This is a genomic window from Bradyrhizobium sp. dw_78 (assembly GCF_018449525.1).
Lineage (GTDB): Bacteria > Pseudomonadota > Alphaproteobacteria > Rhizobiales > Xanthobacteraceae > Bradyrhizobium.
In genome coordinates, this window is the sequence record NZ_JAAVUS010000007.1 from 288,358 (window position 1) to 385,657 (window position 97,300).

The window sequence follows — 97,300 nt, forward strand, 5'->3', positions numbered from 1 at the left end:
TATTCCGCGAGCTGAAATAGGCCATTGGCCGACCCGGGATCGGACCGGGAAGCCCTGCCCGCCCCCTCGACCATGCCGGCTCCGCGCCTCGCGCGGCGGCCATTTCCGTGCTAGAGCTTGACGGTTCTGATGGTATCGGAGCCGATGGGCTCTATCCTTCAGAAGATGCGTTTTCGTCATGCGAACCGGCATCCGCTTCGCCCGGAAACGTCATGGGGCTTGGCCTTAATTGAAGCTTGGCCGTGAATTGAAGATGAGACCGACATGAGCGCGCCGCTAAAGGCCATTGATGGCAACGCCGATCTGCCGGCCCTGATGGCTGACCTCGCCGCACAGGCACGCGCTGCCGCGCGGGTGCTCTCGCTCGCCTCGCCCGAACAGAAAAACCGCGCCCTCGATGCGATGGAGCGCGCGATCCGCGCCCAGGCTCCTGCTATTCTCGCGGCCAACGCCGAGGACGTCGCGGAAGCCCGCTCCGGCGGTGCGACATCCGCTTTCGTCGATCGCCTGACGCTGACGCCGGCGCGCATCGATGCGATGGCCGACGGGATTGCGACGGTGCGCGAGATCTCCGACCCGGTCGGCGTGGTGACCGAAAGCTGGCAGCGCCCGAACGGCATGACGATCGAGCGCGTACGCGTGCCGCTCGGCGTCATCGCGGTGATCTTCGAGAGCCGTCCCAATGTCGCGGCCGATGCCGGCGTGCTGTGCTTGAAGTCCGGCAATGCGGTGATCCTGCGCGGCGGTTCCGACAGCTTCCGCTCCTGCCGCGCGATCCACGCCTGCCTGGTGCAGGGATTGCGCGAGGCCGGCCTGCCGGAAGCCTCGATCACGCTGGTGCCGACCCGCGACCGCGCCGCGGTCGGCCTGCTGCTGACCGGGTTGAACGGCGGCATTGACGTCATCGTGCCACGCGGCGGCAAAAGCCTGGTCGCGCGGGTCGAGGCGGAGGCGCGGGTGCCGGTATTCGCGCATCTGGAAGGCGTCAACCACGTCTATGTCGATCGTGCCGCCAATCTCGAAATGGCGAAGTCGATCGTGCTGAACGCCAAGATGCGCCGGCCCGGCGTCTGCGGCGCCGCCGAAACCCTGCTGGTCGATCGCGCCGGCGCCGCGACAAGCCTCAAGCCGCTGGTCGGGATGCTGATCGAGGCTGGCTGCGAAGTACGCGGCGACGCCGCCGTGCAGCGCGCCGACGACAGGGTGAAGCCGGCTTCCGAGACGGATTGGGATACCGAATACGAAGACGCGATTATCGCGGCGAAGGTCGTCGATGGCGTCGACGAGGCGATCGCGCATATCCACAATCACGGTTCGCACCACACCGATGCGATCGTGACCGAAGATGCAAAAACCGCGCAGAAATTTCTCAACGAGGTCGATTCGGCGATCGTGCTGCATAACGCATCGACGCAATTCGCCGATGGCGGCGAATTCGGTTTCGGCGCGGAAATCGGCATCGCCACCGGAAAATTCCACGCCCGCGGACCGGTCGGCGCCGAACAACTGACCAGCTTCAAATATCGCGTGCATGGCACCGGACAGACGCGGCCGTGAACACACCAAAAAACGCGTCAGAAAAGACAACCTTGCGGACGCCGTGGATCCCTTGAACGAAGCGCCTCTAGCGCCGCGGCCCGTTGCGCCGGCGATTCCGTTCTATACTGGCGGCATGCGGATCGGCCTGCTCGGCGGCTCGTTCAATCCGCCGCACCGCGCGCACCGCGACATCAGCCTATTTGCGATCAAGCGGTTGAATCTCGACCGGGTGTGGTGGCTGGTAACGCCCGGCAATCCGCTCAAGGACCGCCGCGCCCTGCACGACCTCCGGGAACGCGCCGAGGCGGCGCGACAAATGGCCCATGATCCGCGCATCGACGTCAGTTGTCTCGAAGCTGTCATTGGAACCCGCTACACTGTCGATACGATTACATATCTACGCCGCCGCACCGCCGGCTTGCGCTTGGTCTGGATCATGGGCGCTGACAATCTCGCGCAGTTCCATCGCTGGCAAAACTGGCAGCGCATTGCGTCTACCGTCCCGATCGCCGTCATCGACCGCCCGCCGCAAAGCTTTCGCGCGTTATCGGCGCCTGCAGCGCAAGCACTGGCCCATTATCGCATCCCGGAAACCCAGGCCGGCAGGCTCGCGGACAAGCTCCCGCCGGCCTGGGTTTTCCTGACCGGCATGAAACTGAACCTGTCGTCGACGGGCCTGCGGAACCCGGACGGCAGCTGGAAGACGTGAGAGGCGAAAGGGGTTACTGGAATATTGAAACCATTAACCCCACATGCATAGAATGGTGAGCGGGCGCCGGATTCGGCGGCTCGCGATACAGTGAAAGGAATGGTCCCTGGCCACATCTGTATTGTCCAAGTCGGTTTTACCCAAGTCTGGTACGACAAAGTCTGGCACGACGAAGTCTGGTTCGGCGAAGTCCGGTTCAGCAAAATCCGCCTCGTCCAAGACACGTAAAACATCGACTGAAGCTGCGGCCTTGCAGGCGCACCCCGACGCCGACAAGACGCTGAAACTGATCCTCTCCCGCCTCGACGATATGAAGGCGGAAGAAACGGTCACCATAGACCTTCGCGGTAAATCAGCATTTTCCGACTACATGATCGTCACCTCGGGCCGGGCCAACCGGCACGTCGGCGCGATCGCGGAGAATGTCACCAAGGGCCTCAAGGAAACCGGCATCAAAAGCGTCCACGTCGAGGGCTTGTCCAATTGCGACTGGGTGCTGATCGATTCCGGCGACGTGATCGTGCATGTGTTCAGGCCCGAGGTGCGCGAGTTCTACAACCTGGAAAGGTTGTGGTCGCACAATCCGGCGGGGCCGCAGGCGGTCTAGCCTGCTACCGCCGGTGCGAATCGGTTCGGGCGCATGGTATCGTGTACACGCGCATCGGAATGCGCGTGAGTCGTTGATTTGCCGCATTTTCTACGGCAAACCGGCCGCCACTTTGCCGGAAAAAGTTTTTATGCGTCTTGTTGTCGTTGCCATTGGCCGCCTGAAGCAGGGCCCGGAGCGGGAACTGGCCGAACGCTACCGCGAACGCTTCGACGATCTCGGCCGCAAGCTCGGCTTTCGCGGCATCGACATCCATGAGATTGCCGAGAGCCGCGCACGCGACGCCGCGACCCGGATGACCGAGGAAGCCACTGCGATTTCGGCGGCTATTCCCGAGAAGTCGGTTCTGGTCGCGCTCGACGAGCGCGGCGACACGATCGACAGCGCCGCCTTGGCCCGGCATCTCGGCCGCTGGCGGGACGAGCAGATCGCGAATAGTGTTTTCGCCATCGGCGGCGCGGACGGACTTTCGCCTGATTTGCGTCGCAAAGCTAAACTTCGCATTGCTTTCGGCTCGGCGACCTGGCCGCATCAATTGGTTCGCGTCATGCTTCTGGAACAGGTTTACCGGGCCGCCACCATCCTGGCCGGTCATCCTTATCACCGTGCATAGGCCAAGGCCGGCGCAGATACGAAAACTCTGATTCGGGTTCGATGCAGCCAGACCGGGACATTCATCCGCCATCCAACGCCGCCCGTCGCGGCCGCTCGCATAGCTTACGAATTCCGCTCTCCATTGCTTTGCTGTCGGCAGGCTTTGCCGGCACGATCCTTTCGCCCGTAGCGGCCCAGATCGCGCCTCAAGCAACGAACCCGGCACTGCCGCCGGCGGCACCCTCGGCCGACGACATCAAACAACGCGAGCAGGAGCTCGAAGCCGCGCGTGAGCAGCAGAAAAATGCGGCGGAGGCGCAGCAAAAGCTTCAGGCCGACATCGCCGCGATCGGACAGGATCGCAGCAAGCTCAATCAGCAGCTGATCGATATCGCCGCCCAGGTGCGCGGCGTCGAGACGAAGATCGGCGATGCCGAAGCACGGCTACAGCCGCTCGATGCCCGCGAGCAGGAGATTCGCGGTTCGCTTGATACGCGCCGCTCCGAGATCACGGAGGTGCTGGCGGCCTTGCAGCGCGCCGGCCGCCGCTCGCCACCTGCGCTGCTGGTACGGCCGGAAGACGCGCTGCAATCGCTTCGCGCAGCCATGTTGCTGGGATCTGTGGTGCCCGAATTGCATGCCCGTGCCGAAAAACTGGCGAGCGACCTGGGCGAACTGATCACGCTTCGCCAGACCATCGCGGCCGAGCGCGATCGTCTGGCTACCGATCGCGACAACCTCAATAACGACCAGACACGGCTGGCCGCTCTGGTCGATGAGCGACAGCGGCAGCAGAATTCGATCGAGCAAGACATGCAGGCGGAGAACACGCGCGCCATTGCGCTGTCCAGGCAAGCCGACACTCTGCAAAGCCTGATCGCCAAGATGGAGCAGGATTCGAAGACCGCCGCGAAGGCGGCGGCGGCCGCCAGCCTTGAGGGAGCCCCGGCGACCGTCAACGGCAAGCCAAACCTGGCGGCGCTGAAGGATCCTTCCCGGATGAGCCCGGCGATTGCGTTCGCTTCCGCCAAGGGCTTGCTGGCGCTGCCGGTGAATGGCGTCAGGATTCACGAGTTTGGCGGTTCCGATGGCGCGGGGGGGGTGGAAAAAGGCATTTCCTTGGCGACACGGCCCGGATCCCAGGTCACAACCCCGTGTGACGGCTGGGTTGTTTACGCCGGTCCGTTCCGCAGCTATGGACAACTCTTGATCCTCAATGCGGGGGGCGGGTATCATGTGTTGATCGCCGGGATGGAGCGCATTTCGGTCAATATCGGACAGTTTGTACTTACGGGGGAGCCGGTCGCGACCATGGGGGCGACGTCCCGGGTGGCCTCAATTTTGGCGGCCAATGCGAGCCAGCCCGTGCTCTATGTCGAGTTCCGTAAGGACGGCACTCCAATCGATCCAGGCCCATGGTGGGCCGCAAATGAAGGCGAAAAGGTTCGCGGATGATGCGCAAGACTTCTCTCATTCTCCTGAGCGCCGCTACCGGTGCGGCACTGACGCTGTTCGCGACCCAGCCGCGCTCCATGCTGATGGGATCGAGCGCGCGCGCCGCGACGTCGGACACCTATCGCGAACTCAATCTGTTCGGCGACGTGTTCGAGCGCGTCCGCAGCGACTATGTCGAAAAGCCCGATGACGGCAAACTGATCGAGTCCGCCATCAGCGGCATGCTGTCCGGCCTCGACCCGCATTCGAGCTACATGGACGCCAAGAGCTTCCGCGACATGCAGGTGCAGACCCGCGGCGAATTCGGCGGGCTGGGCATCGAAGTCACGATGGAAGACGGGCTGATCAAGGTCGTCTCGCCGATCGACGACACGCCGGCGTCCAAGGCCGGCATCATGGCCAACGACATCATCACCAATCTCGACGACGAAGCCGTGCAGGGCCTCACCCTCAATCAGGCCGTCGAGAAGATGCGCGGGCCCGTCAACACCAAGATCAGGCTGAAGATCGTCCGCAAGGGCCAGGACAATCCGATCGACGTGACGCTGGTGCGCGACAACATCCGCGTCCGCTCGGTGCGCGCGCATGTCGAAGCCGACGATATCGCCTATATCCGCATCACCACCTTCAACGAACAGACCACCGAGGGTCTGAAGAAGGAAATCGCCAATCTGCAGACCCAGATCGGCGACAAGCTGAAGGGCTACATCATCGATCTGCGCAACAATCCCGGCGGATTGCTGGAAGAGGCCGTGACGGTGTCCGACACCTTCCTCGATCGCGGCGAGATCGTCTCCACCCGCGGCCGCAACGCCGAGGAAACCCAGCGCCGTGTCGCGCATCAGGGCGATCTGACCAAGGGCAAGCCGGTGATCGTTCTGATCAACGGCGGCTCGGCGTCGGCGTCGGAAATCGTTGCCGGCGCGCTGCAGGACCACAAGCGCGCCACGCTGGTCGGCACCCGCTCCTTCGGCAAGGGATCGGTGCAGACCATTATTCCGCTCGGCTCCGGCAACGGCGCATTACGGCTCACCACGGCGCGTTACTTCACGCCGTCAGGCAAATCGATCCAGGCCCAGGGCATCAAGCCCGACATCGAGGTGCTGCAGGACGTACCTGATGAGTTGAAGTCGCGGACGGATACCAAGGGCGAGGCTTCGCTGCGCGGCCATTTGAAGTCCGAGGGCGACGAGAAGACGGGCTCGCAGTCCTACGTGCCGCCGGACGCCAAGGACGACAAGGCGTTGAAGGCCGCGGACGACCTGCTCCACGGGATCAAGGACAGCGCAGCCACTCCGGCCACCGGCGACAAGGCGGCGGCAAGCGACAACAAGGCCTCAAACGACGCCAAACCGGCCGACAAGGACGCGAACTGATCGCGGCCAGAGGCTTTTTTCGGCATTTCAAAGGGCGGCCCTCGGGCCGCCCTTTTTGCTGCCGGCCAGCGTGACGACACGGCAGCGCTTGGCTATGCCGCGAGGCTGTTGCGTCGTGGTATCGTCGGCCGGGCTGATTCGGGAAGGTCGATGACAGAGACAGCCGACGATCTGAGCGCTCCGCTCGGACAGGGAACTGCGCGCGCCAAGCGCCGATATCGGCTGCCTTTTACCGGATTCCAGGCGCTTGCCGTGCTGCTGGGCCTGTTTTTGGCGATTTTCGCCGGCTTCGCCATCTTCAACGACAACCCGCTGGGCGGCGAGCCGATCGTAAGTATTGCATTACCCGCCACGCCACCGGACGAGAAGCCGGCCGCAGCGCCTTCGGCCGGTTCCGAGACGGCCGTGAAATCGGCGCCCAGGCAGCCGGCATCGGGCGAGCAAAAGACCGTCACCATCATCGACGGATCGAGCGGCGCGCGCCATGATGTTGCGATTTCCGGTGACGGCACGGAGAACAGCGAAGCCGATGCGCCGCAGACTGCGATGACGGGAATCGACCCGCGGCTGCTGGAAAAATCCCGCTATGGCATGATTCCGGTGGTTTCCGATGGCCTGAAGCCTTTCACGGTCTATGCAGCCGATGCCGACCGGGTGAAGGCCGCCAAAATGCCGGTCATCGCCATTGTCATCGGCGGCCTCGGCGTCGGCGCGGCAAAAACGCTGGACGCCATCATGAAACTGCCGCCCGCAGTCACGCTGGCGTTCACGCCCTACGGCTCCGATCCCTCCAAGCTCGCCGAACGCGCCCGTTCGCAGCATCATGAGATCCTTTTGCAGATTCCGATGGAGCCGTTCGACTACCCCGACAATGATCCGGGCCCGCAGACGCTGCTGACGACGCTCGGCCCTGAGCAGAATCTTGACCGGCTGTACTGGCATCTCAGCCGCTTCCAAGGTTATGCCGGCATTGCCAATTTCATGGGCGGAAAGTTCGAGGTCACCGATGCGGTGATGCAGCCGATCGTCCGCGAGGCCGCCAAACGCGGGCTCGGCTATTTCGACGACGGAACGGCGCCGCGCAGCGTCGCCGGCTCGCTGGCGGCAAGCCAGGCGATGCCATACGCCAAGGCCGATATCGGCATCGACACCGTTCCGACGCCTGCGGAAATCGACCGGGCGCTCGTCAACCTCGAAAGCCTGGCGAAAGAGCGCGGCACAGCCATCGGCGTCGCCTCGGCGCTGCCGGTCTCGATCGAGCGGATCGGTGCCTGGATCAAGACGCTGGACAGCCGTGGCATCATGCTGGTGCCATTGACAACCGCGACTCTGAAATCAAAATCAGGCTAGATAGCTCCCGGATTGGTGCGACTCCGGCTTCCGCCGTCGCCCGTCCGGTCTTGCAAGAAGGTTCTGGCGGCAAAAACTCCGACAGCAGACGGCAAAAAGGCTTTCCCGGAATGGCGCGCTACGAAGACCTGCCCTATCGCACCTGTGTCGGCATAATGCTGATCAACACCGCCGGGCTTGTCTTCATCGGCCGCCGCGCCGGCGGCATCGAACATGTCGACGAATCCCATGTCTGGCAGATGCCGCAAGGCGGCGTCGATCCCGGCGAGGACACCTGGGAAGCGGCAAAGCGCGAACTCTACGAGGAGACCAGCGTCCGCTCAGTCGAAAAGCTCGGCGAGGTGGCGGACTGGCTGATCTACGATATTCCGCGCACCGTGGCCGGGCGCGCCTGGAAGGGCCGCTATCGCGGCCAGCGGCAGAAATGGTTCGCGCTGCGCTTTACCGGCAAGGATGCCGAAATCAATGTCGAGCATCCCGGTGGTGGCCACAAGGCGGAATTCATCGGCTGGCGCTGGGAGCCGATGAAGAATCTTCCCGACCTGATCGTCCCCTTCAAGCGGCCGGTCTACGAGCGGGTGGTGAAGGAATTTTCCGCGCTGGCTGGCGCTTGAGCTCGGCATGGCCGACACAGAACCCTACCGCCCCAATGTCGGGATTGCCCTGTTCAACATCAACGGCGACGTGCTGATCGGACGGCGATTCAAGGATGACGGCCCGGAAATCATTCTTCCGGGCCTGGAGTGGCAAATGCCGCAAGGCGGCATCGACGCCGGCGAAGATCCGCGCGCGACGGCGATGCGCGAACTCTGGGAAGAGACCGGCGCGGTCCACGCGGATTATCTCGACGAGACGGACTGGCTGACTTATGAATTTCCGCACCCTGCCGAACCAGCGCACCGGTTTGCAAGATTCCGCGGCCAGCGCCAGAAATGGTTCGCGCTGCGTTTTACCGGAAGCGACGGCGAAATCGATCCGCTGATGTCGCGCAACGGCCAGCCTGCGGAATTTGATTCATGGCGCTGGGAACGGCTCGACCGCGTCGCCGATCTTGTCGTGCCGTTCCGGCGGGATGTCTATCGAGCGGTGGCGCAGCGCTTTGCAAGATTCGCGCGCTAGGCAGCGGACTCAATTGATCCCAACCGTAAACGGGCCGATCGCGATGACGCGGCAATTGCTGTCGTGCCCGGCGCAGTCGGTCACCGCACCGTTGACGGCATTCAGTTCGCTTGTCGCCCTGAGCGCAAGCCCCGGACGTCCGGATGCACCGACCGCGACCGCGCTCCATCCGGATGACGCCTCGGCGAGCTGGCGCGCGACATCATCCCTTGCATCCGCGGCGATCGACGGGTCGCTGGCGGCACGAAAGAAGCCGACAGGCTTCATGACCGTTGGCACTGGAACGACGAAGGTGTCGTCGACCGCGGCCACCATGCAGGCGGCGCCGGCCAGCGCGCCGCAGGTTTCGAGAGACCGCCGAACCGACTCCGCGACCGATGCTCCGTCGGTATAGAAAATGAAATTGCCGCCCGGACCGATCACGATCGCCTTGCTTTTTCGACCCGGCACATAAACGTTCTCAAGCCTCGCCTTTCCGGGCTCTCGCGCGAACGGCATGTCCGTTGCCGTGAACGGCCGCTCGGTCGATGAGTCACGCTTGATCCACGGCAAAGGCGGCAGCGGCGGCATGCCGTGAGGATAAACCACGGCGTCCCCGACAGCGTAAATCTCGCAGCGCCGCGGTGACTGCGCGGCCTCCGCGCGCTGCCGGCATTGCTCAAGCGCCGCGTTTTTTGCGGCTTCTTCGTTTGGCTGGCCACTGACCAACCCGACGATTCCATTGATGTTGAGCGCAAAGGCCTTGTAGTTCCCCGCCGGCGCATATTCGTTCAACAGCACGGCGCGGGTGCGATCGTGGACGAACGGCACCGCGTCGGCCGCGAATTTTTGGGACGAAAGAACGGGCGAGGGAGGGGGCGGCTCCGGTGCGGATGCCGGCCGCACCGGCGCGGGAGCCGCGGCCGGCTCGGGCGATGGCGCAGGCGTTGCAGCGGCATCGACCTTTGCCGAAACCGGGCCCTTCGATTCCGCCATTTCCATCTTCGTGAAATACAGGAAACCGCCGACGCCGATCGCGGCAAGGCAAACCACCGCTACGGCGACCGGCCACATCCAAAAGGGCGTCGCTGGCTGCGGCGGCGCAAGCGGGTTCTTCACTTGCGGCACCGTGTAGGTCCCGTCCTCGCGCCGCATCGCGACCATGTAGGCATGCACAGGAGTTGGGATGTTCTTCACCTCCTGCGCGCCGATATCGGAAAACTGCACCGACAGCTTGTTGGCCACCTGTTCATGCACCGCGCGTGAAATGCAGATGCCGCCGACTTCGGCCAGGCCTTCAAGCCTTGCCGCGATGTTGACGCCGTCGCCGAGCAAGTCACCGTCGCGCTCGACCACGTCACCGATCGTGATCCCGATGCGGTAGCTCATGTGACGGCTGGGCGGATAGGCCATGTTCCGGGTGCGCAGGCTCTCCTGGATGTCGATCGCGCATCGCACCGCCTCGACCGCACTGGCAAACTCGGCGAGAACGGCATCGCCGGCGGTATTGAAGATGCGGCCCCCGGCCCTGGCGATGAAATCATCGGTGACGGACCGATAGGCGGCGAGGCGGCGCAGCGTTTCCTCTTCGTCCTCGGCGACCAGCCGGCTGTAGCCGGCAATATCGGCCGCGAAAATCGCCGCAATCTTGCGTTTCATGAAGGCCAGCCTCGGGGCAATGATCGCCGGCAGAATGCCGTCGGAAATTTTTCGGCGCAATCGGGTTCTACGCCCGCCAGCCGCAGCGCGTCATTATCCAGATTTTTGAAAAAAACGATGACGAAGCAGCAAGTATTTTCGGGACTTTAGAGCTGGCAATTCAGCTTAAAGCTATCGCGTTTAGTGCAGCGCCGTCGTGTTGAGCTGATGCTCGATGCTCTTGAAGTGATCGAGCCGCTCGAGTTCGCGGTCGAGCTCCGAACCCTCTTTCTCGGCCAGCTTGGCTTGCATCTCGGCGATCTGGCTGGCGAAGGCCTGCCGATCCAGCTCCTCGATCGACGTCGCGACGTCGGCAAGCACGGTGAGCCCCTTGTCGGAGACTTCGGCGAGACCGCCGAGCACGATGATCTTCTGGTGCGCGCCGCCGGCGGTGATCGTCAGAATTCCCGGCCGGACCGCTGCGACCACCGGCGCGTGGCCGGAGAGCACGCCGAAATCACCCTCTGCGCCGGGAATGTCAACCTGATCGACTTCGCCGGAGAAGGCGAGTTTTTCCGGCGAGACGAGATCGAAGTGGAAGGTGGCCATGGGAACCCTGCGAATAGTGAGTAGCGAATAGCGAGTGGCGAAAAAAGGGAGCGCTACTCCCTATTCGCCATTCGCCTTCTTACGCCGCTTCGGCTGCGAGCTTCTTGCCCTTCTCGACCGCCTCTTCGATGGTGCCGACCATGTAGAAGGCCGCTTCCGGCAAATGGTCGTACTTGCCTTCGCAGAGATCGCGGAAACCCTTGATGGTGTCGGCGAGGTCGACGAACTTGCCGGGTGAGCCGGTGAAGACTTCGGCGACGAAGAACGGCTGCGACAGGAAGCGCTCGACCTTGCGGGCGCGCGCCACCGTCAGCTTGTCCTCTTCGGACAATTCGTCCATGCCGAGGATGGCGATGATGTCCTGCAACGACTTGTAGCGCTGCAGCACCTGCTGAACCATGCGCGCGGTCTGATAGTGATTTTCACCGACGATCAACGGCGACAGCATGCGCGAGGTCGAGTCGAGCGGGTCCACCGCAGGATAAATGCCCTTTTCCGAAATCGCGCGGTTCAGCACCGTGGTCGCGTCCAAATGGGCGAATGAGGTCGCCGGCGCCGGATCGGTCAAGTCGTCGGCCGGCACGTAGATCGCCTGCACCGAGGTGATCGATCCCTTGTTGGTGGTGGTGATGCGCTCCTGCAGCGCGCCCATGTCGGTGGCGAGCGTCGGCTGATAGCCCACCGCCGACGGGATGCGGCCGAGCAGCGCCGACACTTCGGAGCCGGCCTGCGTGAAGCGGAAGATATTGTCGACGAAGAACAGCACGTCCTGGCCCTGGTCGCGGAAATGCTCGGCAACCGTGAGGCCGGTGAGGCCGACGCGGGCGCGCGCGCCCGGCGGCTCGTTCATCTGGCCGTACACCAGCGCGCATTTGGAGCCTTCGCCGCCGCCTTCCTTGTTGACGCCGGATTCGATGAACTCGTGATAGAGGTCGTTGCCTTCGCGGGTGCGCTCACCGACGCCGGCGAACACCGAATAGCCGCCATGGGCTTTCGCAACGTTGTTGATCAGCTCCTGGATCAGCACGGTCTTGCCGACGCCGGCACCGCCGAACAGGCCGATCTTGCCGCCCTTGGCGTAGGGCGCCAGCAGATCCACGACCTTGATGCCGGTGACGAGAATTTCCGCTTCGGTCGACTGGTCGGTATAGAGCGGCGCTTCCTGGTGGATCGCGCGCAGGCCCTCCGCCTTGACCGGACCCTGCTCATCGACGGGATCGCCGATCACGTTCATGATGCGGCCGAGCGTGCCGACGCCGACCGGCACCCGGATCGGCGCGCCGGTGTCGCCGACTTCCTGGCCGCGAACCAGACCTTCGGTCGTATCCATCGCGATGGTGCGAACGGTGGATTCGCCAAGATGCTGGGCGACTTCGAGCACCAGGCGGTTACCGCCGTTCTTGGTCTCGAGCGCGTTGAGAATTGCGGGTAACTGGCCTTCGAACTGCACGTCAACGACGGCGCCGATGACCTGCGTAATGCGTCCGGTCTGGTTGGCGGGTGTAGCCATGAAAACTCTCTCCTCCGAATTCTATCTCAAGCAACCGTGGGCTGGATTAGACCGCCTCGGCGCCCGAAATGATTTCAATCAGTTCCTTGGTAATCATCGCCTGACGGGTCCGGTTGTAGATCAAGGTCTGCTTGCGGATCATCTCGCCGGCGTTACGTGTGGCGTTATCCATCGCGCTCATCTGCGCGCCGTAGAACGATGCGTTGTTTTCGAGCAGCGCGCGGAAAATCTGCACCGCGAGATTGCGCGGCAACAGCCCCGTCAGAATTTCATCTTCTTCCGGTTCGTATTCGTACGAAGTGGCCGGACCGGCATTGGCTGCGGGCGCCTGAACCTCCAGCGGGATGACCTGCTGCGCCGTCGGAACCTGCGCAATCACGGATCTGAAGCGCGAATAGAACAGCGTGCAGACATCGAACTCGCCGGCCTCAAACCGCGCGATGACCTTCTTGGCAATGTCTTCCGCGTTGACAAAACCGAGCTGGCGGACCGAGCGCAGTTCGACATGTTCGACGATCTGCTTTTCGAACAGGCGGCGAAGCTGCTCGTATCCCTTACGGCCGACGCAGAAGAACTTGACCTCTTTGCCCTGGTTGATCAGGGCATAGGCCCGCTCGCGGGCCAGGCGCACGATCGACGAATTGAAGGCGCCGGACAGGCCACGCTCGCCGGTGCAGACCAGCAATAGATGCACCTGATCCTTGCCGGTACCGGCCAGCAAAGCCGGCGCGCCGGGAGAGCCCGCGGCCGCGCTCGCGATGTTGGAGATCACGGTATCCATTTTCTCGGCATACGGCCGCGCCGCTTCGGCTGCGGTCTGGGCGCGGCGCAACTTCGACGCCGCCACCATCTGCATGGCCTTGGTGATCTTCTGCGTCGCCTTGGTGGAGGCGATGCGGACCCGCATGTCTTTCAGTGAAGCCATTCTTAGTTCACCCCGGCGATCAGATCTGTGACCCGACCGCTAGCCCCTCATTCATCCTGCCCGGCCGCTTGCCGGCCAGAACCTAAGCAAACGACACATCAAGCAAAAGGCATATCAAGCAAAAGACTTGGCGTAAGCCTCGACCGCACCCTTGAGCTTGGCGGCGGTATCGTCGCTCAGATCTCGGGTTTCGCGGATGGTATTGAGAATGTCAGCGTTCTTGCCGCGCAGCAACGACAGCAGGCCGTCCTCGAAATCGCGCACCTTGTTGAGCGGAAGCGGATCGAGATAGCCGTTGGTGCCGGCCCAGATCACGCAAACCTGCTCTTCCATCTTCAGCGGCGAGAATTGCGGCTGCTTCAGAAGTTCGGTCAGGCGCGAGCCGCGGTTGAGCAGGCGCTGCGTCGAGGCGTCGAGATCGGAGCCGAACTGCGCGAACGCGGCCATTTCGCGGTACTGCGCGAGTTCGCCCTTGATCTTGCCGGCGACCTTCTTCATCGCCTTGGTCTGCGCCGACGAACCGACGCGCGACACCGACAGACCGACGTTCACCGCCGGACGGATACCCTGGAAGAACAGATCGGTTTCCAAGAAGATCTGGCCATCGGTGATCGAGATCACGTTGGTCGGGATATAGGCCGACACGTCGTTGGCCTGGGTTTCGATCACCGGCAGCGCCGTCAGCGATCCGGCACCCAGACTGTCGTTGAGCTTCGCGGCACGCTCCAGCAGGCGAGAATGCAGATAGAACACGTCGCCCGGATAGGCCTCGCGGCCCGGCGGGCGGCGCAGCAGCAGCGACATCTGGCGATAGGCGACGGCCTGCTTGGACAAGTCGTCATAGATGATGACCGCGTGCATGCCGTTGTCGCGGAAATATTCGCCCATGGTGCAGCCGGTGAACGGCGCGATGTACTGCATCGGGGCCGGATCGGACGCGGTCGCTGCGACCACGATCGAATATTCCAGCGCGCCCTGCTCTTCGAGCACCTTGACGAACTGCGCCACCGTGGAACGCTTCTGGCCGATCGCGACATAGACGCAATACAGCTTGAGCTTCTCGTCGCTCTGCGCGTTAAGCGGCTTCTGGTTGAGGATGGTATCGAGCGCGATCGCGGTCTTGCCGGTCTGGCGGTCGCCGATGATCAGCTCACGCTGACCGCGGCCGACCGGGATCAGCGCATCGATCGCCTTCAGGCCTGTCGCCATCGGCTCGTTGACCGACTTGCGCGGAATGATGCCGGGCGCCTTGACGTCGACGCGCTTGCGCTCGGTCGCCTGGATCGGCCCCTTGCCGTCGATCGGATTGCCAAGCGCATCGACCACGCGGCCGAGCAGGCCCTTGCCGACCGGCGTGTCGACGATGGCGCGGGTGCGCTTGACGGTCTGGCCTTCCATGATCTCACGGTCGGCGCCGAAGATCACGATACCGACGTTGTCGGTCTCGAGGTTCAGCGCCATGCCGCGGGTGCCGTTCTCGAACTCGACCATCTCGCCGGCCTGGACGTTGTCGAGGCCGTAAACGCGGGCGATACCGTCACCGACGGACAGCACCTGTCCGACTTCGGTAACCTCGGCCTCCTGGCCGAAATTCTTGATCTGGTCCTTGAGGATCGCGGAAATTTCCGCCGCGCGGATGTCCATCAGCCTGCCTCTTTCATCGCGTGCTTGATCGAATTGAGTTTGGTGCGAAGCGAGCTATCCACCATCCGGCTGCCGAGCTTGACCACGAGGCCGCCGATGATCGAAGGGTCGACTTTCACATTGAGCGCGACATCCTTGCCCGTCACCGATTTCAGCGCGGTCTTCAAGGCGTCGAGATTCCTGTCGTTGAGCTGCTCCGCCACGGTCACATCGGCCGTCGCTTCGCCCCTGAATTTGGCGACCAGCGCGCGGAACGCGCGCGACACGTCATCGACCGCGAACAACCGCCGGTTGGTAGTAAGCACCTTCAGGAAATTCGCGGCAATGCCGGTAACGCCGGCCTTGTCGAGCACGGCTGCGAGCGCCTTCAATTGCACATCGGCCGAAAATACCGGGCTGCGCACCAGACGTTTCAGATCGGCGCTATCGGCCAGCATGGCGTCGAACTTGTCGAGATCGGCCTTGACCGCATCGACGGATTTTTCGTCGCGCGCCAGTTCGAACAAGGCCGTTGCATAACGGCCGGACACTCCCGAAACAGACGATTCTTCTGCAGCCACAGGCGCGCTCTTTTTAGCTATTAAATTCACAAGGGAAAAACCGCCGCCACGGTGCGGCGCCATCAAGCCCTTGGAATTCAAGCGGGACTTCGATTTTCGACCGGCACGAGCTGTACCGGGACCGTTAAAATCGCGGCTTTGCTAACATAGCAAAAGCACAGGTGCAATATGACGGCGGCCCCAGAGCGCTATCGTGTCGCGCGTCGCCGGCAGCAGCCGCGAAGAAGATTTGAGCAAAGCGCCGAATCGACGAATCGGCACTCGCGCCGCAAACCGCGCGGCTGCGGGGCAATGAAAGAATAGTTCCTCCGCAAATTGCATGGACGCCATGACCGGCTCACGCGGAACCAAAAGGCCCCGGCCCGCTCCACTTGCGCATTACTTGCGAAAATCTCGAATTCAAATAATTCCCTTTGAATAATCAGTATTTGTAAGTATTGTATTGGTTAATAAATCATTAATTCGAAAGATTACGGAACATCTTCCGATCAATAAATTCGGTAACAAGATATTTCAAGTTGATATAAATCGGCTTTACTGCCCAATTCGTGCCTTATTGCCCCACCAAACGGCAGCCACGCACAACGGGACGGGGGTTCCATTTGTCACATAAGTGACAATACTGTCTGAGGGACTATTATAAATGCTCGCATCTAAAAAGTCAGCGCTGGGACCTGTGTCCCAGTCGCGCACGGCGCTTGCTGTTGTCGCCGCAACCCTGCTGTTCGGCGGGGGGATTACCGAGGCATCGGCCAAATCCAGGCATCACCACGGCACCCGGCATCATTACCGCCATCACGCCAGCAGCGACCGGGACGACTCCTCGCACGACGCCGGCGCCTCGGCCGGCCCGTTCGCTGGCATCAGCCGCATCTTCTCTGGCCTGGCCTCCTATTACGGCAACGAGTCCGGCAGCCGCACCGCCTCGGGCGAGCGTTTCAACCAGAGCGCCATGACCTGCGCCCACCGTTCGCTGCCTTTCGGCACCAAGCTGCGCGTGACCCATGGCGGCCGCAGCGTCGTCGTCACCGTCAATGACCGTGGTCCGTTCGTGCGTGGCCGCGTCCTCGACCTGTCCACGGCTGCCGCCCGTGCGATCGGCCTGACCGCAGCCGGCGTCGGCCGCGTCACCGCCGAGGTCCTCTCCTGAGCACGGCTTGCGGCTTCCCTTCCAACACTTCCGCAAGCGTTGCGTAACGGCCGCAGGACGTTCTGCATGCCAAAACGGGCCCGCCGTCACATGTGACGACAGGCTTTGCCTTGGTTCCCCGAGGCTTGTCATTCCGGGATGCGCCATTCGGCGCAGACCCGGAATCTCGATCTGCCCATCTCGGGATTCCGGGTTCGCGTCTTCGACGCGCCCCGGAATGACGAATGGCCGGACTTACCTCCAGACGGAAGCTCACAAAAAACTCTGCGGGTCGACATCGACCTCGAGCTTGAGATTGCCCTTGGTCTTCGGGCCCGCCTCCAGCCATTCACGCAGATATTGCGACATATCGACATTGCGCAGCGATTTCACCAGCAGCCGGAACCGGTAGCGGCCCTTGATGACCGCGAGCGGGGCCTCGGCGGGTCCGAGCACCTGAATACGCTCATCGATCGGCGCGACCGCCGCCAGCTTGCGCGCAAAGCCCTCCGCGGTGGGCCGGTCGCCGGCGGAAACGATCAGGCTCGCCAGCCGCCCGAATGGCGGATAGCCGGCGCGCTCGCGGCCGTCGATCTCGCTGCTGTAGAATGCCTCGCGGTCGCAGGCCACCAGCGCCTTCATCACGGGATGTTCGGGCTGATGGGTCTGCAGATAACCGACGCCGCGGCCCTGATCGCGGCCGGCGCGTCCGATCACCTGGTTGAGCAATTGCCACGTGCGCTCGGCGGCGCGCGGATCGCCATTGCCAAGACCGAGGTCGGCATCCACCACGCCGACCAGATTGAGCCGGGGGAAATGATGCCCTTTCGCCACCAATTGGGTGCCGACGATGATATCGACCCGCCCTTCCGCGATCTCGGTCAATTCCGAACGCATGGTCTCGATCGAGGTGATGAGATCGCTCGACAGCACCATGATGCGCGCGTTCGGGAACAACGCGGCGGCTTCCTCCTGCAAGCGTTCGACGCCGGGGCCGACCGCGACCAGCGACTCTTCCGCCGCGCAATGCGGACAGACCTGCGGGCGCGGCATCGAGAAACCGCAATGGTGACAAACCAGGCGCTGGCGGAACCGGTGATCGACCAGCCAGGCATCGCAGATCGTGCAGGCAAAGCGATGTCCGCAAGCGCGGCACAAGGTCAGCGGGGCGTAGCCGCGGCGATTGAGGAACAATAGCGCCTGTTCGCGTCGCTCGACTGCAAGCCCGATCTGTTCGGCCAAGCGGGGCGAGATGAAGCGGCCGCGCGGCGGCGCTTCGCGGCGCAGATCGATCGCCTCGATATGCGGCATGTGCTGGCCGCCGAAGCGCGACGGCAGCGCCACGCGCTGATAGCGGCCCTTGCGCGCATTGACCTCGGTTTCGATCGAAGGCGTCGCCGATGCCAGCACGATCGGGATCTTGGCGATATGCGCGCGCACCACCGCCATGTCGCGGGCATGATAATGCGCGCCTTCGTCCTGCTTGTAGGCCTGGTCGTGCTCTTCATCGACCACGATCAGCCCGAGATTGGCGTAGGGCATGAACAGCGCGGAACGGGCGCCGACGACGACCGGCGCTTCTCCCGAGGCGATCGCCGCCCAGTTGCGGGCGCGGATGCGCGGCGTCAGTTCGGAATGCCATTCCAGCGGACGCACGCCGAAACGGTTGGCAAAACGGTCGAGGAATTGTCCGGTCAGCGCGATTTCCGGCATCAGGATCAGCGACTGCCTGCCGCGGCGGATCGTTTCGGCGATGGCTTCAAAATAAACCTCGGTCTTGCCCGAGCCGGTGACACCGTCGAGCAACGCGACATGGAAGGTGCCGTTCGCCGCCAGCGCCCGCATCGCATCCACGGCCGAGCGCTGCTGATGGGAAAATTCCGGCTGCGCATGATCCGGATCTGGCGCCGGCGGCGGTGGCGCGGGCGGCATCGCCTCGACCGTCAGCGTGCCCTCATCGACCAGGCCATCGATCACGCCGACGCTAACGCCGGCCTCGCGCGCGGCTTCGGATTTGCCGTGCAGCAGCCCGTCGGACAGACATTCGATCAGCCGCCGCCGCGCCGGCGTCAGGCGTCGCGGCGGCTCGCCGACCAGCCGCACGCCCAGCCGCATCCGCTCCGGCCCGAGATGCTCGCCCATCCGCAAGGTCATGCGCAGCACCATGCCGCGCGCCGACAATGTGTAGTTCGCGACCCAGTCGACCAGCGCGCGTAGTTCCGCTTTCAGGGGCGGCACGTCGAGCTTTTCGCTGACGTCCTTCAGCCGGTTGTGCAGCCGCGGATCGGGATTGGCGTTTTCGGCCCATACCACCGCGACCACCTCGCGCGGGCCGAGCGGCACGCCCACCACGTCACCGGGCTGGAGTTCCAGGCCCCGCGGCACGCGATAGGAATAGGTCTGATTCAGCGCGACAGGCACCAGCACATCGACGACACGCGTCGATGATATCGATGAGGGGCTGGGACGCAGGGAATGGTCCATCGCAGAATCAGACTCGGGCTCGGAGAGGCGTATCAGCTTAGGACCGGGCATCGGTCGCGGCTACCGCCGGTTTTGCAAGTTAGCGAAAGGTAAACGAAAGGGGTGCGATATAACCGGTCAGTTCACGGCGTCCAGAGACCGATGGCAAAATCAGCGATCAAATCAGCGTCCCCGATCCAGCCGATCGAACTCGACTGCGCCGATTCCAGCATCACGCAGGAGATGACGCGCTGGCTGTCGCATCTGCGCGCCGAGCGGCGGCTGTCGCCGAAGACGCTGGAGGCCTATGCCCGTGACCTGCGCCAGTGCCTGGTCTTTCTCGCCCAACATTGGGGCGCGCGGGTGACGCTGACGCGTTTTGCCGCGCTGGAAGCCAGCGACGTCAGGGCATTCATGGCGATGCGGCGCGCCGACGATATTGGCGGCCGTTCGCTGATGCGCAGCCTGGCGGGCCTGCGCTCGTTCGGGCGTTTCCTCGAACGCGAAGGCAAGGGCAAGGTCGGAGCGTTGTCGGCGATCCGTGCCCCAAAGGTGGCGAAGACGCTGCCTAAACCGATTCACATGGCGGCGGCCAAGCGTTTCGCCGACGCCGATGAGCGCGCCGGCGAGGAGCGCGATAGCTGGGTGCTGGCGCGCGACGCCGCCGTGATGGCGCTGTTGTATGGATCCGGGCTTCGCATCTCCGAAGCGCTCGGGCTGAAGCGCCGGGATGTGCCGCTGCCCGGCGCGGGCGATGTGATCGTGGTGACCGGCAAAGGCAACAAGACCCGCATGGTCCCGGTGCTGCAAAATGTGCTGGCGCTGGTTCAGGATTATGTGGCGATCTGTCCGCATCCGTTGCCCGCCGAAGGACCGATTTTCGTCGGTACACGCGGCGGTCCGCTCAGGGCCCGGATCATCCAGCTTGCGATGGAGCGCCTGCGCGGCGCGCTCGGGCTGGCCGACAGCGCCACGCCGCATGCGCTACGGCATTCCTTTGCGACCCATCTGCTCAGCCGCGGCGGCGATTTGCGCGCAATCCAGGAATTGCTCGGCCACGCGTCGCTGTCCACCACGCAGATCTACACCGGCATCGACAGCGAGCGGCTGCTCGAAGTCTACCGCACCGCGCACCCCCGCGCCTGATATTGTCGTCCTCGCTTCACCGGCTTGCCCCTTGCGCCGGCAATGCCGTTCGGTCAATCGTAGGGGCCTATCGTTTGCTCGACGCGTTTTCTCTCTGCGAACCGGTGCCCACTTCGCTTGAAAACGCCATGGGGAGGGAATCATGAGCGCGCATGAAAGCATGGAGCAGGCGGACCATGCCAAGGAAGCCTCGGAAGAGAACAGGAACATCGCGCTGTTGATCGCGGTGATCGCGCTGTGTCTGGCGCTGTCGGAAACGCTGGGCAAGGGCGCGCAGACCGAATCCATCAGCAAGAATGTCGAGGCTTCCAATCTCTGGGCGTTCTTCCAGGCCAAGAGCATTCGCCGCACCGTGGTGCAGACCGCGGCCGAACAGGCCAGGCTGAACGGCGGCGCCGACGACGCCACCAAAGCCGCGGTGCAAAAACAGATCGACGATTGGCAAAAGACCGCGGCGCGCTATCGCTCCGAGCCGGAAACCGGCGAAGGCACCGAGCAATTGTCCGAGCGCGCCAAGCAGGCGGAAGAGGAGCGCGACCTGGCAACCGCGAAGTATCATCACTTCGAACTGGCGTCGGGGGCGTTTCAGATCGCCATCGTGTTGGCTTCCGCGACCATCATTACCGGCATGATCGCGCTGGCCTGGATATCCGGACTGCTGACGCTGGCCGGCATCGGCTTCACCGCGCTCGGGATCTTCGTGCCGCATCTGTTGCATCTGGCGTAACCGGGTTCGAACGCCCGTCAGGTCAGGCGACGACAGGGGCGAAGAAGGCCTAAAGCCGGTCAGCGCGCTTCGCGAACGCTTTTGCGGAAGCGCTGGATCAGCCGCAGCGTCCGCGACGACCAGCCGCCGCCGGCGCTGCTCAGGATTTCCCTGATGCGCTGCTTGACCGGATCGACCAGTTCATTCGCCTTGGCGCGCAGCGCAAGGACGAACTTGTAGAGCTTCTCGAACCATTCCATCTGGAGCAGCTTCGGCCGCGTGACGTCGAAGATGAAGGCGGCAACGCCGACGCCGAGGAATTTCGCAAACAGAATCGTAAAGACCGCGCCCATCCAATGCTTATGGGTAAGCAGCCAGAGACCGACCAGCTTTAAGGGAAACAACGGAATCACCGGCACGATGAACACGATCAGCGTCATGGCCGGTGACAGCGTGTCGACCCGGTCCGCCAGCCATTGCTTGAAGGCGCGTAACGGGACCACCGCCACGAACCAGGCCACGACCGGTTCGAGATGATCCCACAGCCAGGCTTCGATCAAAAAGATGATCGCAAGCAGAACCCAGAGCGGTTGAAGAAGACGGCGCATCATCAACGTGATCTCGGTCCGGCCGGATGCCGGGCCTTGATCACATATGGATCGCGCGTTTGCCGACCGCAAGCGCGGCTTCCTTGACGGCTTCCGAGCGGGTGGGATGGGCATGGCAGGTGCGCGCGAGATCCTCGGCGGAACCGCCGAACTCCATCAGCACCGCTGCTTCGTGAATCATTTCGCCGGCTTCGCGGCCGACGATATGCACGCCGAGCACGCGGTCGGTCTTCGCATCTGCGAGAACTTTCACGAACCCTTCCGTGGTCTGGTAGACCTTGGAGCGGCCGTTGGCGGTAAACGGAAATTTACCGACCGTGTAATCGATCCCGGCCTGCTTCAATTCTTCCTCGGTCTTGCCGACCGACGAGACTTCCGGAGTCGTATACACGACACCCGGGATCACGTCGTAGTTCACATGACCGGCCTGGCCGGCGAGAAGCTCCGCGCAGGCGACGCCTTCGTCCTCGGCCTTGTGCGCCAGCATCGGACCGGCGATGACATCGCCGATCGCGTAGATGCCCTTCACGGTGGTTGCGAAATGAGAGTCGGTCTGCACGCGGCCGCGGTTGTCGAGCGCAACGCCGGCTTCCTTCAGGCCGAGGCCATCGGTGTAGGGAACGCGGCCGATGCAGACCAGCACCACGTCGGCCTCCAGCGTTTCAGAAGCACCGCCAGCCGCCGGCTCGATCGTCGCGACCAGCGTTTTGCCCGAGGTGTCGACGCCGGTGACCTTGGCGCCGAGCTTGAACGCAAAACCCTGCTTTTCAAGGATGCGCTGAAATTGCTTGGCGACCTCGCCGTCCATGCCGGGCAGGATGCGATCGAGGAATTCCACCACCGTAACCTGGGCGCCGAGCCGGTGCCACACCGAGCCGAGCTCAAGTCCGATCACGCCGGCGCCGACGATCAGCAGTTTCGAGGGCACCTTCTCGAGCGACAGCGCGCCGGTCGACGATACGATGCGCTTTTCGTCGATCTCGATCCCCTTCAACCGCGCCACATCCGATCCTGTCGCGAGGACGATATTTTTGGTCTCGACGGTCTGGGTCTTGCCGTCGCTCCCCGACACTTCGACCTTGCCGGTACCGAGGATCTTTCCCTTGCCGTGGATGACGTCGATCTTGTTCTTCTTCATCAGGAACTCGACGCCCTTGACGTTACCGTCGATGCCCTGCTGCTTGAAATTCATCATCGCGGGCAGATCGATCTTCGGCGCGGAAACGTTGACGCCCATCTTCGCCAGCGAGTGCCCGGCCTCCTCGAACATCTCGGAGGCATACAGCAATGCCTTCGAGGGCATGCACCCGATATTGAGGCAGGTGCCGCCGAGGGTCGCGTTCTTTTCGACCACGGCGACCTTCATGCCGAGCTGCGCTGCGCGGATCGCGCAGACATATCCGCCCGGTCCGGTGCCGATGACAACAAGATCGTAAGTAGCCATGATTGAAGTCCTGTAGCTGAACGGTGTGACAGGTATTAACGCCCGCCCGACACATCAAGAATCGCGGAGGTGACGTAGGAGGCTTCGTCGGACATCAGCCAGACGATGGCGTTGGCGATTTCGTCCGCGGTGCCGACGCGTTTCATCGGCACGTTGCCGGCGAGGCGGTGCGCGCGATCCGGCTCGCCGCCGCTGGCGTGAATTTCGGTATCGATCAGCCCGGGCCGGATCGCCGCGACGCGAATGCCTTCCGCCGCGACTTCATAGCCGAGTCCAAGCGTGAACGAATCGATCGCGCCCTTGGACGCCGCATAATCGATATAGCTATTGGCGCCGCCCAATCGCGCGGCCACCGAGGACAGGTTAACGATCACGCCGCCCGCGCCGCCATGTTTTGTCGACAGGCGCTTCACGGCTTCGCGGGCGCAAACGAGGCTGCCGGTCACGTTGACGGCCATCATGTGCGCAATTCGCTCCGCCGACATGTCTTCCAGGCGCGAGGTCTTGCCGACGATGCCGGCGTTGTTGATGAGCGCGCCGAGCGTTCCAAACGAATCGGCCGCATTGAACAGCGCCAGAATGTCGCTCTCGCTGCTGACATCGCATTTGACCGCGATGGCCTTGCCGTTGCTGGCGCCGATCTGCGCGACGACGTCATCGGCCGCGGCCTTGTTGGTGGCGTAGCCGACGACGACGCGAAACCCGCGGCGGGCGGCGGCCAGCGCAGTGGCGCGACCGATGCCGCGGCTGCCGCCGGTGATCACAACAACCTTGTCGGTCAATGTCGCCCCCGATCTCTAGCGCATACGATCATGCATACGCCTGTTGCGCCCCGAAGCCCGGCACTTCATTTCACAGATCCAGCACCAGCCGCGCCGGATCCTCCAGGCTTTCCTTGACCCGGACCAGGAAAGTCACCGCTTCCTTGCCGTCGATGACGCGGTGATCGTAGGACAGCGCCAGATACATCATCGGGCGGATCTCGACCTTGCCGCCGATCGCGACCGGCCGCTCCTGGATCTTGTGCATGCCCAGGATGCCGGACTGCGGCGCGTTCAGGATCGGCGTCGACATCAGCGAGCCGTAGATGCCGCCATTGGTGATGGTGAAGGTGCCGCCCTGCATCTCGTCGATCTTGAGCTGGCCGTCGCGCGCGCGGCGGCCGTAGTCGGCGATCGACTTCTCGATCTCGGCGATCGATTTGTGGTCGCAATCGCGCACCACCGGCACCACGAGACCCTTGTCGGTGCCGACGGCGACGCCGATGTGATAATAGTTCTTGTAGATCAGATCGGTGCCGTCGATCTCGGCGTTGGCGGCCGGAATATCCTTCAGCGCCTGCACGCAGGCCTTGGTGAAGAAGCCCATGAAGCCGAGCTTGCTGCCGTGCTTCTTCTCGAACACGTCCTTGTACTGGGCGCGCATCGCCATGATGTGGCTCATATCGACTTCGTTGAACGTCGTGAGCATCGCGGCGGTGTTCTGGACGTCCTTGAGCCGGCGCGCGATGGTCTGGCGCAGCCGCGTCATCTTCACGCGCTCTTCGCGGGCGGCGTCATCGGCCGGCGACGGCGCGCGGACTTGCACCGCGGCGGCGGGCTGATTGACCGGCGTCGGCGCCGAGGCCGCCTTTTCGATCGCAGCCAGCATGTCGCCCTTGGTCACGCGACCGTCCTTGCCTGAGCCCGGAACGGTGGAGGCGTCGACGCCGCTTTCGACCGAAAGCCGGCGTACCGACGGCGCCAGCGGAGCATCCGCCGGGGGCGCCTTCGGAGCCGCAGCGGCGGGCGCCGGTGCTGCAGTCTGAGACGGAGGCGGCGCGGCCTTGGCGGGCGCGGCTGCCGCCGGCTTGGCGGCGGCCACAGCGCCGTCATTGATCTGCCCGAGCAACGCACCGACCGCGACGGTCTCGCCGTCCTTGGCCGTGATCTCGCCCAGGGTGCCCGCCGACGGCGCCGGCACCTCGATCGTGACCTTGTCGGTCTCGAGTTCGACCAGCGGCTCGTCAACCGCGACAGCATCGCCGGCCTTCTTGAACCAGCGGCCGATGGTGGCCTCGGTCACGGATTCACCGAGCGTCGGAACGCGAATTTCAGTCATGTGTGTTTTCCTTGAAAACCTGTGCGGTCATAAACCTTGGCTGTCATCCTTCGCGAAAGCGGAGGGTCCAGCAATCCGTGACGGTCGCAATCAGGAGCCAGCAGCGCGGATTGCCGGACGCCCCGCTTTCGCGGGGCGCATGGCAGATTAGACGTTCTTCTTAGTTCAGCGCCTCATCGAGGAAAGCCTTGAGCTGCGCCAAATGTTTCGACATCAAACCGGTGGCCGTCGCGGCGGACGCCGCGCGGCCAGCATAACGCGGACGCCGGTTTGGCGCGTTGATCTGGTTCAGCACCCATTCGAGATAGGGTTCGATGAAATGCCAAGCGCCCATGTTACGCGGCTCTTCCTGGCACCAGACCACTTCTGCGTTCTTGAAACGTCCGAGCTCCTGCACCAGCGCCTTCAGCGGCACCGGATAGAGCTGCTCGACGCGCAACAGATAGATGTCGTCGATGCCGCGCTTTTCGCGCTCGTCGTAAAGATCGTAATAGACCTTGCCCGAGCACAGCACGACGCGGCGAATCTTGGCGTCCGGCGCCAGCTTGATCTTCTCGTCCGGCTGCATCTGCGCGTCATCGTAGAGGATGCGGTGGAAGGTGGCATCCTTGCCCAGATCCTCGAGCCGCGAGACCGCCCGCTTGTGCCGCAGCAGCGACTTCGGCGTCATCAGGATCAGGGGCTTGCGAATCTCGCGATGCAACTGGCGCCGCAACACGTGGAAGTAATTGGCCGGCGTGGTGGGGTAGACCACCTGCATGTTGTCTTCGGCGCACATCTGCAGATAGCGCTCGAGCCGGGCGGAGGAGTGCTCCGGCCCCTGCCCTTCGTAACCATGTGGCAGCAGGCAGACGAGGCCCGACATGCGCAGCCATTTGCGCTCGCCCGACGAGATGAACTGGTCGAACACGACCTGGGCACCGTTGGCGAAGTCGCCAAACTGCGCCTCCCAGACCGCCAGCGCGTTCGGCTCCGCGAGCGAATAGCCGTACTCGAAACCAAGCACCGCTTCTTCCGATAGCAGCGAGTTGATCACTTCGTAATGACCCTGATCGCCAACGAGATGATTGAACGGCGTGTAGCGGCTTTCGTCTTCCTGATCGATCAGCACCGAATGCCGTTGCGAAAAGGTGCCGCGCTCGCTGTCCTGGCCCGACAGCCGGACGTGATGACCTTCCTGCAGCAGCGTACAGAACGCCAAAGCCTCGCCGGTCGCCCAATCGAGTCCGACGCCGCTGTCGATCGCTTTCGCGCGATTTTCCAGGAAACGCTGAATGGTGCGGTGAACCCTGAAGCCGTCCGGGACCTTGGTGATCTTGCGGCCGATATCCTTGAGCACCGCGACATCGACGCCGGTCACGCCGCGGCGCGCATCCTCTTCCTCATTGGCGTATTTGAGACCGGCCCATTTGCCGTCGAGCCAGTCGGCCTTGTTCGGCTTGTAGCCGGAGCCCGCTTCCAGTTCGGCATCGAGCCGGGCGCGCCAGTCAGCCTTGGCCTTCTCGATCTCGCCCTCGGTCATCACGCCATCGGCGATCAGCCGCTTGGCATAAATCTCCAGCGTGGTCGGATGCGAGGCGATCTTCTTGTACATCACCGGTTGGGTGAAGCTCGGCTCGTCGCCCTCGTTATGTCCATGCCGTCGATAGCAGAACATGTCGATCACGACCGGCTTGTGGAACTTCTGCCGGAACTCGATTGCGACCTTGGCCGCGAACACCACGGCTTCCGGATCGTCGCCGTTCACATGGAAGATCGGCGCGTCGATCATCTTCGCCACGTCGGACGGATAGGGCGAGGAACGCGAATAGCGCGGATAGGTGGTGAAACCGATCTGGTTGTTGACGATGAAATGCAGCGAACCGCCGGTGCGATAGCCCTTCAGGTCGGACAGGCCGAAGCATTCGGCGACCACGCCCTGTCCCGCGAACGCGGCGTCGCCATGCATCAGCAGCGGCAACACCGAGATCCGCTGATCCGGCGGATCGCCGTGCTGATCCTGCTTGGCGCGCACCTTGCCGAGCACCACCGGATCGACGATCTCCAGATGCGAAGGGTTGGCGGTCAGCGACAGATGAATCCGGTTGTTGTCGAACTCGCGATCCGACGACGCACCGAGGTGATATTTGACGTCGCCGGAACCCTCGACCACGTCGGGATTGGCGGAGCCGCCCTTGAATTCGTGGAACAGCGCACGGTGCGGCTTGCCCATCACCTGCGTCAGCACGTTGAGGCGGCCGCGATGCGGCATGCCGACGACGACTTCCTTGACGCCAAGATTGCCGCCGCGCTTGATGATCTGTTCGAGCGCCGGGATCAACGCTTCACCACCATCGAGACCGAAGCGTTTGGTGCCGGTGAATTTAACGTCGCAGAATTTCTCGAAACCTTCGGCCTCGACCAGCTTGTTCAGGATCGCGCGCCGGCCTTCGCGGGTGAAACTGATCTCCTTGTCCGGCCCTTCGATCCGCTCCTGAATCCAGGCCTTCTGCGCGGCATTGGAGATATGCATGAACTCGACGCCGAGCGTCTGGCAGTAGGTGCGCTCGCAGATTGCGACGATCTCGCGCAAGGTGCCGTATTCCAGGCCCAATACGTGGTCGAGGAAGATCCTGCGGTCGAAATCGCCATCGACGAAACCGTAGGTGCGCGGATCGAGTTCCTCGCGATCGCGCGCCGGCTCGATCCCGAGCGGATCGAGCTTGGCGTGGAAGTGGCCGCGCATCCGGTAGGCGCGAATCAGCATCAAGGCACGGACCGAATCGCGCGTCGCCTGGTGGACGTCGGCGGCCGATACGTCGGCACCCTTGGCCTGGGCTTTCGCGGCGAGTTTGGCGCCGACACTCTTCTCGACTTGCGCCCAATTGCCATCCAGGGCCGAGGTCAGGTCGTCTCGCGGTGAAAGCGGCCAGTTATCCCTGCCCCAGGAAGCCCCTTCGGCATTTTTCCGGACATCGTCCGGCGTATCCTTCAGGCTCTTGAAGAATTCCTGCCATTCAGCATCGACCGAAAGCGGATCCTGTTCGTAGCGGGCGTAGAGATCGTCGATATAGGTGGCGTTGGTGCCCTGCAGAAAGGAAGAGAGGGCAAAAGCGGCATTCGCGTCCTGGCGAGACATGGATGGCGTCCTGGTGATTTTTAATTCGCGCGTATTCGACGGCGCTGTCGCCGATCCGGACACCGGATCAGCGCGTTGGCAGTTGTTTACCCTATATGGAGGGAATCTTCCCCTCTAAAAGAACCAAGAATTGAATTAAGCCTTCAACTTTTCGACAAGGGTTTTCCCGAGCCGTGCGGGCGAGGGGGAAACGGTGATTCCGGCCGATTCCATCGCCGCGGTCTTGGAACCCGCGTCGCCCTTACCACCGGAGATGATGGCTCCGGCATGGCCCATACGGCGGCCGGGAGGGGCCGTGACGCCGGCGATGAAACCGACCATCGGCTTCTTGCGGCCGCGCTTGGCCTCGTCCTTGAGGAACTGGGCGGCGTCCTCCTCGGCCGAACCGCCGATCTCCCCGATCATCACGATCGAGGTGGTCTTGTCGTCCGCCAGGAACATCTCCAGTACGTCGATGAATTCGGTACCCTTGACCGGGTCGCCGCCGATGCCGACCGCGGTGGTCTGGCCCAAGCCTTCCTGACTGGTCTGGAACACCGCCTCATAGGTCAGGGTGCCTGAGCGCGAAACGATGCCGACATTGCCGGGCTTGAAGATATTGGCCGGCATGATGCCGATCTTGCATTCGCCCGCCGTCATCACGCCCGGACAGTTGGGCCCGATCAGGCGCGACTTCGAACCGATCAACGATCTTTTGACCCTGACCATGTCGAGCACCGGGATACCCTCGGTGATGCAGACGATCAGCGGGATTTCCGCATCGATCGCCTCACAGATCGCGTCCGCGGCCCCAGGCGGCGGCACATAGATCACGGAGGCGTCCGCCCCGGTCTTCTCGCGCGCTTCCTGGACGGTGTCGAACACCGGCAGGCCAAGGTGGACCGATCCGCCTTTGCCGGGCGAGGTGCCGCCAACCATTTTGGTGCCGTAAGCAATCGCCGCTTCCGAATGGAAGGTGCCGTTCTTGCCGGTAAAGCCCTGGCAGATGACTTTGGTGTTCCTGTCGATCAAAACGGACATTTACTTAGGCCTCCTTCACGGCCTTGACGATCTTCTGGGCGGCGTCGTCGAGATTATCGGCCGGCAACACGTTGAGACCGCTTTCGCGGATGATTTTCTTGCCGGCATCGACATTGGTGCCCTCCAGCCGCACCACCAACGGTACTTTCAGTCCGGCCTGCTTCACCGCGGCGACCACGCCCTCGGCGATGATGTCGCACTTCATGATGCCGCCGAAGATGTTGACCAGGATGCCCTTCACGTTCGGATCGGCGGTGATGATCTTGAACGCCGCGGTGACCTTCTCCGTGGTGGCGCCGCCGCCGACGTCGAGGAAGTTCGCGGGCTCCATGCCGTACAGCTTGATGATGTCCATCGTCGCCATGGCAAGGCCGGCGCCATTGACCATGCAGCCGATGGTGCCGTCGAGCGTGACGTAATTGAGGTCGTATTTCGATGCCTCGATCTCCTTGGCGTCTTCCTCGGTCTCGTCGCGCAGCGCCGCCACCTCGGGATGGCGGAACATGGCGTTGTCGTCGAAAGACACCTTGGCATCGAGCACCCGCAACAGGCCCTGCTTGGTGACGACCAGCGGGTTGATCTCCAGCATCGCCATGTCCTTGGCGACGAAGGCCGCATAAAGCTGCGCCGTCAGTTTTTCCGCCTGCTTGGCAAGGTCGCCGGACAGGCCCAAGGCCTTGGCCACAGTGCGGCCGTGATGGGGCATGATGCCGGTGGCTGGATCGACCGAGAAGGTCACGATCTTCTCGGGGTTGTTATGGGCGACATCCTCGATGTTGACGCCGCCTTCGGTCGAAACCACGAACGAGACCTCAGAGGTCTCGCGGTCGACCAGGATCGAGAGGTAGAACTCCTTGTCGATGTCGGAGCCATCCTCGATGTAGAGGCGATTGACCTGCTTGCCGTGTGCCCCGGTCTGCACCGTCACCAGGGTTGCGCCCAGCATCTGCTTGGCGAATTCGCCGACTTCGGCGACCGACTTGGCGATGCGGACGCCGCCCTTGTCACCGGCAGAGGCTTCCTTGAACTTGCCCTTGCCGCGGCCGCCGGCATGGATCTGGCTCTTCACCACCCAGATCGGGCCGGGCAGCGCTTTCGCCGCCGCCTCGGCCTCTGCCGCCTTCAGCACCGGCACGCCTTTCGAAATCGGCACGCCAAATTCATGCAGCAGCGCCTTGGCCTGATATTCGTGTATGTTCATCTAAACGGTCTCCAAGACGCTTGTGTCGGCTAACAGATCAATCAATGGCCCAGCAGATCGGGGGCAATCTTCTTGCAGGCATCGACCAGCCCCTGCACCGCTCCGACCGATTTGTCGAAGGCTTCGCGGTCCTTGCCGGCCAGTTCGATTTCAACGATGCGCTCGACGCCCTTCGATCCGATCACGACCGGCACGCCGACATACATGTCCTTCACGCTGTATTCGCCGTTGAGATAGGCCGCGCAGGGCATCACGCGCTTCTTGTCGCGCAGGTAGCTCTCGGCCATCGCGATCGCCGACGCCGCCGGCGCGTAGAAGGCCGAACCGGTCTTCAGGAGGTTGACGATCTCGGCGCCGCCGTTGCGGGTACGGTCGACGATCTCGTCGAGGCGTGCCTGCGAGGTCCAGCCCATCTTGACGAGATCCGGCAGCGGAATGCCGGCCACCGTGGAGTATTTCACCAGCGGCACCATGGTGTCGCCGTGGCCGCCGAGCACGAAGGCGGTGACGTCTTCGACCGAAACGTTGAATTCGTCAGCCAGGAAATAGCGGAAACGCGACGAATCCAGCACGCCGGCCATGCCCACCACCTTCTTGTGCGGGAGGCCCGAGGCCTTCTGCAGCGCCCAGACCATCGCGTCCAGCGGGTTGGTGATGCAGATAACGAAAGCGTCGGGGGCGTATTTCTTGATGCCGGCGCCAACCTGCTCCATCACCTTGAGATTGATGCTCAGGAGATCGTCACGGCTCATGCCCGGCTTGCGCGGCACGCCGGCGGTGACGATGCAGACCTTGGCGTTATCCAGCGCCTCGTAGGAGTTGGCGCCGGTGAATTTGGCGTCGAACCCGTCCACCGGGGAGGACTGCGCGATATCGAGCGATTTGCCCTGCGGAACCCCCTCGGCAATGTCGAACATCACGACATCGCCTAGCTCTTTCAGGCCAACGAGATGAGCCAGCGTTCCACCGATCTGGCCGGAGCCAATCAAAGCAATCTTGTCGCGCGCCATGAGAAATCCGTCCTCTGAACGTCAAGGGAGAGATGATAAAGACTGAATGGGTGGTTATCCCTTTCGACTGACAGGTTCAAGTCGGGGCCATGCTCAATTGTCGGGCCTGCCGTGATTTGAATTAGGACATGCGGCTCGCGGCCGTTCCGAGACGGTGCGTCAGCACCAGACCCGCAATCTCTTGCCCTATCTCTCGCCAAAGCCCCTGGGATCTGCGCCGCCCACAAAAGCGCTCGCCCGGCGCGAGCGGAAGGGGCTCGATTAAGGGCCCTACGTCTCCACCAGACCGGCAGTAGAGCCACTGGCCGCGGAATCCTTGCGCCCGTGCGGCAGCGCCAGATAGGATTCCGAGCTCATCTCGATCAGCCGCGACGAGGTTCGCTTGAACTCGTTGGCCTCGACGCCCTCCGTCTCCGGATAGAGCGACAACGGATCGGCTTCCGCCGAGGCCATCAATTTAACGGCATTGTCATAAAATGTATCAATCAGCGAGATGAACCGCTTGGCCGCGTTGCGCTCGGCATAGCCCATCACCGGAATATGATCGATCAGGATCGTATGATAATCATGCGCGAGCCGCAGATAGTCGGACGCCGCCAGCGGTTTTTCGCAGAGTTCGGCGAATGAAAACCGGGCTACGCCATTGGCCGAACAGGGCACGTGCAGGACGCGGCCCTTGGCCGATATATCGCGCGGCTCGCAAGGCGCCCTGCCCGTCATCCTTGCCCAGGCCTTGTCGAGCGCGGCATCGGCATCCAGATCGGCCGGCGTCAGCCACATTTTCACGCCGGCCAGCTTCTCGAGCCGGAAATCGGTGCGGGCGTCGAGCCGCAGCACATCCATATGCCCGGAGATTTGCGCGATGAAGGGCAGGAACAGCGCGCGGTTCAGTCCCCCCTTGTAGAGATCCTCGGGCGCGACATTGGAGGTCGCCACCACCACGGTGCCCAACTCGAACAGCTTGGCGAACAACCGTCCCAGAATCATCGCGTCGGCGATGTCGGTGACGTGGAACTCGTCGAAGCATAGCAGCCACGCCTGATCGAAGATCGCTGCAGCCGTCAGCGCAATCACATCGCTATCGGCCATCTCGCCGCGCGCGATGGCCTGGCGAAAACCGTAGATGCGCTCATGCACCTCGGCCATGAATTCGTGGAAATGGGCGCGGCGCTTGTGCTCGACCTGGCTGTGCTGGAAAAACAGGTCCATCAGCATGGTCTTGCCGCGGCCGACCTCGCCGTGGACATAAAGACCGCGCGGCGGGCCGCCATTTTTTTTGTTCTTGTCGGCGAACAGCCGGCCCAGCAGCCGCGGCTTGCGCGCAGGCTTATAATTCGCCAGCCGATCCTCAAGCGCGGCAAAGGCCTCGGCAGCCTCCGCCTGCGCGGCGTCGGGCTCGATCGCGCCTGAGTTGATGAGGGACTGGTAGTGCGCGCGGAAGGAAACGGATGGCGGGGTGGACAGCATGGCCATCCTTTTCGGCCCAGGCGCAACAAAATTGCAAGCCGTGAATTGATGCAGGGGCTATGCGGATGTGCCTATCGGAGCGAAGTTGCCGAATCTCACTTGAGCTGCATGACCGCGAAAGCGGTATCTGGTCCGCGGGCGGCCTCTCCACTCACGCCCTGATATTTTGGAATACCAGTTCGTCGGCTTTTCGCGGATCAATGACAACCTTAAACACCGCGAACATCTGCCTTACGCGCTCAGCGAGTAGGAATCCTCGACCACATAGGGCCCGCCGCCGGTGGAAGCGCGCGAGGAGAACAGCACGAAGCGCTCAGCCGTGAACACCTTGCTCGGGAAATAGCCGCGCACCGACAGATAGTCCGCGACGTCCTGGCTGGAGGCGTCGTGCAACCGCGCCAGCGTCACATGCGGCGTGAATTTCCGTCCCTCGGGATCGAGCCCGATCCGCTGCATCATCCGCTCCAGTTCGGCCTGCAACTCGATCAGGGGCCGGCTCGGCACGATCGAGGCGACCACCGCGCGCGGCTTGCGCCCGCCGAAGCTCGACAACCCCTGCAGCGTGACATCGAACGGCTTGCGGTTGACCCGAAACAGCATCGAGGCGATCTCGTTGGCCGAGATACCGTCGATATCGCCGATGAAGCGCAAGGTGACGTGATAATTTTCGGGGTCGACCCAGCGTGCGCCCGGAAGGCCGCCACGCAAGCCGGAAAGTGTCTGGCCGATCTCGGCCGGAATTTCCAGTCCAGTAAACAGACGCGGCATCGCCAAATCCTCGATGCGAAGGCGCGAATTTTTAAGGCTCGCGCCTGAAACAAAACCCGGTGAACGAATCACCCATACGAATTTCTACCGTAGTTATGTGACTCTGCGAAGCATCCGACGTTAACCGCTCATAAACGATCGGGAAAAGCTGGCAATAACGTTAGTGCTGCCTGTTTTTCAGCTACGTTGCCCGGGTATTGCGCCCAGAAATGCCTGCACGACAGGCAAGATATTTTTCACGATCACGTCAACACCCTCCGCCGTCGGATGCATGCCGTCCGCCTGATTGAGGCTGGCGTCGGCCGCGACGCCGTCGAGGAAAAACGGATAGAGCGGAATCCCGAAGGACTTCGCCAGATCCGGATAGATCGCGTTGAACTGCGCCGCATAGTCGGCGCCGTAATTGGGCGGCGCCACCATCCCGCACAACAGCACCGCGATCTTGCGCGCTTTCAGCCGGGTCAGGATATCCGACAGCGCCGCGCGGGTGATCTTGGGGTCGGTCCCGCGCAGGGCATCATTGGCGCCGAGTTCGAGGATCACCGCATCGGTGCCTTCAGGCACCGACCAGTCGAGCCGGTCGCGGCCGCCGGAGCTGGTGTCGCCGGATACCCCGGCATTGATCATATCGGCATCTATGCCTTTGGCCTTCAACGCCTTTTGCAACTGTCCCGGAAACGAGGCCGAGCCTGACAGGCCAAGGCCTGCGCTCAAGGAATCGCCGAGCACGACGATCTTGATCGGCTTTCCCTCCTGAACGGCCGAAGGCTGCGCCAGCGCGGCGTTCGCCGTCATCAAACCCATCATCAACACAAGTATGTGCATGAACAGCCGCGCCCGGCCCTCGACCGCGGCGGCGGAAGTACCATATGACCGGACCATGGACAGCCTCATCGAACCCTCGTCATTAGCCGGCCCTGGGCCGGACACCATCTCGATCTCAAACGTCAATCTCTCGCTGGGCACCGGCGCCGCACGGGTTCATATCCTGAAAGATATCAGCCTGAATGTGGCGTCGGGTGAAGCAATCGGCCTGATCGGGCCGTCCGGCTCGGGGAAATCCACGCTTCTCATGGTGATGGCGGGGCTGGAACGTCCTGACAGCGGAGAAGTGGTGGTCAACGGCACCTCTTTCAACGCGCTGGACGAAGACGCGCTGGCGCGGTTTCGCGGCCGCCACGTCGGCATCGTGTTCCAGTCGTTTCATTTGATCCCGACCATGACCGCGCTGGAGAACGTCGCGGTGCCGCTCGAGCTCGCAGGCAATCCGGCGGCGGCGGAGCGGGCGGCGCGGGAGCTCGCTTCTGTCGGCCTCGGCCACCGCCTGCATCACTATCCCACGCAATTGTCCGGCGGCGAGCAGCAGCGCGTGGCGCTGGCCCGCGCGCTGGCGCCGGATCCCGCGATCCTGGTCGCGGACGAGCCGACCGGCAATCTCGACGAAGCCACCGGCAAGCAGATCGTCGATCTGCTGTTCGCCCAGCACGCCGAACGCGGCATGACACTGGTGCTGGTGACCCACGACGCCTCGCTGGCGCAGCGCTGCGATCGCGTGGTGCGGCTGCGCTCCGGCCGGATCGACAGCCAGACCACGGAACGCAAAGCCGTTTCATGAGCATGGCGTCCGAAACGATGACGTCCGAATCCGCCGCCAACGGCCGCGGCGCCCCGCTGGCCTTGCGCTACGCCCTGCGCGAGTTGCGCGGCGGCTTGCGCGGCTTCTACGTTTTCATCGCCTGCATCGCGCTCGGCGTAATGGCGATTGCCGGCGTCGGCTCGGTCGCAGCCAGTCTCAGCGAGGGATTGGCACGCGAAGGCCGTACCCTGCTGGGCGGCGATGCGGCCTTTTCGCTGATCCAGCGCGAAGCCAAGCCGGACGAAGTCGCCTTTCTGCGGTCGCGCGGGCAGCTATCCGTGGCGGCAACAGTGCGGGTGATGGCGCGCTCCGGTGACGGCCAGTTCGCCCTGGTCGAGCTCAAGGCGGTGGACGGCAATTACCCGATGCTGGGCGAACTGGCGCTCAGCCCGACCATGCCGGTCGCCGACCTGCTGGCCGAACATGACGGCGCGTTCGGCGCGGCGGTCGATTCGACCCTGCTGGCACGGCTTGGCCTGAAAATCGGCGACCGCGTCACCATCGGCAGCGCCACCTTCCAGATGCGCAGCGTGGTCGACGCCGAGCCGGACCGGCTTGCCGGCGGCCTCGGCTTCGGGCCGCGTTTCCTGGTCAGCGAAGCGGCCCTGCGCGCGACCGGGCTGCTGCAACCCGGCAGCCTGGTGCGCTGGATCTACCGGGTAAAATTGCCCGACGGCGCGGCCAGCGATGCGGCTGTGGCAAAGCTGATCGACGACACAAGAGCCGCAGAGCCGCAGGCCGGCTGGGAGATTCACTCCCGCGACAACGCCTCGCCGCAGCTGGAGCGGACCATCAGCCGCTTTACCCAGTTTCTGACCTTGGTAGGGCTGGCGGCGCTTTTGGTCGGCGGCGTCGGCGTCGCCAATGCGGTCAAGAGTCATATCGACCGCCGCCATGACGTTATCGCCGCCTTCAAGGCGCTTGGCGCCACCGGCCGCGACGTCTTCGCCATCTATTTGACGCAGGTGACCATGCTCGCGGTGATCGGCTCGGCGATCGGCCTTGCGGTCGGCGCGGCGCTGCCTTTCATCATCGTCGGCCTGTTCGGAAAATGGCTGCCGCTGCCGGTGGTGCCATCCCTGCATCCCGGCGAACTGCTGTTGTCGTTCGTCTATGGCCTGCTCACCGCGCTCGCCTTCGGACTATGGCCGCTCGGCCGGGTGCATGACGTGCCGGTGGCGGCGCTGTTTCGCGAAACCATCACCGGCGAGGGGCGCCGCCCGCGCTGGCGTTATCTCGCTTTGATGGCCGTGGTGATTGCGCTATTGGTCGCGGTGGCGATCGGGCTTGCCTATGACAAGCGGATCGCGGCCGTATTCGTGGCGTCCGCGGTCGTGGTGTTTGTCGTGCTGCGCGGGATTGCCTGGGTCCTGATGGCGCTGGCGCGGCATTTACCCAGGACCGGCATCACCATGCTGCGGCTGGCAATCACCAACATCTATCGGCCCGGCGCCCTGACGCCCTCGGTCGTCATGTCGCTTGGCCTGGGACTGGTGGTGCTGGTCACGATCACGCAGATCGACGGCAATTTGCGGCGGCAATTTTTGGCGGCGCTGCCGGATCGCGCGCCGTCGTTCTATTTCATCGACATCCCCACCAACGATGCCGACCGCTTCAGCGCCTTTCTCAAGCAGACCGCGCCGCAATCCACCGTCGAGGACGTGCCGATGCTGCGCGGGCGGATCGTCTCGGCCCGCGGTGTCAACGCGGAGGACCTCAACCCGTCGGCCGATTCCGAATGGGTGCTGCAAAGCGACCGCGGCCTGACCTATACCGGCGAGATCCCGAAGGGCTCGAAAGTGGTCGAGGGCCAATGGTGGGGCGCGGATTATAACGGTCCGCCGCTGGTCTCGATCGAGAAGAAGATCGCAGACGGCCTGGGGCTGAAGCTCGGCGATCCCATCGTCGTCAACGTGCTGGGCCGTGACATCACGGCCACCATCGGCAACATGCGCACCGTGGACTGGCAGAGCCTCGGCATCAATTTCGTACTGGTGTTTTCGCCGAATGCCTTCAGGGGCGCGCCACATACCCATATCGCGACGCTGACCGAGACCCACCCCAACCCGGCCGGCGATGCGCAAATCGTCAAGGCGGTCGCCGACGCCTTTCCGACGGTGACCAGTGTGCGGGTCCGCGAGGCGCTGGAAACCATCGGCGCGGTGGTCGGCAATCTGGTGCTGGCGATCCGCGGCGCCAGCGCGGTCACCCTGATCTCGGCCGTGCTGGTGCTGGGCGGCGCGCTCGCCGCCGGCCATCGCCACCGGGTCTACGACGCCGTCATTCTCAAGACCCTCGGCGCCACCCGCGCACGGCTGCTCGGCGCCTACGCGCTGGAATATCTGATGATCGGCTTTGCCACGGCGGTTTTCGGCGTGATCGCCGGCTCCGTCGCAGCCTGGCTGATCGTCACCAGGCTGATGACGCTGAGTTTTGTCTGGCAGGCCGGCAGCGCCGCGGGCGTGGTGCTGGTGGCGCTGCTCGTCACCGTGGGACTGGGGCTTGCCGGCACGCTGCTGGCGCTCAACCAGAAACCGGCCGCCGTGCTGCGAAACTTGTGACAAATTGAGGCGGTGGCCCGCGCAACGTTAACGCGATTTTAGCCGGAAATACGCCGCAGAGCGACATTCGGCCGCGCGTGGAAGCTTGCGGCGAGTGTGTTAGTTTCCCACATACCAATCGGGTCGGACGCCAGTTTGATGACGAAAAAGTAATGTCAGCAAATGGTGGTATCTGCGATAGATTTCTAGCTGGCGCCGCATAACCCTTGCGCCCCGCCGGATCAACAATGGGAATTCGACCATGTCGGACCTAGACCGTAACTATACCTCTCCTTTCGGCCGGGCCGCCGGGCGCATTGACGCCGCGACCGTCGATGCCGGTCTGCGCGCCTACATGCTGCGCATCTACAACTACATGACCATCGGCTTGGCCATCACCGGCCTCGCCGCGCTCGGCGTCTATATGGCCGCGGTGACGACCGATCCGTCGGGCGCTGCCGCCAAGATCGGCAACGCCTTCCTGACGCCGTTCGGCTACGCGATGTTCGTGAGCCCGCTGAAATGGCTGTTCATCCTCGCGCCACTTGCAATGGTGTTCGTGATCTCGGCCGGAATCAACCGGCTGCGGCCGGCGACCGCCCAGATGCTGTTCTGGGTGTTCTCGGCGCTGATGGGCATTTCGCTGTCGTCCATCTTCCTGGTGTATACGCACACCTCGATCGTGCGGGTGTTCTTCATCACCGCCGCCTCGTTCGGCGCGCTGAGCCTGTACGGCTACACCACCAAGCGTGACATGACCGGGATAGGATCGTTCCTGATGATGGGCCTGTTCGGCATCATCATCGCGAGCCTGGTGAATCTCTTCCTCGTAAGTTCCGCTCTGCAGTTCTTCGTTTCCGTGATCGGCGTGCTGGTTTTCGCGGGCCTTACCGCCTACGATACCCAGCGGCTGAAGAACGATTACATCTACGGTTATGCCTCGCAGGGCGGTGACGTGGCGGAGCGGGCGGCGATCACAGGCGCGCTGTCGCTCTATTTGAACTTCATCAACCTGTTCACGCTGCTTCTGCAGCTGCTCGGCCAGCGCGATTAAGCGCCAAAGCCAGCGAACCAATCGAAGCCCCGGCCTAACCGCCGGGGCTTTTCTTTTGTCAGCGGCAAAAATATCCTCGCGCCATGTCACCGCTCGAAATCAGGTTCGCCGCCGAGGCCGACCTGCCCTTCATCACCGGGATCTACGACCACGCGGTCCGCCAGGGCACCGCGACCTTCGAGCTGATCCCGCCTGATCTGGCGGAGATGACGCGGCGGTTCAAGGCGCTGACGGATGGCGGCTTTCCCTATTTCACAGCCGTGCTCGACGGCCGCGTGGTCGGCTACGCCTATGCTGGCGCCTACCGGCCGCGGCCCGCCTATCGCTTTACGGTGGAAAACTCGGTGTACCTGCAGCCTGCGATACATCGCCGCGGGATCGGCCTGCAGCTGCTGCAGCGCCTGATTGCCGAATGCGAGGCGCGCGGCTACCGGCAAATGATCGCGGTGATCGGCGATTCCGCCAACGCCGGATCGATCGGCCTGCATACCCGATGCGGATTTCAGATGATCGGGACCCACCCGAATGTCGGCTTCAAGTTCGGCCGCTGGCTCGATACCGTGATGATGCAGCGCGCGCTCGGCGAAGGCGCGACGACGGTGCCTGCGGATGGTGCTTCGAGTTAGAGTTTGCCTCTCGACTACGGAAGCGCGCTCCCTCTCCCAACGGGAGAGGTGAAAAAACAGAGCGCTAAACCACCGCAAGCTTGCGGTCGATCACCAGCAGCACACGATCCAGTTCATGGCCACGGCGCAGGATCAGGCCGGTCGCCGAGATCACGCTGTACATGCCCTGCTTGCGCGCGAGCCGCAGATCCTTCTCGATGCGATAGATCGGGACTTCGGAGGCGCGGCGAAACACCGAGAACACGGCGCGATCCTTCAGGAAGTCGATGGCGTAGTCTCGCCACTCTCCGTCTGCGACCATGCGTCCGTACAAATTCAGGATACGATTGAGTTCGAAGCGGTTGAACGTCACCCGGCTCGGCAAAGCCCCCGCAGCGGCATGGCGCGCCGCCGCGCGGTTCTCACTTGGCTCGGCATCCTCCGAGGTCATACGGCATCTCCTGTCATCCGGACGACATGATTGCGCCGGCGACACGCCACCGCAAGAGGCCCGTTTCGGCCGATGGAAAGATTCGCGAGATCCGGCTGCAGGGCACACCCGGCAGGGCCGCTTCGGCGCGAAGCGGAACCCTCATCCTTCCGAAGGCCGCGCCGAAATACCGGCGATGATGATCCGATTCGATCCATCGTATCGTGATTCGACGGATGCCTCGAAGAAACACGCCGTCACGGGATCGTTAGCGGAATCATAATACCGCCCCACTTCCGCCCACCGACCGCCCTGCTGAATTGCGAGAAACTAATCCTGCGTTGGCCCGGTTCTTTCGATGTCGGATTCCTCAGCCCCCAGCCCCCCGGCGTTGTCGGGACCGGGCCTGTTCGCAGGTTAGTTTATCCCCATACTGGACCAACGAAAGTTGGTCCTTTTTCTTTTGGGCATAGCGTTTTTGCGCGGCATTTCCCGCGTTTCAATGACGCTGCGGACATCGCCTCACCCCACGCGACGCACTAAATCCATAGCGTTCTCAAACGAAAACCTGTCCCGCATCTGATGGCGGTGCAGGACAGCAGCTCGCGTCAAGACGACGCAGAACTAAGCAGAAGTGATAAGGCTCTAAGAAATTATAAGGCTCTGGAAATCGGCGGCCGGATTTTTGAAAGATGCTGCCGCCAACAAACGGCAGTACATCTGTCGTTTCCGAATCACGGCTTTCGCGTTCGAAGTCCAGCCAAGCAACAAATGCGATTCGGTGAAGCGGTGTGTTAGCGAAGCGACGTGTAGGCCGCCCCTAACATCGGTCCGGGCCTGTCGCGATTGCCGTCCTGGACATAGACCGCCGCCGCGTCGACGCCCTCGCGGGAAATATTCTCAAGCGGCACGCTCCAGGTTCCGGGGCTGCCATTCCAGTCACCGACCTTGAGCACGTTGCGCACCACATTATGGTAGGTGATTTCGCGGCCCCCATTCTCGCCGCGTCCGATCGAGATCGGCACCGCCTTCGAGACCGAACAAATCCACACCTCGCCATGCGTCACGGCGGGATTCCGGCTGGCTGCGACCGAGACGTTGATCTGCCTGTTGGTCACGGCCATCGATACCGGCACCGACATCACGCCGCCGGACTTCTCGGTCGCGGTAATGGCGTCCTCGATGCCGACGCGATCGCTGCCGACCACATGCACCGATCCGTTGATGACGGCTTGCGGCGTGTAGACGTCGCGATCGCCGCGCATATGGGAATAGGCTTTCTGGCGCGCGCTGAATCGTGAATCCGCCAGCGTGTCTTTCCAGCCGAGGTAATCCCAGTAATCGATCGGCATGCTCAGCGCGATGATCGACGGATCCTTGGCCAGCTCACCGATGATCCTGTCCGCCGGCGGACATGACGAGCAGCCCTGCGACGTGAACAGCTCCACGACCGCGCGCGGGTCGGCATGAGCGGGCCGCACGATCGCGACGATCGCGACAATGCCCAGCGCGCCTGACCATCGCGAAATAGAGTTATAGGCTGTGATCGTCGTCATGAAGGAAAATCGGGATGACCCGCGTTGTCGTTCGTTATCTATACTGCGGTACCTGATCGGACCAGCCAACCAAAGTTAAGGAGGCGGCTTCTTTCATAAGCCGCCTCCCCATCACTCGCTACTCACTTCGCAGTGAGGCACGGACCGTAAATCGGCGTCACGCCGCCAGCCGGCGCAGCACGTACTGCAGAATGCCGCCGTTCCGATAATATTCGAGCTCGTCGAGCGTATCGATCCTGCACAACAGCGATACGCGCTGCAGCGAGCCATCGCCGGACACGATCTCCGCCGTCAGCTTCTGCCGTGGCTTCAGATCGCCTTGCAATCCCCGTATGGTTACGGTCTCATTGCCCTTCAATCCGATCGACGACCAGGAGGCGCCTTCCTCGAAGGTCAGCGGCAGCACGCCCATGCCGACAAGGTTGGAGCGGTGGATGCGCTCGAAGCTCTGGCAAATCACGGCGCGGACGCCGAGCAGGCGCGTGCCCTTCGCGGCCCAGTCGCGCGACGATCCGTTGCCGTATTCGGCGCCGGCGAAAACAACCAGCGGCACGCTCTCCGCCTGATACTTCATCGCCGCATCGTAGATCGACATCTGCTCGCCGTCGGGCCAGTGCTTGGTCAGGCCGCCCTCGGGGATATTGCCGTCGGCGCCCTTCAGCATGAAATTCTTGATGCGGATATTGGCGAAGGTGCCGCGCATCATGATTTCGTGATTGCCGCGCCGCGTGCCGTACTGGTTGAAGTCGGCGGGGCGCACCTGATGCTCGCTGAGGAACTTTCCGGCTGGCGAGGTCAGCTTGATCGAGCCGGCCGGCGAGATGTGGTCGGTGGTGATCTTGTCGCCGAACATCGCCAGGATCCGCGCATCGACGACGTCGGCGATCGGTTCCGGCTGTTTCTTCATCCCCTCGAAATAGGGCGGATTCTGCACATAGGTCGAACTCATGTTCCAGCGATAGGTCTCGCTCTCGACGGTCTTGATCTTGCGCCAGTTGGTGTCGCCCTTGAACACGTCGGCATACTTCTTCTTGAAGATCGACGCGGTCACGAACTTCTTCATGATGGCGTTGATTTCCTTCGTCGTCGGCCAGATGTCCTTCAGGTACACCGGCTTGCCGTCCTTGCCGTTGCCGATCGGCTCGACCGCGAGATCCTTGGTCACCGTTCCCGCCAGCGCGTAAGCCACGACCAGCGGCGGCGAGGCCAGATAATTGGCCTGTACATCCGGGCTGACGCGGCCCTCGAAATTGCGGTTACCCGACAGCACGGCTGACGCCACGATGCCGTTGTCGTTGATCGATTTCGAAATCTCTTCCGGCAGCGGACCCGAATTGCCGATGCAGGTGGTGCAGCCGAAGCCGACCAGATTGAAGCCGACCTTATCAAGATCGCTCTGCAATCCGGAATTGGCGAGATATTCCGCGACCACCTGACTGCCCGGCGCCAGCGAGGTCTTGACCCAGGGCTTTGCCTTCAGGCCCTTGGCGGCTGCTTTCCGCGCCAACAGGCCGGCGCCGATCAGCACGCTGGGGTTGGACGTGTTGGTGCAGGACGTGATCGCCGCAATCACGACATCGCCGTGGCCGAGATCGAAATTGCGGCTGTCGACCGCATAGCGTTTCGCGGCGTCGTCCGCCTTCTTGTATTCGCCGGCGAGCGCCGTGGCGAAACCTTCGGCGACCGCGGGCAGCGCAACACGGCCCTCGGGGCGCTTCGGGCCGGCCATCGACGGCACCACGTCGGCGAGATCGAGCGTCAGCGTCGTCGTGAAGACGGGATCGGCCGACTTGGCGGTGCGGAACAGGCCCTGCGCCTTGGCGTATTTGACCACCAGCGCGACGCGGTCGGATTTGCGGCCCGAGGTCTTGAGATAATCGATGGTGGCGGCGTCGACCGGGAAGAAGCCGCAGGTGGCGCCATATTCAGGCGCCATGTTGCCGATAGTCGCCTTGTCCGCCACCGAGAGATAATCCAGACCGGGGCCGAAAAATTCGACGAATTTTCCGACCACGCCCTGCTTGCGCAGCATCTGCGTCACCGTCAGCACCAGGTCGGTCGCGGTGACGCCTTCCTTGAGCTGGCCCTTGAGCTTGAAGCCGACCACTTCCGGCAGCAGCATCGACAGCGGCTGGCCGAGCATGCAGGCTTCCGCCTCGATGCCGCCGACGCCCCAGCCGAGCACGGCCAGACCGTTGACCATCGTGGTGTGCGAGTCGGTGCCGACCAGCGAATCCGGATAGGCGACCTCGAAAGTGGCGGTCTTCTTGCCGACCGTCATTTTTTCCTTCTTCGTCCACACAGTCTGCGCGAGATATTCGAGATTGACCTGATGGCAGATGCCGGTGCCGGGCGGCACCACCGAGAAATTCGAAAACGCCTTCTGGCCCCATTTCAGGAACTCGTAGCGTTCCTGGTTCTGCTTGTATTCCTCGACCACGTTCTTGCCGAAAGCCTTGTTGTCGCCGAAGAAATTCACGATCACGCTATGGTCGATGACGAGATCGACCGGTACCAGCGGATTGATTTTCTCGGCATCGCCGCCGAGGCTCTGCATGGCATTGCGCATCGCGGCGAGATCGACCACGGCCGGCACGCCGGTGAAATCCTGCATCAACACCCGCGCCGGTCGGAACGCCACCTCGTGCTCGAGCTTGCGCTTCTTCAGCCACTTCGAAACCGCGACGATGTCTTCCTTTTTGACCGTGCGGCCGTCTTCGTTGCGCAGCAGGTTTTCCAGCAGCACCTTCATCGAATAGGGAAGTTTGGAAATGCCCTTCAGACCGTTTTTTTCGGCGGCGACCAGGCTGTAATAAACGTAGGTCTTGCTACCGACCTTGAGGGTTTTTTGGCATTTGAAGCTGTCGAGCGAGGTCATGTGAGGCAATCCCAATTGTCAGTTGTACCCGGCGAGGTACCGAAACACCGCCAACAAGACGAGCCTGATGGCTTGCCGTGCCGGGTCGCGTGCTGCATCAAGTTCCGGCTTATAGAACGTTATTAGAATCTTTCCAGTGGCACTGCCACATCGAGAAGTGTGCCGCAGCAATGCACGCCCCGGAGTTCTGCTGCGGTACCGATCGCTTCCTTGAACGCTGTTGAAAGGGAAAAATGCGGCTCTTGGGACGCGCTGTCAGATGTGTACGCGGCGGGCGGGAAGTATTTTCCGGCCTCGATTTTGAGGTTTTCTCAGGCGGGACGCTGGCCGTCACCGGCCCGAACGGGTCCGGCAAAACCACGCTGCTGCGAATCATTGCCGGGCTGCTGGCCCCGGCGGCCGGATCGATCGGCCTGGAAGGCGGCGGGGACGAACTGACGCTGCCCGATCAGGCCCACTATCTCGGCCACCGCGATGCCATGAAACCCGCGCTGACCGTGCTCGAAAACCTGTCGTTCTGGCGGGATTTCCTGGGCGGCGGAGCTTATGACGCCAGGGAATGCCTGGCCGCGGTCGAGCTCGACCACGCCATCCACCTGCCCGCGGCCTATCTGTCGGCCGGGCAACGGCGCCGACTCTCGATCGCCCGGCTGCTGGTGACGCGGCGGCCGATCTGGCTGCTGGACGAACCGACCTCCGCGCTCGATACCGCCGGTCAGGCGTTGTCCATGCGCCTGATGAGCGAGCACCTGGCGCGCGGCGGCCTCATCATCGCAGCAACCCATGCGCCGCTCGGTGTGCCGGCGCAGGAATTGCGGATCGGAGGCGCGTCGTGACTGCGCAAGGCAACATGTCACCCGGCGCGCCCCTCTCCGTTCCCTCCCCCCTTGCGGAGGAAGGAAGCAATTTTTGCTCGCGGCAAGATCAGAACGTCCTGAGCTCGCGCGCGTCACAGTGCCTGCCATGACCGCGCTTGCCGCCCTGATTCGACGGGACATCCGGATCGCGCTGCGCGTCGGCGGCGGGGCGCTGATCGGGGTGCTGTTCTTTCTGACCGTCGTGGTGCTGATGCCGTTCGCGATCGGGCCCGATTTGGCCCTGCTGACGCGGCTTGGTCCCGCCATCCTCTGGCTTGGCGCGCTGCTGGCGAGCCTGCTCACGCTCGACCGCATGTTTGCCGCCGATCACGAAGACGGTTCGCTCGACCTGATCGTGATGAGCCGGACCCCGCTCGAATTCACCTGCGCCGCAAAGGCGCTGGCGCACTGGCTTGCCGCCGGGGTGCCTCTGATCATCGCCACGCCGGTACTCGGGCTATTGCTGAATCTCGATGTCGCCGCGACCCTGACCGTGGCGTTGACGCTGCTGGTCGGCACCCCGGCGCTGACCTTTACCGGCATGATCGGCGCGGCGCTCGCCGTGACGCTGCATCGCGGCGGATTGCTGCTCGCCGTGCTGGTGCTGCCGCTGTCGATCCCGATATTGATTTTTGGGGTGGCCGCCTCGGAGGCCGCGATTTCAGGACCGCTAGCGTTCGGAACGCCGTTTTCGATCCTGTGCGCGCTCACGCTTGTCAGTTTCGTGATTGGCCCCTTTGCCGCCGCGGCCAGCCTCCGGCAGGGACTGGATTGATCAAGGAATTGCGACCTACGCCCGATTGCCTGTGAGGCCAGCCGCGACTATCAGGATGCCCATGATGCTGATCGACCTCGCCAACCCGACCAGGTTCCTGTCGCTGACCGCGCGCATCCTGCCCTGGCTTGCCGCGGCCACCGCGATCATGCTGTTGATCGGCCTTTATCAATCGGCTGCCGCGCCCGACGATTATCAGCAGGGCGCCACCGTGAAGATCATGTTCATTCACGTGCCCAATGCGTGGCTGTCGATGTTCGTCTGGGGCGTGATGAGCGTCGCCGCGCTGGGCACGCTGGTATGGCGGCATCCCCTGGCCGATGTCGCGGCCAAGACCGCCGCCCCGATCGGCGCCGCCTTCACCTTCCTCGCGCTGGTAACGGGCTCGCTGTGGGGACGGCCGATGTGGGGCACCTATTGGGAATGGGACGCCCGCCTGACCTCCATGCTGATCCTGTTTCTGATGTATCTCGGCCTGATCGCGCTGTGGCGCGCGGTGGAAGATCCGTCACGCGCCGCGCGCGCGGCCGCGGTGCTGACGCTGGTCGGCGCGATCAACCTGCCGATTATCAAATTCTCGGTGGACTGGTGGAATACGTTGCATCAGCCGGCGTCGGTGTTCCGGATGGGCGGGCCGACGCTCGACCGCGCCTTCCTGATTCCGCTGTTGGTGATGGCGTTGGCGTTTTCGCTGCTGTTCGTCACGCTGCATCTGGCGGCCATGCGCAACGAGATCCTGCGCCGCCGGGTGCGCGCCTTGCAGATGATGCAGGCGACCCGGCAGCAGGCGGCCTGACGCGATGTCGCTCGGCCCCTATGCATCCTTCATCGTGACATCCTACGGGATTGTCGCAGCCGTCGTCTTGTTCCTCATTGTCTGGATCGCAACGGACTATCGCCGCCAGCGGGAGCGCCTGCGCGAGCTCGAGGCCAGCGGCATAAGCCGGCGCTCCGGGCGCAGCGCCATGGATATCCAATGAGCGATCTCAAGACTTCCACCGAAGCCGCCCTAGCCGAAGTATCGCCGCAACCGAGACCCTGGCTACGCGGCGTGCTGCTGGCGCTGCCGCTGACGTGTTTTGTCGGTCTGGCGGCGTTGTTCTGGTTCGGGCTGCGCGGCGGCGATCCATCGGTGATCCCCTCCGCCCTGATCGGCCGCCCTGCGCCGCAAACCACGCTGCCGCCGCTGCAAGGCCTCGTCGCCAATGGCGAGCAGGTGCCGGGCCTCGATCCCGCGGCCTTGAAGGGCAAGGTCAGCGTCGTCAATGTCTGGGCTTCGTGGTGCGTGCCCTGTCACGACGAAGCGCCGCTACTGACCGCGCTCGGCCAGGACAAGCGGTTGCAGCTGGTCGGCATCAACTACAAGGACGAGCCCGACAATGCCCGGCGCTTCCTCGGACGCTACGGCAATCCGTTCGGCGTGGTCGGCGTCGACGGCAATGGCCGCGCCGCGATCGAATGGGGCGTCTATGGCGTACCCGAGACTTTCGTCGTCGGCCGCGCCGGCACCATTGTCTTCAAGCTGGTCGGCCCGATCACGCCGGAGAATATCGACACCGTGCTGAAGGCCGAGATCGACAAGGCACTGAAGTGACGACGTAGTCGTCATTCCGGGACGGTCCCACCAGGTCGGCGCTCCGCGCCGCCCGGTAATAGGCTCCGGAGCGGACCCGGAAGTTCGAGATTTCCGCTTCATCCGCGCCCCGGAATGACGGGGGGATAACTCACCCCTGGCTCACATCTCCCGCTTCTTCCTCGCTCGCTTCCAGCGTGACCGGCTCGAGATGGTAATGCTTGATCAGCGGCATCTGGGCAATCGCAAAGATCGCTGTCAGCGGGATCACGCCGAACGCCTTGAACGCGACCCAGAAATCGGTGCTCTGGCTGCGCCAGATGATTTCGTTCAGGATCGCCATTGCAAAAAAGAACAGCGCCCAGCGCGCCGTCAGCCTGCGCCAGCCTTGCGGCGTCAGGTTGAACATCTGGTCGAACAGGATGGCAATGAAGGAGCGGCCGAACAAAAGGCCGCCGCCGAGCACCACGGCGAACAGGCCGTAGATGATGGTCGGCTTGACCTTGATGAAGGTCTCGTCGTGCAGCACCAGGGTCAGCGTGCCGAACACGATAACGATGACGCCGGTGACCAGTGCCATGATCGGCACGTGCCGCGTCACCACATAGGAGGCGATCATCGCGGCCACCACCGCGACCATGAACGCGCCGGTCGCCACGAACAGATGAAATTTCGCATTCGCGGCAAAGAACACGATCAACGGGCCGAGCTCGGTCGCGAGCTTGAACAGCGGATGCGGCTGGGTCTTGTCCATGATTTCGTCCATTAAACTCGTTGCATGCCCATCCTTCGAGACGGCGCTTCGCGCCCCCTCAGGATGAGGATATTCCGTGTGGCTTTTCCTCATCCTGAGGAACGCGCCCTTGCGCGCGTCTCGAAGGATGAGGCTACTCAATCCCCGCGATGGCTTGCGCGAAATCCCGCGCCGTGAACGGCGCAAGATCGTCGATGCCCTCGCCGACGCCGATGAAGTGTACCGGCAATTTGAATTTCTCCGCGAGCGCCACCAGGATGCCGCCGCGCGCGGTGCCGTCGAGTTTTGTCATCACCAGGCCGGTGACGCCCGCAATACGATGGAACGCCTCGACCTGCGACAGCGCATTTTGTCCCACGGTGGCGTCGAGCACGAGCAGCACGGCGTGCGGCGCCGAGGCGTCGACCTTCTTGATGACGCGAACGACTTTTTCGAGCTCCTTCATCAGTTCGGCCTTGTTCTGAAGCCGGCCTGCGGTGTCGATCAGGAGCACGTCGAGCTTTTGCTCTTTCGCCGCGGTCAGCGCGTTGAAGGCAAGGCTCGCGGAATCCGATCCCTGCGCGCCCGCGATCACCGGCGAATTGGTGCGCTCGCCCCACACCTTCAATTGCTCGATCGCAGCGGCGCGAAACGTGTCGCCGGCGGCCAGCATGACCTTGCGGCCTTCGGCCGAGAATTTTGCCGCCAGCTTGCCGATGGTGGTGGTCTTGCCGGAGCCGTTGACGCCGACCACCAGGACCACGAACGGCTTTTGCGCGGCGTCGATTTCCAGCGGCTTGGCCACCGGCGACAGCACCTTTTCGACCTCGGTTGCGACCACGGCCTTGACTTCGTCAGCCGAGATCGCCTTGTCGTAGCGGCCGGTGCCGACCGCGTCCGCGATCCGCACCGCCACTTCGGTGCCGAGATCAGCGCGCAGCAGCACGTCCTCGATGTCGTCGAGCATCGCGCGGTCGAGCTTGCGCTTGGTGACGAGATCGGCGACCGCCGAACCAAGCGAACTCGACGTCCGCTTCAGCCCGGCGGAAAGCCGCCGCCACCAGCTCAGTTTCGGGGGTTCCGGAGTGGTATCGTTCATGGTGGGGCTGTGTTAGCCGTTTCACCCCGCAAACGAAAGTCTCGACCCCTTGAGCGATGTTCCCGAATTGACCGCGGAAGAAATCCAGGCCCGCGTGCTCCACCGCGACGGGCTGATGCTGGTGATCGACAAGCCGGCCGGATTGCCGGTGCATCGCGGCCCCAAGGGCGGCGCCAATCTGGAAGCCTCGTTCGATGCGCTGCGGTTCGGCCTGCCGCGGCCGCCGGTGCTGGCCCACCGGCTCGACAAGGACACCTCCGGCTGCCTCGTGCTCGGACGCCACCGCAAGGCCACCGCCTCGCTCGGCCTACTGTTCAAGCACGGCAAAATCTCGAAGACCTATTGGGCCGTGGTCGAAGGCGGACCTGCCGAGGATGAAGGCACCATCGACCTGCCGCTCGGCCGCCTCAATGCCGAACGCGGCTGGTGGCAAAAGCCGGACCCCGACGGACAAAAGGCGATCACGAACTGGAAGGTGCTGGGACGTTCCCTTGCCCCCTCCCCGCTACTGGGGACGCAGATCAAAAGTGACAATATCGCCTGCGGCCACCCCCCTCCCCAACCCTCCCCCGCAAAGGGGGAGGAAGCGGTCAGTGGAAGCAACACACCTCAACTCACCTGGCTCGCGCTGGAGCCCGTGACCGGCCGCACCCACCAGCTCCGCGTCCACTCGGCCGCGATGGGCTGGCCGATCGTCGGCGACAACATTTACGGCAATGGTCCGCGCTTTGGGGAACCACGGCTGCATCTGCATGCGCGCGAGATCGTGATTCCGATTTCGAAGAACAAAGAACCGGTGCGTGTGGTCGCGCCGGCACCGGCACATATCCATGAGCGGCTCAGGGCATGCGGCTGGAACGGAGAGTGACGTTCGACGGCGGCGGGTCATACCATCAACCGTGCGCTATCGTGCCCGGTTATTTTTAGACTTAGCACCGCGCCCGGTGTCTCGCCGCTGATGGCAACGGGAATAAAGTGCTCGGTGCGCCCCTGCGTCGCGCTTTCGACGAGAATTTCCCGGATCGCCCCGGTCTCGGATCCGAGCCGCCGCCGCAACGCCGCTTCGCCCGCGGCGCGCAAACGCTTGGCGCGTTGCTTGATGAGCCCGCCTGCGAGCTGCGGCATCCGCGCCGCCGGCGTGCCCGGACGTTTCGAATAGGGAAACACATGCAGGAAAGTGAGATCGCATTCGTCCACCAGATCCCGAGAGCGCGCGAACATTTCCTCCGTCTCGGTCGGAAAGCCCGCGATGATGTCGGCGCCGAACGCGATATCCGGACGCAGCCGCCGCACTTGCGCGCAAAACGCAATGGCGTCGCTGCGGGAGTGCCGCCGCTTCATCCGCTTCAGGACCAAATCGTCGCCGGATTGCAGCGACAGATGCAGATGCGGCATCAACCGTTCGTCGTCGGCGATCACGTCGAGCAGATCGCGATCGGCCTCGATGGAATCGATCGATGAAATTCGTAAGCGCTTCAACTCTGGCACATGCCGCAGGATCTGCTTCACGAGTTGCCCAAGTTTCGGCGCACCCGGCAGATCGGCACCGTAGCTGGTGAGATCGACGCCGGTCAGCACGATTTCGGCATGGCCGCGCTCGACCAGCGCGCGGACCTGCGCGACGACGGCGCCCATCGGCACCGAACGTGAATTGCCGCGACCATAGGGGATGATGCAGAAGGTACAGCGGTGATCGCAGCCGTTCTGCACCTGCACGAACACCCGCGGCAGGCCGGCCTTGAAACCATCCAGCAGGTGCGGCGCCATCTCCCGCACCGCCATGATGTCGGCAACCGCGACCTTTTCGCTTTGACCGATGCCGAACCCTGCCGCGGCGTCGAATGCCAAGCGGGTGGCGCGCCACGCCTCGCCACGCATCTTGTCGTCATTGCCGAGCACGCGATCGACCTCTGCCATGCCGGCAAACATTTGAGCCTGCGTCTGCGCCGCGCAGCCGGTGACGACGATGCGCGACTCGGGCCGCTCGCGCTTGATGCGGCGGATCGATTGCCGCGCCTGCGCCACCGCCTCGTTGGTAACCGCGCAGCTATTGATGACGACGGTGTCTATCAGCCCGGCGCGCTCCGCCTCGCGGGCGATCACCTCCGATTCGAAGGCATTGAGGCGGCAGCCGAAGGTGACGATCTCGACGCCCATCTCAGGCGACGCTGGCGAACAATGCCGGGTCGAAATGCCCCTCATATTCGAACGTCGCCGTGCCCGTCATCAGGACGTGATCGTCGCGCTCGCGCCATTCGACGGTGAGATCACCGCCGGGCAATGTCATCTGCACAGTGCGATTGGCGCGCTTCAGCCGCGCGGCCGCCACCGCCGTGGCGCAGGCCGCGGAGCCGCAGGCCTTGGTCAGCCCCGCGCCGCGCTCCCAGGTACGGATCGTGATATGGCCACGGTCGACGATGTGCGCGAGCGTGATATTGGCGCGCTCCGGAAAGATCGGGTGATTTTCCAGGAGCGGCCCGAAGCGGGCGAGGTCATAGGCGTTGACGTCGTCGACCCAGAAGATTGCATGCGGATTGCCCATGCTGACCGCCGACGGCGAATGCAGCAGCGGCGCGTCGATCGGCCCGACCTGCAATTCGATATAACGGGTGTCGCGGAATTCCTCCGCGAGCGGAATATCCTGCCAGCCGAATTTCGGCGCGCCCATGTCGACGGTGTAGAGATCGGGAGCCGGCCCCTGCCAGCAGTTCAGCAGGCCGGCGCGGGTCTCGAACGTGACGGCGGTCTGGCCGGTCTTCTCGAACAGCCGGCGCACCACGCAGCGCATGCCGTTGCCGCAGGCGCCGGCCTCCGAACCGTCATTGTTGTAGATGCGGACAAAGGCTTCGGTGCCCTGCAGCCGCGGCGGCTGCAGCACCATGAGCTGATCGTAGGGCACGCCGGCGGGCGAGGCGACCGCGCGCGCTTCCTCCGGCGTCACGGTGCCGGGCGCATCACGCAGATCGACCACGACGATTTCGTTGCCGATGCCGTTCATCTTGGCAAATGCGTGGTTGGCCAGCGTGCTCATGAAAATTCCCGATTTATGCCTGCTTATATGGCCAATGGTGCCGGATTGGCCAGTATCCGCGGCAGGGGCGCATGACATATCTGTCATGGGACGCAAGCCGGACTTGCGTGTTAGGAGTAGCGGCTTTCAGCGACATGGGCCGGGATACGCCGCGCGACGGCTTCGGAATGGCGCTTTTGGGGATGGAGAATACCGAATGAATCGCTTCAAATCTTTCCGCCTTGCCGTGGTCGCATTGGTCCCGATCGCGGCGATCGCCCTGGGCGGCATCGCACTGGCGCAAGCGCCGTCCGCGACACCGGCGCCGGCTCCGTCTGCCACCCCGGCCCCGTCTGCGACGCCTGCCCCGTCCGCGACACCCGCGCCTTCCGCAACGCCGGTCCCGCCGCCCGCCGAAAACAAGTCACCGGCGGACAGCCCCGCGGCAGCCCAGACTCCCGCACCGCCGCCCCCGCCGGCGGCCGGAGTTCAGACCGCCGATCCGTTCGGCGAGGAAATCACGCTGGAGCCGAAAACGGTGGTCGTCCTCAAGGGCAACGCCAATTGGGACTCGGCGTTCGACACCCTGATGGATTCCTTCAAGGTGCTGTCGGGCCTGCTCGACAAGCAGGGCATCAAGCCCTCGGGCAATCCGATGATCGTCTACACCTCCACCGACGATACCGGCTTCACCTATATGGCCGAAATTCCGGTCGATCAGGAGCCGAAGAACCTGACCAAGGCCATGAACATGGGCAAATCGCCCGACGGCAAGGCGCTGAAATTTGTCCATCGCGGCTCCTACGACAACATGGACAACACCTATGAGGCCATCACCAACCACCTCGACGACAAGAAGCTCGAGGCCAAGGACACCTTCATCGAGGAATACATCACCGATCCCCTGAAGACGGAGGAAGATAAGCTGGTGATCAACGTCTATGTGCCGCTGAAGTGAGCCGGATGAAATACCGCACCCTCCTCGCCGTCATAACCGCAAGCGCGTTGCTCGCCACGCCCGCTTTGGCGGAGACCGACTTTCCGCCGGCCATCTCCGTGACCGGCGAAGCCACGATCTCGGTGCCGCCGGACCAGGCGCAGATCGAGGCCGGCGCCACCTCGGACGCCAGGACCGCGCGCGAGGCGTCCGACGCCAATAACGCCGCGATGGGCAGACTGTTATCGGCATTGAAGGCCGCCAATATCGACGAAAAGGATATCCAGACCTCGCGTCTGTCGTTGCAGCCGCAATATGCGCCCAACCACACCCCGCCAACGGTCACCGGCTATCGCGCCAGCAACCATGTGACGGTCCTGCTTCGCGACATCACCAAGGTCGCCAGCACCATCGATGTTCTGGTCGGCGCCGGCGCGACCGATCTCGGCGGCATCAGTTTCACGGTATCGCAGGCTTCGAAACGGCTCGACGAGGCCCGTGCGCAGGCCATCACTGATGCCCGCCGCAAGGCCGAAATCTACGCCAGGACTGCCGGTGTGACGCTCGGCGCGCCGCTCCGTATTTCCGAGGAAGGCGCACCTGTACCCATGTTCCGCGCCAGGATGGCCGCCGCGCCGATGGCCACGACGCCCGTCGCGTCGGGCGAAGAGACGCTGTCGGTGACGGTGAATGCATCCTGGGCGATCAAGCAGGAAAAATAAGCGGCACAGCGGCAATACATACGGGACCGTCGTCCTCGCGGAGACGGAGCCCCATAACCACAGGGCATTGTTGCAGCGACGATGGCGGCCACGGCAAGCTAACATCTGTGGTTATGGGTCCCGGATCGCGTTCGCTCCGCTCACTTGTCCGGGACGACGTCAAACCTCCACCACCTGCCCTGGCTTCAGCGCGACAAACCGCTCGCGCGGCAGGTTTGCTGCATCGAGCGCCTCGGCGAGCGCGATGGCCGGCGCATCGATCGCCTCGTCCGTCAATTGGAACGTGCCGTGGTGATGCGCCAGCGCCTGTACGGCGCCGCAATCGGCCAGGGCCTTCACGGCATCGAACGGGTTCATATGCTGGTCGCGCATGAACCAGCGCGGCTCATAGGCGCCGATCGGCAGGATCGCCAGCCGCAGCGGGCCATGCGCTTCGGCGACCCGGCGGAAATGCCTTCCATCGCCATAGCCGGAGTCGCAGACGATGTAGATCTTGCCGGCCGGCGTCTCCAGCACGAAGCTCGCCCACAGCGCCTTGTTGCGGTCGAACAATCCGCGCGCCGACCAGTGCCGCGTCGGCACCAGGGTCACAGCAGCGCCATTGCCAAGATCGACGCGGTCGTGCCAGTCGAATGCCTCGGCCTTGATCGCGGAATCGGCCTTGCGCATGGTGATGTCGTTGCCGAGCGGCGTGACCACCCGCGGCGAAAATCGCGCGGCGAGCTTTGACAGCGTCGCGACATCGAGATGATCGTAATGGCCGTGCGAGACCAGCACGACATCGATCTTCGGCAACGCCTCGAATGCAATGCCGGGGTCGTTGCGGCGCTTCGGCCCGGCAAATGTGAACGGCGAGACCCGTTCCGACCACACCGGGTCGACCAGGATGTTCAGCCCCGCGGTCTGGATCAGCCAGCTTGCATGGCCGACAAACGAGAACCGCACCCCGGCGCCTTCGACGCGCGCCGGCGGGATGTCGGCATGAGGGCTCGGTACCCAGTCGGGCCACCTGACCCGCTGCCGGCCGCCGCCGAACTGCCAGCGCAGCACCTCGCGCAGACTTTTTGGCGGGGAGCCGTCGGGATCGAAGAAATGCGTGCCGTTGAAGTGATCGGACGTTACGCCGGAATAGCTGCTCATGCGCTTCGATTGGCCCCAAAATGCAGGTTACGGCAAGGAGTTAAGCGCTCCGCAAGGCGAACGAAAGTCCCGCCTTTCCGGCAAGTTTCCTTGACTTTCCGGGGCCGGGAGGGTTTAACCTCGCCACTTCCTCGGAAAGATTTATCTTTTCGACCCGCCGACCGGCCCGCGAGACCGGAGGCCAACGCCCGACAGCGCGATGCGCCCTCGGGCGCGAAATTGTTTGGACTATCGGTCTTGGCGCTGATCGCCAAGACGCATTGATGACCCCCTCTCCCATGGAGAGAGGTGAAGAGACAGACGTGGATGGCCGGGACAAGCCCGGCCATGGCGAAGGAAAACGGCATTGTTCGACAATCTGTCGGAAAAGCTTGGTGGCATTCTCGATCGGCTGACGGGCCGCGGCGCGCTCAGCGAGGCGGACGTCGACGCCGCGATGCGCGAGGTGCGCCGCGCGCTGCTCGAAGCCGACGTCTCGCTCGACGTGGTCCGCGGCTTCATCGATCGCGTCCGCGAACAGGCCGTCGGCGCCACCGTGGTCAAGTCGGTGACGCCCGGCCAGATGGTGGTGAAGATCGTTCACGACGAACTGGTCGCCACGCTGGGCTCGGATGGTCAAACCATCGACCTCAACGCGGTGCCGCCGGTCGCGATCATGATGGTCGGCCTGCAAGGCTCCGGCAAGACCACCACCACCGCGAAACTCGCCCGCCGCCTGACACAGCGCGACAAGCGCAAGGTGCTGATGGCCTCGCTCGACGTCTACCGTCCGGCGGCGATGGAGCAGCTCGCGGTGCTGGGCCGCGATCTCGAAATCCAGACCCTGCCGATCGTCGAAGGGCAAAAGCCGCCGCAGATCGCGCGCCGCGCCTTGGAAGCCGGCAAGCTCGGCGGCTACGACGTGGTGCTGCTCGACACCGCCGGCCGCACCACGCTCGACGAAGAGATGATGAGCGAGGCGGCGGAGATCAAATCGGTCGCCAATCCGCATGAGGTGCTGCTGGTCGCCGATGCGCTCACCGGCCAGGACGCCGTCAACCTGGCGCGCTCGTTCGACCAGCGCGTCGGCCTCACCGGCATCGTGCTGACGCGGGTCGACGGCGATGGCCGCGGCGGCGCGGCGCTGTCGATGCGCGCGGTCACCGGCAAGCCGATCAAGCTGATCGGCACCGGTGAAAAAACCGACGCGCTGGAGGATTTCCACCCCAGCCGGATCGCGGGCCGCATCCTCGGCATGGGCGACGTGGTATCGCTGGTCGAAAAGGCCGCGGCCAATATCGATGCCGAGAAAGCCGCGCGCGTCGCCGAGAAGATGCGCAAGGGCAAGTTCGATCTGGCCGACATGCGCGAGCAGTTGATGCAGATGGCCAGCATGGGCGGCATCAGCGGGCTGATGGGCATGATGCCCGGCGTTGCGAAAATGAAGAACCAGATCGCCAATGCCGGCATCGACGACAAGATCATCAAGCGCCAGGTCGCGGTGATCGACTCGATGACGCGCGAGGAGCGCAAGAATCCGGATGTCCTGAAGGCGAGCCGCAAGAAACGCATCGCTTCCGGCGCCGGCGTCAAGGTCGAGGACGTCAACAAGCTGCTCAAGATGCACCGGAACATGGCCGACATGATGAAGGCGATGGGTTCGGGCAAGCGCGGCCCGCTCGCCGGCATCGCGCAGGCGATGGGCTTTGGCGGCGGCATGCCCTCGCCCGAACAGATGAAGGCGCTGGCGGAGAAAATGCCCGGCGGCGCCGCGCCGGGCGGCATGCCCGCGCTGCCGAAAGATCTTCCCGCGGGTCTGCGCTCCGGTCTGCCGAACCTGCCCGGACTTACCGGCCTGAGCGGCAAGCCAAACCTGCCGGGCCTCGGCGGCTTTCCCGGACTGGGGAAGAAGAAATGAGGAGTTTCGTCATTCCGGAGCGACGCGAAGCGTCGAACCCGGAATCTCAACGTGAATGATCGCGAGAGTCCGGGTCTGCGTGCTACGCACGCATCCCGGAATGACGCGAAACAACAAACAGCAAACCAGGATTTGAAGGAGAACCAAATGTCAGTCGTTATCCGCCTCGCCCGCGCCGGCACCAAGAAGCGCCCGGTCTATCATGTCGTCGTCGCCGACTCCCGCTTTCCGCGCGACGGCCGTTTCATCGAGCGCCTCGGCCATTTCAACCCGCTGCTTCCGAAGGACAGCGAGGCCCGGCTCAAGCTCGACATGGACAAGGTCAAGGCCTGGCTCGCCAAGGGCGCGCAGCCGTCCGACCGCGTGACCCGCTTCCTTGATGCCGCTGGCGTCGTGAAGCGCGCGGCGCGCAACAATCCGGAAAAGGCCGTGCCGCGCAAGGAGCGCAAGGCCGCGGCCGAAGCCGCTGCCAAATCGTAAGGCTTCGCATGATCCCGGCCTCATGCTTCGAGACGCACGGCTTGTGCCGTGCTCCTCGGCATGAGGATCTGTTGCCCTGTTCCGCGCAGCCAACTCCTGGTCCCCAGGAGCGCATTCTTCGCATCTCGAAGGATGAGGCCCGCTGATGCCGCCGCAAATCTGCGTCGCCCGGATCGGCGCCGCGCATGGCGTCCGCGGCCAGGTCAAGCTGTGGACCTTCACCGAAGACCCGCTGGCGGTGAAACAGTACGGGCCGCTTGGCACCAAGGACGGCGCCCGCCAGTTCGAGGTGACGCATGTCCGCGAATCCAAGGACCATCTGGTGGCGACGCTGAAGGGCATCGCCACCCGCGACGAGGCCGAACGGCTCAACGGCATCGAACTCTACATTGCGCGTGACCAGCTGCCGGCGACCGACGAGGACGAATATTACCACGCCGACCTGATCGGGCTCGCCGCGGTGACCACCGCGGACGCGCCGCTCGGCCGTGTCGTCGCGATTCATAATTTCGGCGCCGGCGACATTATCGAGATCGCGCCGCCGCAAGGCGCGACCATGCTGCTGCCGTTCACTAACGCCGTGGTGCCCACGGTCGATCTTGCCGGCGGACGCGTGGTGATCGAATTGCCGGAAGAAGTTGATGGCGACGACGCGGTTGGCACTGAGGAGGATTTCTCCCCGGGTCGTCCCCGCGAATGCGGGGACCCATAACCACTATTGTTTGTTCTTAGACTGGATTGGGCCTTAGCTGTACACAACATAGCCGGCTATGGTTATGGATTCCGGCTCACGCTCGCTTGGCCGGGACTGGTGCGTTTTGTATTCGCAGATAATACCGGTCGGGAATGGCTGACATGACCAACACCCACAGAGCCTGGCGGCTGCACGCGCACAATGATCTGCGATTCGACGCGGTCGAGACGCCCCGGCCCGCGCCCGATGGCGTTGTGGTCAGGATCGAAGCCGGCATGGTGTTGTCCTATATGGGCAAGGTGCTATCGGGTTCGGTGCCCTACAACCTGCCGCCAATGCCTTTCGTGCCCGGCACCAATGCGATCGCGCGGGTGATCGCGGCCGGCGAGAACGTCAGCCATGTCCGTAACGGCGACCGGGTTTTCCTCAGTCCGCATTTGCGCGGCGATGTGCCGAGCCCTGAGGCGCCGCAGATCCTGATCGGGCTGACGGCGACGGTCACAACAGCGGAGGCGCTGGCGCTGCAAGCGCGCTGGCGCGACGGCGTGTTCGCCGAGATCGCACACTGGCCGGCGGCCTGCGTCACGCCGCTGACCCGGCTGGACGACAGGCCTGCGACCCAACTGATCGGACTGGCCAAACTGATCGTGCCGTTCGGCGGCCTGCAGCGCTCTGGCCTGTGCGGCGGCGACACCATCATCATCAACGGCGCGACCGGCTATTTCGGTTCCGGCGCGGTCATGCTGGCGGTTGCGATGGGTGCGGGGCGCGTGGTCGCCGTCGGGCGAAAAGCTGAAGCGCTGGACTCGCTGCGGGAGGCTTTTGGCCCTCGCGTCATCCCCGCTCCTGTCAGCGGCGACGCCGCTAAGGATCTTGCGACCATCCGCCATGCCAGCGGCGGCGCCGCCGACGTCGCGCTGGATCTGCTCGGCAATGCCAAGAGCACCTCGACCACGTTGTCGTCGCTGCGCGCACTGAAGCGCGGCGGACGCCTGGTGATCATGGGGAGTGCGGAGGTGCCCCTGGAGCTTTCGTTCCGCGAAATGCTGGCAAATGACTGGGAAGTCGTCGGCCAGTTCATGTATGCGCGGACGGCGCCGGGCCAGCTCGCGGCGCTGGCCGCCGAAGGTCTGCTCGATCTTGGCAAGATCATCGTGACGACGTTCAAGCTCGCGGATTTCAGGCAGGCCGTCGAGGCCGCGGCCCTGATGCAGGGACTCGATCTGACCGCCGTGGTGCCGTAACAGAGGCCATGCCCTCCCCGACGACGATCTGGCGCGCAACCATTCTGACGTTGTTTCCCGAGATGTTCCCGGGCCCGCTGGGCGTCAGCCTCGCCGGCAGGGCGCTATCATCCGGGCTGTGGGCGCTTGAAGCACGCGATATCAGGGATTCGGCCACCGATCGCCATCGCAGCGTCGACGACACCCCGGCCGGCGGCGGGCCCGGCATGGTGCTGCGCGCGGATGTGCTGGCGGCGGCCATCGACGCCGCGGATACGGCTTCAGAGGTCGCCAGACATCGCCCGCGCCTGCTGATGAGCCCACGGGGTCGGCCATTGACCCAGTCCCAGGTCGCGGAACTGGCCGCCGGACCCGGCCCCCTGATCGTTTGCGGGCGATTTGAGGGCATCGACGAACGGGTCATCGGCGCCCGCGGGCTTGAAGAGGTCTCGATCGGCGATTACGTGCTGTCCGGCGGGGAACTCGCCGCCATGGTGCTGATTGACGCCTGCGTGCGGCTGCTGCCCGGGGTGATGGGAAAGCAGGAATCCGGTACGGACGAGAGCTTTTCCGAGGGATTGCTGGAATACCCGCAATATACCCGCCCGCAGACGTTCGAAGGCCAGCCGATCCCGGAAATCCTGCTGTCCGGAGACCATGCCAGGGTCGCGGCCTGGCGCCGGGCTGAATCCGAGGCCCTGACGCGGGCAAGACGCCCGGATTTATGGGCCGCGAGGCCGAATCAGGCGCCTAGTCCAAAGTCTCGCCAAAATCGCCCAAAAAACACGACAGACGGGTGACAAACGCCCGCCTTTGCCTTATAGCACCCACCAAATCCGCAAGTGATGGCAGGATAGTTGGACGTCTGCGCAGCCCGCGCTTAACCGAGGCTGGGCGCGCCGCCGATGGAGATTTCACCGTGAACCTGATTCAGCAGCTCGAAAAAGAGCAATTCGATAAACTGTCCGCCACCAAGACGATCCCGGATTTCGGGCCCGGCGATACGCTCATCGTCAACGTGAAGGTGGTCGAAGGCGACCGCACCCGCGTGCAGGCCTATGAAGGCGTCTGCATCGGCCGTTCCGGCGGCGGGCTCAACGAGAGCTTCACCGTGCGCAAGATCTCCTACGGCGAAGGCGTGGAACGCGTGTTCCCGATGATGTCGCCGATGATCGACTCGATCAAGGTGGTGCGCCGCGGCAAGGTGCGCCGCGCCAAGCTTTATTACCTGCGCAATCTGCGCGGCAAATCGGCCCGCATCGTCGAGAAGAAGACTGACCGCACACAGGCCGCCGCCGCGGTCGGCGAATAATTCAAGTCGCACCCGACTGGACGTAAAAGGCGCGGGTTCCCCCCGCGCTTTTTTGTTGCGGCATACTTATCTGTAACTTGTTGCCGCTGTTTTTTAACTTGTCATGGGCGGGCTTGGTCTGCGCATCGATCGGGAAAAGGGCTGTCTTGCTCAGGCGTGATGGATTGCCGGGTCAAGCGCGGCAATGACGGTAGGTGGCGGTCCTGCCAATCGATCGATTGTCGCAATGGCAGGCTCTGTGTTAGACATTTAAAATGGTTCCAGACCAGACCAGCACGGCCGGTTCGCGCGTCGCTCCCATCGTGATCGACGATCGCTCGCGGCTGCCCGGCCGGTTCTTCGGACGCTTTGCGACCTCGGCGACCTCTGAGCTTAGAAACGCGCTTTGACCAGCGCCGACGTTTCTTTTGCTCGCGCGTAACCGCGCTCAACCGCTCACACGAATTTTCCTTTGGAGCTGACGCTCATGTCCAAACCGACCACGCTGTACGACAAGATCTGGAACGACCATCTGGTGCATGAAGCCGAGGACGGCACCTGCCTGCTCTATATCGACCGTCATCTGGTCCACGAGGTGACGTCGCCGCAGGCCTTCGAAGGCCTGCGCACCGCGGGGCGCAAGGTACATGCGCCGGAGAAGACGCTCGCCGTGGTCGACCACAACATCCCGACCACCGATCGCTCCAAACCCAATCCGGATCCGGAAAGCATCGAGCAGATGCGGGTGATGGCGGACAACGCCAAGGAATTCGGCATCGAATATTACAATGAATTCGACCGCCGCCAGGGCATCGTGCATGTCATCGGCCCGGAGCAGGGCTTTACGCTGCCCGGCACCACGATCGTCTGCGGCGACAGCCACACCTCGACGCATGGCGCGTTCGGCGCGCTGGCGCATGGCATCGGCACGTCAGAGGTGGAGCACGTGCTGGCGACGCAGACCCTGATCCAGAAAAAGGCCAAGAACATGCGCGCCGTCGTCGACGGCAAATTGCCCGAGGGCGTCACCGGCAAGGACATCATTCTGGCCATCATCGGCGAAATCGGCACCGCCGGCGGCACCGGCTATGTGCTGGAATATGCCGGCGAAGCGATACGCTCGCTCTCGATGGAAGGCCGCATGACGGTCTGCAACATGTCGATCGAGGGCGGCGCCCGCGCCGGCCTGGTCGCGCCAGATCAAAAAGCCTTCGACTTCCTGCGAGGCCGGCCGAAGGCGCCGAAGGGCGAGGCCTGGGACGCGGCGATGCGCTATTGGGAGAAGCTGCGTTCCGACGAGGGCGCGCATTTCGATCACGAGATCAGGCTGGATGCGGCCAAGCTGCCGCCGATCGTGACCTGGGGCACCTCGCCGGAAGACGTGGTGTCGATCTCAGGCGTGGTGCCAGATCCCGACAAGATCGGAGACGAGGCCAAGCGGTTCTCGAAACATCGCGCGCTGAAATACATGGGCCTGACGGCCGGCACCAAAATCACCGACATCAAGCTCGACCGCGTTTTCATCGGCTCCTGCACCAACGGCCGCATCGAGGATCTGCGCGCGGCCGCCAAGATCGTCGAGGGCAAGACCGTCAACGGCAACGTCAACGCCATGATCGTGCCGGGTTCCGGCATCGTGAAAGAGCAGGCGGAAGCCGAGGGCCTCGACAAGATCTTCATCAAGGCCGGGTTCGACTGGCGCGAGCCGGGCTGTTCGATGTGCCTGGCGATGAATCCGGACAAATTGTCGCCGGAGGAGCGCTGCGCCTCGACCTCGAATCGCAATTTCGAGGGCCGCCAGGGCTTCAAGGGCCGCACCCATCTGGTCTCACCGGCGATGGCAGCCGCCGCGGCGATCGCCGGGCACTTCGTCGACGTGAGGGAGTGGCGGTAGAGCGTTTTCGAGCGAAGACCTGCCCCGGACACGATCCGGGGCGGGAACCGGCTCGCGTCAGGAAGATGCATCAAGACAAAAGCACCCAAACCGTTACTCTTCGTCAATCTCAAGGCGTCCTGGAAACCAGCCGTTAAAGATCGGCGCGCACACTCCCTTTTCGTGAAGGCGAGGCCTATCGCCGGGAGCGTGCCATGGCCGAAAAGTCCGAATTCATCGATATGATCCGCGAAGCGACGCACCAGAAGCGTCGCCGGTTCACCCCGCGCGCGGTCGAGCCCGAGGTCAAGGAAACCTCACGTCTCAGCCATTGGCCGCCGGATGGCTGGAATCAGTGGCGGATGGAGACGCTGACGCCGTGGCGGGTCAAATCCTGGAAGTTCAAGGATTGGGACAGGGGATGATCCTGCCCCGGAGATCGCGCGGACACAAAGCGGGAATGAAACGGGCGCCGATCGGCGCCCAATTCATTTTCAGCCGCCGCACGACGCATCGTCAGAAAAGCGGAAACAGAAATCCCCGGTGATGCCACCGGTGCCAGTGGCAAATACGGTGCCGACCGTAATGGGTCCAGATGATCCGGCACCGGCGGTGCGGATGGTAATAATAGGACGGACCGTAATGGAAATGCCGGTGGAAACGGTGTCCGTAGAGCCGGTACCCGCCATGGCGGAATCCACCGTGGTAAAAGCCGCGATGATGAAAGCCGCCGGCGCGGAACCCGCCGCCATGGAAACGACCACCATGGAATCCTCCACCGTGGAAACCTCCATGGAATCCGCCGCCGTGAAAACCACCATGGCCGCCGCCATGACCGCCGCCACCGTGGCGAACTTCGGTCATCAGCCCATCAGGAGCATGCGATCCTGACTGTCCCGCACCGGGACCGATCAACGACATAGCGTCCGCGCGCTGGTTTGGTGCGACCGACAGCATCAGCAACGCGGCCGCCGCAAAAGCCAGACGATGAATCAGGCCGCGCCTGAGGACAGACATCCTCTTCATGAACGATCTCCCTGAAATGGGCCGATGAAAGCGTTAAAGGCTATGCGCCCGCTTCCGGGCCGTTCGTCTCACTGCCACGATAAACTAAGGATGATGACGTGAACGCGTCATGAATGCATTGAAGGTTCGATGAGCATGATCTTCATGCGCAAACGCGTTCCGCGTTCGTCGCGAGGAATCATGCCCTGTTGCGGCTCTATCGTCTTAAAAAAACAGGCCCGCATCGACGGGCCTGTTCTTTTCATCTGCCGGAAACGGTTGGCGGCAATACCCTCAGCGGTGCCAACGACGATGCCAGTGACGGTGCCAATGGCCATGCCAGCGCACTTCGGTTGTCGGCTTCGCATCATCCCGGACCGCTGCGGCGGCGCTGGGGCTGCTCAGCGACATGGCTTGAGCGTGCTGGGTGGGAGCCGCGAGAACGAGCAATGCGCCAACAGCCGCAAGCCCCAGAACTTTCGTCACCTTCATGTCTCTTCTCCTTGGTCCATGGATGTCACGTCTGCGCCGAACAAACTGAAGCAATCAGCCGCCCCGTCGCAACGCAGATCGTAGGCTAGAATTCGCGACGTGAATGTGAAGTGAATAACCTGCGCCGTCGGACCAAACGCCTATCGTGCGCTTCGGTTCCCGTCGCGCCGCAGCATTTTCGGTACGGATTTCAGGACGGGCCTTGATGACTGTGCAAGTGGCTTGACGCGCGCCCGTGATCGTCGTCAGTCGGGTGCCGGCTCGCCGATGAAAACTAGCCCGGCCGCCAGAAGCAATGCATGCGTGGCACGATGACCCTTCCGCTCGGCCGGTCCTCCTGCACATAGGTCGCCGTGCAGTCCCGCACCGCATTCGGGCCCGGATAATCGTAGGGATAGATGCCTTCCTCGGGAACGCCTTCCCGGCGCGGATAAATCGGGATGCGCCGCAGCGGGCGTCGTGCCGGGCGCGGCGCCGCGGACTCGTCGGCATCGGAGGACGAGGCCTGCGCGATTCTCACGCCGGGTGAAGCGGTTTGTGCTCTGCTTGCCGTTGCCGGCAGCAGGAAAATGCCTGCAAGCGCGGCTGCCATGGCCGCTGTCCTGATCCCGATCATGAGGCCCACCTGAACCGTTGTGATCCCCACGGTCTCCGATTGCCGCGGCAAGGTCAACTGCGCGCCGCCGCGAAAACCGTCATGCATCTGTGCGAAAGACGCGCTAGACAGCTGCAATGTGGATATCTGCCAAAGCACCCAGCCTTGCCGAAATGGAGAAGATGGCGCTCGACCTTTTCGAGCGCCTGCCAAAGGATTTCCGCGACCTGTGCGAGGACGTGGTCATCCGCGTCGAGGATTTTCCGGCCGACGACGTGCTCGAAGAGATGGAAGCCGAGAGCGAATTCGACCTGCTTGGCCTGTTTCAGGGCATAGGCATCCCGTTCCGCGGCCATGGCGACGTGGTCCAGCTGCCCAACATGATCTGGCTCTACCGCCGCCCGATCCTCGATTATTGGGCCGAGCATGACGAGCCGCTCGGTCATATCGTCCGCCACGTGCTGGTCCACGAGATCGGCCACCATTTCGGCCTTTCCGACAATGACATGGAGGCGATCGAGGCTGATCCGGAATAGGTCAATTTGAGCCTTTTAAATTTGACCTTGGACGGCGGCCGCGATCGGGCTAAAAGCGCGGTAAATCTGCAAATTCACGGCCCCCGCGGGCGGAAATTGCAAACCGGCCACCCATAACAGCGAAGATCGAAACATGGACAAGTTCACCACGCTGGAAGGCGTCGCGGCGCCGCTGAAGATCATCAATGTCGACACCGACATGATCATCCCGAAGCAGTACCTGAAGACCATCAAGCGGACCGGGCTTGGCAAGGGGCTTTTTTCCGAACAGCGCTACAAGGATGACGGCAGCGAGAACCCGGATTTCATCCTCAACAAGCCGGCCTATCGCAACGCCAAGGTGCTGGTCGCGGGCGACAATTTCGGCTGCGGTTCGAGCCGCGAGCATGCGCCCTGGGCGCTCTTGGACTTCGGCATCCGCTGCGTGATCTCGACCTCGTTCGGCGACATCTTCTACAACAACTGCTTCAAGAACGGCATTCTGCCGATCCGGGTGTCGCATGAAGACCTCGACAAGCTGTTCGACGATGCCGAGCGCGGCGCCAACGCGACGCTGACCATCGATCTGCCCAGTCAGGAAATCCGAGGACCCGACGGCGGCAAGGTGAAATTCGAGATCGATCCGTTCCGCAAGCACTGCCTGTTGAACGGCCTCGACGACATCGGGCTGACGATGGAGAAGAAAGCCTCGATCGACAGCTATGAGGCAAAGCTCAAGACCGAACGCGCCTGGGCTTGATCCGCTCCGCCATTTGGCGAGGCACATTTGGTGACGCACATGCGGCCGGATATCGTCACCTTCTGGCGTGGCCCGCTCGATGCGCTACGGCAAACCTGCCTGAAATCGCAGGTCGCCGCCGGGCACAAGGTCACCATCTATAGTTTCGATCCGCTGGCGGGATTGCCTGACGGCGTCGGCAACGCGGAAGCCGAAGCGGTGCTGCCCTACGCCTTCTCGGAAAGACTGCGGCCGCCGCAACCGGACGGCAGCTGGCGCGACTGGACCACGCTGCAATTCAGCGATTTCTTCCGGATGCGGCTGATGGGGCAACGTGCCAGTCCAAATCATCCCCGGCTATGGCTCGACGCCGACGTGTTGCTGCTGAAGCCGGTCGAAATCGATCCGGCCCAGCCCTATTTCGCCTGGGAGCGGCCGCGCCAGCTTGGCAATTCAGTGCTCTATCTGCCGGCGAAAGATCCGATCGTCATCGCCTTCGAAAAACTGATGGCAAGCGACGAATTGACACCGGACTGGCTGTCGCTACGGCATCGCCTGACCTTCGCGCTGCGCAAACTGCGCGGCGGGTCCCGCCGCCTGTCCGATATCCGTGTGGCGATCTTCGGTCCGGCGGCGCTGACCGCGCTTGGACGGCGCTTTGGCAAGCTGCACCATGCGCTGCCCAAGAAATCGTTTTATGCGGTTCATGCCGAGCCGAAACTGTTTTTCGAGCCCTCCGATTTTTCGGCCTTGATCGCGGACCGGGATGTGGTGGGCTTTCACGTGTCGCCGAAAGGCCGCGGCAAGCAGGCGCCCATTCCCGGCAGCCTCTATGCGTGGGCCACGGAGCGGTTTGGATCCTCGTCCTGACGAGCGGCGTTTGCGCTCGCGTCACCGCGAGGCTTGTTCAATGCCCCGCCTGTTTTGTTTAATGTCCCATCGCCGCGACCGCATCCGCAATCGCAATGGTGCGCCGGGCCATCTCGGCATGCAGCCGCTCCACCATCTGGCCGTCGAGCCGGATCGCGCCGCGCGAGGCGTTTTCGGGCAGCTCGAATGCCGCGATCACCTTGCGGGCATAGGCAATCTCCTCCGCGGGCGGGGTGAAGATCGCGTTGCAGGCCTCGATCTGGCCGGGGTGGATCAGCGTCTTGCCGTCGAAACCGAGATCACGGCCTTGCGCGCATTCCTGCGAAAAACCGTCGACATTGCTGAAATCGCTGTAGGGGCCGTCGAGGATCTCCAGGCCGTGGGCCCGCGTCGCCAGAATGCATTGCGTGATCATCGGAATCATCGCCGCGCGGCCCGGCAGCATCCGTATCCGCGTCTCCCGCGCGATATCGTTCGGGCCGAACACAAATCCGGCGAGCCGTGTTTTGGGATCGCGCGAAGCGCCGGCGAGCGCGTCGGCATCCAGCACCGCGCGCGCGGTCTCGATCATCGCCCACACCCTGATCGAACTGTCCGCGCCGATGGCGGCAAGCCGGTCGCCGATGGCGTTGAGGTCGGCGACGCTGGAAACCTTGGGCACCAGGATGCCGTCCGGCCGCGCCTGGCCCGCCATGGCCACGTCATCGGTCCACCATGTCGTGTCGAGGCTGTTGGTGCGGACCCAGATCTCGCGCTTGCCAAAGCCCCCGGCGGCGATCGCCTGCGCGATCTGGTCGCGCGCAACCGCCTTGGCGTCGGGCGCCACCGAATCCTCGAGATCGAGAATGAGTACGTCGGCGGGGAGATTACGGGCCTTTTCCAGCGCCCGCGCATTCGACCCCGGCATGAAAAGCAGACTGCGGCGCGGACGAATCATGGCGGGTTCCCTCAGCTGTTATCGACAGGCATCGCCTGGCCATCTGGCCGGGAAAGCCGGTGTCATCTTTCCGGATGCAGGCCTATCATCTCAAGCCTTGTCATCTCAAGCCTTGGCCCGAAAGTCTTGTTCCCGGCGCCGACATATGGTTAGGCGACAGTCATGATATCGTTTCCGAAACTATTGCTCGACGGATACCGGACTTTCGCGACACAGCGGCTGCCGACCGAACAATCGCGCTACCGCGAACTGTCCGAACGCGGCCAGTCACCGACGGTGATGGTGATCGGCTGCTGCGATTCGCGGGTATCGCCCGAAGTGATCTTCGACGCCGGCCCCGGCGAACTGTTCGTGGTGCGCAACGTCGCCAATCTGGTGCCGGTCTATCAGCCCGACGCGGGCACGCATGGCGTCTCGGCGGCGCTGGAATATGCGGTTTCGGTGCTCCGGGTGGAACACATCGTGGTGCTCGGGCACGCGCAATGCGGCGGCATCCGCGCCTTCATCGACAAGGCCGCGCCGCTATCGCCCGGCGATTTCATCGGCAAATGGATGGCGATGTTCGTCAAGCCGGGAGAGATCGTCGAGCAGCGAGGCCACGAGACCATGCAGGATTTCACGGTACGGATCGAGAAGGCCGCGGTGTTCCGGAGCCTGGAAAACCTGATGACGTTTCCATTCGTGCGGTCGGCGGTGGAGCATGGCGAGATGCAACTGCACGGCGCCTATTTCGGCGTCACCGAAGGCTCGCTGTTCGTGCTCGACCAGGCGACAAAGGAGTTTCGCAGCGCGGGGGAAGAGCAGGCCTCATCCTGAGGCGCAACGCGAAGCGATGCGTCTCGAAGGATGACCACGAGTGCGGGCTTCATGGTTCTCCCGGCGATGCGACGCATTGTCCGGAGACGGCGCATTCGCGCTCCTCACCATGAGGGTTGAATCTAATGCTCCGCGCCGTTCCCATGATCGCCGCCCCAGCGGTCGGACAATGCAAGGATCAGGGCGGAGACGACGAACACCAGATGGATGCCGACCAGCCAGCCCAGCTTCTGGGCATCGAAGGTCGCATCGATATTCATGAACGCCTTCAGGACCTGGATCGCCGAAATCGCGACGATCGAGGCCAGCAGCTTCTGCTTCAGCCCGGCAAAATCGACCTTGGTCATCCAGTCCGGCCAATCCGGGTGGCCGCCGGGGTCGATCTTGGAGACGAAATTCTCGTAGCCCGAGAACACCACGATCAGGATCAGATTGCCGGTCAGGGAAACGTCGATCAGGCCGAGCACGCCGAGGATGATGTCGGATTCCTTGGCACTCACCGCGTGCTCGATGAACTCCCACAACATCATGACGAATTTCATCAGCAGCACCGCCAGGCTGACGACGAGACCGAGATAGAACGGCGCCATCAGCCAGCGGCTGTTGAACAGCACGCTCTCAAGCCCGTGCTCGATGCGCTGCAATGACGGATTCGGTCGGTAAGGCGCCGGCTGTTCGCTCATCGCAATTCCGGCTCCCCCGGTGCTTAGCTCGCCTTTATGCGGCTTTTTTCTTGGCGCTGAGCAGTTTGCGGTTGATCAGGCATTCGGCGATCTGGATCGCGTTCAACGCCGCGCCCTTGCGCAAATTATCCGACACGCACCACAGCACCAGACCGTTCTCAACCGTCGCGTCCTCGCGGATACGGCTGATATAGGTCGCGTCCTCGCCGGCCGCCTCGTAGGGCGTGACGTAGCCGCCGGGCTCCCGCTTGTCGATCACGAGACAACCCGGCGCCTTGCGCAGGATATCGCGCGCCTCATCGGCCGAGATCGGATTCTCGAACTCGATATTGACGGCTTCCGAGTGGCCGACGAACACCGGCACCCGCACGCAGGTCGCGGTCAGCTTGATTTTGGGATCAAGAATCTTCTTGGTCTCCATCATCATCTTCCACTCTTCCTTGGTGTAGCCGTCCTCCATGAACACGTCGATCTCGGGGATCACGTTGAAGGCGATACGCTTCGGGAATTTCTTGTTGATCAGTTCGCTGTTGGTATAGACCGCCTTGGTCTGCGAAAACAGTTCGTCCATCGCATCCTTGCCGGCGCCCGACACCGACTGATAGGTCGAGACCACGACGCGCTTGATCACCGCCTTGTCATGCAGCGGCTTCAGCGCGACCACGAGCTGCGCGGTCGAGCAATTCGGATTGGCGATGATGTTCTTCTTGCCGAAGCCGGCAGCCGCGTCCGCGTTGACCTCGGGCACGATCAGCGGCACGTCCGGATCCATCCGCCAGGCGGAAGAATTGTCGATCACGACCGCGCCGGCGGCGCCGATCTTCGGCGACCATTCCTTCGACACCGAGCCTCCCGCCGACATCAGGCAGATGTCGACATCGGAGAAATCGTAATGTTCGAGCGCTTTGACTTTCAGGGTGCGGTCGCCATAGGACACTTCGACGCCCACGCTGCGGCGTGAGGCCAGCGCCACCACCTCGTCAGCCGGGAATTTGCGTTCGTCGAGAATGTTGAGCATTTCCCGACCGACATTGCCGGTCGCTCCGACCACCGCGACTTTATAACCCATCGTTCACTCTCCGAAGAAAAATGCCCCGCCCCTGCTTCGCCCGGAAAGGGAAGGAGCAGCGCTTCTATGCGAGAAACGCCCTCAAGACAATGTTGGACAGGGTGCGTAAGCGTTTGATGCGTTTGTTTTGGGGCACCCGTGCCGATTTCTACCAGCCGTCCAGAATTCACCCGGCCCTGAGCAGCTCCTTCGACGAAGGCTGCCGCATGGCGGCCCGCCTGATAGCCTATGTGGGGACGCTGGCGCTGCTTGCCATCGTCGCCCTGCATCAGTGGAATGAATTGCGGATCGACGCGGCGGCGACACCTGCCGCACCGGCGGGCTGGAGTGCCGCCACGCGCTCCTATCCGGCGTTCGCCATCAGCCAATCTGATTTTATCGGAAAAACAGAGACTTACGAAATCCTCCGGCATCCGGAAGGAGGCCGCAAGGATGTCATGCGCTGGGTCGCGGCAGGGGAAAACCCGGTGGCGGAGCTCGAAATCTACCGCCGGGGCGGCGAATCGAACCCGCCGCAGCCGCCATTGGCAGAACTCGCGAACCGGGTGGACCCCGGCGGCGGGCGCGAACTGGAAGCAGCCGGCGTCATCGACAGCAAATTCGGCCCGGTATCGCTGTTGCGCCCCACCGGGCAAACGGACCGCAGGCCGCCCTGCCTCGCCTTCCTGAAACAGATCGACGATCCAGACTTGCGGCTCTCCGGCTGGGCCTGCCAGGACGCCACCTTGCCGGCCGGGCGCGCCAGGATCGGCTGCCTCTTGAACCGGCTGATCCTGCTCTCCGCCGGAAACGAGCCGAGACTGGCGGAATTATTCGCCCGCGCCGAGCTCCGGCGCGGCGACTGCGGCGCCGCGGCCACCTCAGCACTTTCGGCGGATTGGGTGACCAATGCCGAAAACCCGAGGCTGCGCGGCGCGCTGTGATCGGCCGAACGCGCCAGATCTAGGGTCAAGGCGCTGGTTTTCATGCAACTTTTTCATCTCGCGCCGCATTATGTCCGGCAGTGTGGCCCGATTGACCTTGTCGCTGTATATCCCCAACGGCTAGAGTGCCGGTCAAATCGGATATGGCGCTGCGCCGGACCATGAGGACATGATGAACTGGAAATTCCCTGCCGTGAGCAAACTTGCGGTGTCGTTTGTGGCGATCGCAGCTGTAGCGGCGGGCCTTGGTATGACAGCGGCCAGCGCGCAGTCGGCCCGATTGAAATATGACAAGAACGGCCATGCCTATTACGGGCCGAGCGGTCCCAACGTGGTCGTTCAGCAGGGACCGCACACCCGGGTCTACATCACCAAGCGCTCCTGGCTTGACGCCGGCACCGAAGTGCTGCCGGGCGACCGCAAATTCACCGATTACGCATTTCCGCCGGGCTATTCGTTTGCGCGCGAGAACAACAACCACCCGCTCGATCGCCAGCCGCTGAACCCGCCGTCCGACATGGGCGGATTCTATCCGCAGACTTTCCCGCTGTATTGAGCGGGATCGCATTGAACGAGCGTCGTCATGGCCGGGCTCGTCCCGGCCATTCACGTTTTTGGTGCCACCATAAGGAAGCGGTAGGGTGGGCAAAGACGCGGCAGCGCCGTGCCCACCACCATTTTCATCAAATCGCAAACTGATGGGCACGCGAAGTCTGTCATCGGGCGCGCATGCGCGCGACCCGGCGGCTTTGCCCACCCTATTCTGCTTAAGGCCGGACTGACGTTCCGGGAAAAGCGCGCGCCTAGGCGTGCAGCGCCTGCAATTCCTTCAGGATCGCCTGGCCCATCTCGGCGGTCGAGACCGCCTTGGTGCCTTCGGACTTGATGTCCGCCGTGCGCAAGCCGTTGGCGAGCACGCCGGCGATGGCAGCATCGAGCTTGTCGGCCAAAGCGCCCATATCGAAGGAATAGCGCAGCGCCATGCCGAATGAGGCCAGCATGGCGATCGGGTTGGCCAGCCCCTTGCCCGCGATATCGGGCGCCGAGCCATGCACCGGCTCGAACAGCGATTTGCGCTTCCTGCTTTTGGCGTCGATCTCGCCGAGCGAGGCCGACGGCAACATGCCGAGCGACCCCGTCAGCATCGCCGCGATGTCGGAGAGCATGTCGCCGAACAGATTATCGGTGACGATGACGTCGAACTGCTTCGGCCATTTGACCAGATTCATGCCGCCGGAATCGGCGAGCTGATGCTCGAGCTGCACGTCCTTGTATTCGCGCACATGGACCTGCGTCACGACCTCGTTCCAGAGCACGCCCGATTTCATGACGTTGCGCTTTTCCATCGAGGTCAGCTTGTTGCGGCGCTTGCGCGCCAGATCGAAGGCGACCCGCGCGATGCGCTCGATCTCGTAGGTGTCGTAGACCTGGGTGTCGATCGCGCGCTTCTGGCCGTTGCCGAGATCGGTGATGGTTTTCGGCTCGCCGAAATAGACGCCACCGGTCAATTCGCGCACGATCATGATGTCGAGGCCTTCGACCACCTCGCGCTTGAGGCTGGAGGCGTCGGCCAGCGCCGGATAGCACACCGCCGGGCGCAGATTGGCGAACAGGCCGAGATCCTTGCGCAGCCGCAGCAGGCCGGCTTCCGGCCGCGCCTCATAGGGCACGCTGTCCCATTTCGGGCCGCCGACGGCACCGAAGATCACGGCATCGGCGGCCTGCGCCTTGGCCATGTCGGCTTCGGAAATGGCGACCTTATGCGCGTCATAGGCCGCGCCACCGACCAGTCCCTGCTCGGTTTCAAAATGCGCGATGCCTTGCGCGTTGAGCCAGCCGATCAGGCGCTCGACCTCCGCCATCACTTCGGGGCCGATGCCGTCGCCGGGGAGAAGCAGCAGTTTATGGGTCGCCATGATCAAAACCTCATCCACCACCGTCATGCCCGCGCCTATCCCGGCCATGACGATTTTCGTTGTGGCGGAGTGCTAAAACGCCACGGCGGTATTGGCAAGCACGCATCGGACGGGAACGGCAGGGGACAAAGGCGCGGTCGCACCGGCCCCGCCAAACCGGGGCGCACCGGACGTGGCGGGCGCGCTTTCGCTTAGAGCCGCCCTGCGCGGGTTGCTCAGCTTCCGCTGAACGAATTATAGCCCTGGTCTTCCCAGTAGCCGCCCTTGTAGTCGTTGGTGACCTCCATCGAGATCACGTATTTCGGGTTCTTGAAGCCGAGTTTTGTCGGCACCCGGATCTTCATCGGGTAGCCATAGGCCCGCGGCAGGATCTGATCGGCGAATTTGAACGTCATCTGGGTCTGCGGATGCAGCGCCGTTTCCATGTCGAGCGGCGAGTTGTAACCCTCGGCATCGGCGCATTGGAACCAGCAATATTTCGCGCTGGTGTCGGCGCCGATCAGCTTGAGGAAATCGCGCAGCGGCGTGCCGGTCCAGCTTCCGATCGCGCTCCAGCCCTCGACGCAGATATGGCGCGTGACCTGCTTGACCTGCGGCAGCTTGTAGAGCTCGTCCAGCGTCCATGATTTCTTGTTGTCGACGAGGCCGCGCACCTCGAGCTTCCAATCCTTGCCGTCGACCTCCGGCGCATCGTCGAGATCGTAATAGGCGTTGAACGGAAACGGCTTGGTGATGGCGCTTTCGGGGAAAGTCGGCGCCAGCGCGTTGGGATTGAAGATCCGCGCCTGCACGGCGTCATTGAACTTGGAGATCTGCTTCAGCATCTCCTCGGCCGAAAAACCGTCCGACACGTCGCAGCCGGTCAACAGCGTCAACGCGCCGAGGCTGGCGCCGGCGGCGATGAAACGCCGGCGCGTGAAATCCGGCATCAGCTTGGCGGCGTCCTTGACCAGGAGCTTCTTGTCGACGCCGGGAATCAGAAGCGGGCGCTTGCGGGCCATGATTGTTCTCCTCGAACCTGCTTTCTCGGGCATGATTTTCCCGAAAACCGGTCCCCACTTTTCGGGATCATGCCCTAGCGCCCAATGATCATCGCGCGCAGACTTTTCGGCACCAGCAGCGCCAGCGCGACATGCACCACCAGGAAAGCGCAGATCGCCGCCATGCAGGCAAAATGTACGTAGCGCGCGAAATCATAACCGCCGAACAACGCCGTCAGATATTGCAACTGCACCGGCTTCCAGATCGAAAGCCCCGACAGCACGATGACGATGCCGACCACGATGATCCCGGCATACAGCAGCTTCTGCACCTGGTTGTATTTGGACAGATCCTCATGCGGCAGCTTGAAGGTCAGCGCGGCCCTGGTATCGGCCATCACGCCCGATGGCGTGATCGGCAATAGCTTCCTGGCGAAGCGGCCGGTCGCGAAACCGCAGACGAGATAGAACAGGCCATTGACCATCAACAGCCACATCGCGGCAAAGTGCCACAGCAACGCGCCGCCAAGCCAGCTGCCCAGCGTAATTGCGGGCGGAAACGAGAAACTGAACAGCGGCGATGCGTTGTAGACCTGCCATCCCGACATGATCATCAGGATCACCGCCACCGCGTTGATCCAGTGCATGATCCGCACCCATGCCGGCTGAATCACGTTTGCTTTCGGTGCGTGATGCACATCGATGACTGCAAGACTGGACATGGCCGTTCCATCGCTGAAAGTCGTTGTTTGGGTTATACGCCGCGGATGCAGGTTTCGTTACCGCGATGCGCGCGATCCAACCGATCGCCTTCGCCGTCGACGTTCACAAAAAAGCGAGCCGGGTTTCCCCGGCCCGCGGCCACTCGTTCCGTTGTCGTCCCCGCTTTCGTGGGGACAACGACGGAGCGAACTAATCCCGGTTGGCCGGGGTCTGAACGAAGCCTCTGTTCCAGGTCGGGCTGATCAGGATCTCGTTCATGCAGACCCGTGGCGGCATGCTGGCGACGAAGGCGATGGTGCGGCCGAGATCCTCGGGCTGCAACATCCTGGCTTGTTCCTGTTCGCTCGGCACCACCGGCCGCAGCTTCAGGATCGGGGTCGCGACCTCGCCGGGCGACAGGCAGCAGGCGCGCAGGCCGTTGACGCATTCATCCATGTTGAACGAATGGGTCAGCGCCAGCACCGCGTGCTTGGTGGTGGTGTAGGCTGGGCCCGGCATTTTCGAGACATGACGGCCGGCCCAGGACGCCACATTGATGATGCTGCCGTCTTTTTGCGCGCGCATCGCCGGCAGCACCGCCCGCATGCAATAGAGCACGCCGTTGAGGTTGATCTCGACCAGTTTGTCCCAGCCTTCGAGTTCCATATCGGCCCAGCTGCGCTTCGGCACGTTGATGCCGGCGCTGTTGACCAGGAGGTCGATCCGGCCGTGTACGGCCAAAATCTGTTCGGCCGCCTTGTTGACCCCGGCCTTGTTGCTGACGTCGAGCGCGATCGCTTCGGCCTTGCCGCCGCTTTTGGCGATCCTGGCCACGACGCCGTCCAGGGCGTCCTTGCGGCGGCCTGAGACCACCACCGTCCAACCGTCCGCGGCCAGGGCCTCCGCGCCGGCTTCCCCGATCCCGCTGCCGCCACCCGTCACCCAGGCCACGCGTTTCCCATTATTTGACATGCAAACTGTCTCCGTTGCTTTTTGAAGGGCGTTTTTGCTATTGGACGCCTTGAGGTTTCGCGACCGACCGGATGCAGCCGCGCCCGTAATGATGCATAATGCAGCTTGGAAAACCATCATGAACGCCAACCTGTTTTCTCGCCTGTTCGACAGCCTCGAGGATCCGGCCCGCCTTGCGATCGAAACGCTCGACGGCGAGCACATCAGCTATGGCGACCTGATCGCCCGGGCCGGACAGATGGCGAATGTGCTGGTGGGAGGCGGCGTCAAGCCGGGCGACCGCGTTGCGGCGCAAACCGAGAAGTCGGTCCCGGGCCTCGTGCTCTATCTCGCGACCGTGCGCGCCGGCGCGGTGTACCTGCCGCTCAACACCGCCTACACGCTGAACGAGCTTGAATATTTCATCACCGACGCCGAGCCGGCGCTGGTGGTATGCGATCCCGCCAGGGCCGAAGGCATCGGCGAGATCGCGAAAAAGATCGGCGCCAAGGTCATGACGCTGGGCGCCGACGGCAAGGGATCGCTGACCGACGCAGCGGCCAAGGCGAAGCCTGAGTTTACGACGGTTGCACGCGCCAACGACGATCTCGCCGCGATCCTCTACACCTCCGGCACCACCGGCCGCTCCAAGGGCGCGATGCTGACGCACGACAATCTCGCATCGAATTCGCTCAGCCTGGTCGGCTATTGGCGCTTCACCGACAAGGACGTGCTGATCCACGCGCTGCCGATCTATCACACCCATGGCCTGTTCGTAGCCAGCAACGTCACGCTGTTCGCCCGCGCCGCGATGATCTTCCTGCCGAAATTCGATGCCGACCTGATCATCAAGCTGATGGCGCGCGCCACGGTGCTGATGGGCGTGCCGACCTTCTATACGCGCCTGTTGCAGAACCCGGCCCTGAACCGAGAATCCACCCGGCATATGCGCCTGTTCATTTCGGGCTCGGCGCCGCTGCTCGCCGACACCCATCGCGAATGGCAGGCGCGTACCGGACATGACGTGCTCGAACGCTACGGCATGACCGAGACCAACATGAACACGTCGAACCCCTATGACGGCGAGCGCGTGCCCGGCGCCGTCGGCCATCCGCTGCCCGGCGTTTCCGTGCGCGTCACCGAGCCAGAGACCGGAAAAGAGCTGCCGCGCGACACCATCGGCATGATCGAGGTCAAGGGCCCGAACGTGTTCAAGGGCTATTGGCGGATGCCGGAAAAGACCAAGTCCGAATTCCGCGACGACGGCTTCTTCATCACCGGCGATCTCGGCAAGATCGACGACAAGGGCTATGTACACATCCTCGGCCGCGGCAAGGATCTGGTGATCTCCGGCGGCTTCAACGTCTATCCGAAGGAAATCGAAAGCGAGATCGACGCCATGCCGGGCGTGGTGGAATCCGCCGTGATCGGCGTGCCGCATGCCGATTTCGGCGAGGGCGTCACTGCCGTCCTGGTTTGCAGCAAGGGCGCCGAAGTCGATGAGGCCTCGGTGCTGAAGGCGCTCGAGGGGCGGCTGGCCAAGTTCAAGATGCCGAAGCGGGTGTTCGTGGTCGACGAATTGCCGCGCAACACCATGGGCAAGGTGCAGAAGAATGTTCTGCGGGATATGTACGCGGATATTTACACGAAAGCGAAGTAAAACGTCGCGACCTGGTCGCAGGGTATCGCGACGAGACGCCGGCGCGACGTTTCAAGCTCCACTCTGGAATCTCCGAGTAGATCGATCACGCTAACGCGTCCGTCAACCTTCAGCGTCATCGTCTTGAGGGACCAGACGCCGTCTTTCTTAAGCGCTTCAAGGAAAATCCGCCCCGCGGCTTTCGGACCAGTCGCCGAAAAACTCAGGACCGCATGCCCCGTTGCACCGGTGATATTGATCGCACCCACCGGTATGCCGGTCGTGATCGGGCTGCCGAGCAGTTCGGCAGCTTCCGCGCTGGCCTGAAGTCTCGACGCGCCGAGCTGGTAGGCGTCGGAATGCTTGAGAAAGAAAAAAATTCCGCCCAACAATCCGACCCATAGCGTGATGAATCCGAGCCAGACGACAACGGCCCATATCGCCCACTGACGTTGCACCCGTTTGAAATGTGCGATGCTGTCCCAACGCCCATTGCGCCACGCCCAACGGCTACCCTTCGCGCCAAGCACGAAAATCATCACAACGCCGACACCCGGAATGAGGGTCAGAAGCGCGATGAATGTGTTGTTTCCGACACCCCATACCCAATTGAGCAGGAATGCGCCCCAATTCCAGCGATCGATCTCCGCCGGAATCTCGGTCGGATTGATTGAAGCGTGCGCGTCAGTCATTTCCAAATCCTGCTTCAGGGCCAGCCGGTTTAATACAGTCCCGCAAGGCCGCTGCAAGCCCAGGTTGGATCGACAATCGATATACGCCTGGATTTGCGGGATGGAATTACAACAGGCTGACCATAAACCGGCTGCCGACGATGAAGAGATAGCTGCCGAATGCAATCTCCAGCGCGCGCTTCGACAGCGCATGCGCGACCCTGACGCCGAGCCCGGCTGTCAGCAGGGTGGTCGGCGTCACCAGCACCGCGCCGATCAGCGAGACATACCCCAGCGCGAACGGCATTTGCAGCGCCAGGACACCGGGGTAATGCGCCGCCGCTGGCCAGCCGGCATAGACATAGCCGATCGCGCCGGGAATCGAGATCAGCACCGCCAATGCCGACGAGGTCGCGACCGAGCGGTGGATCGGCCGGCCATAAAACGTCATCAGCAGGTTCGAAAACAACCCGCCGCCGATGCCCATCAGCGTCGAGAGCAGGCCGATGGCGAGGCCATAGACTTTCATCAGCGGCCCCTTCGGCAGATCGTCGCCGAACTTCCAGCTCTCGCGCGCCAGCAACAGGCGTATGGCGGCCGCATAGGCCACCAGCACGAACACGATCCTGAACAATCGCTCCGGCGAATAGCGCGCGACGACGCTGCCGGCGATCACGCCGATCAGCACCGGCAACCACCACGCCTTCAGGATTTCGGTATCGACCGCGCCGCGGACACGGTGGGCGCGCCAGGAACGGATCGAGGTCGGAATGATGATGGCGAGCGAGGTGCCAATACAAAGCGGCATCCGGACCTCCAGCGGCACGCCGGCGAGCCGGAAACATTCGTAAAACACCGGCACCAGGATCGCGCCGCCGCCGACCCCGAACAGGCCGGCGAGAAATCCCGACAGCGCGCCGACCGCCACCAGCAACAGCGCCAGTTCCAGCAGTTCGGAGAGGTCCAGCCCCGTGATCGCCATCCTGCATTTCCCCCGCCGTACACAACCGGCTCGTTCATGAATCGTGCTTCAGGTATACCAGCCATCGGCAGGCTGCAGTGCTTGTCAAGCCCTGTAAATGCAAGGCACATCGTAGATATGAACTCTTATTCGCAAACTGCCGATTTCGCCGTTGCACTCACTGTTTCGAGTTCGTAAATAGAATTCCTCTACTGCGATCCCTAGAGGCCCTGCGCGGGCCCGCCAAACACGAAGCAGCTAAATGACCGCCAGGATCGAACGCCCGCTTTCGCCTCATCTTCAGACCTACCGCTGGACCCTGACGATGGCGCTGTCCATCCTTCACCGGGCAACCGGCGTCGCGCTATATGTCGGCACCTTGCTGCTGGCGTGGTGGCTGATCGCAGCGGCGACAGGCCCGACCGCCTATGCCAACGTGCAGGCGTTCACCGGCAGTTTCATCGGGCGGCTGATCGTCTTCGCCTATACCTGGGCGCTGATGCATCATCTTCTCAGCGGCGTCAGGCACTTCGTCTGGGACCTCGGCTACGGCTTCAAGGCCAATGAGCGCGAAGCCCTGACCTGGGGCGCGCTGATCGGCGGCATCTCGCTCACCGTATTGTTGTGGATCGTCGCTTACATGGTTGGAGGCGGCCGATGAGCACACCTAATTCTTCCGCCGCGAAGTCGATGCGCACCCCGCTGGGTCGCGTGCGCAATCTCGGCGCGTCGCATTCCGGCACCAGCGATTTCTGGCGCCAACGCGTCACCGCTGTCGCGATGGTGCTGTTGATCGTACCCGTCATCGTGGTGGTGATGATGCTGCTCGGCCGCAACCAGGCAGGCGCAGCCCAGATTCTCGGCTCAGCGCCGATCGCGATCATCATGCTGCTGTTCATCGTCGCCAGCACTTGGCACATGAAAATCGGCATGCAGGTCGTGATCGAGGATTATGTGCAACACGAGACGCTGAAGATCGCGGCCGTGATGGTGAACAATTTCTTCTGCATCGCGGTGGCGCTGGCCTCGATCTACGCGATCCTCAAACTGTCATCCGGAGTGTAGCCATGGCTGGCGAGGGTAACGGCAAGGCCGCAAATGGTGGCCCGGCCACCAATGGAAAAGCCTATCCGATCGAAGATCATACTTACGACGTCGTGGTGGTCGGGGCCGGCGGCGCCGGCCTGCGCGCCGTGGTGGGCTGCAGCGAGGCCGGCCTTCGCACCGCCTGCATCACCAAGGTGTTTCCGACCCGCTCGCACACCGTCGCCGCGCAAGGCGGCATCTCGGCCTCGCTCGGCAACATGCATCCGGACGACTGGCGCTGGCACATGTACGATACCGTCAAGGGATCGGACTGGCTCGGCGACCAGGATGCCATCGAATATATGGTGCGCAACGCGCCCGACGCCGTCTACGAGCTCGAGCATTGGGGCGTGCCGTTCTCGCGCACCGAAGACGGCAAGATCTACCAGCGGCCGTTCGGCGGCATGACCCTGGACTTCGGCAAGGGCCAGGCGCAGCGTACCTGCGCCGCCGCCGACCGCACCGGTCACGCCATGCTGCACACCATGTACGGCCAGGCGCTGCGCCATTCAGCGGAATTCTACATCGAATTTTTCGCCATCGACCTGATCATGGACGATCAGGGCGTTTGCCGCGGCGTGATCGCGCTCAAGCTTGATGACGGCACGCTGCATCGGTTCCGGGCGCAGACCACGATCCTCGCCACCGGCGGCTATGGCCGCGCCTACGCCTCCTGCACCTCGGCCCATACCTGTACCGGCGACGGCGGCGCGATGGCGCTGCGGGCCGGCCTGCCGCTGCAGGACATGGAGTTCGTCCAGTTCCATCCGACCGGGATCTACGGCGCGGGATGTCTGGTCACCGAAGGCGCGCGCGGCGAAGGCGGCTACCTCGTCAATTCGGAAGGCGAGCGCTTCATGGAGCGCTATGCGCCGTCCGCCAAGGATCTCGCCTCGCGCGACGTGGTGTCGCGCGCGATGACGATCGAAATCCGCGAAGGCCGCGGCGTCGGCAAGAAGAAAGACCACATCTTCCTGCACCTCGACCATCTCGATCCCAAGGTGCTGCACGAGCGGCTGCCCGGCATTTCCGAATCGGCGAGGATTTTCGCCAATGTCGACGTCACCCGCGAGCCGATCCCGATCGTGCCGACGGTCCACTACAACATGGGCGGCATCCCGACCAATTTCCACGCCGAAGTGCTGACCAAGAAGGCCGGCGACGACAATGCGGTGGTGCCGGGCCTGATGGCGATTGGCGAAGCCGCCTGCGTCTCCGTGCATGGCGCCAACCGGCTCGGCTCCAACTCGCTGATCGATCTCGTGGTGTTCGGCCGCGCCGCGGCGCTGCGCCTCGCCGAAAAGCTGACGCCGAACGGCAAGCAGCCGGAATTGCCGGCCAATTCGGCCGAAAAGGCGCTCGGACGGCTCGACCATTATCGCTACGCCGCCGGCGGCACGACCACCGCCAAGCTGCGCGACAGCATGCAGCATGTGATGCAGAATAATTGCGCCGTGTTCCGCACCGGCGAAGTGCTGCAGGAAGGCAAGAACCTGATTCACAAAGTTTACGGCGGCATCGGCGATGTTTCCGTGAGCGACCGCTCGCTGGTCTGGAATTCCGACCTGGTCGAGACGCTTGAATTCGACAATCTGATCGTGCAGGCGGTGGTGACGATGGACTCGGCGGCCAACCGCACCGAGAGCCGCGGCGCCCATGCGCGCGAGGATTTTCCCGACCGCGACGACAAGAACTGGATGAAGCATTCGCTGGCCTGGATCGACGGGGCCGGCAAGACCTCGATCGATTACCGCCCGGTGCATGACTACACCATGACCAATGACGTTCAGTACATTCCGCCGAAGGCGCGGGTGTATTGAGTTTGCTTGTCATGCGCGGGCTTGACCCGCGCATCCATCTTTCTTCGAAGGAAGATGGATTGCCGGGTCAAGCCCGGCAATGACGAATTGAACCGTAAAGGCAACGAAGATGGTTGAATTCGCACTTCCGAAGAACTCGAAAATCACCGGCGGCAAGGCGTGGCCGAAGCCGGCCGGCGCCACCGAGACGCGCGAGTTCAACATCTATCGCTGGAATCCGGACGACGGCAAAAATCCGCGCGTCGATACCTATTATGTCGACGTTCATGATTGCGGTCCGATGGTTCTCGATGGCCTGATCTGGATCAAGAACCATATCGACCCGACGCTGACCTTTCGCCGCTCCTGCCGCGAAGGCGTCTGCGGCTCCTGCGCCATGAACATCGACGGCCAGAACACGCTGGCCTGCACCAAGTCGATGCACGACGTGAAGGACGGCGCGGTCAAGGTCAATCCGCTGCCGCATCAGCCGGTAGTCAAGGATCTGGTGCCTGACCTGACCAATTTCTATGCGCAATACGCTTCCATCGAACCGTGGCTGAAGACCACGACGCCGACGCCGCAGAAGGAATGGAAGCAGAGCCATGAGGACCGCGAGAAACTCGACGGTCTGTACGAGTGCATTCTCTGCGCCTGCTGTTCGACGTCCTGCCCGAGCTATTGGTGGAACAGCGAACGCTTCCTCGGTCCCGCCGCGCTGCTGCAGGCCACGCGCTGGGTCAAGGACAGCCGCGACGAAGCCACCGGCGAACGGCTCGACAATCTCGAAGATCCGTTCCGGCTCTATCGCTGCCATACCATCATGAATTGCGCCAAGGCCTGCCCAAAGGGCTTGAACCCCTCCGAGGCCATTGCCGAGCTCAAGTTCAAGATGGTCGAACGGCAGATCTGAGCAGGACGGGTTTTGGCTGAATCGATTTGGCCGCATGCTCCGTTCGCCTCTCCCGGTGGGAGAGGTGAACTTCCGATGCCATCCGTTTCAACCTAATCGCATTACGCTTTGATCGCTCCGGCGCGGCCGGCAATCGCCAGAGCCTTCGTGCCGGGCGCATTGAAAACGAGAGTTGCGGCCAAGGATTTAGCCCGGTCTCCCGTCAACCTGTCGATGCCAGGGGCTGCGCTGTTGGACCGGCACGCAGCACATTTCCGCGCTCCAGAACGACAATCTGCTGGCAGGCCTGGACATGTGCGGTGCTGTGCGGCGCCCAGATCACCGTCGTCGTTCCGCGAATCGAATCGAGGTAGCGCAGGATTCGCGGCTCCCACTCCGGGGTGCCGGCGATGCCGTCTCCGTCGAGCAGCAGAATTGCCGGCCGGTTGAGCGTCGCCGCGACGAAGGCCATCAGGTGGCGGAATTGCAGTTCGGCAATATCCTCCGAGAACGGGTTGAGCTCGCGATCCAGCACGCGGTCGGCGCTGCGGCCGAACGCGGACAGCTCCCGCCAGCCCGGACCTATGATACGTTCCAGGGCGGCAAAGGCATCGGGATCGCTCAGCGTCGGCGTGCGCAGGCGCAGATAATCACGGACGGTAAGAGGCAGTGCGGGGACGACCTGCGGCACGTAGCCGATCCAGGCACGATATTCCGTCGTATCGAACTGCCGGATGTCCCGTCCGCCCATCAAAACGCGGCCGGACTGCGGGCGCCGCAGGCCCGCCAGGCATTCCAGAAGCACGCTCTTGCCGCCGGCGCTGGGGCCGACGATGGCGACCCGTTCGCCGGCACGCGCACTAAAGGAGACCCCGTTGAGCGCGGCATCGTAATCAGCATCGGGTCTATAATAGATCCGCTCGGCCGTGAGCGTGACATTGGCGAGACCGGCAGGGCTGGAGAATTCGGAGCCCGTGCTTTCAGCCGGTGTTGCCATCAACTGGTCGAGTTGCCGGATGGAGCCTTGCACCTGACGTAAGCGAACCATGGAGTTGAAGGCCTGTTGCGCAGGCGTCGTGATTCGCCAGATCAGCATCATCGCGGCCACCAGCCCGCCGGCGTTCATCGCGCGACCGAGAACCAGAACGACGCCGACGCACAATATGGCCAGCACCGTCAGCATGCTCAGCATCTGTCCGATCGCCTGGGCACGGGCAACGGCAATCGCGTAATCCCGGTTACGGGCCGCCGATTCGCGCGCGAGCTTGGCGAAGTTGCTGAGCCACCGGCTGTCAGCACCGGCCCGATAGAAAGCGTTCATGCCCTGGAAAGCGGATACCGCGTTCTCTTCGAGCCGGCTGGATGCAATGCCGGCAGCGGTCGATTTGCTGCCCACATAGTCGGAGATCGGCAAGGCGAGCGCCGCATAGGCGATAAGGGCGACGATCGGCACAAAGACCAGCCAGCCGCCCATCAGCGCGATCACCACCAGGAAGATCACGATGAACGGGTAGTCGATCAGATTGAGACCGCCGGCCCCGCTCAGGAACATGCGCGCGTTTTCGAAGCCGCGCATGCGGATCAGGTTGTTCAGCGCACCAGGCCTTGCCGTCGTCTCCAAGGGCAGCGCCAGCATCTTGCCCATCGTCGCGGTGCCGATGCGGGTTCCCGCCCATGCCCCCATCGCCGACCCCAGGAACTGACGGCCGACACTCAGCATCCAGCCGCCTGTCACCACGACGAGCGCCAGCAGCGCCAGGCTCCAGACCGTATTGGTCGCCCCCGAGGGAATCACGATGCTGTAGACCGCCATGGTGTAGAGCGATACGGAAAGCGCCGCCATGTTGATGACGAAACTCACAGCGAAGAGTCTGAAAATCTGGTCGCGCATCCGTTCGAACAGACTGCGAAACCAGTTTGGCCGAGCCTCATTGACCCCGTGGAAGTTGATGTCCGGCTCGACCGCGAGGATAGTGTCACCACACGAAAGTGCAAGACCACTGTAGCGGCCGTTGACAAGCCAGAGGTCTTCGCCTTCAGGCTCGCCGAGATAGACGCCGAAATCTCCAGCACGGGTCCGGGCAAGACTGCCGGTGGGTAGCCGGCTGGCGTCCGACGGGAGGCCCGTGGCCACCACGCGGCGGGTGCGGAATCCGAGCGCCGGAAGGATCAGTTCGAGATGCTCCAGCGTCATCGGCGTGTCGGCGGAAGGCAGCAGCGCCGCCAGGCTCCGTGCCGTGCCGAGCCATCCCAGCGCCACAAGCATCGACGGCAACGCCGCCGCGACGGGCGATGCGGCGCGCCGCTCGGCTCCGACGGCGGCTTCCAGGCGCTCCAGCCATACCGCCTCGGACCAGGTCGTCGGCCTCTTCGGCGCCGCGGGCGACGCATCCGGTGAAGCGGAAGCGATGAGTGTCTCCGTCATGCTGCTACACCTCTGCGATCAACACGCACTTTCATGTCGGCGAGCTGCAACAGGGCCGGGCTGCTCGACACGAGCAATATTGTCGTATGGCCTTTCAGCTCTTTCAGCAGTTCACGGAGTCGCGCTACGCCGTCGAGATCGAGCGAGCCGTCGGCGTTGTCGAGACAGAGGATAAGGGGATCGCGAACCAGGGCGCGGATAAGACCGATGCGCGCGGCAATGCCGGGGCTGATGATCTCCGCACTGCCCAAGCCGACTGGTGTCATCAATCCCTGACGCAAGCCATCCACGAACGCACTCAGGCCAAGCCGTTCGGAAAGCTGGATCGCCGCGGCTTCGTAGTTCGAGCTGAACAAAGTGAGATTGTCGAGAAGCGAGCCGCGGATCAGCTCGGCGCCCGAGCTTGCTTTGGTCACATGTTCCCTGAAGTCCTGTGGATCGTAGGCGCCGATCGGCCGGCCGTCGAAGGTGACGGAGATGCCCAAGGCATCCTCGAGCCGCATCACCGTCCTGAGCGTCATCGTGCCGACTGGCGAATTCGGCACGTCGATGTCAACGAAAGCACCCTGCGGGATCGTGACGGAGCCGCCGTGCATGCGTAGAGCCTGGCCCGACAAGACAATGGGACCACCGGTGAAGCGGCGCTTCTCGCTCCCGCTCGCCCCGGCCCACACCGGAGCCAGCGGGAGCGACAGGACTTTGCGGATACTGCCTTCGGCCTCAAGCCGCTGATGGCGCCGGCTGAGATAACCGAAGGCGCCCATCGCCGGCCCGACGGAGCGCCCCGCGAGAAGCGTGCATGCTGCAAGGCCCCCCGTCGTCAACTCGCCCGCCACGACCATGAAGGCGCCTGCGGTCACGATGCCAATCGTCGAGAATTGGGCCATCAGGCTGCCATTCTCCCGGATGAGCGCCATCCGGTTCGCCACGCGCGCGGTTGCTTCCATCACGAGCGCGACGGCATCGTGATAGCGGCGCGTCAGCAGGGTTTCGGCCGCCATCGCCTTTGCTTCGACGATACCCTTGAATATTCCCCAGCCGAGCTTCTGCCGCTGCAATTGGGCGTCGTGGGCATCGCGCTCGGCCTTGGCGCCTGACCGAGCGACCGCGAGGGCCGCGAACAGCGCCAGGAAGGTGAATGCCAACGGGATCAAGGCGAGCCATGATCCTATATAGGCGATCAGGATGATGTAGATCACGGCGAATGGCAGCTCGTGCAACGCCACCGCCGCGTTTCCGGACCAGAAGTCGCGGACCTCGCCCGAGGCCCGGATCGCATCTGACAAGTCCGGGATGCTGAGTTGATGGAAGGCCTGGCTGTCGGCGTGCATCGCATGGTCGAGCACACGGACCGTCATCTCCGACTCGAAGGCCGATCCGACATAGGCGAACAACACGGCTCGCGTATATCGCACGATGGCTTCCAGCACGATGGCCACGGTTACGCCCGCCGCCAGCACGAAAGTCGTGCCATAGGCCTGGTTCGGCAGAATGCGGTCATAAGTCTGAAGCAACGCAAGCGGAATAGCGAGGGCCAGGATGTGGCTTACAATCGAAGCCGCAACGCTGACGGCCTCCACGCCTGGAGGCTTGGCTACGTTCACGCTCGCCATGGCTCCCTCTCCCATCGCAACTGGATGAGCACCGGCTATATGTTCAATTATATAACTCGCGTGTCGCGGGACCACTGACTCACCGCCCGCGGTAAGACCATTGTCCATCCAAAGGCGTATCGCTGTCGATCAAAAATGAACATTCCGACCGATCGAAATTTAGTTGAGCTCTCTCCGAAACTTCACAACCCGGGAATATTTGAATCGAAATAAATATTCGGCGCGCATCAGCAGCATCGCCATACCGTTCCATCCGGCCAATGCCTGATCCTCGTCGAATCTAGTCAAATCCAACAGGATCGGAACCTAGTGACCTTATCGCGCCTTTATCTTTTTTGGCTTTTTATTCTTTGTCAACGGACACCGGAGCATGATCCGGAAAAGTGGAAACCGGTTTTCCCTCGAAAAATATAAAGCTGGATGACGATATGAAGAAAAGTCATCCCGCTCCAGGGCCCAACATCGCGCTCTTCTCTGACGGTGACGAGGGGATCACAGATCCCATTCAGTGGCTATCAAGTGGAGGTTACAATGTCGGACAGGATTCGCCAGCTCCAGGAATTTGTCGATGGCATTGCCGCAAGCGTTGCGATCATCGGTCGCGAGGAGACAGGCGAACTGGTTATATCCGCCTGCAACGAGCACTTCTTCGAAATGACGGGCGGCCGGCGCGGAGGCACCGGCACCCGCAACTTCCCCCTCCCGCTGGACACGCTGATCCCGAGCTATGCGCGGCTTGATCTTCGCAAGAAGCTTCAGGAATGCTTCTCGACCGGCGTCGCTCAGGAGCTGGAGCAAGCCTACGATTTGCGGGATGGAACCCGCTGGTGGCGGCTGTCACTCAAACCGTTCCGGCATGTAGCAGGCGGCGATTCCACCGTGCTCGAGATCCTTATCACGGGCCTGGATATCACCTCGAAGATGATGTTGACGCGCGAACTGGAGGTGAGCACCTCCCGCTTCCGGTCGGTCGTCAACGCCGCTTATGACGCCATCATAACGATCGATCAGACCCACAACATCACCCTGTTCAACCGCGCCGCACAGAATCTGTTCGGGTACGATTCTTCCGAGATGCTTGGCCAGCCCCTCGTCAACCTTCTTCCAGAAGCGTATCGTGCCAATCACTCCGCACATATCCACCAATTTGCCCGATCGCCCGTTCATTCGAGGCAGATGGACGAGCGCAATCGCATTTACGGGCAGCATCGCGACGGATCGCTGTTGCCTGTCGAAATCGCCATCTCCAAGATAAACGTCGACGGATTGCTGGAATTCACCGCCGTCATCAGGGACATCTCGGATCGTGTCCGGCTTATGGACCTGCTTCAGAAGGAAGCCGGCACCGACGAGTTGACCGGCTTGCCGAACCGGCGGGAATTCCTCGATGTCGTCGAGAACGTTCTGCGGACGGACGATCCCCTCTCCGTGGTCATGCTTGACATCGACTACTTCAAGAAGGTCAACGACACGCATGGCCATGATGCCGGCGACGAGGTTCTGCGCGTCCTCGCCAAAGTGGGCACGGCGGCCAGCCGCAATATGGATGTATTCGCCCGGTGGGGCGGCGAGGAATTCGTGGTGGCCATGCCGGGGACGGATCTTGAGCGGGCGCGGGCGCGGGCGGAAATGCTGAGAGCGACAATCGAGAAACAGGAATTCTCGCACCATTGGCGCACCGGCAACGCGATCCCCTTCACCGTCAGCATCGGCGTGGCGATGCGGGCGCCGGGCGAGCGCGATATGGACGCAATCCTGAAGCGCGCTGACCGGGCTCTCTACAAGGCAAAGGAAGGGGGCCGGAATCGCGTCGAGGTCGAATAGGATTTCAGGACGGAGCGCCCTGGATCTGTAGCGATGTAACGGTGTCTCATCGCCTGTGATCCTTGACGCCGATCCTTCGCCTACGTCACGACTTGCGGATTGGTGGAATAGAACGGGCTATAGCGAGCATTCCGTAGCCATCGCTCGAACTGCACCGCCTCAAGCGGTGGCGAGAACACATTGCCCTGGCCGATATCGCAGCCATGTTCGCGCAGCCAGCCGAGCGCAGCCTCATCCCGGATACCCTCCGCGACGACCCGCAGACCCATATCATGCGCAAGATCGATGGTCGAGCGAACCATGATCTGATCGTTCCTGTCGCTGGCGAGCTGGAAAACGAAGACCTGCGGAATCTTCACATAGCTCGCCGGAATATATTTCAGATAGGAAAGCCCGCTTTGGCCGGTGCCGTAATCGTCTATCTCGATGGCCACGCCCAATCGTCGTATCTCATCGAGCTGGCGCCGGACGCGCACCGGATCTTTCATCAGAGCGCTTTCCGTCACCTCGATGTCAATCCAGTCCGGCCGGACCGCGTGGCGTTCGAACAGCCCGGCCAGTCGCGCCGCGAAATGATCGTCCCCCAGGTCCCGCATCGAGGCGTTGATCGAGATCTGGGGATCGAGACCGGCGTCCCGCCAAAGCGCGACCTGCCGCAACGCCGCGCCCAGTGTCCAATTCGTTATCGCATGGACAAGCGTTGTGCGCTCCAGGAGCGGCACGAACTCGTCCGGCGGGATCGGCCCCAGAGCCGGGTGGTTCCAGCGCAGCAGCGCTTCGGCGCCGATGCAGCGGCCGGTCGAGAGATCCGTCTTGGGCTGATAGACGAGATGAAATTGGTCCCCGGTCAGCGCCGGACCGAGATCGCGCAGCAGGTGAGCCGTTCGGATTGAAGCGCGATCGAACACCGGGCTGTAAGCACACCAGGGCTTTCCGCTCTGCAAGGATTCATGGACGCCACTGCCGGCAGCCCGGAGCAATTCGGCCGCGTCGGCGCCGTGATGCGGATGGCAGGCGACACCGATCCCGACCGAGGTCGCAACCGGAATGGACCATCCCGCCGGATCCGGGGTTCGGATTCTGTATGCAAGCCGGTCCAGGGTCTCTTCGAAGTCGCTCGGCGTATCAACTTGCAGGACGCACCCGAACCGCACGGATGAAAGACTGTAAAGCTTGGTATGCGCCGGCAGGCACGCACTGATCCACCTGGCCGATGCGTCCCGGAATAAATCCGCCTCGTCCCGGCCCAGCACACGCGCCAGTTCTTCGTACTGGTTCGGCGTCGCGGTATCGATGACCAGGATGGCGATCTGCATGTCCCCGCGTGGCGGGGCGCCGATGAAGGCATTGATGGCGCTGAAAAACCGGGATCGGTCCGGCAGGCGGCTCCCGGAACGAGAATCGTCCACCGACCAGTGTGCCTCGATGAGCGCCATCGCGTGGTGGTCGGGTGCGTCGCCCGGCATCGTCGGCATCACAGGCCTTTCCATAGTCGCATGTTCATCCGCTCGAGTTCGCTCTAGTTGCCGCTATGGCTTTGATCGTGCTCCACCGATATCGGCTCTGGAGGTGCCGCCGCGGCGGCCACTGCCGCGTCGTGATCGGCCACATGATGCTGCTCGCCCGGGTCGCCGGGCCCCGCCGCCGGGCCGTGCTCGATCTGTGCGTCGACAAAGAGGTGATCGGGTGGCGGCGGCTCCTGCGCCGCGTGCTCGGTCCCCATCGTCAAATGCGCGTATTCAACGGCGCCCGGGGACTGGTGATCGGCTGGCTGCAACGCCGACACATGCTCATCGGCGTGCGGTTGGACGAGATCCAGATAGGCGCCGGCCGTCGATGATGAGGGCACCAGGCTCACCTGATCATGGGCGACATCGATGATAGAATGGCCAGCCCCGTGATCTGCGATATCCGGACCGGCAATGTCGTGATCGTGTCCATGGCCGCCCGTGACAGGCGTCTCGAGATCCTGACCGGCAGCCGCGTGGCCGGCGTCGGACGCCGCGGAAGCCATATGCCCGGGCGATGCCGTCTGACTTGGGTCCGCTCCGTGTGCGGCGCTGCCGTCGCCATCGCTTGCACCCGCGGTCGCATCGGTATGGGCCGTCGCCTCTGCAGGCGCGGCGCTCTGATCTGGCCCATGGCTACCCGTGACAGGCGTCTCGAGATCCTGACCGGTGGCCGCATGGCCGGCGTCGGACGCGGTAGAAGCCGTATGCTCGGGCGACGCCGTCTGACTTGGGTCCGCTCCGTGTGCGGCGCTGCTGTCGCCATCGCTTGCACTGGCGGTCGCATCGGTATGGGCCGTCGCCTCTGCAGGCGCAGCGGCGGTCGCGTGTGCTTGAGCGCTATCTGTCGCATCGGCTGAATGAGCAAAAGCCTGCACGCTATGTTCGCCAACAGCGATGTCCACCGACATGGGTGCCGTCTGCACGTCACTGGAATCTACCGGCGTCACGCCATCTTGCGCTGCCGTTCCGGAGCCCGTTCCGCTAACTGCCGTCCCCTGGAGCGTTGGATCGAGGTCGTTGTAGGAGAACGAGAAGTCGGACAGGTTGAAGCCGGTGTTCTGCACTTGAACGGAGAACTGGATCGTATCTCCGGCATGCAGTTCGGGCTTGTAGTCCTGCCCATCGTTCGTGAATATTCCTGTCGCGGTGTCGAAGGAGACGGTGCCATTGAAGCCGTCGAGCCAGCCGGTCGAGACGACCGCGTTCGGGTTGTTGAGACCGACCTGCAAACTCCATCCCTCGACGCTGCCGCCCTTCAGCATGTCGTCCGTCAGAGTCAGCTGGAAGGTCGCGTTGTAGCCGCCGCCCCAGCTCGGGTTATACCAGTCGTTGACACTGACCAGCGTGACATGCCCACCCGCGTCGACCGGCTCGCTGGCGGCAGGTGCAGCAACCTCACTGCCGGCGCCGTTGTCGTGTGCTGCGGTCGAGCCGGAGCCTGCGGCGCTATCTGCCAAGGCGCCGGAACCCTGTGCGGACGACGCGGCATCCGATGTCGATGTCCCCGCATGAGCCGCATCCTGTGCGCTCGGCTGCTGCTCGTTCTCGACCGGGCCGGAGGCCGCGGTAGTATCTGCGCGCGAAATAGTATCCGTAGAGGCGGCCGCAGCCGTATCAGGCTGAGCGCCAACCGCCGCAGCACCGGTATCGGCATGATTCGCATCAGTCGAGGACGCCGCACTTGTATGCGTATCATCCGCCGCCTGACTCTGACCTGCTCCCTGGGCGGTGCTCGTGTCGCCATCGGGAGAGCCCGCCGTCACAGCCGCGTCAGGCTGGGTGCCGCCAGCAGCAGCACCGGCATCGGCATGACCCGCATCGGTCGTGGACGCCGCACTTGTATGCGTATCATCCGTCGCCTGACTCTGACCTGCTCCCTGGGCGGTGCTCGTGTCGCCATCGGGAGAGCCCACCGTCACAGCCGCATCAGGCTGGGCGCCGCTAGCAGCAGCACCGGCATCGGCATGATTCGCATCGGTCGCGGACGCCGCACTTGTATGCGTATCATCCGCCGCCTGACTCTGACCTGCTCCCTGGGCGGCGCTCGTGTCGCCATCGGGAGAGCCCACCGTCACAGCCGCATCAGGCTGGGCGCCGCCAGCAGCAGCACCGGTATCGGCATGACCCGCATCGGTCGCGGACGCCGCACTTGTATGCGTATCATCCGTCGCCTGACTCTGACCTGCTCCCTGGGCGGTGCTCGTGTCGCCATCGGCAGAGCCCGCCGTCACAGCCGCATCAGGCTGGGTGCCGGTGGCAGCAGCATCGGTATCGGCATGATTCGCATCGGTCGTGGACGCCGTACCCGCTTGCGTATCATCCGCCGCCTGACTCTGACCTGCTCCTTGGGCGGCGCTCGTATCGCCATCGGCGGAGCCCACCGTCACAGCCGCGTCGGCATGAGCCGTTGACTCCGGAACCGTGGACTCCGCATCAGCAACGGGTGCCGTCGGCGGCTGAGCGCTGCTGGTGGCCGCGGTGTCATCAACATGGTTCACTGGTGCAGCGTCAGGCGCAACGCTCGGCTGCCCCACATCTGTCGCAGCAGCCGGTGCAGTGGTTGACGACGTGGTCACACTGCTGACGGCTAGATCGTTCGATGCAGCCTGCGTCGCACCCTCCACAGGTGTATCCGCAGTGGTGGGGGTTTCATCGGCGGACGGCGTGGCCATGTTGCCGCTATCACCCGCGCCGCTCGATACAGCGACATCGGTCGGGTGGTCCGTGGCCTGCTGTTGATCGCCGGCCTGCGCCGTTGCTTGGGCGCTGTCGGCCGTCGCAGACGACAATGCATGATCCGCCATCACCGCAGCAGCCAGCGCATCGGCGGATGCCGTCTGTACGTCACCGGAATCTACCGACGTCACGCCATCTTGCGTTGCCGTTCCGAGGCCCGCACCGCTATCCGCCGTTCCCTGGAGCGCGGGATCGAGGTCTTGGTAGGAGAACGAGAGGTCGGACATGTTGAAGCCGGTGTCCTGCACCTGAACGGTGAACTGGATGGTATCTCCGGCATGCAGTTCGGGCTTGTAGTCCTGCCCCTCGTTCGTGAAAATTCCTGTCGCGGGGTCGAAGGAAACGGTGCCGTTGAAGCCGTCGATCCAGCCGGTCGAGATGACCGCGTTCGGGTTGTTGAGGCCGACCTGTAAACTCCACTCCTCGACGCTGCCGCCCTTCAGCATGTCGTCGGTCAGGGTCAGCTGGAAGGTCGCGTTATAGCCTCCGCCCCAGCTCGGGTTATACCAGTCGTTGACGCTGACCAGCGAGATCTGTCCATCCGCATTGACCGGCTCTCCGGCGGCGGGCGGCGCGACCTCACTACCGGCGCCGCCGCTTGGCGCTGTCGTGCCAGAGCCAGCACTGCCGCCGTCGGTCGAGGTGCCGGAGCTCTGTGAGGTCGTACCCGAGCCGTCCGTCGTCGGGTCGCCCGTCGATGGCGATGTACCGTCACCAGCCGATGTGCCGCTCCCACTGCCCTGCGTCGTCGAACCTGAGCCGGCATCACCGCCATCGCTCGATGTGCCAGAGCCTTGCGCGGTCGTGCCCGAACCGCCCGTCGCCGGGTCGCCTGTCGACGATGTGTCATCACCTGTCGATGGACCGCTTCCACTGCCTGGCGTCGTCGAACCGGAGCCGGCGTCACCGCCATCGCTCGATGTGCCAGAGCCTTGCGCGGTCGTGCCCGAACCGTCCGTCGTCGGATCGCCCGTCGATGACGATGTGCCGTCACCGGCCGATGTGCCGCTCCCGCTGCCCTGCGTCGTCGAACCGGAGCCGGCGTCGCCGCTATCCGTCGACGAGCCAGAGCCTTGCGCAGTTGAGCCCGAGCCATCCGTCGTCAGGTCACCTGTCGATGACGATGTGCCGTCACCGGCCGATGTGCCGCTCCCGCTGCCTGGCGTCGTCGAACCGGAGCCGGCGTCACCGCTGTCCGTCGAGGAGCCAGAGCCTTGCGCGGTCGTACCCGAGCCATCCGTCGTCGGGTCACCTGTCGATGACGATGTGCCGTCACCGGCCGATGTGCCGCTCCCGCTGCCTGGCGTCGTCGAACCGGAGCCGGCGTCACCGCCGTCGGTGGAGGAGCCAGAGCCTTGCGCAGTCGTGCCCGAGCCGTCCGTCGTCGGATCGCCTGCCGATGACGATGTGCCGTCACCGGCCGATGTGCCGCTCCCGCTGCCTGGCGTCGTCGAACCGGAGCCTGCATCGCCGCTGTCCGTCGACGAGCCGGAGCCTTGCGCGGTCGTGCCCGAGTCGCTCGTCGACGCGCCGGCGATTACCGGCGCCTGATCCACATCCGTCACCGGCGGCGTGACCACATGCTCTGTGGCGCTGTCGGCACTCTCCGGAGCCGAGGCAGCGGATTCGCCGCCGGACGCTGACGCCCCTTGGTCGGACCCGCCAACCTCAACCGTAACACTCGTCGTCTTTGAATCGCCGCCCGAGGCTTCCGTCGACGTGACGCTAACATTCAGATCGAACGCCGGCGATCCGCTCGGTACGGTCATGGTCAGGCCCGGCAGTTCATCCGGCGTCAACACCCAATGGCCATCCACCAGCGCGCCCGCGCTGAAGATCGTGCCATCCGGCACGTTCGACATATCGATCGTGATGTTGGACAGATGCTCCGAGCCGTCCGTATCGGTCAGCGCCGTCGTGATGTTCACCGGATACTGGATGCCGGCAGGTTCGCTGCCGCCGCCCGTCAGGATATCCGACGCAGGCACATCTCCATCGGCGAAACTGAAGTTTTCGATATCGTAGGCCTTGTCGGTGCCGTCGCGGCCCGCGACCGTATCGACAATGGTGAAGGATCCATCCGGATTTTGCGTGATCTGATATTCGTTGCGGTTACCCACAAGCACCAGCGTGTCTTGCCCGCCGCCGCCGTAGATCGTGTCGTCGCCCTTGCCACCGGCGATCCTGTCGTCGCCGTCGTCACTGGTGTTCCAGCGATAGTCGCCATAGATCGTGTCGTTGCCGTCACCGCCGGCGATGATGTCATTGCCCGCGCCGCCGATGACAAGATCGTTGCCTTCGCCGGCGTCGATCTGGTCGTTGCCGCCCTTGGTCTGGTAATCAAAATCACCATAGAGCGTATCATCGCCGCTGCCGCCCGCGATCTTGTCGTCACCGTCACCACCAAAGACAATGTCATTTCCGGCACCTGCATCGACCACGTCGTTGCCGGGATTGGAGGAGACGTTTTGGAAGTCGGCATAGATCGTATCGTTGCCTTCACCGCCGACGATCTGGTCGCTGTCGTCACCGCCGGTGACCGTGTCGTTGCCGGCTCCCGCATCGATATAGTCCTTGCCGGACGACTGATAATCCATGTCGCCATAAATGGTGTCGTCACCGCCGCCAGCCTTGATGGCGTTGTCGCCCTCGCCGGCCCGAATCCAGTCGCTCCCCTCGGTGCCGGTTTGATCGTAAGACCCCGGATCGGTGATCGAAATATCGATGCCAAGATCGGGATCGTTGCCGCCGCCCTCACCGCCGCCGCTACCGCCAACCTCGGTGCCAGGCCCGATCGACACCGTCAGATCGGGTGCATCCGCCTCCGGAATAATATCGATGGTCGCGGTCTGGTGCGTGGACGCCTGCCCGTCGGTCACGTCATAGGACAGCGTGATGTCGCCGCTGAAATTCGGCGGCGGCGCATAAGTATAGTAACCGTGCTCGTCAGGACCGCTCAAGGTGCCAACGCCGCCATTCACGAGCAGATTGGCGACGTTCAATGTCGGGCTGTCGATATCCGAAGCGCCCTGCAGGAACTGCGCATCCGAAATCGTGATCGTGCCGTCCTCGTTTACCGAGAAGGCCAATGCGGACTCGACGACAGGTGCGTCGTTCTTGCCCGCGACATTGATCATCACCTGCTGTTCGGCAACGGCGCCCGCGCCGTCGGTCACCGTGACCGTGAAGACATCCTGATGCGATTCGCCCGCGCCCAGCGCCTGCGCCCGATCATCCAGCGTGTAGGTCCAATTGCCGTCCTGATCGACACTGAGCGATCCATAGCTGCCGTGACCATCGTTCACGACGGTCCATGTCGCCGTATCCCCCTGGTCGACGTCGGTGGATATCAGTTTGCCGGACGCACTCGGCTCATCATCCTCGGTGACCGCTCCGGTCGCGACGCCGCTGATGACAGGGGCATCGTTGGTGCCGGTGACCGTGACGCTGACCTCATGGGTCGCCGTGGCGCCCGAGCCATCGGTTGCGGTGACCTGGAAGATGTCGGTGCGGGTCTCGCCGTCCTTCAGCCCCTGCGCCGAGTCATTGTCCAACGTGTAGGTCCACTGGCCGTTCTGGTCGACGGTCAGATCACCATAGGATCCGTGATCGTTGCCCACGCTCCATGTTGCACTGTCGCCGATATCGGCGTCCGACACATCGAGCTTGCCGCTCGCCGTGGGCACTTGATCTTCGGTCACCGCACCGGTGCCGGTCCCCGAGATCACCGGCACATCGTTAGTGCCCGTCACCGTGACACTCACCTCATGCGTCGCCATGGCGCCCGAGCCATCGGTCACCGTGACCTGGAAGATGTCGGTGCGGGTCTCACCGTCCTTCAGCCCCTGCGCCGAGTCATTGTCCAGCGTGTAGGTCCAGTTGCCGTTCTGGTCGACAGTCAGATCGCCATAGGAGCCGTGATCGTTACCGATGCTCCACGTTGCACTGTCGCCGATATCGGCGTCCGACACATCGAGCTTGCCGCTCGCCGTTGGCACTTCGTCCTCGGTCACCGCTCCGGTGCCAGTCCCCGAGATCACCGGCGCATCGTTGGTGCCGGTCACCGTGACAGTTACTTCATGCGTTGCCGTGGCGCCGGAGCCATCCGTCACCGTGACCTGGAAGATGTCGGTGCGGGTCTCGCCGTCCTTCA

The 97,300-nt window shown here is 63.2% G+C and carries 86 protein-coding genes and 1 pseudogene (1 of these 87 cut by a window edge); 45 read left to right on the plus strand and 42 right to left on the minus strand.

What is annotated here, in order from left to right; translation table 11 throughout:
• From proB to HB630_RS19575, 10 genes are all read left to right on the plus strand, one after another.
• A protein-coding gene (gene proB, locus HB630_RS19530) for a glutamate 5-kinase (protein WP_213773903.1) crosses the window boundary here: on the plus strand, positions 1-15 show its final stretch. The gene continues 1,128 nt to the left of window position 1, outside the view; the window shows 15 of its 1,143 coding nt (coding positions 1,129-1,143); its start codon lies off the left edge, out of view; its stop codon occupies positions 13-15.
• 249 nt (positions 16-264) lie between these two features.
• Positions 265-1,557, plus strand: coding sequence for a glutamate-5-semialdehyde dehydrogenase (locus HB630_RS19535; protein ID WP_213773904.1), 1,293 nt, complete (start codon positions 265-267; stop codon positions 1,555-1,557).
• A gap of 52 nt (positions 1,558-1,609) precedes the next feature.
• Entirely contained in the window at positions 1,610-2,248 is a 639-nt protein-coding gene (locus HB630_RS19540; protein WP_249780928.1) for a nicotinate-nucleotide adenylyltransferase, read from the plus strand.
• Between the two features lie 250 nt (positions 2,249-2,498).
• Entirely contained in the window at positions 2,499-2,855 is a 357-nt protein-coding gene (gene rsfS / locus HB630_RS19545; protein ID WP_213774003.1) for a ribosome silencing factor, read from the plus strand.
• 130 nt (positions 2,856-2,985) lie between these two features.
• A complete protein-coding gene (rlmH, locus tag HB630_RS19550; RefSeq protein ID WP_213773906.1) occupies positions 2,986-3,468 on the plus strand; it encodes a 23S rRNA (pseudouridine(1915)-N(3))-methyltransferase RlmH in 483 nt (160 codons plus the stop codon).
• Positions 3,469-3,509: 41 nt separating this feature from the next.
• On the plus strand, positions 3,510-4,904 hold the full coding sequence (locus tag HB630_RS19555) for a peptidoglycan DD-metalloendopeptidase family protein (RefSeq protein ID WP_213773907.1): 1,395 nt from the start codon (positions 3,510-3,512) through the stop codon (positions 4,902-4,904).
• Positions 4,901-6,280 carry a S41 family peptidase gene (locus HB630_RS19560; RefSeq protein WP_213773908.1) on the plus strand — a complete coding sequence of 460 codons (1,380 nt, stop codon included), beginning with the start codon at positions 4,901-4,903 and terminating at the stop codon, positions 6,278-6,280. The genes HB630_RS19555 and HB630_RS19560 overlap by 4 nt, the downstream gene beginning before the upstream one ends.
• A gap of 150 nt (positions 6,281-6,430) precedes the next feature.
• The gene (locus tag HB630_RS19565) at positions 6,431-7,630 is read left to right on the plus strand and encodes a divergent polysaccharide deacetylase family protein (protein WP_213773909.1); all 1,200 of its coding nucleotides are present in this window, start codon (positions 6,431-6,433) and stop codon (positions 7,628-7,630) included.
• 110 nt (positions 7,631-7,740) lie between these two features.
• Positions 7,741-8,244, plus strand: coding sequence for an RNA pyrophosphohydrolase (locus tag HB630_RS19570; protein WP_213773910.1), 504 nt, complete (start codon positions 7,741-7,743; stop codon positions 8,242-8,244).
• Positions 8,245-8,251: 7 nt separating this feature from the next.
• A complete protein-coding gene (locus HB630_RS19575; RefSeq protein WP_213773911.1) occupies positions 8,252-8,749 on the plus strand; it encodes an RNA pyrophosphohydrolase in 498 nt (165 codons plus the stop codon).
• A 9-nt stretch (positions 8,750-8,758) separates the two neighbouring features.
• On the opposite strand, the gene HB630_RS19580 is transcribed toward HB630_RS19575, so the two are convergent.
• The 6 genes from HB630_RS19580 to HB630_RS19605 all read right to left on the minus strand — a co-directional run bounded on the left by HB630_RS19580 (position 8,759) and on the right by HB630_RS19605 (position 15,614).
• Positions 8,759-10,387 (minus strand): adenylate/guanylate cyclase domain-containing protein, encoded by a 1,629-nt coding sequence (locus HB630_RS19580; RefSeq protein WP_213773912.1) that lies wholly within the window; start codon positions 10,385-10,387, stop codon positions 8,759-8,761.
• A 180-nt stretch (positions 10,388-10,567) separates the two neighbouring features.
• Entirely contained in the window at positions 10,568-10,975 is a 408-nt protein-coding gene (locus HB630_RS19585; RefSeq protein ID WP_213773913.1) for a F0F1 ATP synthase subunit epsilon, read from the minus strand.
• Between the two features lie 79 nt (positions 10,976-11,054).
• Complete coding sequence (gene atpD / locus HB630_RS19590) at positions 11,055-12,485, minus strand: F0F1 ATP synthase subunit beta (protein ID WP_213773914.1); 1,431 nt, start codon at positions 12,483-12,485, stop codon at positions 11,055-11,057.
• A gap of 46 nt (positions 12,486-12,531) precedes the next feature.
• Entirely contained in the window at positions 12,532-13,410 is an 879-nt protein-coding gene (locus HB630_RS19595) for a F0F1 ATP synthase subunit gamma (protein ID WP_213773915.1), read from the minus strand.
• A 114-nt stretch (positions 13,411-13,524) separates the two neighbouring features.
• Positions 13,525-15,054 (minus strand): F0F1 ATP synthase subunit alpha, encoded by a 1,530-nt coding sequence (atpA, locus tag HB630_RS19600; RefSeq protein ID WP_213773916.1) that lies wholly within the window; start codon positions 15,052-15,054, stop codon positions 13,525-13,527.
• Positions 15,054-15,614 (minus strand): F0F1 ATP synthase subunit delta, encoded by a 561-nt coding sequence (locus HB630_RS19605; RefSeq protein WP_213773917.1) that lies wholly within the window; start codon positions 15,612-15,614, stop codon positions 15,054-15,056. The genes atpA and HB630_RS19605 overlap by 1 nt, the downstream gene beginning before the upstream one ends.
• A gap of 643 nt (positions 15,615-16,257) precedes the next feature.
• Here HB630_RS19605 and HB630_RS19610 point away from each other — a divergent pair.
• A complete protein-coding gene (locus tag HB630_RS19610) occupies positions 16,258-16,764 on the plus strand; it encodes a septal ring lytic transglycosylase RlpA family protein (RefSeq protein WP_213773918.1) in 507 nt (168 codons plus the stop codon).
• 252 nt (positions 16,765-17,016) lie between these two features.
• On the opposite strand, the gene HB630_RS19615 is transcribed toward HB630_RS19610, so the two are convergent.
• Positions 17,017-19,227 (minus strand): primosomal protein N', encoded by a 2,211-nt coding sequence (locus HB630_RS19615; RefSeq protein WP_213773919.1) that lies wholly within the window; start codon positions 19,225-19,227, stop codon positions 17,017-17,019.
• Positions 19,228-19,368: 141 nt separating this feature from the next.
• On the opposite strand from HB630_RS19615, the gene HB630_RS19620 reads away from it, so the two are divergent.
• Positions 19,369-20,352: a tyrosine recombinase XerC gene (locus HB630_RS19620; RefSeq protein WP_213773920.1), complete on the plus strand. Its 984-nt coding sequence runs from the start codon at positions 19,369-19,371 to the stop codon at positions 20,350-20,352.
• A 142-nt stretch (positions 20,353-20,494) separates the two neighbouring features.
• A complete protein-coding gene (locus HB630_RS19625; protein ID WP_213773921.1) occupies positions 20,495-21,079 on the plus strand; it encodes a DUF4337 domain-containing protein in 585 nt (194 codons plus the stop codon).
• A gap of 59 nt (positions 21,080-21,138) precedes the next feature.
• Here the strand turns inward: HB630_RS19625 and HB630_RS19630 are convergent, their stop codons facing one another.
• The 11 genes from HB630_RS19630 to HB630_RS19680 all read right to left on the minus strand — a co-directional run bounded on the left by HB630_RS19630 (position 21,139) and on the right by HB630_RS19680 (position 34,619).
• Entirely contained in the window at positions 21,139-21,669 is a 531-nt protein-coding gene (locus HB630_RS19630; RefSeq protein WP_213773922.1) for a hypothetical protein, read from the minus strand.
• A gap of 37 nt (positions 21,670-21,706) precedes the next feature.
• Positions 21,707-23,110 (minus strand): dihydrolipoyl dehydrogenase, encoded by a 1,404-nt coding sequence (gene lpdA / locus HB630_RS19635; RefSeq protein ID WP_213773923.1) that lies wholly within the window; start codon positions 23,108-23,110, stop codon positions 21,707-21,709.
• A gap of 35 nt (positions 23,111-23,145) precedes the next feature.
• Positions 23,146-23,892: an SDR family oxidoreductase gene (locus HB630_RS19640; RefSeq protein ID WP_213773924.1), complete on the minus strand. Its 747-nt coding sequence runs from the start codon at positions 23,890-23,892 to the stop codon at positions 23,146-23,148.
• 70 nt (positions 23,893-23,962) lie between these two features.
• On the minus strand, positions 23,963-25,210 hold the full coding sequence (gene odhB / locus HB630_RS19645) for a 2-oxoglutarate dehydrogenase complex dihydrolipoyllysine-residue succinyltransferase (protein ID WP_213773925.1): 1,248 nt from the start codon (positions 25,208-25,210) through the stop codon (positions 23,963-23,965).
• Positions 25,211-25,370: 160 nt separating this feature from the next.
• Complete coding sequence (locus HB630_RS19650; RefSeq protein ID WP_213773926.1) at positions 25,371-28,328, minus strand: 2-oxoglutarate dehydrogenase E1 component; 2,958 nt, start codon at positions 28,326-28,328, stop codon at positions 25,371-25,373.
• Between the two features lie 135 nt (positions 28,329-28,463).
• Positions 28,464-29,348, minus strand: a complete 885-nt coding sequence (sucD, locus tag HB630_RS19655) for a succinate--CoA ligase subunit alpha (protein WP_213773927.1) — start codon at positions 29,346-29,348, stop codon at positions 28,464-28,466.
• Between the two features lie 4 nt (positions 29,349-29,352).
• Positions 29,353-30,549 carry an ADP-forming succinate--CoA ligase subunit beta gene (sucC, locus tag HB630_RS19660; protein WP_213773928.1) on the minus strand — a complete coding sequence of 399 codons (1,197 nt, stop codon included), beginning with the start codon at positions 30,547-30,549 and terminating at the stop codon, positions 29,353-29,355.
• 41 nt (positions 30,550-30,590) lie between these two features.
• Positions 30,591-31,559 carry a malate dehydrogenase gene (gene mdh / locus HB630_RS19665; RefSeq protein WP_213773929.1) on the minus strand — a complete coding sequence of 323 codons (969 nt, stop codon included), beginning with the start codon at positions 31,557-31,559 and terminating at the stop codon, positions 30,591-30,593.
• Positions 31,560-31,829: 270 nt separating this feature from the next.
• Complete coding sequence (gene zapE / locus HB630_RS19670; protein WP_213773930.1) at positions 31,830-33,026, minus strand: cell division protein ZapE; 1,197 nt, start codon at positions 33,024-33,026, stop codon at positions 31,830-31,832.
• A 231-nt stretch (positions 33,027-33,257) separates the two neighbouring features.
• Complete coding sequence (gene thpR / locus HB630_RS19675; RefSeq protein WP_213773931.1) at positions 33,258-33,794, minus strand: RNA 2',3'-cyclic phosphodiesterase; 537 nt, start codon at positions 33,792-33,794, stop codon at positions 33,258-33,260.
• Between the two features lie 177 nt (positions 33,795-33,971).
• The gene (locus HB630_RS19680) at positions 33,972-34,619 is read right to left on the minus strand and encodes an arylesterase (protein ID WP_213774004.1); all 648 of its coding nucleotides are present in this window, start codon (positions 34,617-34,619) and stop codon (positions 33,972-33,974) included.
• A 55-nt stretch (positions 34,620-34,674) separates the two neighbouring features.
• Here HB630_RS19680 and HB630_RS19685 point away from each other — a divergent pair, with 55 nt between their 5' ends.
• The 4 genes and pseudogenes from HB630_RS19685 to HB630_RS19700 all read left to right on the plus strand — a co-directional run.
• Positions 34,675-35,409: an ABC transporter ATP-binding protein gene (locus HB630_RS19685; protein ID WP_213773932.1), complete on the plus strand. Its 735-nt coding sequence runs from the start codon at positions 34,675-34,677 to the stop codon at positions 35,407-35,409.
• Between the two features lie 17 nt (positions 35,410-35,426).
• A complete protein-coding gene (locus HB630_RS19690; RefSeq protein WP_249780929.1) occupies positions 35,427-37,991 on the plus strand; it encodes an FtsX-like permease family protein in 2,565 nt (854 codons plus the stop codon).
• A gap of 241 nt (positions 37,992-38,232) precedes the next feature.
• Entirely contained in the window at positions 38,233-39,024 is a 792-nt protein-coding gene (locus HB630_RS19695; protein WP_213773934.1) for a Bax inhibitor-1/YccA family protein, read from the plus strand.
• A 77-nt stretch (positions 39,025-39,101) separates the two neighbouring features.
• Positions 39,102-39,650, plus strand: a pseudogene (locus HB630_RS19700) (N-acetyltransferase family protein); the annotation flags it as partial.
• A 64-nt stretch (positions 39,651-39,714) separates the two neighbouring features.
• Here the strand turns inward: HB630_RS19700 and HB630_RS19705 are convergent.
• The 3 genes from HB630_RS19705 to acnA form a co-directional block, all read right to left on the minus strand.
• Positions 39,715-40,080, minus strand: a complete 366-nt coding sequence (locus HB630_RS19705) for a DUF2794 domain-containing protein (RefSeq protein WP_213773936.1) — start codon at positions 40,078-40,080, stop codon at positions 39,715-39,717.
• 773 nt (positions 40,081-40,853) lie between these two features.
• Positions 40,854-41,615, minus strand: coding sequence for a DUF1223 domain-containing protein (locus HB630_RS19710; RefSeq protein ID WP_213773937.1), 762 nt, complete (start codon positions 41,613-41,615; stop codon positions 40,854-40,856).
• Positions 41,616-41,772: 157 nt separating this feature from the next.
• Positions 41,773-44,493 carry an aconitate hydratase AcnA gene (gene acnA / locus HB630_RS19715; protein WP_213773938.1) on the minus strand — a complete coding sequence of 907 codons (2,721 nt, stop codon included), beginning with the start codon at positions 44,491-44,493 and terminating at the stop codon, positions 41,773-41,775.
• A gap of 233 nt (positions 44,494-44,726) precedes the next feature.
• On the opposite strand from acnA, the gene ccmA reads away from it, so the two are divergent.
• The 5 genes from ccmA to HB630_RS19740 all read left to right on the plus strand — a co-directional run bounded on the left by ccmA (position 44,727) and on the right by HB630_RS19740 (position 47,719).
• Positions 44,727-45,329, plus strand: a complete 603-nt coding sequence (ccmA, locus tag HB630_RS19720) for a heme ABC exporter ATP-binding protein CcmA (RefSeq protein ID WP_213773939.1) — start codon at positions 44,727-44,729, stop codon at positions 45,327-45,329.
• Between the two features lie 127 nt (positions 45,330-45,456).
• Positions 45,457-46,125: a heme exporter protein CcmB gene (gene ccmB / locus HB630_RS19725; protein ID WP_213773940.1), complete on the plus strand. Its 669-nt coding sequence runs from the start codon at positions 45,457-45,459 to the stop codon at positions 46,123-46,125.
• A 61-nt stretch (positions 46,126-46,186) separates the two neighbouring features.
• Complete coding sequence (locus HB630_RS19730; RefSeq protein ID WP_213773941.1) at positions 46,187-46,921, plus strand: heme ABC transporter permease; 735 nt, start codon at positions 46,187-46,189, stop codon at positions 46,919-46,921.
• Between the two features lie 4 nt (positions 46,922-46,925).
• The gene (gene ccmD, locus HB630_RS19735) at positions 46,926-47,105 is read left to right on the plus strand and encodes a heme exporter protein CcmD (protein WP_213773942.1); all 180 of its coding nucleotides are present in this window, start codon (positions 46,926-46,928) and stop codon (positions 47,103-47,105) included.
• Positions 47,102-47,719 carry a DsbE family thiol:disulfide interchange protein gene (locus HB630_RS19740; RefSeq protein ID WP_213773943.1) on the plus strand — a complete coding sequence of 206 codons (618 nt, stop codon included), beginning with the start codon at positions 47,102-47,104 and terminating at the stop codon, positions 47,717-47,719. Before ccmD ends, HB630_RS19740 begins: the two co-directional genes overlap by 4 nt.
• 130 nt (positions 47,720-47,849) lie before the next feature.
• Here HB630_RS19740 and HB630_RS19745 read toward each other — a convergent pair whose 3' ends face one another.
• Both HB630_RS19745 and ftsY read right to left on the minus strand, forming a co-directional pair.
• Complete coding sequence (locus tag HB630_RS19745) at positions 47,850-48,452, minus strand: septation protein A (RefSeq protein ID WP_213773944.1); 603 nt, start codon at positions 48,450-48,452, stop codon at positions 47,850-47,852.
• Between the two features lie 133 nt (positions 48,453-48,585).
• A complete protein-coding gene (ftsY, locus tag HB630_RS19750; RefSeq protein ID WP_213773945.1) occupies positions 48,586-49,530 on the minus strand; it encodes a signal recognition particle-docking protein FtsY in 945 nt (314 codons plus the stop codon).
• Positions 49,531-49,579: 49 nt separating this feature from the next.
• On the opposite strand from ftsY, the gene HB630_RS19755 reads away from it, so the two are divergent.
• Positions 49,580-50,398, plus strand: a complete 819-nt coding sequence (locus tag HB630_RS19755) for an RNA pseudouridine synthase (RefSeq protein ID WP_213773946.1) — start codon at positions 49,580-49,582, stop codon at positions 50,396-50,398.
• A gap of 17 nt (positions 50,399-50,415) precedes the next feature.
• Here the strand turns inward: HB630_RS19755 and mtaB are convergent, their stop codons facing one another.
• The gene (gene mtaB / locus HB630_RS19760) at positions 50,416-51,687 is read right to left on the minus strand and encodes a tRNA (N(6)-L-threonylcarbamoyladenosine(37)-C(2))-methylthiotransferase MtaB (RefSeq protein WP_213773947.1); all 1,272 of its coding nucleotides are present in this window, start codon (positions 51,685-51,687) and stop codon (positions 50,416-50,418) included.
• A gap of 1 nt (position 51,688) precedes the next feature.
• Complete coding sequence (gene dapF / locus HB630_RS19765) at positions 51,689-52,561, minus strand: diaminopimelate epimerase (protein ID WP_213773948.1); 873 nt, start codon at positions 52,559-52,561, stop codon at positions 51,689-51,691.
• Positions 52,562-52,757: 196 nt separating this feature from the next.
• Between dapF and HB630_RS19770 the strand changes: the two genes are divergently transcribed.
• Positions 52,758-53,498: a GyrI-like domain-containing protein gene (locus tag HB630_RS19770; RefSeq protein ID WP_213773949.1), complete on the plus strand. Its 741-nt coding sequence runs from the start codon at positions 52,758-52,760 to the stop codon at positions 53,496-53,498.
• Between the two features lie 5 nt (positions 53,499-53,503).
• The gene (locus HB630_RS19775) at positions 53,504-54,199 is read left to right on the plus strand and encodes an SIMPL domain-containing protein (protein WP_213773950.1); all 696 of its coding nucleotides are present in this window, start codon (positions 53,504-53,506) and stop codon (positions 54,197-54,199) included.
• Between the two features lie 159 nt (positions 54,200-54,358).
• On the opposite strand, the gene HB630_RS19780 is transcribed toward HB630_RS19775, so the two are convergent.
• Positions 54,359-55,339 (minus strand): MBL fold metallo-hydrolase, encoded by a 981-nt coding sequence (locus tag HB630_RS19780; RefSeq protein WP_213773951.1) that lies wholly within the window; start codon positions 55,337-55,339, stop codon positions 54,359-54,361.
• 346 nt (positions 55,340-55,685) lie between these two features.
• Here HB630_RS19780 and ffh point away from each other — a divergent pair, with 346 nt between their 5' ends.
• The 8 genes from ffh (at position 55,686) to HB630_RS19820 (ending at position 63,222) form a co-directional block, all read left to right on the plus strand.
• Entirely contained in the window at positions 55,686-57,236 is a 1,551-nt protein-coding gene (gene ffh / locus HB630_RS19785) for a signal recognition particle protein (protein WP_213773952.1), read from the plus strand.
• A 147-nt stretch (positions 57,237-57,383) separates the two neighbouring features.
• Positions 57,384-57,716, plus strand: a complete 333-nt coding sequence (gene rpsP, locus HB630_RS19790) for a 30S ribosomal protein S16 (protein WP_213773953.1) — start codon at positions 57,384-57,386, stop codon at positions 57,714-57,716.
• Positions 57,717-57,861: 145 nt separating this feature from the next.
• Positions 57,862-58,428 carry a ribosome maturation factor RimM gene (gene rimM, locus HB630_RS19795; protein ID WP_213773954.1) on the plus strand — a complete coding sequence of 189 codons (567 nt, stop codon included), beginning with the start codon at positions 57,862-57,864 and terminating at the stop codon, positions 58,426-58,428.
• Positions 58,429-58,571: 143 nt separating this feature from the next.
• On the plus strand, positions 58,572-59,654 hold the full coding sequence (locus tag HB630_RS19800; RefSeq protein WP_213773955.1) for a zinc-binding dehydrogenase: 1,083 nt from the start codon (positions 58,572-58,574) through the stop codon (positions 59,652-59,654).
• 8 nt (positions 59,655-59,662) lie between these two features.
• Positions 59,663-60,433 carry a tRNA (guanosine(37)-N1)-methyltransferase TrmD gene (trmD, locus tag HB630_RS19805; protein ID WP_213773956.1) on the plus strand — a complete coding sequence of 257 codons (771 nt, stop codon included), beginning with the start codon at positions 59,663-59,665 and terminating at the stop codon, positions 60,431-60,433.
• Positions 60,434-60,552: 119 nt separating this feature from the next.
• Positions 60,553-60,945: a 50S ribosomal protein L19 gene (gene rplS, locus HB630_RS19810; protein ID WP_213773957.1), complete on the plus strand. Its 393-nt coding sequence runs from the start codon at positions 60,553-60,555 to the stop codon at positions 60,943-60,945.
• Between the two features lie 466 nt (positions 60,946-61,411).
• Positions 61,412-62,818 carry a 3-isopropylmalate dehydratase large subunit gene (gene leuC, locus HB630_RS19815; protein WP_213773958.1) on the plus strand — a complete coding sequence of 469 codons (1,407 nt, stop codon included), beginning with the start codon at positions 61,412-61,414 and terminating at the stop codon, positions 62,816-62,818.
• A 194-nt stretch (positions 62,819-63,012) separates the two neighbouring features.
• Positions 63,013-63,222 carry a hypothetical protein gene (locus HB630_RS19820; protein ID WP_213773959.1) on the plus strand — a complete coding sequence of 70 codons (210 nt, stop codon included), beginning with the start codon at positions 63,013-63,015 and terminating at the stop codon, positions 63,220-63,222.
• A 69-nt stretch (positions 63,223-63,291) separates the two neighbouring features.
• On the opposite strand, the gene HB630_RS28785 is transcribed toward HB630_RS19820, so the two are convergent.
• The 3 genes from HB630_RS28785 to HB630_RS19835 form a co-directional block, all read right to left on the minus strand.
• On the minus strand, positions 63,292-63,630 hold the full coding sequence (locus HB630_RS28785) for a hypothetical protein (protein WP_213773960.1): 339 nt from the start codon (positions 63,628-63,630) through the stop codon (positions 63,292-63,294).
• 300 nt (positions 63,631-63,930) lie between these two features.
• Positions 63,931-64,140, minus strand: a complete 210-nt coding sequence (locus tag HB630_RS19830) for a hypothetical protein (RefSeq protein WP_213773961.1) — start codon at positions 64,138-64,140, stop codon at positions 63,931-63,933.
• A 428-nt stretch (positions 64,141-64,568) separates the two neighbouring features.
• Complete coding sequence (locus HB630_RS19835) at positions 64,569-64,886, minus strand: hypothetical protein (RefSeq protein WP_213773962.1); 318 nt, start codon at positions 64,884-64,886, stop codon at positions 64,569-64,571.
• A gap of 140 nt (positions 64,887-65,026) precedes the next feature.
• Here HB630_RS19835 and HB630_RS19840 point away from each other — a divergent pair, with 140 nt between their 5' ends.
• The 3 genes from HB630_RS19840 (at position 65,027) to HB630_RS19850 (ending at position 67,013) form a co-directional block, all read left to right on the plus strand.
• The gene (locus HB630_RS19840; RefSeq protein WP_213773963.1) at positions 65,027-65,425 is read left to right on the plus strand and encodes a metallopeptidase family protein; all 399 of its coding nucleotides are present in this window, start codon (positions 65,027-65,029) and stop codon (positions 65,423-65,425) included.
• Between the two features lie 133 nt (positions 65,426-65,558).
• Positions 65,559-66,164 (plus strand): 3-isopropylmalate dehydratase small subunit, encoded by a 606-nt coding sequence (gene leuD, locus HB630_RS19845; protein ID WP_213773964.1) that lies wholly within the window; start codon positions 65,559-65,561, stop codon positions 66,162-66,164.
• Between the two features lie 39 nt (positions 66,165-66,203).
• Entirely contained in the window at positions 66,204-67,013 is an 810-nt protein-coding gene (locus tag HB630_RS19850) for a hypothetical protein (RefSeq protein ID WP_213773965.1), read from the plus strand.
• A gap of 58 nt (positions 67,014-67,071) precedes the next feature.
• Here HB630_RS19850 and HB630_RS19855 read toward each other — a convergent pair whose 3' ends face one another.
• Complete coding sequence (locus HB630_RS19855) at positions 67,072-67,950, minus strand: CoA ester lyase (RefSeq protein WP_213773966.1); 879 nt, start codon at positions 67,948-67,950, stop codon at positions 67,072-67,074.
• A gap of 162 nt (positions 67,951-68,112) precedes the next feature.
• Between HB630_RS19855 and HB630_RS19860 the strand changes: the two genes are divergently transcribed.
• A complete protein-coding gene (locus tag HB630_RS19860) occupies positions 68,113-68,766 on the plus strand; it encodes a carbonic anhydrase (protein ID WP_213773967.1) in 654 nt (217 codons plus the stop codon).
• A gap of 122 nt (positions 68,767-68,888) precedes the next feature.
• Here HB630_RS19860 and HB630_RS19865 read toward each other — a convergent pair whose 3' ends face one another.
• Together HB630_RS19865 and HB630_RS19870 are read right to left on the minus strand one after the other, a co-directional pair.
• Positions 68,889-69,449, minus strand: coding sequence for a TIGR00645 family protein (locus HB630_RS19865; RefSeq protein ID WP_213773968.1), 561 nt, complete (start codon positions 69,447-69,449; stop codon positions 68,889-68,891).
• Between the two features lie 34 nt (positions 69,450-69,483).
• Entirely contained in the window at positions 69,484-70,518 is a 1,035-nt protein-coding gene (locus tag HB630_RS19870) for an aspartate-semialdehyde dehydrogenase (protein ID WP_213773969.1), read from the minus strand.
• Positions 70,519-70,634: 116 nt separating this feature from the next.
• On the opposite strand from HB630_RS19870, the gene HB630_RS19875 reads away from it, so the two are divergent.
• Positions 70,635-71,441: a hypothetical protein gene (locus HB630_RS19875; protein ID WP_213774005.1), complete on the plus strand. Its 807-nt coding sequence runs from the start codon at positions 70,635-70,637 to the stop codon at positions 71,439-71,441.
• A gap of 172 nt (positions 71,442-71,613) precedes the next feature.
• Positions 71,614-71,997 carry a hypothetical protein gene (locus HB630_RS19880; RefSeq protein ID WP_213773970.1) on the plus strand — a complete coding sequence of 128 codons (384 nt, stop codon included), beginning with the start codon at positions 71,614-71,616 and terminating at the stop codon, positions 71,995-71,997.
• Positions 71,998-72,244: 247 nt separating this feature from the next.
• Here the strand turns inward: HB630_RS19880 and leuB are convergent, their stop codons facing one another.
• The 4 genes from leuB to HB630_RS19900 form a co-directional block, all read right to left on the minus strand.
• Positions 72,245-73,357, minus strand: a complete 1,113-nt coding sequence (gene leuB, locus HB630_RS19885; protein WP_213774006.1) for a 3-isopropylmalate dehydrogenase — start codon at positions 73,355-73,357, stop codon at positions 72,245-72,247.
• A 215-nt stretch (positions 73,358-73,572) separates the two neighbouring features.
• Entirely contained in the window at positions 73,573-74,358 is a 786-nt protein-coding gene (locus HB630_RS19890) for a molybdopterin-binding protein (RefSeq protein ID WP_213773971.1), read from the minus strand.
• A gap of 74 nt (positions 74,359-74,432) precedes the next feature.
• Positions 74,433-75,059 (minus strand): cytochrome b/b6 domain-containing protein, encoded by a 627-nt coding sequence (locus HB630_RS19895; RefSeq protein ID WP_213773972.1) that lies wholly within the window; start codon positions 75,057-75,059, stop codon positions 74,433-74,435.
• A gap of 190 nt (positions 75,060-75,249) precedes the next feature.
• The gene (locus tag HB630_RS19900; RefSeq protein WP_213773973.1) at positions 75,250-76,011 is read right to left on the minus strand and encodes an SDR family oxidoreductase; all 762 of its coding nucleotides are present in this window, start codon (positions 76,009-76,011) and stop codon (positions 75,250-75,252) included.
• A 91-nt stretch (positions 76,012-76,102) separates the two neighbouring features.
• Here HB630_RS19900 and HB630_RS19905 point away from each other — a divergent pair, with 91 nt between their 5' ends.
• On the plus strand, positions 76,103-77,650 hold the full coding sequence (locus HB630_RS19905; RefSeq protein WP_213774007.1) for a malonyl-CoA synthase: 1,548 nt from the start codon (positions 76,103-76,105) through the stop codon (positions 77,648-77,650).
• Here HB630_RS19905 and HB630_RS19910 read toward each other — a convergent pair.
• Together HB630_RS19910 and HB630_RS19915 are read right to left on the minus strand one after the other, a co-directional pair.
• Positions 77,632-78,513 (minus strand): cytochrome c oxidase assembly factor Coa1 family protein, encoded by an 882-nt coding sequence (locus HB630_RS19910; protein WP_213773974.1) that lies wholly within the window; start codon positions 78,511-78,513, stop codon positions 77,632-77,634. The two genes, HB630_RS19905 and HB630_RS19910, sit on opposite strands and share 19 nt — an antisense overlap.
• On the minus strand, positions 78,428-79,282 hold the full coding sequence (locus tag HB630_RS19915; protein ID WP_213773975.1) for a sulfite exporter TauE/SafE family protein: 855 nt from the start codon (positions 79,280-79,282) through the stop codon (positions 78,428-78,430). The genes HB630_RS19910 and HB630_RS19915 overlap by 86 nt, the downstream gene beginning before the upstream one ends.
• A gap of 241 nt (positions 79,283-79,523) precedes the next feature.
• On the opposite strand from HB630_RS19915, the gene sdhC reads away from it, so the two are divergent.
• The 4 genes from sdhC (at position 79,524) to HB630_RS19935 (ending at position 83,059) form a co-directional block, all read left to right on the plus strand.
• Positions 79,524-79,922 (plus strand): succinate dehydrogenase, cytochrome b556 subunit, encoded by a 399-nt coding sequence (gene sdhC, locus HB630_RS19920; protein ID WP_213773976.1) that lies wholly within the window; start codon positions 79,524-79,526, stop codon positions 79,920-79,922.
• A 29-nt stretch (positions 79,923-79,951) separates the two neighbouring features.
• Entirely contained in the window at positions 79,952-80,326 is a 375-nt protein-coding gene (gene sdhD / locus HB630_RS19925) for a succinate dehydrogenase, hydrophobic membrane anchor protein (RefSeq protein ID WP_213774008.1), read from the plus strand.
• 2 nt (positions 80,327-80,328) lie between these two features.
• On the plus strand, positions 80,329-82,167 hold the full coding sequence (sdhA, locus tag HB630_RS19930; RefSeq protein WP_213773977.1) for a succinate dehydrogenase flavoprotein subunit: 1,839 nt from the start codon (positions 80,329-80,331) through the stop codon (positions 82,165-82,167).
• Between the two features lie 109 nt (positions 82,168-82,276).
• Positions 82,277-83,059: a succinate dehydrogenase iron-sulfur subunit gene (locus HB630_RS19935; RefSeq protein WP_213773978.1), complete on the plus strand. Its 783-nt coding sequence runs from the start codon at positions 82,277-82,279 to the stop codon at positions 83,057-83,059.
• A gap of 202 nt (positions 83,060-83,261) precedes the next feature.
• Here the strand turns inward: HB630_RS19935 and HB630_RS19940 are convergent, their stop codons facing one another.
• Complete coding sequence (locus tag HB630_RS19940; RefSeq protein WP_213773979.1) at positions 83,262-85,304, minus strand: ATP-binding cassette domain-containing protein; 2,043 nt, start codon at positions 85,302-85,304, stop codon at positions 83,262-83,264.
• 155 nt (positions 85,305-85,459) lie between these two features.
• Positions 85,460-87,076: an ABC transporter transmembrane domain-containing protein gene (locus HB630_RS19945; protein WP_213773980.1), complete on the minus strand. Its 1,617-nt coding sequence runs from the start codon at positions 87,074-87,076 to the stop codon at positions 85,460-85,462.
• Positions 87,077-87,730: 654 nt separating this feature from the next.
• Between HB630_RS19945 and HB630_RS19950 the strand changes: the two genes are divergently transcribed.
• Complete coding sequence (locus HB630_RS19950) at positions 87,731-88,900, plus strand: sensor domain-containing diguanylate cyclase (protein ID WP_213773981.1); 1,170 nt, start codon at positions 87,731-87,733, stop codon at positions 88,898-88,900.
• An 80-nt stretch (positions 88,901-88,980) separates the two neighbouring features.
• On the opposite strand, the gene HB630_RS19955 is transcribed toward HB630_RS19950, so the two are convergent.
• Positions 88,981-90,375, minus strand: coding sequence for a GGDEF domain-containing phosphodiesterase (locus HB630_RS19955; protein ID WP_213773982.1), 1,395 nt, complete (start codon positions 90,373-90,375; stop codon positions 88,981-88,983).
• A 44-nt stretch (positions 90,376-90,419) separates the two neighbouring features.
• Positions 90,420-97,300, minus strand: a 6,881-nt coding sequence (locus HB630_RS19960; protein ID WP_213773983.1) for a VCBS domain-containing protein, incomplete at its 5' end; no start/stop codon positions are given.

Coding starts and splice junctions, on each gene's coding strand:
- leuB (WP_213774006.1), bottom strand. CDS start 73,357: ATGGCGACCCATAAACTGCTGCTTCTCCCCGGCGACGGCATCGGCCCC.
- HB630_RS19695 (WP_213773934.1), top strand. CDS start 38,233: ATGTCGGACCTAGACCGTAACTATACCTCTCCTTTCGGCCGGGCCGCC.
- mtaB (WP_213773947.1), bottom strand. CDS start 51,687: ATGGGCGTCGAGATCGTCACCTTCGGCTGCCGCCTCAATGCCTTCGAA.
- HB630_RS19575 (WP_213773911.1), top strand. CDS start 8,252: ATGGCCGACACAGAACCCTACCGCCCCAATGTCGGGATTGCCCTGTTC.
- HB630_RS19895 (WP_213773972.1), bottom strand. CDS start 75,059: ATGTCCAGTCTTGCAGTCATCGATGTGCATCACGCACCGAAAGCAAAC.
- atpA (WP_213773916.1), bottom strand. CDS start 15,054: ATGGACATCCGCGCGGCGGAAATTTCCGCGATCCTCAAGGACCAGATC.
- HB630_RS19855 (WP_213773966.1), bottom strand. CDS start 67,950: ATGATTCGTCCGCGCCGCAGTCTGCTTTTCATGCCGGGGTCGAATGCG.
- HB630_RS19625 (WP_213773921.1), top strand. CDS start 20,495: ATGAGCGCGCATGAAAGCATGGAGCAGGCGGACCATGCCAAGGAAGCC.
- HB630_RS19780 (WP_213773951.1), bottom strand. CDS start 55,339: ATGAGCAGCTATTCCGGCGTAACGTCCGATCACTTCAACGGCACGCAT.
- HB630_RS19770 (WP_213773949.1), top strand. CDS start 52,758: ATGAATCGCTTCAAATCTTTCCGCCTTGCCGTGGTCGCATTGGTCCCG.
- HB630_RS19680 (WP_213774004.1), bottom strand. CDS start 34,619: ATGCACATACTTGTGTTGATGATGGGTTTGATGACGGCGAACGCCGCG.
- atpD (WP_213773914.1), bottom strand. CDS start 12,485: ATGGCTACACCCGCCAACCAGACCGGACGCATTACGCAGGTCATCGGC.
- HB630_RS19900 (WP_213773973.1), bottom strand. CDS start 76,011: ATGTCAAATAATGGGAAACGCGTGGCCTGGGTGACGGGTGGCGGCAGC.
- HB630_RS19565 (WP_213773909.1), top strand. CDS start 6,431: ATGACAGAGACAGCCGACGATCTGAGCGCTCCGCTCGGACAGGGAACT.
- HB630_RS19535 (WP_213773904.1), top strand. CDS start 265: ATGAGCGCGCCGCTAAAGGCCATTGATGGCAACGCCGATCTGCCGGCC.
- HB630_RS19690 (WP_249780929.1), top strand. CDS start 35,427: ATGACGTCCGAATCCGCCGCCAACGGCCGCGGCGCCCCGCTGGCCTTG.
- HB630_RS19685 (WP_213773932.1), top strand. CDS start 34,675: ATGGACAGCCTCATCGAACCCTCGTCATTAGCCGGCCCTGGGCCGGAC.
- HB630_RS19880 (WP_213773970.1), top strand. CDS start 71,614: ATGAACTGGAAATTCCCTGCCGTGAGCAAACTTGCGGTGTCGTTTGTG.
- lpdA (WP_213773923.1), bottom strand. CDS start 23,110: ATGGCTACTTACGATCTTGTTGTCATCGGCACCGGACCGGGCGGATAT.
- HB630_RS19630 (WP_213773922.1), bottom strand. CDS start 21,669: ATGATGCGCCGTCTTCTTCAACCGCTCTGGGTTCTGCTTGCGATCATC.
- HB630_RS19740 (WP_213773943.1), top strand. CDS start 47,102: ATGAGCGATCTCAAGACTTCCACCGAAGCCGCCCTAGCCGAAGTATCG.
- ccmA (WP_213773939.1), top strand. CDS start 44,727: ATGCGGCTCTTGGGACGCGCTGTCAGATGTGTACGCGGCGGGCGGGAA.
- rlmH (WP_213773906.1), top strand. CDS start 2,986: ATGCGTCTTGTTGTCGTTGCCATTGGCCGCCTGAAGCAGGGCCCGGAG.
- HB630_RS19935 (WP_213773978.1), top strand. CDS start 82,277: ATGGTTGAATTCGCACTTCCGAAGAACTCGAAAATCACCGGCGGCAAG.
- HB630_RS19830 (WP_213773961.1), bottom strand. CDS start 64,140: ATGGCCATTGGCACCGTCACTGGCATCGTCGTTGGCACCGCTGAGGGT.
- HB630_RS19910 (WP_213773974.1), bottom strand. CDS start 78,513: ATGCGCTGTCGAAGCGCGCGCTGGAGATTGCATTCGGCAGCTATCTCT.
- thpR (WP_213773931.1), bottom strand. CDS start 33,794: ATGCCGCGTCTGTTTACTGGACTGGAAATTCCGGCCGAGATCGGCCAG.
- sdhD (WP_213774008.1), top strand. CDS start 79,952: ATGCGCACCCCGCTGGGTCGCGTGCGCAATCTCGGCGCGTCGCATTCC.
- zapE (WP_213773930.1), bottom strand. CDS start 33,026: ATGCTGTCCACCCCGCCATCCGTTTCCTTCCGCGCGCACTACCAGTCC.
- sdhA (WP_213773977.1), top strand. CDS start 80,329: ATGGCTGGCGAGGGTAACGGCAAGGCCGCAAATGGTGGCCCGGCCACC.
- dapF (WP_213773948.1), bottom strand. CDS start 52,561: ATGAGCACGCTGGCCAACCACGCATTTGCCAAGATGAACGGCATCGGC.
- HB630_RS19560 (WP_213773908.1), top strand. CDS start 4,901: ATGATGCGCAAGACTTCTCTCATTCTCCTGAGCGCCGCTACCGGTGCG.
- HB630_RS19555 (WP_213773907.1), top strand. CDS start 3,510: ATGCAGCCAGACCGGGACATTCATCCGCCATCCAACGCCGCCCGTCGC.
- HB630_RS19915 (WP_213773975.1), bottom strand. CDS start 79,282: ATGGCGATCACGGGGCTGGACCTCTCCGAACTGCTGGAACTGGCGCTG.
- HB630_RS19840 (WP_213773963.1), top strand. CDS start 65,027: ATGTGGATATCTGCCAAAGCACCCAGCCTTGCCGAAATGGAGAAGATG.
- HB630_RS19800 (WP_213773955.1), top strand. CDS start 58,572: ATGACCAACACCCACAGAGCCTGGCGGCTGCACGCGCACAATGATCTG.
- mdh (WP_213773929.1), bottom strand. CDS start 31,559: ATGGCGCGCGACAAGATTGCTTTGATTGGCTCCGGCCAGATCGGTGGA.
- HB630_RS19950 (WP_213773981.1), top strand. CDS start 87,731: ATGACGGGCGGCCGGCGCGGAGGCACCGGCACCCGCAACTTCCCCCTC.
- ftsY (WP_213773945.1), bottom strand. CDS start 49,530: ATGAACGATACCACTCCGGAACCCCCGAAACTGAGCTGGTGGCGGCGG.
- HB630_RS19945 (WP_213773980.1), bottom strand. CDS start 87,076: ATGGCGAGCGTGAACGTAGCCAAGCCTCCAGGCGTGGAGGCCGTCAGC.
- HB630_RS19860 (WP_213773967.1), top strand. CDS start 68,113: ATGATATCGTTTCCGAAACTATTGCTCGACGGATACCGGACTTTCGCG.
- HB630_RS19775 (WP_213773950.1), top strand. CDS start 53,504: ATGAAATACCGCACCCTCCTCGCCGTCATAACCGCAAGCGCGTTGCTC.
- HB630_RS19595 (WP_213773915.1), bottom strand. CDS start 13,410: ATGGCTTCACTGAAAGACATGCGGGTCCGCATCGCCTCCACCAAGGCG.
- HB630_RS19940 (WP_213773979.1), bottom strand. CDS start 85,304: ATGCTTGTGGCGCTGGGATGGCTCGGCACGGCACGGAGCCTGGCGGCG.
- HB630_RS19890 (WP_213773971.1), bottom strand. CDS start 74,358: ATGGCCCGCAAGCGCCCGCTTCTGATTCCCGGCGTCGACAAGAAGCTC.
- HB630_RS19850 (WP_213773965.1), top strand. CDS start 66,204: ATGCGGCCGGATATCGTCACCTTCTGGCGTGGCCCGCTCGATGCGCTA.
- leuC (WP_213773958.1), top strand. CDS start 61,412: ATGTCCAAACCGACCACGCTGTACGACAAGATCTGGAACGACCATCTG.
- trmD (WP_213773956.1), top strand. CDS start 59,663: ATGCCCTCCCCGACGACGATCTGGCGCGCAACCATTCTGACGTTGTTT.
- HB630_RS19585 (WP_213773913.1), bottom strand. CDS start 10,975: ATGGCCACCTTCCACTTCGATCTCGTCTCGCCGGAAAAACTCGCCTTC.
- HB630_RS19835 (WP_213773962.1), bottom strand. CDS start 64,886: ATGGCAGCCGCGCTTGCAGGCATTTTCCTGCTGCCGGCAACGGCAAGC.
- HB630_RS19705 (WP_213773936.1), bottom strand. CDS start 40,080: ATGACCTCGGAGGATGCCGAGCCAAGTGAGAACCGCGCGGCGGCGCGC.
- leuD (WP_213773964.1), top strand. CDS start 65,559: ATGGACAAGTTCACCACGCTGGAAGGCGTCGCGGCGCCGCTGAAGATC.
- rimM (WP_213773954.1), top strand. CDS start 57,862: ATGCCGCCGCAAATCTGCGTCGCCCGGATCGGCGCCGCGCATGGCGTC.
- HB630_RS19730 (WP_213773941.1), top strand. CDS start 46,187: ATGATGCTGATCGACCTCGCCAACCCGACCAGGTTCCTGTCGCTGACC.
- HB630_RS19865 (WP_213773968.1), bottom strand. CDS start 69,449: ATGAGCGAACAGCCGGCGCCTTACCGACCGAATCCGTCATTGCAGCGC.
- HB630_RS19870 (WP_213773969.1), bottom strand. CDS start 70,518: ATGGGTTATAAAGTCGCGGTGGTCGGAGCGACCGGCAATGTCGGTCGG.
- sdhC (WP_213773976.1), top strand. CDS start 79,524: ATGACCGCCAGGATCGAACGCCCGCTTTCGCCTCATCTTCAGACCTAC.
- odhB (WP_213773925.1), bottom strand. CDS start 25,210: ATGACTGAAATTCGCGTTCCGACGCTCGGTGAATCCGTGACCGAGGCC.
- sucC (WP_213773928.1), bottom strand. CDS start 30,549: ATGAACATACACGAATATCAGGCCAAGGCGCTGCTGCATGAATTTGGC.
- ccmB (WP_213773940.1), top strand. CDS start 45,457: ATGACCGCGCTTGCCGCCCTGATTCGACGGGACATCCGGATCGCGCTG.
- HB630_RS19580 (WP_213773912.1), bottom strand. CDS start 10,387: ATGAAACGCAAGATTGCGGCGATTTTCGCGGCCGATATTGCCGGCTAC.
- HB630_RS28785 (WP_213773960.1), bottom strand. CDS start 63,630: ATGGCGGCGGCCATGGTGGTTTTCACGGCGGCGGATTCCATGGAGGTT.
- HB630_RS19650 (WP_213773926.1), bottom strand. CDS start 28,328: ATGTCTCGCCAGGACGCGAATGCCGCTTTTGCCCTCTCTTCCTTTCTG.
- HB630_RS19610 (WP_213773918.1), top strand. CDS start 16,258: ATGCTCGCATCTAAAAAGTCAGCGCTGGGACCTGTGTCCCAGTCGCGC.
- HB630_RS19905 (WP_213774007.1), top strand. CDS start 76,103: ATGCATAATGCAGCTTGGAAAACCATCATGAACGCCAACCTGTTTTCT.
- HB630_RS19745 (WP_213773944.1), bottom strand. CDS start 48,452: ATGGACAAGACCCAGCCGCATCCGCTGTTCAAGCTCGCGACCGAGCTC.
- acnA (WP_213773938.1), bottom strand. CDS start 44,493: ATGACCTCGCTCGACAGCTTCAAATGCCAAAAAACCCTCAAGGTCGGT.
- HB630_RS19710 (WP_213773937.1), bottom strand. CDS start 41,615: ATGACGACGATCACAGCCTATAACTCTATTTCGCGATGGTCAGGCGCG.
- HB630_RS19615 (WP_213773919.1), bottom strand. CDS start 19,227: ATGGACCATTCCCTGCGTCCCAGCCCCTCATCGATATCATCGACGCGT.
- HB630_RS19955 (WP_213773982.1), bottom strand. CDS start 90,375: ATGCCGACGATGCCGGGCGACGCACCCGACCACCACGCGATGGCGCTC.
- rpsP (WP_213773953.1), top strand. CDS start 57,384: ATGTCAGTCGTTATCCGCCTCGCCCGCGCCGGCACCAAGAAGCGCCCG.
- HB630_RS19620 (WP_213773920.1), top strand. CDS start 19,369: ATGGCAAAATCAGCGATCAAATCAGCGTCCCCGATCCAGCCGATCGAA.
- HB630_RS19875 (WP_213774005.1), top strand. CDS start 70,635: ATGCGTTTGTTTTGGGGCACCCGTGCCGATTTCTACCAGCCGTCCAGA.
- sucD (WP_213773927.1), bottom strand. CDS start 29,348: ATGTCCGTTTTGATCGACAGGAACACCAAAGTCATCTGCCAGGGCTTT.
- HB630_RS19570 (WP_213773910.1), top strand. CDS start 7,741: ATGGCGCGCTACGAAGACCTGCCCTATCGCACCTGTGTCGGCATAATG.
- ccmD (WP_213773942.1), top strand. CDS start 46,926: ATGTCGCTCGGCCCCTATGCATCCTTCATCGTGACATCCTACGGGATT.
- HB630_RS19820 (WP_213773959.1), top strand. CDS start 63,013: ATGGCCGAAAAGTCCGAATTCATCGATATGATCCGCGAAGCGACGCAC.